Consider the following 113,066-nt stretch of genomic DNA (forward strand, 5'->3'; position numbering starts at 1 on the left):
CGCGCATCGGCTCGGCTACGTGAATGCCGGCAGCGCCCCGGTCGAGGTCGAAACGATCCTGCCGCACGAGATCGCGCTGAGCACGCCGGCGCAGCCGGCGCAGCCGGCGCAGGGATTGAGCGTGGGGCGCGGCGTGTTCCTTCAGCTCGGCACGTTTTCTTCGGCAGCGAAGGCCGAAGGGTTGCGCGCGCGGGTTCGCGACGAATTCGAAACGCTCGCCGACCGCCTCGAACTCCAGGAAGACGGCAGCCGCTATCGCGTGCAGCTCGGGCCGTTCGCGTCCGCCGACGAAGCCCGCGACGAAGCCGGACGCCTTGCGGCAGCGCTGGATATCCGCCCCTTCGTTGTTACACGCTGAAACATGATCACCCGGGCGGCATCGGATCCGCGCCGGCTTTGCCCGTTCGACCCACTATAATCGCAGGCTCCGCTGTTCCTTCCCTTCCTCACCTTCCGGTTCTCCCTCAGGTCCTCATGCGTTTATTCATTGTCCTGCTTCTTGCGTTGCTCGCCTTTCCCGCTTCAGCCCAGAATGTCCCCGCGCCGACGCTGGCTGCCAAATCCTGGCTGCTGATGGATCACGCCACCGGGCAGGTGCTCGCGGCGCAGGAACCGGACGCGCGTATCGAACCGGCTTCGCTGACGAAGCTGATGACGGCTTACCTGACGTTCGCGGCGCTGAAGAACGGCACGATCACGCTCGATCAGACGGTGCCGGTGTCGAACAAAGCCTGGCGCAGCGAAGGCTCGCGGATGTTCATCGAACCGAACCGGCCCGTTACCGTCGGCGAACTCACTTCGGGGATGATCATCCAGTCCGGCAACGACGCGTGCGTCGCGCTGGCCGAGCTCCTCGCCGGTTCCGAGGAAGCGTTCGCGCACATGATGAACGCCGAAGCCCAGCGCCTCGGCATGAAAAACACCCACTTCACGAACTCGACCGGCTTGCCCGACCCGCAGCTCTACACCACCGCGCGCGACCTGGGGCTGCTCGCCGCGGCGATCGTGCGCGACTTCCCCGAGTATTACCGCTATTACTCCCAGAAAGAGTACACGTACAACAAGATCACCCAGCCGAACCGCAATCGCCTGCTGTGGCTGGACACGACCGTCGACGGCCTGAAGACCGGCCACACCAGCAGCGCCGGCTACTGCCTGATTTCGTCGGCACAGCGCGGTCCGCGCCGCCTGATCTCGGTCATGCTCGGCACCGATTCGGACACGATCCGCGCGCAAGAGTCGCTGAAACTGCTGAACTACGGCTTCCAGTTCCACGACACCGTCAAACTCTATTCGGCCGACCAGGAACTGTCGCGCTTCCAGGTGTGGAAAGGCCAGGCCGACGACGTTGCGGTCGGCTTCCTCGGCGACTTCGTGATGTCGCTGCCGAAAGGGCAGTCGGAGAAAATCGAGGCTTCGCTGGTCAGCCAGCAGCCGGTCATTGCGCCGATCCAGAAAGGCCAGCCGATCGGCACGCTGCACCTGACTCTCGACGGCAAGCCGCTCGGCGAACACGCGGTCGTCGCGCTGCAGGACGTGCCGGTGGCCGGCTTCTTCGGCCGCCTGTGGGATACGCTGCTGTTGTGGATCAAGAGCCTGTAACAGAGCCTGTAACGCCGATGCGGAGACGCCCATGAGCATCTGCTTTCTGAACGGCACGTTCCAGCCGCTCGCCGACGCGCGGATTTCGCCGCTCGACCGTGGTTTCCTGTTCGGCGACGGCGGCTACGAAGTGATCCCGGTGTATTCGCGCCGGCCGTTCCGCCTCGCGCAGCATCTCGAGCGGCTCGCCCATACGCTCGACGCGATCCGCCTGCCGAATCCGCACGCGCCGTCCGAATGGTCCGGAATCATCAACGAGATCATTGCGCGCAACCCGTGGGCGGACCAGTCAGTCTACCTGCAGGTGTCGCGCGGCTGCGGCGACGGGCGCAACCATGCGTTTCCGGTGCCGATTCGGCCGACCGTGTTCCTGATGAGCGACGAGCTCGTCACGCCGCCGGCCGAGCAGCTTGCGCGTGGCGTCGCCGCAGTCAGCGCGGCCGATTTCCGCTGGCTGCGCTGCGACCTCAAGAGCACCGCGCTGCTCGCGAACTGCCTGCTGCGCCAGGGCGCGATCGACAGCGGCTGTGTCGAGACGGTGCTCTTCCGCGACGGTTTCCTCACCGAAGGGGCGGCGTCGAACATCGTCATCGTCAGGGACGGCACGATGCTCGCACCGCCGAAAAGCCATCTGATGCTGCCCGGCATCACGTACGACGTCGTGCTCGAGCTCGCGGCGCAACACGGCCTGCCGTATCAGGTGCGCGAGATCCTCGAAGACGAGGTGCGGACTGCCGACGAAGTGTGGATGACGTCGTCGACGAAGGAAGTGCTCGCGATCACGACGCTCGACGGCCTGGCTGTGGGGAACGGAACTCCCGGCCCCGTCGCGCGCCGAATGTACAACTGGTACCAGGACTTCAAGAACACGGTGATGCGCAGTGGCTGACGAAACGCGACCGACTCTCCTCGAATTCCCGTGCGACTTCCCGATCAAGATCATGGGCGCGCGGGTCGATGAATTCGCCCAGGCCGTGGTCGAAGTGGTGCTGCGCCACGCCCCGGATTTCGATGCCCGGCTGGTCGAGATGCGTCCGTCGCGCAAAGGCAACTACCTCGCGCTGACCTGCACGATCCGCGCGGTGTCGCAGTCGCAGCTCGACGCGCTGTATCGCGAACTGACCGCGCATCCCCTCGTGAAGGTGGTGCTGTAGATGATCGCCGGCGGCGAGCTGGCTGCCCTTCCGCCGCAGGCACCGCAGCCTGCCGGCACGCCGGCGCTGGTCGTCCGCCGCCTCGGCTGCGTCGATTACGAACCCACCTGGCACGCGATGCGCGCCTTTACCGACGCCCGCAGCGCCGACACGCCGGACGAGATCTGGCTGCTCGAACATCCGCCGGTCTACACGCTCGGCCAGGCGGGCCAGCCGGAACACCTGCTGCGCGACGTCGGCATCCCGCTCGTGAAAATCGACCGCGGCGGGCAGATCACTTATCACGGCCCGGGCCAGCTCGTCGCGTATCTGCTGATCGACCTGCACCGTCGCGGCCTCAAGGTGCGCGAGCTGGTGACGCTGATGGAACAGGCGGTCATCGACTGCCTCGCCGGCTACGGCGTTGGCGCCGAACGCAAAGCCGGCGCGCCGGGCGTCTATGTCGACGGCGCGAAGATCGGCGCGCTCGGGCTGCGCGTGCGCAACGGGCGCAGCTATCACGGCCTGGCGCTGAACGTCGACGTCGACCTGGCGCCGTTTTCCTCGATCAACCCCTGCGGTTACGAAGGCCTCCGCACAGTGCGGATGAAGGACTTCGGCATCGCCGACGATGTAGCGAGTGTTGGCGAGCACCTGCTCACCGCCCTGCAGCGCCTGCTGCCACCGGTGTACCCCGCCGGCCGGCCGCCGGCCTGAACCCTGAACGGCTTACCCGCCCCGACCCATCACGACACGAGAGACCCGCATGGACAGCACGGCACGCAAGCAACGCGGCGCAGACAAGACCGCGCGCATCCCGATCAAGATCGTCCCCGCCGAACGCCTGAAGAAGCCCGAGTGGATCCGCATCCGGCTCGGCGCCGGCCACGAAGCCGAGCGCTTCAACGAAATCAAGGCGAGCCTGCGCGAGCACAAGCTGCACACCGTATGCGAGGAAGCGTCGTGCCCGAACATCCACGAATGCTTCGGCAAAGGTACCGCGACGTTCATGATCATGGGCGACATCTGCACGCGTCGCTGCCCGTTCTGCGATGTCGGCCACGGCCGGCCCGAGCCGCTGAACGCGAACGAACCGCAGGAGCTCGCGGCGACGATCGGCGCGATGCGGCTCAACTACGTCGTCATCACCAGCGTCGACCGCGACGACCTGCGTGACGGCGGCGCGCAGCACTTCGTCGACTGCATTCGCGAGACGCGCGCGGCGTCACCGAAGACGCGCATCGAAGTGCTCGTGCCGGACTTCCGCGGCCGGCTCGACGTCGCGCTCGAAATCTTCGACCAGGCGCCGCCGGACGTCATGAACCACAACCTCGAGACAGTGCCGCGGCTCTACAAACAGGCGCGCCCGGGCGCGGACTACGCGTATTCGCTTCGGCTGCTGAAGGAATTCAAGGCGCGCCATCCCGACGTGCCGACGAAGTCCGGCCTGATGGTCGGCCTCGGCGAGACCGACGACGAGATCCTCGACGTGCTGCGCGACCTGCGCGCGCACGACGTCGAGATGCTGACGATCGGCCAGTATCTGCAACCGTCGACCGGACACCTGCCGGTGCTGCGCTATGTGCATCCGGACACGTTCAAGATGTTCGAGACCGAGGCGCTCGCGATGGGCTTCAAGAACGCGGCCTGCGGCCCGATGGTGCGCTCGAGCTACTGGGCCGACCAGCAGGCGTACGGCGCGGGCGTCGTCTGAGCTGCCGGGCGGGGCGCTAGCGCCACGCGGTCGCCCTCATGCGGCCCGCCGTTCGCGCCGTGTCGTTCCAGCATGAGACCGGACGGTGGGCGCGCTCAGCGGAACAACCGCTCGGTCCGTTCGTGCCGCTCCTGCTCCTCGAGGCTCAGCGTCGCGGTCGGCCGCGCGAGCAGGCGGCCGACGCCGATCGGTTCGCCGGTCGCTTCGCAATAACCGTAAGTGCCGTCCTCAATACGTCGCAGCGCAGCTTCGACCTTGTGCAGCAGCTTCAATTCGCGGTCACGGATGCGTTGCTCCAGCACCTGCTCTTCTTCCTGCGTCGCGCGGTCAGCCTCGTCGGGAGTGGCGATCGTTTCGCGCAGATGGGTGCGGGTTTCCTCGCTGTTCTCGCGCAGTTCCGCCTGCAGCGCGAGCAGCCGCTCGCGGAAGAACTCGAGCTGCGCATCGTTCATGTAGTCGTCGGCCGACATACGGAGCAGTTCGGCCTCCGACAGGGGGCGTTTTCGGGGTGATGAATTATTCATAATGAGCTCTCCGTGTTACTTCCATACCGGCCGGCAGGATTCGCAGGACGGCACTGCAAGGTTGCAAAATCGCTTCGATTCCCGGCATCGCGATTGCCAGAGCGGCGAATATTCCGATCAAACGGGAATCCCGTCGTTGGAGATCATCACGCGGTCCATTCTGAAAGCTTTCGCCTCCCTTGTCATCTCCGGGGCCAGGGCCAGAGTCGGGGGCGCCGGGCTGATCGGCTAGAATGCCGGCATGCCGCCTGCCGGCGGCATCCTTTTCCCGCAGTCCTTCCGGCTCGACGCCCATGTCCGCTCATCTGAACGCTCCGCAGCGCGACGCGATCCATTACCTCGACGGGCCGAGCCTCGTGCTCGCCGGCGCCGGCAGCGGCAAGACGCGCGTCATCACGCACAAGATCGCGCACCTGATCAACGCGTGCGGGCTGAATCCCGTGAACATCGCTGCGATCACGTTCACCAACAAGGCGGCGAAGGAGATGCAGGAGCGCGTCGCCGGGCTGATGGGCGGGCGCGTGCCGGGCGGCCTGACGGTGTGCACTTTCCACGCGCTCGGCGTGAAGATCGTGCGCCAGGAAGCGAAGCACTGCGGACTCAAGCCGCAGTTCTCGATCCTCGACGCCTCCGACACGGTGCAGATCGTCGCCGACATCACGCGCGACGCCGACAAGGCGCGCTCGAAAGCGATGCAGTGGCAGATCTCGGGCTGGAAGAACGCGATGGTGACGCCGGAGCAGGCGGCGCAGCTCGCCGACAACGAGCTCGCGTCGGCCGCGGCGCTGCTGTACGCCGAATACGAGCGCACGCTGCGCGCGTACCAGGCGGTCGATTTCGACGACCTGATCAGCCTGCCGGTGCGCCTCTTCGACGAACACCCGGAGGTGCGCGAGCGCTGGCAGAACAAGTTGCGCTATCTCCTCGTCGACGAATACCAGGACACGAACCGGGCGCAATACACGCTGTTGCGCCACCTCGCCGGCGCGCGCGGCGCCTTCACCGCGGTCGGCGACGACGACCAGGCGATCTACGCGTGGCGCGGCGCCGACGTCGAAAACCTGAAGCTCTTGCAGCAGGACTACCCGAAGCTCAAGGTCATCAAGCTCGAACAGAACTACCGCTCGTCGAAACGCATCCTCACCGCCGCGAACACGCTGATCGCGAACAACGAGAAGCTGTTCGAAAAGCGGCTGTGGTCCGAGCACGGCGCCGGCGAACAGGTCACGGTGACCGCGTGCCGCGACGCCGAGCACGAGGCCGAATGGGTCGCGTCGAAAATCAGCGCGCACAAGTTCGAGCACCGCACGAAGTTTTCCGACTACGCGGTGCTGTACCGCGGCAACCACCAGGCGCGGCTGATCGAGCAGCAGCTCCGGAACCAGAAGATCCCGTACGTGATCTCCGGCGGCCAGTCGTTCTTCGACAAGGCCGAGATCCGCGACCTGATCGCGTACCTGCGCCTGCTGATGAACGAGGACGACGACCTCGCGTTCATTCGCGCGATCACGACGCCGCGCCGCGGCATCGGCGCCGGCACGCTCGAAGCGCTCGGCAGCTATGCCGGACGGCGCCACGTCAGCCTCTTCGCCGCGACGTTCGAGGAAGGCGCGGCGCAGGCGCTGTCCGCGCGCCAGCTCGAACAGGTGCAGGAGTTCGGCAATTTCATCAACCGCCTGCAGTACCGCGCGACGCGCGAGCCGGCGTCGCGTCTGCTCGAGGACCTGCTCGCGGCGATCCGCTACGAGGCCTGGCTGTTCGAGCATCTCGACCCGCGCGAGGCGGAGTCGAAATGGAGCAACGTGCGCGACTTCGTCGGCTGGCTCGGCAGGAAAGGCGACGAGGACGGCAAGAACCTCATCGAGCTGACGCAGACGATCGCGCTGATCTCGATGCTCGACAAGAACGACAGCGAGTTCGACGGCGTGCAGCTCGCGACGCTGCACGCGTCGAAAGGGCTGGAGTTCAAGCACGTGCTCCTCGTCGGCGTCGAGGAAGGGCTCTTGCCGCACCAGTCATCCATCGACGAGGACAAGATCGAGGAAGAGCGCCGTCTGATGTACGTCGGCATCACGCGCGCGCAGCGGAGCCTCAACATCACCTGGTGCGAGCGGCGCAAGGCCGGCAAGGAAGCGCGCACCTGCGAGCCGTCGCGCTTCATCGAGGAGATGGGCGGCGACGTGAAAGTCAATGACCGCAAGTCGAACGCGCCGGTGTCGAAGGAAGAAGGCCGCGCGCGCATCGCGAACCTGATGGCGATGCTCGAAGGGCGCTGAGGCCGCAAGCTTCGCCGCACCGCGGCAGCACCTCGCGTTCGCCCGTGCAATAGGTAAATTCATCTAGGCGCCTCGCCGATACATCCGATTTTCGCGGCATCGCCTGCGGCCTAAAGTGGCAGCGACTCCCCATTTACCAGGAGCGTTGTCATGAGACACCCCGAGCCACCCGCAATGTCGGAATCCCGGCGGGCTTTCCTCCGCGGCATCCCGGTCCTGACTGCCGCAGCAGCCGTCGCCCCGGCCCCAGCGCTCGCCGCCGACGGCAGGCACCACTGGGCGATGCTCGTCGATACGCGAAAATGCATCGGCTGCCAAGCCTGCACCGTATCGTGCATCCAGGAAAACGCAGTGCCCGAAGGCAGCTTCCGCACCGTCGTGTCGACGTACAGCGTCAAGCTGACCGACGCCGACCAGCCGGCCGGCACGTACATGCTGCCGCGCTTGTGCAACCACTGCGACGCGCCGCCGTGCGTGCCGGTGTGCCCGGTCGGCGCGACGTTCAAGCGCGAGGACGGCATCGTTGTCGTCGACGGGGATCGCTGCGTTGGCTGCGCGTACTGCGTGCAGGCCTGCCCCTACGATGCGCGCTTCATCAACCACGAGACGAACAAGGCCGACAAATGCACATTCTGCGCGCATCGCGTCGACGCCGGTCTGCTGCCCGCATGCGTCGAGACGTGCGTCGGCGGCGCGCGCATCTTCGGCGACCTCAACGACCCGGACGGGGAGCTGCGGCGGAGGCTCGACGCGGCGAAAGCCGAAGTGAAAGTGCTCAAGCCCGAGCAGGGGACCGAGCCGCGCGTGTTCTACATCGGGCTCGACGAGCGCTTCCAGGGCAAGGTCGAAGGACAGGGCACGCTGTGGCAGCCGCGCAAGCGCCACGGCTGACGGCAACAGGAGACCGATCATGAATGCCGATATCGTCGAAACCGTCAACGTCGCGCGCGAAATCGCGTGGCTGCCATGGGCGGTGCAGTACTTCTTTCTCATTGGCCTGTCGTACGGCGCGTTCCTCGTGTCGCTGCCGGGCCTGGTGTTCCGGCGCAACGGCTGGGAAGGCATCTCGCGCCTGGCGCTGCTCGCGGCACTCGTGTGCGGCCTGACGGCGCCGGTCGCGCTGCTGGCCGACCTGCACCAGCCGGCACGCTTCTGGCATTTTTATGCCTACTTCACGCCGACGTCGTGGATGTCGTGGGGCGCATTCTTCATCCCCGTCTATCTGACCGGGCTGATCCTGTACGCGTGGCTCGCGTACCGTCCGCTGCTCGCGCGCCACGCCGACGAAGGCGGCAGGCTCGCCGGCCTCGCGCGCCGCATCGCCTACGGCGGTCACGAAAGCCGCAACGCGCTCGTCGCCGCGGCGCTGCTCGCGTTCGTCGGCGCCGCGCTCGTTGCGCTCTACACCGGCGTCGAGGTGATGCTCGTGCGGGCGCGCCCGCTGTGGCACACGCCGCTGTTGCCGGTGCAGTTCTTCGTCACGGCACTCGCGGGCGGGCTCGGGCTGACGCTGCTGTTCAACCGCGCGCTGCCGGGCGGTGGCGAGCCGGGAGCGACGTGCCGCATGGCGACGGCGCTCGCCGCGACGCAGTTCGTCGCGCTCCTCGTCGGCGGCGTCTGGCTCGCGCTCGGGCTGAGCGGCCTGTCGCCGACCCATGCGCAGGCGCTCGCCGAAGTCGCGCCGTCGGCGAACTGGCAGGTCAGCGCCGTCTGGGCGATCTCCGCCACCGTCGTCACGCTGCTGCTGGCGTGGAAGCGCCCGGCGTCGGGTCTGCTGATCGGCCTGCTCGCGCTGCACTCGGCGTGGATGATGCGCTGGACGATCTTCATCGGCGGGCAGGAAGTGCCGAAGACCGGCGCCGGCTACTACAGCTACCAGCTTCCGCTCGGTCCCGAAGGCCTGATGGGCATCGTCGGTACCGTCGGGTTGTGGATCTTTCTCTTCGTCGTGCTGACCACGCTGCTGCCGCTCGACCGGCTCGGCAAGGCCGGCGTCTGATTCGAATCACGGGACACTCATCATGAAAATCGAACGTCGCGAACTGATCGCCGCCGGCGGCCTCGCCGTCTTCGCCGCGGGATTCTCCCAGACGCTGGGCCGCATGATGTCCGGCCTCGTCGGGGACGAACCGCAGGCGCACAACTTCCACGGCCGTTCGGCCGAGCCGGAATTCACGGTCGATGCCGAAACCGGCGAACTGCATCCGAACCCGAACCAGCAGGTCAGCTACACCGGCTGCCTCGGGTGCACGACGCAGTGCGGGATTCGGGTTCGAATCGACAAGACGACCGGCAACGTCATCCGTGTCGCCGGCAACCCGTACAGCCCGCTGTCGACGGAGCCGCACCTGCCGATGAAGGCGTCGGTGAAGGAAAGCTTCGTCGCGCTGTCGCGCTTCCAGGACCAGGGCCTCGCGGGCCGCTCGACTGCGTGTGGTCGCGGCAACGCGGCGATGGACCAGATGAACTCGCCGTTCCGCGTGCTCACGCCGTTGAAGCGCGTCGGCCCGCGCAACTCCGGGCAGTGGCAGCCGATCCCGTTCGAGCAGCTCGTGCGCGAGCTCGTCGAAGGGGGCGATCTGTTCGGCGAAGGGCATGTCGACGGGCTACGGGCGCTGCGCGACCTGAACGGGCCGATCGATGCGGAAGCGCCGCAGCTCGGCGCGAAAGTCAATCAGGTCGCGGTGTGGACGAGCGTCAATGACGGCCGCGAAGCATTCGCGCGCCGCTTCTGGAACCAGTCGTACGGCACGCTGAACTTCATCGGTCACGGCTCGTACTGCGGCGGTGCGTATCGCTCGGGCTCGGGCGCGCTGTTCGGCGACCTGAAGAAGATGCCGCACGCGAAACCGGACCTCGCGAACGCCGAGTTCGTGCTCTTCATCGGCACTGCCCCCGGCAACGCCGGCAACCCGTTCAAGCGCACCGGGACGCTGCTTGCGAAAGGCCGCACGGAAGGTCGGCTCGAATACGTCGTCGTCGATCCGGTGCTGACGAACGCGGACAACCGCGCCGCAGGCGAACGCGGGCGCTGGGTGCCGATCCGCCCGGGTACGGACGGAGCATTGGTCATGGGCATGATGCGCTGGATGTTCGAGAACGACCGGGTGAACACCGCGTATCTCGCGCTGCCGAACCTCGCGGCTGCGGAAGCGGCGGGCGAGCCGTCCTTCACGAACGCGTCCTGGCTCGTGATCACCGAACCGGGTCATCCGCGCGAAGGCCGCTTCCTGCGCGGCTCGGACATCGGCATGGCGGTCGCCGAAGCGGACAGATACCAGGACGTCGATCCGTACCTCGTCCTCGGTGCCGCCGGCAAGCCTGCACCGGTCGCAGCGGCCACCGCTGCGGCGCCGCTCGAAGCCGCCGGCCCCCTGCCGAACGGGGACAGGGCGCTCGCAGTGAAGACGTCGTACGAGCTGCTGCGCGAGTCGGCGCTGAAAGTGACGCTCGCCGAGTACGCGGAGATCTGCGGCGTGCCCGAAGCGGTCATCATCGGCCTCGCCGAGGAGTTCACCAGCCACGGCCGCAAGGCGAGCGCGATTGCGCACGGCGGCATGATGGCCGGCAACGGTTTCTACAACGCGTACTCGGTCGTCACGCTGAATGCGCTGATCGGCAATCTGAACTGGAAAGGCGGCTTCGTCGTCAATGGCGGTGGCTTCAAGGACGCCGGCGCCGGTCCGCGCTACGACCTCGAATCCTTCCCCGGGGCGATCAAGCCGAAGGGCACTCCGCTCGGCCGCAACGTGCCGTACGAGAAATCCGCCGAGTTTGCCCGCCGCAAGGCCGCCGGCAAGCCTTACCCGGCGCGCGACGCGTGGTTCCCGAACGCGCCCGGCCTCGGCACCGAATGGTTCCCGGCGATGCTGCGCGGCTACCCGTACGGAGTGAAAGCACTCGTGCTGTGGAGCGCAAACCCCCTCTACGGCATCCCGGGGGCGCGAGCGCTCGTCGAGAAGGAACTTGCCGATCCGAAGAAGCTGCCGCTGATCGTCTCCGTCGACCCGTTGATCAACGAGAGCAACGCGTTCGCCGACTACATCGTTCCGGACTCGCTGATGTACGAGAGCTGGGGCTGGACCGCGCCGTGGAACGGCGTGCCGACGAAAGCCACGACGGCGCGCTGGCCGGTGGTCGAGCCGAAGGCCGCAAAAACAGCCGACGGCCAGGCGATCGGCATGGAGACGTTGTTCATCGCGCTGGCGAAGGCGATGGGCCTGCCGGGCTTCGGCCCGGAAGGGCTCGCCGACGCCGACGGCAAGCGCGTTGCGCTCGAGCGGCCCGAGGACTGGTATCTGCGCGGCGGCGCGAACATAGCGTTCGCCGGCAAGGCGCCGGTCGGCGACGCGACCGACGAGGACCTCGCACTGTCCGGCGTCGAGCGCCTGCGACCGCTGCTCGAAGCGACGCTGAAAGCTGACGAATGGCGCAAGGTCGCATTTCTCTACACGCGGGGCGGCCGTTACCAGCCGGCGAAAGAGGCGCAGGACGAAACGAACGGGGAATGGCAGACGAGCCGCTTCAAAGGCGCGCTCTGGCTATGGAACGACAGCGTCGGCGGTGCGAAGAACAGCCTCACGGGCCGCCGTTTCACCGGCTGCGCGACTTGGCAGCCGCCCGCGTTCGCCGACGGCACGCCGGTGCGAGACGTGCACAGCGATGCCGACTGGCCGCTGCTCGCCGTCAGCTACAAGTCCGCGCTGCAGAACTCCTACAGCATCGCGACGCGGATCACCGGCCTGCACCCGGACAATCCGGTCATCGTGCATCCCGCGGACGCCGCGCGGCTCGGGCTCGTGACCGGCGACCTCGCCCGCATCGCGACCCCCGCCGGCCACGCCACCTGCCGCGTCATCGTCCATGAAGGCGTGATGCGCGGCGTGGTGGCAGTCGAGCACGGCTACGGCCACCGGGAGCTCGGCGCCCGCGCGCACAAATTCGGCAGCGAGCGCCAGCCCGATCGGCCGGAGTTGCGCGCGGGCATCAACCTTAACGACCTCGGCCTCGTCGATCCGACGCGCGGCAACCAGGCGATCTGGGTCGACGCGGTTGCCGGCACCGCGGTGCGCAACGGCCTGCCGGCGAAGCTCGAGCGGATTTGACCCGGGGATAGAAAAACCGAATGTAAAAATAATGACGATCGGGACGGCTGGCGGCCTATATTGAATTGGAGCGGATCGCCGCAAGCGCATCGGCGCGACATCGCCGGACCTGCGCGGCACGGCACCGCACAAGTGGTTCCAAGCAACTTGACGACGGAGGCTTCAATGAAACTCAAGACGTTATTGACCGCGCTGGCCGCAGTGTGGATTTCCGGCAGCGCGCTCGCTCAACCGGCTGGCGGCATGCCGCCGGTCGACGACACCACTCCGGTCTACGGCTCCCAGATCATGACGCCGCAAGAGCGGGCCGAGCATCGTGACCGCATGCGCGCGGCACGCACCCTCGAGGAGCGCGAGCAGATCCGCGCCGAGCATCACGAGCGGATGGTGGAGCGTGCGAAGGAGCGCGGTGTGACGCTCCCCGACGAACCGCCGATGCGTGGCCGCGGGATGATGGGGCCGGGAAACCAGATGGATCCGGGTGAACGCCAGCGCCTCGGCCCCGCGGACCGTATGGGGCCGCGCGGCGCGAGCCCTGGCGGCGGGATGGGCCCGGGCGGGGGGATGGGGCAGGGCGGGGGGATGGGGCAGGGCGGCGGCTCCGCCCGCTAGGCTGCGAGGGCCTGCCGGGGCGTTCCCTCGTTCAGTCGAGCGCAGTCGGGTTCGCGCGCAGCATCAGGCGCGCGAGTTCGGCGGCGCTGCCCACTTCGGTCTTTTCCATGACGTGCTGGCGGTGCACATGCACCGTCTTTTCACTGATGTCGAGTTCGCGCGCGACCAGCTTGTTCGGCAGGCCCTGCGCGACGAGCCGTGCGACTTCGCGTTCGCGCGGTGACAGGCGCGCGAGCGACGCCAAAGCGGCATCCCGAAGCGCGGTCCGCGAGCGGTCCTCGGCGCAGCGGCGCACTGCGGTTGCGACGGCGTCCAGCAGGGCTTGGTCGCGGAAGGGTTTCTGCAGGAAGTCGCTCGCGCCGTGCTTCATCGCCTCGACGGCGAGTTCGACGTCGCCATGTCCGGTGATGAACACGATCGGCGCTTGCCAGCCGCGCCTGCGCAACGCCGCCTGCAGTTCGAGCCCGCTCATCGTCGGCATGCGGATGTCGAGCACGAGGCAGCCGAGGTCCGCGGGCGGACGCTCGTGTGCGGCGAGAAACTCCTCGGCCGACGCATAGGCGCACACGCTCCAGCCGACTGATTCGAGAAGGAAGACGAGAGAGCGGCGGAACGCAGCGTCATCGTCCACGACGTGGATCATGCAGTCATCGGTCTGGGACATTGGCGAAACGGGACTCCGAAGGATGGACCGCGGAAGACGAAGCGGCCGTCGAAAGCGGCAGGCTCAGGATGAACTCGGCGCCACCGCGGCCGTCGGCGGTCGGCTCGGCGGTAAGGCGGCCGCGGTGCGCTTCGGCGATCGTGCGGCAGATCGAAAGACCGAGCCCGAGACCATCCGGTTTCGTGCTGAAGAACGGCTCGAACAGCCGTTCGCGAGTTGCCGCGTCAAGGCCGGTGCCGAAATCCCGCACGACGATGCGCACGTTGTCGTCGCTCCGGCTGATAGTCACGATGAGACGCTGTTGCTCGGGACCGAATCCGCGGGTGGCGTCGTAGCCGTTCTTCAGCAGATTCAGAAGGACTTGCTGGATCTGCAGCGAGTCGACCTCGACGCTCGTCGACGGCGGCAGCTCGTCCGTCACCTCGACCGCCGGCGCGTTCCCGAGCATGCCGCGGAACAGCGCCACCGCTTCGCCTACCATTTCGCGCGGCGCGACGACCTCGCGCACGGCGGCCCGCTTCTTTGCGAAATCACGGATACGCCCGAGGATCGCCGCCGCGCGCTCCGCCTGCCCGGAAATCTCGGAAGAGGCTTCGCGCACCGCTTCGCCGGTCAGGCGGCCGTTGTCGATGCGGCGGCGCAGGCTTTCGGCATAGTTCCCGATCGCCGCGAGCGGCTGGTTGAGTTCATGCGCGAGCGTGCCGGACAGTTCGCCGAGCACCGACAGCCGCGCCAGGTGGTCGGCCTGCTCCTGGCCGGCGCGCATCCGCGCCTCCAGCGCCTCGCGCACGGCGAGCGCCGCGTGAAGTTCGGCGGTGCGGAGGTGGACGAGATGCTCGACACGCACCGTGTACAGAATCCACGCCGAAAGCAGCACGGCAAGGAACGCGACCCACGGCCAATAGCGCTCGGCCAGCATCATCAGGGTCGGCTCGCGCAGATTCGCGTACGGGCCGATCTGCAGTTCGCGAAACATTTCGTGCACCGACTGGTAATCGGCCGGCACCGACCACGCCATGCCGTTCCCGTCCGGCGCCATCGCGAGCAGCGCGATCGCGACCGCCTTGGCCAGTGTCGGCGAGGTATGGCGAAGCGTCGCCAGAGGCCAGTCGGGGTAAAGCCGGGTCGAGGTCGCGCAAGGGAAGCCGGGTTCGTCGCGCTTGCCGACGACCCTGAACGCGGTTGCCCACTCCGGCCGGCTTTCCAGGAGGCAGGCGCGCACGATCCCTGCATCGGCGTCACCGTTCGCGACCGCCTCGAGGACCCGGCTCATCGGGAAACCGACGGTCTTCAGTTCGGCGAAATCGCGCTCCGGGTCGATACCGAGCGACGCCAACTCGCGACGCACTGTCTGGTAGCCGCCAAAGCCTTCGCGCGCGACGATTGCGACCCGTCGTCCGCGCAGATCGTCGAACGCGCGGACCTCCTGGCGATCTGCCCGCGTGATGACGGCCGATCCGATGGAACGTTCCGGAGCGCGCCCGGGGCTCGCGTCGAGCGTCAGTATCCGGCTGGCGCCGGACCTGGCTTCGAGTTCGATATAGTGGCCCGGATTCGTGATGACGAAATCGACCGTGCCGGCTGCAACGGCATCGTCGAGCCCCTGATGATCGAGCAGGGCGAGCCTGACCTTGCGTCCCGGCAGCGCAGTCTGGAGATGCTGCACAACCGGTGACCATTCGACGACCGTGGTGTCCGCGCCGAGGAACGCGAGGACGCCGATGCGGATTTCGCCGGCCGGAACCCCTGCCGACGGTGCCGCGCGACCGGGAGCCCCGAGCAGGAGCAGATGCAGGACGGCGACGACGGCCAGCACGCGGCACAGGAACCGCGCGACCGGAAAGGTGCGGATCGGAAATGAACGTCCGGCCGGGGCAGGAAGCTCGGCAAGGGCGACCATCGACCACCCTTCCTGTTGGAATGACCGGCTTATTGACCGACCGGCGGTTCGGTAAAATTCCCGCCCGCGGTGTTTGCGAGATGGGCAACTGCGCGCTGCACTTCGATATCCGTCAGATCCGCCCCCCCGCCGCGCGGCGGCATCCCGCGAATGCCGTTGATCGCATTTTGCGTCAGCGTGTCGAACCCTTGCGCGATCCGCGGAGCCCATGCGGCGGCATCACCCGTTTTCGGCGCGCCGAGCACGCCCGTGCCATGGCAGCTCACACAGACGCTCTGGTAAATTTCCTCGCCGCTGCGGCTGCCCGGAGCCGCTTTCGCGACCTTCAGATCGAGGCGCGCGACCGGCTGGATCAGCGTCGCGGTCGTTTCCGCATCGGGCGCAGCCTGTTTGCCGCAGCCGGCAAGCTGGACGACGGCGAATGCCGCGACAGCGGAAAGCATCAGGCGCCCGGGGCGCCTCATGAACTGAACTCGGGGTCTCGACATGCTTGCTCCTGTCTGGGGTTGGGGACGAGCCAGGTGCGAAGTATATCCGGGCTCCATCGGCCGGGCGGCGGATGCCGGATGATTTCGACCGCCCGAAACACCACGTCGCATGGGTGCGCTCCGGTTGTAACAGTCATGCAAACGTAACAACCTTCAACCCCGTCTGGTCTATGCTGAATGCGTTCGACGTGACTTTTCCATAGGGAGGCAAGAATGGGACTTTTTTCGTTCATCAAGGATGCCGGCGAGAAACTCTTCGGCGGCGGCGAGGCCAAGGCGGCCACTCCGGCAAATGCGGCCGCTCCTGCGGCAACGGCAGATACGAGCGCCGCAAATGCCAAGGCGGCCGACGCGATCAAGCAGTACATCGTGTCAATGAACCTCGGTTCCTCCGACCTCGACGTGAAATTCGATGCCGCGACCTCAGTCGTCACCGTGTCCGGCACGGCGCCCGATCAGGCAATTAAGGAAAAGATCCTGCTTGCCGCCGGCAACGTCCAGGGAGTCGGCGAAGTCGACGACCAACTGTCGGTCGTTCAGGCCGCGCCCGAAGCCCGTTTTCACACCGTCGCGCGCGGCGATACCCTGTCGGCGATCTCAAAGACCTATTACGGCAACCCGAACAACTACAACGCGATCTTCGAGGCCAACAAGCCGATGCTGACCCACCCGGACAAGATCTACCCCGGCCAAGTGCTGCGCATCCCGCCGGCCCCTTGATTCCTGCAGGACGGCACTCCGCAAAGACCCGCTGGTTGCAGCGGTTCTCGGCGGACGCCTAGTCTCCGGTCGAAGCTTCGAACCGTCGCGCGGCGGTTCCGGAGTTATTCCAGGCCAACATGGACTTCGCTGGGAAACCGGTATAAGCTAGCGCGCTTGATGCGAGTCCAGCGCTCGCCATTGCGCCCGTAGCTCAGCTGGATAGAGTACTGCCCTCCGAAGGCAGGGGTCGGACGTTCGAATCGTCTCGGGCGCGCCATAGAATAATGGGTTAGGTCATTCAGACCTAGCCCATTTTTGTTCTTGGCCCATTTTTGGCTCACGCCGGATTCAGCCCGCAAAATTTATAGGGCCGGGCCCACCTTGGAAACCGACCCGTGCTTCCCGGGCCCGCGCTCCAACTCCTGACAATCTTCTTGATTTTGCGGTAAGCGGGTCGCGCACGCCCGGGGGGCTTCATTCGCCATCGCTGTGGTGCCCAGCCTCGACCCCGGCTTCCCGTCGCTCACCGGTTTTGCCGGACGACGAATCACGCACCGTCGAGCCATTTCACGCATTCCGCCATCAGCGAGCGGGCCAGATCAGATTCGTACTTGGGGTCGAGTGCCTCCATCATCTCGTGCACCGTCTGAAGCCCCGCTTCGCGCGACAGCGAGCTCGCAATCTGGCGGGCGAACTCGTCACTGAGCTCCGACAGGAGGCGACGATCGGCTAGCGGCAGACTGCGCCCGCTGCGATTGAGCCACTCCGCGACGAGACTCGCGCCCTGCGCCGCGGTAGGCCATTGTCCATGCTCATAGAAAACCGACAGGCGTTCGGCCGTCAAGGCGAAGAGCAACGCGGCGCGAGTACCGCGGCTGTCGGCAGGTGGAGGGGTAGGGGGCTGCGGGGGCATTGATTTACTTTTTGCGGAAAGTCGTCGCGTAGCATGGACAGTTGCTCACGCTCCGGTCAATAGTCTTGGGGATGTTCGCCGTCGCGCCGCCCGCGTTCGTGCAGCGCATCATACGTGCCAAGGCCAGCATCCGCGACGTGCGCGTCCCCTGCGAAGTGCCGCTGCAGGCGGAGCTGCCGGCCCGCCTTGACAGGGTGCTGCGCGTGATCTATTCGGTTTCCAATGAGAGCTGCTTGGCTTCGGCGGGCGATTCGTTGACGCGCACCGAGCTGTCGGGCGAGGCGATCCGGCTTGGCCGGCTGCTCGCCCAGCTGCTCCCGGAGCCGGAGTCGATCGGGCTGCTGGCGCTGATGCTGCTGCAGGTGTCGCGATGACTGGGCGGAGATTGTCGGTCTTTACGATGTGTTGCTGCGGCTCGACCCGTCGCCGGTAGTCGAGCTCAATCGCGCGCGGCGGTGGCGATGCATGACGGGGCAGCAGCCGGGCTGGCAGCGGTGGATGCGATCCTCGCGCGCGGCGAGCTTGCCGACTCTCGGCGGCTACTACGTCGTCGAGGCCCGGGACCTGAACGAGGCGATCCAGATGGGCATCCCGCATTCCGGGGGCGAAGTTCGGCTCCGTCGAAGTGCGACCGGTCGCTGAGGATTTGCAGACGCTGCAGACGCTGCAGGCGCTAGGTTTCGTCGCGGCGGAATCCGCCGATTGAACCCGCGAACCGCGTGTTGCAACCCGCAGCGCAGCTGTGGCGGGCTGTCCAGCACACACGGTTCCGGTACGAAAGGAGAGACCATGCCCAAGAACACGATCTGCCTCTGGTTCGACAAGGACGCCGAGGATGCCGCCCGCTTCTACGCCGCGACCTTCCCCGACAGCCGAGTGACTGCCGTCCATCGAGCGCCCGCTGATTACCCATCGGGCAAAGCCGGCGACGTACTGACGGTGGTGTTCACGGTTGCGGGCATCCCTTGCCTCGGCCTCAACGGTGGCCCGGCGTTTCCGCAGACCGAGGCTTTTTCGTTCCAGATCGCTACCGACGACCAGGAAGAGACCGACCGCTACTGGAACGCCATCGTCGGCAACGGCGGGGCAGAGAGCGCCTGCGGCTGGTGCAAGGACCGGTGGGGCGTTTCGTGGCAGATCACCCCGCGTGTACTGACCGAGGCGCTGGCTACGGGGGGTGAGGAGGCCAGGCGTGCCTTCGAAGCCATGATGACGATGCGCAAGATCGACGTCGCTGCAATCGAGGCGGCCCGACGCGGCTGAGCATCGCGCTGGCGCCCGGCTTTGCATGTGTTGCTGCAGTTCATTGAAAATCCCGGCTGCGCGCCTCGAGAGCACCGAGCAGGGCCGAGTGATCGACCAGGCGTTGGGCGAGCAGGTGGACGACTTGGCCCTTGCTGCGGATCTGTCCGAACACGCCGAGCAGGCGCGCGCCGAGTACTTCGCGCCGCTGCCGTTCGACGAGCTCCGCCTGCACGATGACGTTCGCGAGACCCGTTTCGTCCTCGACGGTGAGAAACAGCGTGCCCTTGGCCGTGCCGGGGCGCTGGCGGCACGTCACGAGGCCGGCGATGCGCGCGAGCTTGCGGTCCGGGTAGTCGCGGATTTCGGCCGCGGTCACGAAGCGCAGGGTCGTGAGCTTTGCCCGCAGCAGCGCCAGCGGATGGCGACCGAGCGTGAAACCGAGCCGCGCGTAATCAGCAACCAGTTCCTGGGCCTCGGACGGCGCGGCGAGCTCAGCGCGCGGCTCGGCGATGCGGGCGCCGCGCAGCACGCCTTCGGGTGCGTGGCCGGCCGCGGCCTGCCACAGCGCCTGGCGCCGATGGCCGGCGAGGGGCTCGAGTGCGCCGGCCTCGGCGAGCCGCTTGAGCGCGGCCGCGTCGAGGCGCGCGCGCAGCGCAAGCTCGTCGACATTCGGAAAGGGGCGTTCGGTGCGCGCAGCGACAATCCGCATCGCGGCCTCGCGGCCGAACCCCTTGACCAGCTGCAGCCCCAGCCGCACCGCGGGAGCGGCGCCGGGCGACGCGTCCGGCAGCGCCTCGAGCGTGCAGTCCCAGTCGCTCGCGGTCACTTCCGCGCCGAGCACGACGACTCCGTGGCGCCGCGCGTCCTGGATCAGCTGCGACGGCGCGTAAAAACCCATCGGCTGGCTGTTCAGCAGCCCGCACAGGAACGCGGCCGGCTCGCAGCACTTCAGCCACGCGGAGCAATACACGAGCAGCGCGAAGCTCGCCGCATGCGACTCGGGAAAGCCGTAGCTGCCGAAGCCTTCGATCTGGTCGCACAGCCGCTCGGCAAACTCGGCACGGTAGCCGCGCGCGGCCATGCCCGCGAGGAGTTTCGCACGGTAGCGCTCGAGCTCGCCGTGGCGCCGGAACGCGCCCATCGCGCGGCGCAGCTGGTCGGCCTCGCCCGGCGTGAAGCCCGCCGCGACGACCGCGAGCTGCATGACCTGCTCCTGGAAGATCGGCACCCCGAGCGTGCGTTCGAGCACCCGGCGCACGTCGTCGGGCCGGGGTACGCAAGTACCGTCCGCGTCGGCGTCCGGACAGTGCGGTTGCGGATACGAAACCGGCTCGTCGCGTTCGATGCGGGCGCGTGCCTGAAGGTACGGGTGGACCATGCCGCCCTGGATCGGGCCGGGGCGCACGATCGCGACCTGCACGACGAGATCGTAGAAGCGCGCCGGCTTCAGGCGCGGCAGCATCGTCATCTGCGCGCGCGATTCGATCTGGAACACGCCGATCGAATCGGCCTCCGACAGCATCCGATAGACTTCGGGCGCCTCGCGCGGAATGTCGGCAAGCGTGAACGGACGGCCGCGCCACGTCGAGACCAGCGCAAGGCTGCGCCGCAGTGCCGACAGCATCCCGAGCGCGAGCACATCGATCTTCAGCAGCCCCAACGCGTCGAGGTCGTCCTTGTCCCACTGGATCACGGTGCGCTCAGGCATCGCGGCGTTTTCGACCGGCACGAGCTCGTCGAGCCGGCCGCGGGCGATGACGAAACCTCCGACATGCTGCGACAGATGGCGCGGAAAGCCGACGAGTGCTTCGGTCAGCGTCGCCAGACGCTGCACGCCGGGGCTCGCCGGATCGAAGCCGGCTTCCCGCAGCCGCTCGGGCCGGATGCGGCCGGCATCGAACCAGAAGCGGTCGCGCGCAAGCCGTTCGAGCTGGCCGGGCGGGAGCCCGAGCGCGCGCCCGACGTCGCGCAGCGCGCTGCGTGCGCGGTAGCGGATCACGGTCGCGGCGAGCGCGGCGCGTTCGCGCCCGTACTTCCGATAGACGTACTGGATGACTTCCTCGCGTCGCTCGTGCTCGAAATCGACGTCGATGTCGGGCGGCTCGTCGCGCTCCTTCGAGATGAAGCGCTCGACGAGCATGATGCCGAGTTCGGGATCGACTTCGGTGATGCCGAGCGCCCAACAGATGACCGAGTTTGCCGCCGAGCCGCGCCCTTGGCACAGGATGCCGCGGCCGCGCGCGAAGCGCACGAGATCCTCGACGGTCAGAAAGTACGCCTCGAAGCCGAGCTCGGCGATCAGCGCAAGCTCGTGCTCCACCTGCGCGCGCACTTTCGGTGGCGCGAGGTCGTCCTGCGGGCGGCCGTGGCGCCAGCGCAGCCCGTCCTCGACGAGGCGTCGCAGCCAGCTTGCAGGCGTCTCGCCGTCGGGCACGAGCTCGGCCGGATATTCGTAGCGCAGTTCGTCGAGCCGAAAATGGCAGCGCGCAACGATCCGCAGCGTCTCGGCGAGAAGTTCGGCCGGGTAGCGGCGCGCGAGCACGGCGCGCTCGTGCAGCGCGCGCTCGGCGTTCGGCGCAAGCGCCCGGCCCGCTTCGGCGATCGTGACCCGCAGCCGCAGCGCCGCCAGCACGTCGGCGAGCGCCCGACGAGACGGGTCGTGCATCAGCGCTCCGGTCGCCGCGACCGGGGGCAGGCCGGCGGCCGACGCGATTGCCAGCAACGCCTCGAGCCGGCGCCCATCGTCCGGCCCACAGGCGAGCTCGACCGCGAGCCACGCGGCGTCCGGAAATCGTTCGCCGACCCAGCGCGCGTCGGCAACGAGTGCCGCGGCATCGAGGATCCTGTCGTCGGGTGGCACGACCAGCGCGAGACAGCCGGGGATGCCGCGATCGAGATCGGCGCAGGTAAGCTGGTAACGGCCTTTTGTCGCCGCGCGCCGGCCGATCGTAATCAATCGCGCGAGCCTCCCGTATGCGGCGCGGTCGGTCGCGAGCAGCACGACACGTAGCCCGTCGACAAGCCGCAGCTCGCTGCCGATCAGGAGCTTCAGCGGCCGCGCCAGGCGCCGCAACTGTTGATGCGCGCGCACGACTCCCGCGAGCGAGCATTCGTCGGTGATCGCGAGCGCCGTGTAGCCGGCCTCGGCCGCGCGCGCGACGAGCTCTTCGGGGTGCGAGGCGCCGCGCTGGAAGCTGAAGTTCGTCAGGCAGTGCAGCTCGGCATAGGCGGGTGCCGGGGAGGGCGAGGGCGAGGGCGGGGCACTATCCATGAGGCGCCTCCATTTAGCGCTCCCGGCGCGTGCGGGCGTCAGCCGAAAAAACCGTGCACATACCAGCCGCCCGGCGAATCGAGGCGTTCGAACACCCACCACAGGGCGCCCTCGGGCGTGCGCGCGACGTAATAGTCGCGGCGCACGTCGTCGCCGTCCCACCAGCCGGACTCGATGCGTTCCGGGCCGCTCAGCAGCGTCAAGGCGCGCGCGGCGCCGAGCGCACGCGGCTGCATCAGCCACAGCGGGCGCGGAGCGAGGATTGCAGGGTGCGGGGCGGGGCGGGCGCCGGGGGCGGCCGGGCGCCAGGCGCGCTCGGGACGATGATCGGCGACCGGCAGCACCGTGCGCACCGCATCCCTGCCGAGGCGTGCGTGCAGCCGATCGAGCAGGCGCAGCGCGGCCTCGCGTGCATCGTCTTTGCCGCCGAACAGATCCGGCGTGCCTGCCGGCAGCGCGACCGGCGTGTCGGCTGTCAGGCGCAGCGCCTCGACCGGCGCTGGCAGCACGAGCGCGGCCAGATGCTCGGAAGCAAGCTGCACGAAGCGCGCCGCATCGCGTTGCGGACGGCCGGTGACGATTTCGACGACGGTTGCGGGGGCGCAGTCGTGTTCGAGATGCAGCCGGCAGCAATCGAGCCCGGCCTGGCGCGCGGCCAGCCATGCGGCGAGGTTCGAGAAAAGCCGCCCGGCGGCAAAGCGCAACGGTTCGGTGTGCGCGACGCTCGCCGGCAGCACGAGGCGCGAGGCGAAGCGCTCGGCAGGGACGAAGCGCGGGCGCGGATCTGGCTCGCGGCCGCGGGCGCGCGCAACGGTGTCGGTGACGACGCTTGCGTCGCGGCGTGCGAGCCCGTCGCGCGGCAGCCGAGCAAGTTCGCCGATGCGGCGCACACCCACACCGCGCAGCAGCTCGAGCGTGGCAGGCGGCACGGGCGCCCCATCGGCGAGCAGTTCAATCGGCAGCGCGTCGAGCGCGCCCGCCCAGCCGTTCGACGGGCGCACGAGCGTCCCCGGGCGCACTCGTGCGAGCCAGCGTGCAGCCAGCGGTGTCGGCGCGGCAGCAAGGGTCGTGGTCAGGCCGAGCGGCAGCGCGGCGTCCGCAATGCGCTGCGCGAGCCCGTCGATGCCGCCGAACAGGCGCAGGCTCGCGCTCGCTTCGAGCAGCACCGCATCGGGCGGATCGAGGCTCACGCACGACGTGAACCGTCCGGCCCATGTCGCAAGCTCGGCAAGCGTCGCCGCTTCGAGCGCCGGATCGCGCTCACGCAAGACCAGTTCGGGCACCACCGCCAGCGCGCCGGCAACCCCTTGGCGTAGTTCGACGCCGCGCACCCGGGCGGCCGTCGTCGCGGCAACGATCGTGGCGCGCGGCTGCGGCTCGATGACCGCCAGGAGGCCCGCGTCATCGACGCCGCGCGTGAAGACCTGCAGCGGCAGATCGGGCAGGATCAGCGCAAACCAGAGCATCGTCGGTCGGCTCGGCCAGGGAAAGCGGCGGGACGCTCGGGAAGGGTGAGCCGAAGCGGCCACGCGAGCGGCGGGCCGCGCCGTTTGACGATCTCGAGCGCCAAGGCGTCGGGCGCGGGCTGCAATCGCAGCCGCAGGATCGCCGGCGACGCCTGCCGCGCGGCGCTGCCCGGGCGAAACACGAACAGCGACGTCGCCGCCGCTTCGGCGGCAAGCTGCAGGCGCCGCAGCGCGGCGCTCTGGGCGTTCGGCAGCCACGCGACCACGACCGAGCAGCCGCCCGACGCGACCGCCTGGCGGATCGTCCATAAGGTCGTGGCCGGATCGGACGGCGTGAGCAGCAACAATCGGTCGAGCCGCACGCCGGCCGCGGCGAGCGCCGGGGCGTACGGCAGATGCGGCGGCGCAATCCACGCGATCCAGCGCTCGGGAGCGGCTGCGCGCAGCGCCGGCAGCAGCAGCGCGAGCTCTCCGATGCCGAACGCGTCAATGAGGAGCTCGATCAGCGCGCCCCGCGGCCAGCCGCCGCCCGGCAGCTGCGCGTCGAGCGCGGGAAAGCCCGTCGGCACCCCCGCTTCGGCCGGCCGGGCAAGCCGGTCGGCCGGCCAGACGAGACCGGGGGGCAACCCGGCGAGCGTCGCGAGAGGGGAGGTCGACATCGCTTCGCGTGTTGGGCCGGGATGCAGGGAGTGGTCACCGCGAGCCGTTGCGCACGAGGCCGACGGCGATGCCTTCGATGTCGAGCGCTTGATGGCGAGTGTCGACGACGATCGGTTCGAAGTCCGGATTGGCCGGCAACAGGCGCACGATCGGCCCTTCGCGGGTGAAGGTCTTCACGGTGACCTCGTCCTCGAGGCGGGCGACGACGACCTGGCCGGCGCGCACTTGCGGTGTGCGATGCACCGCGAGCAGGTCGCTGTCGATGATTCCGGCGTCGCGCATGCTCATGCCGCGCACGCGCAGCAGGTAGTCGGCGCGCGGCGAGAACAGCGCCGAGTCGATCTGGTAGCGGGCTTCGATGTGCTCGACCGCGAGCATCGGACGGCCGGCCGCGACGTGCCCGACCAGCGGCAGCCCCAGCGCCTCGACGAGCCGGATGCCCCGCGCGCGACCTTCCTCGAGGACGATCGCGCCTTTCGCGGCAAGCGTGCGCAGATGGGTTTCGGCCGCGTTCGGCGAGCGAAAGCCGAACGCAGTGCAGATTTCGGCGCGGGTCGGCGGTCGTCCTTCGGACTCCACGGTGTGGCGAATGAAGTCGAGAATCTCGGCCTGGCGAGCGGTGAGGGGGTCAGCGCGAGAAATCATGGCGTCTGCGGGATGACGGGAGGTTGGAGTGAGGGATCCGGCGGGCGTTAGCCGATCAAGGTTGCTGTATATTTATACACATAATAGCTTGTGTTTCTGGCGAGAGCTACCTCCAGACACAAATGCGTTATTCACCCAGCAAACGCAGGAGTTGGCGCGGCCTTCCATTCAACTGGCGTAAGACGTGTCCGTCGCCTGGGTGTGGGATATCGACGCGTGGCACCGGAGGATGCGGGTCTTTCCCGGCTAAAATGACCCAATCAACCGGGACTCGACCATGGCCCACGTATCCATCTTCATCGGCGGCATCCGGCCGCTGCCCGAGTCGGGGCGTCCGACCGGCATGTACAAATCGCAGGTGAGCAGCGCCGAAGTGGCGCGTGAGGGATTTATCGGCGACCAGCAAGCCGACCGCAGGGTTCACGGCGGCCCCGACAAGGCGGTGCATTTCTATCCCGCTCGCCATTATGAACAGCTGGCTGCCCGTTTCCCGGAAGCCAGGGAGAGCCTGCGTCCGGGGGGGCTGGGCGAAAATCTCTCCTCTCTCGAACTGGACGAGCGCGACATTCGCATCGGAGACATCTGGAGCCTGGGAACGGCTCGGCTTCAGGTGAGCCAGCCGCGTACTCCATGCTGGAAAATCGACGAACGGTTCAGCTGCGAAGGGATGGCGGCTTTCATTGCCGAACGCCTCCTGACGGGATGGTACTGGCGGGTGCTCGAACCGGGCCGAGTGTCACCCGGCGACACGCTCGACTTGTCGACGCCGGCCCTCGACGCCCCGACGCTGAGTGAGGCGATGCTGCTGTGGCAGGAACACCGCCCCTTCCTTCCGGATCTTGAACGGCTCGCGCAGACGCCCGGCCTCGCCGTAGGCTGGCGCGACAAGATCAACCAGCGGCTGGCGTGGCTGAGGCGCGCGGGAGCGGGGTAGTTGCATGGGCGGGACGCCGCCCGGCTTGTTTCACTTTGATCACGTTTCGCAGTCTCCATCCGGGCTTGAGCGGGTGGACCGATCCGCGAGGCGCATGGCCAGGACTGGCTGCTCGTGTGGGCGTGCTTCGGAACTTAGAAAGGTGCCAGTCGATCATAAGCTTACCTCGATCCTCGGCTGCAGCCGAGTCGGCCGGACTTGGCGCGCTCGGTGCGGAGCAGGGATCGGTACGACCCTCGTCCGGATGGACATGCGGGCGAGACACCAGTCAGACGGACGCCACCCCAGGCAGGAGGATGATATGAGCTCGATCTATCGCAAGTCTTTGCTGGCCGGCGCACTTGCGGCGCTCGTTGCGGTTCCTATGGGGGCTGCTGCGGGCTCGTACACTGAAGGCCAGACCAAGCACCAGATGCGCTCACCGATGGGAGCTTCAGGACAGGTGCAGTCGATGACCCCGAGCCAATTGCGGGGAACCGAGGTCGTGGATGCGAGCGGTGAACAAATCGGTTCGGTGAAAACGGTCGTCCGTAGTCGCCACGACGAAAACATCCATGCGGTGATTTCCGCAGGCGGTTTTCTCGGTGTCGGCGACAAGGAAATCACCGTGCCGCTCAACCGCATGCGCTACGAGGACGGCAAGCTGCGTCTGAGCGCAAGCCTGGATGAATTGAGGGCAGGGCCCGAGTACCGTCCGGAGCAGTACGTCGAACTGCGGCCGATGGATCAGCCGATCAGCGAATTCTCGGCGCTCGAGCCGATGCCGGACAAGTCTGCGCCTTATCGTGACCAAGGCACTTCGTGGGACAGCGAGCACAAGGCGAACCCGAACGCGCCATATCCGGAGGGCTGGAGGGTCACCCCGTAGTCATTCGGGAATGAGGGCCGGGTGAGGTTCGCCCGAAATACGGCAAAAGCCGGCACACTACTGGTGCCGGCTTTTTTTCGATCGTTGTCCAATACTGCCGGCTCGAGGGAGCAACCGGCGAAGCCCTTACCGTCAGTCTTGCGTGCCGTCGCGGCGCTCTTCCCGAACTTCGCGCACGACCTCGCCCTCGATCACGATTCCTTGGCCTGGTTTCGGACCCCCCCTCCCTTGAGCGGATGCTCTGGCACGCGCCTGGGTGGCGCGCATGGCCTTGCGCAAGTCCCGTGTTTTCCACCAGACATAGCCCCAGATCAGTATTCCCGCTGCCACCACCACTGCGAAGAAGATCACCGAGAAGGTCAGTGCAAGGCCGAAGAGGACCGCGGCAGCTGCGATTGCGCCGAGCTTTTGCAGCAGGCCGACAGGTTTCGACGGGTTGTGGTTGAGGTTTTTCAGAAGGGTTTCGAATCTCGGATCGCGTTGCATGCATCTTCCTGGTTGTGGCTCGATGTGTGAAGTGGACCGCCTGTGGCGAAAAGATTCCCGGCAGCAAGGTTTGCATCGAGGGTGATCGTCAACTTGCGCTACCACCCGGTGGAGACAAACAAGGTCAGCCCATGCAGCAGCAAACCGATTCCGCCTCCCACGATAGTGCCATTGAGCCGGATGAACTGAAGATCGCGACCGACGCTCAGTTCGAGTTCACGGACCAGGTCCTCGTCCTTCCAGCTTCTTATTGTCGAGGCGATGTGGCGGGACAGCGCGTCCCGGAGATCGTCCGCGAGTGCGACCACGGCAGATTCGAGATGGCCGTCGAGAGAGTCGCGCAGGGCGCGGTTTTCGGCGAGAGTCGTGCCGAAGGCGCTTGCGGCGGCGCTGATTCGTTGCCGGAGCCGTGAGTCCGGTTCATGAAGGTCCTCGCGCAGCCAGGCTTTCAGCTCGTCCCACAGGCCGTCCAGGTAGCGCGCCAGAACCGGATGCGTCAATACTTCCAGCTTCGCGGCGTTGACCCGCGCCTTGAAGTCGGCGTCGTTCTTCATGCGGGTGATGAACTCGGCTACCGTTTCGTCGAAGGCCTGTCGACGCGGGTGCTGCGGATCGTCCCCGATATCGTGCAGCCAGCCGTTGATGCCCCTCACGATACCGGCGGCGATCCTGCGGGAGAATTCTTCAGTGTTGGTGACGAGGCCGACCGTCTTCAGGGCCTTCGGGTACTCCTTGCCGGCGATCTCGATGATCATCGCCGCGAAGGCGATCTGCACCTGCGGATCGTCCAGCCAGCGTGCCAATCGTTTGAGCGTAGCGTCGAGCAATTCCTGATGCCGCGCGTCGACCGTCAGGGTGTCGAGGATCTGTCCCGCCACCTCTGATACGTCGATCGCCCGGAGTCGTTCCCCGATCCTTGCAGCCAGCAGACTGCGCACGCGCTCGTCGTCGATGAAGTCCAGCCACCCGGCCAGCACGCCGGCCAGCTTCCCGGCGACGATTTCAGTGTTGTCCCGCTGCCGCAGCCAGCCGGCCAGCCGCTCGGCCGGACCGAACGCGCGGAGCTTGTGGACGAGGGTGTCGGTCGCGAGGAACTTGTCGCGAACGAAGGCCGCAAGGTTTTCGCCGAGCCGCTCCTTGTTTGCCGGAATGATCGCCGTGTGGGGAATCGGCAGCCCGAGGGGATGTCGGAAGAGTGCAACGACAGCGAACCAGTCGGCCAGGGCGCCGATCATCGCAGCTTCGGCAAACGCTGCGACCCAGGCCCAGATTCCGGCCCCTTGTTGCAGGCGGGCGACGACGAACAGCGCCGTGACCGCGACCAGCAGCGCGGCGGCCAGCCGTTTCATCTTCGCCAATTGACGCGCCTTCGTATCCCCCAGTGCGGATGACATATGATGGACTCCGTAGGAGGTGCTCATGAAAACGCCGGGCTTGCGGCGTTGCACGAAGGGTAGCCTGCAATGCGTATTGCGGTAAAACGGTGACGTATACGGGGCGCGACGGCGCCTCCTGACGGGCGCAGCGCTTGCTGGCACGGCATCGAAGTCCGCGGCGAAAGCCGGACTTCGTGACGAAAAAGAACGAGGGAAAGGAAATTGCAATGGGTCCAGGATGCAATAGTCGCGCGAAGCGCCGGATCTTCGCGTTCCTGGGGGCCGCCGCTGTTGCGATACTGCTGTCGTTGCCCGCCCAGGGTGAGCAACCGGCGCGTGGCGAGAAGGTTTCTGCACTCGAAACGAGGACCGGCCTCGCTTCGTACTATGCCCGCAGCCTGCATGGACGCGAAACCGCAAGCGGTGAGACTTTCGATCGGACCGAGATGGTCGCAGCTCATCCCAGCTATCCCCTCGGGACGCACGTGCGGGTGACGAACCGGAAAAACGGGCGTGCGGTTGTGGTTCGCATCAATGACCGAGGGCCGACGAAACCGAGCCGGAAGGAGGGCGTGATCATCGATCTCTCCCCGGCGGCAGCGGCCAGGCTCGGCATGATCAAGGACGGCAGGTCGCGCGTGAAGGTGGAGGTGCTGGAATGGGGTGACGACGACCGGCAGTGATCCAGGTGACGGGGCGTGGGAGACGGGGCCCTTCCACAGCGGAACAAATAAATATCGGAAGATGTCTCAAAGAGGGTTGACGGGTGCGATTACGCCCGTATAATTCGCTCCCTCGCTGCAGCGATGTGGCGGTTCTTTAAAAAGTTGAACAACCGATAAGTGTGGGTACTGGGTTGCTGCGGTGGCCGGATTGTCTTCGGGCAGATCCGGCATTGCAAAGATCGAGTGCTCGCAGAAGTCAGTAAAGATTCTTTGAGTGCTTTGTTGGATTGAACTTAAGAGTTTGATCCTGGCTCAGATTGAACGCTGGCGGCATGCTTTACACATGCAAGTCGAACGGCAGCGGGGGCTTCGGCCTGCCGGCGAGTGGCGAACGGGTGAGTAATGCATCGGAACGTACCCAGTCGTGGGGGATAACTACGCGAAAGCGTGGCTAATACCGCATACGCCCTGAGGGGGAAAGCGGGGGACCTTCGGGCCTCGCGCGATTGGAGCGGCTGATGTCGGATTAGCTGGTTGGTGGGGTAAAGGCCTACCAAGGCGACGATCCGTAGCTGGTCTGAGAGGATGATCAGCCACACTGGGACTGAGACACGGCCCAGACTCCTACGGGAGGCAGCAGTGGGGAATTTTGGACAATGGGCGCAAGCCTGATCCAGCCATGCCGCGTGAGTGAAGAAGGCCTTCGGGTTGTAAAGCTCTTTCAGACGGAAAGAAATCGGGCGGGTGAATAGCCTGCCTGGATGACGGTACTGTCAGAAGAAGCACCGGCTAACTACGTGCCAGCAGCCGCGGTAATACGTAGGGTGCGAGCGTTAATCGGAATTACTGGGCGTAAAGCGTGCGCAGGCGGTTGTGTAAGACAGGTGTGAAATCCCCGGGCTTAACCTGGGAACTGCGCTTGTGACTGCACGGCTGGAGTACGGCAGAGGGGGGTGGAATTCCACGTGTAGCAGTGAAATGCGTAGAGATGTGGAGGAACACCGATGGCGAAGGCAGCCCCCTGGGCCGATACTGACGCTCATGCACGAAAGCGTGGGGAGCAAACAGGATTAGATACCCTGGTAGTCCACGCCCTAAACGATGTCGACTAGTTGTTCGGTGCGGTAACGCGCTGAGTAACGCAGCTAACGCGTGAAGTCGACCGCCTGGGGAGTACGGCCGCAAGGTTAAAACTCAAAGGAATTGACGGGGACCCGCACAAGCGGTGGATGATGTGGATTAATTCGATGCAACGCGAAAAACCTTACCTACCCTTGACATGCCTGGAATCCTGCAGAGATGCGGGAGTGCCTTCGGGAGCCAGGACACAGGTGCTGCATGGCTGTCGTCAGCTCGTGTCGTGAGATGTTGGGTTAAGTCCCGCAACGAGCGCAACCCTTGTCGCTAATTGCCATCATTAGGTTGGGCACTTTAGCGAGACTGCCGGTGACAAACCGGAGGAAGGTGGGGATGACGTCAAGTCCTCATGGCCCTTATGGGTAGGGCTTCACACGTCATACAATGGTCGGTACAGAGGGTTGCCAAGCCGCGAGGTGGAGCCAATCCCACAAAGCCGATCGTAGTCCGGATCGTAGTCTGCAACTCGACTACGTGAAGTCGGAATCGCTAGTAATCGCAGATCAGCATGCTGCGGTGAATACGTTCCCGGGTCTTGTACACACCGCCCGTCACACCATGGGAGTGGGTTTCACCAGAAGTAGGTAGCTTAACCTTTCGGGGAGGGCGCTTACCACGGTGAGATTCATGACTGGGGTGAAGTCGTAACAAGGTAGCCGTATCGGAAGGTGCGGCTGGATCACCTCCTTTCAAGAGAAGAGGCCGCGGCGACGCAGTATCCACAACTTATCGGTTGTTCAGGCAACGAGAGCCTCGAAGGCATGAGGGTCTGTAGCTCAGCTGGTTAGAGCACCGTCTTGATAAGGCGGGGGTCGTTGGTTCGAACCCAACCAGACCCACCAAGCGATCAAGCGGGGGATTAGCTCAGCTGGGAGAGCACCTGCTTTGCAAGCAGGGGGTCGACGGTTCGATCCCGTCATCCTCCACCAGTGTTCGGGGTGGGTAGAGGCGTCGGAAAAGGGCTAAGCCGTGCGGATCGTCGGGTCCGCAGGGCTTAGGCCTTGGCAGGTTTTTGAGGCTGCGTTCTTTAACAAAGTGGAAGAAGTAAAGTGTGCGACAGTGGGCCGCGAGGCGCGCTGTTGCATGGGTTGGTGTGATTGCATTTTTGCGGTCATTGGCGCTTTGAACCAGCGGCCGGTGACTGCGCACAAGCGTGAGTTCGTCTATGGCGGTGGTGCCCTGGCAACAGGGTCCATGGTTATAGGATCAAGCGACTAAGTGCATGTGGTGGATGCCTTGGCGATCACAGGCGATGAAGGACGTGCAAGCCTGCGAAAAGCGGGGGGGAGCTGGCAATGGAGCTTTGATCCCCCGATGTCCGAATGGGGAAACCCACTCCTTTTGGAGTATCCCGCGCTGAATACATAGGCGTGTGGAGGCGAACGCGGCGAACTGAAACATCTAAGTAGCCGCAGGAACAGAAATCAACCGAGATTCCCCAAGTAGTGGCGAGCGAACGGGGAGCAGCCTGCACGACTAAACCAATTACTTAGCAAAACGGTCTGGAAAGTCCGACGATACAGGGTGATAGTCCCGTATGCGAAAAGTAGCTGGCGGGTCTGAGCGTGCGACAAGTAGGGCGGGACACGAGAAATCCTGTCTGAAGATGGGGGGACCATCCTCCAAGGCTAAATACTCGTGATCGACCGATAGTGAACCAGTACCGTGAGGGAAAGGCGAAAAGAACCCCGGGAGGGGAGTGAAATAGATCCTGAAACCGCATGCATACAAACAGTGGGAGCCTCCTTCGTGGGGTGACTGCGTACCTTTTGTATAATGGGTCAGCGACTTACGTTCAGTAGCGAGCTTAACCGAATAGGGGAGGCGTAGGGAAACCGAGTCTGACAAGGGCGGCTGAGTTGCTGGGCGTAGACCCGAAACCGGATGATCTATCCATGGCCAGGATGAAGGTGCGGTAACACGCACTGGAGGTCCGAACCCACTAATGTTGAAAAATTAGGGGATGAGCTGTGGATAGGGGTGAAAGGCTAAACAAATCCGGAAATAGCTGGTTCTCCCCGAAAACTATTTAGGTAGTGCGTCGTACGGACACTTGCGGGGGTAGAGCACTGTAATCGTTGGGGGGGTCACTGCGATCTACCCCGCGATAGCAAACTCCGAATACCGCAAAGTGATATACGGCAGACAGTCCTGGGGTGCTAACGTCCTGGGACAAGAGGGAAACAACCCAGACCGCCAGCTAAGGTCCCAAATACATGGCTAAGTGGGAAACGAAGTGGGAAGGCCCAGACAGCTAGGAGGTTGGCTTAGAAGCAGCCATCCTTTAAAGAAAGCGTAATAGCTCACTAGTCGAGTCGTCCTGCGCGGAAGATGTAACGGGGCTCAAGCCATGAACCGAAGCTGCGGATCTCGCAAGAGATGGTAGGGGAGCGTTCCGTAAGCCTGCGAAGGTGTCTCGAGAGGGATGCTGGAGGTATCGGAAGTGCGAATGCTGACATGAGTAGCGATAAAGGGTGTGAAAAGCACCCTCGCCGAAAGCCCAAGGTTTCCTGCGCAACGTTCATCGACGCAGGGTGAGTCGGCCCCTAAGGCGAGGCAGAAATGCGTAGTCGATGGGAAACGGGTCAATATTCCCGTACCGGTCCTAGATGCGATGGGGGGACGGAGAAGGTTAGGCCAGCCGGGTGTTGGATGTCCCGGTTTAAGCGTGTAGGCGTGCCCCGTAGGCAAATCCGCGGGGCTGAGCTGAGGCGTGATGACGAGGGCTCTTTGAGCCCGAAGTGGTTGATACCATGCTTCCAGGAAAAGCCTCTAAGCTTCAGTCTAGGATCGACCGTACCGCAAACCGACACAGGTGGGCAGGTAGAAAATACCCAGGCGCTTGAGAGAACTCAGGAGAAGGAACTCGGCAAATTGATACCGTAACTTCGGGAGAAGGTATGCCCCGTTAGCTTGTAGGAGTACATCCGAAGGGCGAAGGGGCCGCAGAGAATCGGTGGCTGCGACTGTTTATTAAAAACACAGCACTGTGCAAACACGAAAGTGGACGTATACGGTGTGACGCCTGCCCGGTGCCGGAAGGTTAAGTGATGGGGTGCAAGCTCTTGATCGAAGCCCCGGTAAACGGCGGCCGTAACTATAACGGTCCTAAGGTAGCGAAATTCCTTGTCGGGTAAGTTCCGACCTGCACGAATGGCGTAACGATGGCCACACTGTCTCCTCCTGAGACTCAGCGAAGTTGAAATGTTTGTGAAGATGCAATCTCCCCGCGGCAAGACGGAAAGACCCCATGAACCTTTACTGTAGCTTTGCATTGGACTTTGACGGGACTTGTGTAGGATAGGTGGGAGGCTGTGAAACGGGAACGCCAGTTTCCGTGGAGCCAACCTTGAAATACCACCCTGGTGTCGTTGAGGTTCTAACCTTGGCCCGTGAATCCGGGTCGGGGACCGTGCATGGCAGGCAGTTTGACTGGGGCGGTCTCCTCCCAAAAGGTAACGGAGGAGTACGAAGGTCGCCTAGACACGGTCGGACATCGTGTTGATAGTGCAATGGCAAAAGGCGGCTTGACTGCGAGACCGACAAGTCGAGCAGGTGCGAAAGCAGGTCATAGTGATCCGGTGGTTCTGCATGGAAGGGCCATCGCTCAACGGATAAAAGGTACTCTGGGGATAACAGGCTGATTCCGCCCAAGAGTTCACATCGACGGCGGAGTTTGGCACCTCGATGTCGGCTCATCACATCCTGGGGCTGTAGCCGGTCCCAAGGGTATGGCTGTTCGCCATTTAAAGTGGTACGTGAGCTGGGTTTAAAACGTCGTGAGACAGTTTGGTCCCTATCTGCCGTGGGCGCTGGAAGTTTGAGAGGACCTGCTCCTAGTACGAGAGGACCGGAGTGGACGCACCCCTGGTGTACCGGTTGTGACGCCAGTCGCATCGCCGGGTAGCTAAGTGCGGAAGAGATAACCGCTGAAAGCATCTAAGCGGGAAACTCGCCTCAAGATGAGACTTCCCCGGGGCCTCGAGCCCCCTGAAGGGTCGTCGAAGACCACGACGTTGATAGGTCGGGTGTGGAAGCGCAGCAATGCGTTGAGCTAACCGATACTAATTGCCCGTGAGGCTTGATCCTATAACCCTGGATCGAACACCGCGACAACTCACCGAAAAACGCATCACACCAACAACACCCCACACACTTTGCTTCTCCGCTTTGTTACCCTTTACAGTCTGACGACCATAGCGTCCTGGCACCACCCCTTCCCATCCCGAACAGGACCGTGAAACAGGACCGCGCCGATGATAGTGCCTAAACGGGTGCGAAAGTAGGTCATCGTCAGACTACCCTTTGCTCTGCACAAAAGCCGCTTCCCCTCCCCGGGAAAGCGGCTTTTTGCTGTCCAAACGCCGCAACCGGACACGCCCGCGACTTCCGCGCAAGCGCTACGTCGCCGGGGCGGAAAGAAGACGCAGGCCCTCGGGCCGTGCTCCGACCGTGCTCCACCCCCTGTCTCGACAGCCTCCGGTTTCAGAACCCCTTCGTCACGACCACCCGGCTCTGCCCGCCGGGGATGCGTTTGACGTGGATGCGCGTGCCGATGCGTTCAGTCATTTCCTGCACGTGCGATATCACGCCGACCATGCGTCCCATGGACTGCAAGCTGTCGAGTGCATCGATTGCGACCCGCAGCGTGTCCGAATCCAGGCTGCCGAAACCTTCGTCGATGAACAGCGACTCGACCTGCACGCGGTGCGATGAGAGGGACGCGAGGCCTAGCGCGAGTGCGAGGGAAACCAGGAATGATTCGCCGCCCGAAAGCGAATGGACGGAGCGTTGCTCGTTGCCCATGTCCTGATCGACCACCATTAGCCCCAAGCTGTTCGGTACGCGTTCAAGCCGGTAGCGTCGCGCGAGATCCTTGAGGTGTGCGTTGGCGTAGGCGAGCAGGATGTCCAGCGTGAGCTGCTGCGCATAATTGCGGAACTTCTTGCCATCGGCGGCGCCGATGAGTTCGTTCATCTGCCACCAAATGCGGGCCGCCCGAGACTGGGCCTCGATCGCCTCGACGAGCTTCGCGGAATGCTCACGAACTTCGGCGTCGCGCCGCAGTGCGAGTTCGAGCTCGACGAGTTTGTCGCGCAGGGCTCCGATGCCAATGACGGTCGCAGCGTGTGCGGCTTGTAGTGCGTCCGGCGTGTCGGCGACCGGTGACGGCGCAGGCGCCCGGCCACGCTCATGCGCTTCGCGCAAGTGGCGCATCCTGTCGAGGCCGCCGTTCGCGCTCGCGACCGTTGCCTCGAGTTGCTGCAAGGCTTCGCGCTCGGTGGTGATCCATGTTGCGTCCAATAGCAGGAGGAAGCGCAGGGCGGGCAGGTCGAGATCGGCGATCTCCACCTGCCGGTTCTGCTCCCGGTTGAACGCCACGAGCCAGTCGTCGAGTGTTTCGACGGCGCAGCGGGCGGATTCGGCGATCGCTGCCGCTTGCCGGCCCAGCTCGGCGTGGGTCGACTGGCGGCTGGCGAGTTGCTGTCCGGCCTCCTTTGCCGCCTGTTCGCATGCGTCCCGGCGCTGGCGTGCAGCAGCCAGGGCGTCATCCAGCGCAGCTTCGATTTCGGCAACGGTCAGGGTGTCGGCAGGTAGCGGAGTCGGCGGGTCGGATTGAGCCGCGAGGGACCTGCCGGCGAAAATCGCGCGCCGGGCAGCCTCTTTCGTGTCGAGCGTGCGGCGAAGCTCCTTGGCTGCCGCGTCTGCCTGCCGTTGCCGCAGATTTGCCTGTTCGACAAAGCGTGCAATCCCGGCCGCTTCGGTGTCGAGCTTGGCGATCTCCCCTCGCAGCGTCGTCGCGGCATCCGTTTGTGTGCACCATTCGGTGACGAACGCACGACAGCCGGCGTGGTACGCAGCGGGATCCGCTTCCCAAGCCGCACGCCACGTGTGCTCGTCGCCTGCCGGAAGATTTGCGGCGTCCAGCTGGGCTAGCAGATCTGTGAGGCGGGTTTCGGACTGTGCCTGTATTTCGGCGGCGGACTGGAGGGCGGCGGCTGTCCGGTCGGCAGCCGACTGCAGCCGCATGACGGCCGTGCGGACGTCATGCTCGGCACTGCGGCTGCCGTCGAGAGCCTGCTGCGCCACCTGCCGTTTTTCCTGCGCGCGGCGGTATGCCGCTTCGTCAGTGGCGAGGCTCTGCGCAGTGCGGCAAAGTTCCGTGTTGCACGCTGCCAGCCACGCCGATATCGCCGCACCGTCGTCAGCCGGCCTTGGCGAGAAAAACTCGCCGAGGTCACGCAGGGCATCACGCCACGCGTCATGCAGCACCGCCAGCTGCTGATCGAGCGCCGCGACTCGGGGCGCGATTTCCGCCTGCTGCCTGTCGCGCCCCGCGGTGTCCTTGGCGAGTGCCTGCTCCTCGATTGTCAGCGCGTGCAGCATGCTTTGACAGCGTTCACGTTCCCCAGCTAGCCGGGTGAGCGCGTCATCGAAAGCCGGATGCTGGGCGACATAGGGGTGATCTGCGCTGCCGCACACGGGGCAAGGCGCGTCCGGCCGAAGTTGCGTGCGCAACGCTTCGACGCTCGCCTGCGTTGCCTCGAACACGACTTTCCAGCCCAGGTCGGCCTGCGCAAAAGAAGCTTCTGCGGCCGGCCGTAGCGCGCGGAGTTCCGCGCCGTGCATCTGGTTGGCTGCCACGGCTTGGCGCTGCGCCTCGCATTGACTGGCCAGATCGTTTCGCTGCGCTTGGAGAGCGCACAAATCCCGCCAGGTGCGCTCGGCGGACTGGATGGTCTGCTGCTTTGTCTCCAGCCCGGATCGGCGCGCCGCGAGCGTCGTGACGTCGAAGCATTTGAGCGCGTTCGTCGCTGTTGCCACTTCGGTTTCCTGCCGCGCCAGTTCCTTCGCGGTGGCGGACTGCGTGATCACGGCAGCCTTCAGCGCGTCGGCCTCGCTGTGGGCCTGCTGTGTCAGCTGCTGCAGCTTTGCGCGTGCGGCGAGTCGAGCGCGGCGTTCGATTGCCGCGTGCTCGAGCAGCGAATCCCACTTGATCCAGCCCTCTGCCAGCGGTGCGAGCTGCCCGGAGGCAGCGAGCCATGCCTGCGCGGCTTCGAGCCGGGCGAGCCGGGCGCTGTGCGCTGCGGCGTTGCTATCGGCATCGTTGCGCGCTTTGGCGAGCGCCGCCGCGGCTTCTTCGTGTGCGCGTGCAGCTTTCGTATGTTCCGGACGCAGCGCGGCGATTTCGGTGTCCAGTTGCCGCGCACGAGCGATCAGCGGGTGGAAGTGCTGCTGCACCGATTCGGCTGCGGCGAGGGCAGTATCCGCGGCAATCCGGCCGGCGTTCGCTGCCGCGAAGAGGCTGGCAGCGGCTTCGACTGCCGCTGCGGCCTGTGCCATGCGGGCGGTGGCGCTGTCTTGTTCGCGCGCCAGCCGCTCGGTTTCGGCGACCATTGCGCGGGCCGGCTGAACCGCTTCGACGCGCGCGAGATGTCCGCGCCGCGGGTTGGCGGTTTCGCGCTGCGTGAGTGCCCTGTCGAGCATCGCGCGAGCTTCGGCTTCACGCTCCCGCGCCAGATCGAGGTCGCGGTGCCACTGGAGCTGCGTCTGCAGCTGCTTTTCCAGCACTTCCTGCTCGGCGAGCGCAGCTTTCGTACTGGCCCGCGCCTCGTCGAGGTGCGTACGTTCTTCCGCGGCAAGCGGCTGCTGGTGCTCGAGTTGCGCCTTCAAGGCTTCGAGCTTCTGTTGCTCCCGCTTGTTGCGCTCGTAGGCGCGCCGCGACAGCACTTCGAAGCGGTCGGTGGCGGTGAGCGTCTGCAGCAGCGTCGCCCGCTCGTCTTCGCCGGCCTTGAGAAAAGTGAAGAACTCGTTCTGCGCGAGAAGCACGGCGCGAGTGAATTGCTCGAACGAAAGCCCGATGCGCGCAGCGATGGCCGGCAGCACCTCGGACTTCAAGCGCCCGCCAACCGGCTGCAGATCCTCGATGCGACACAGCGACATCTCGGACTGCTGCAGCTTGCCGCTCGCCTTGCTGCGTGCCCGGCGCACGCTCCAGCGGGCACGGTAGCCGACGCCGTCATTGCCGCGGAAATCGACTTCCGCCTGCGCTTCGGCGCAGCCACGGCGCAGGATATTGCGCCGGTCGTTCGGCAAGGTCGTTTCCGTTCCGACGTCGGGCAGCTCGATGCCCCGTCCGCCGGCGTTGCGCAGACGCGGCGTGTCGTCGAAAAGCGCGAGGCACAACGCGTCGAGCAGCGTGCTTTTGCCTGCGCCGGTGGGACCGCTGATCGCGAAAAGCCCGGTTGAGGCGAGCGGCTCGGCCTGGAAGTCGATTTCGAACGCGCCGGCCAGCGAGGCGAGGTTGTTGCCGCGGATCGCGAGGATTTTCATGCGGACGCCCCCTCGGCGGGCTCGATCGCGAGTTCGGCGAAAGCCGCTGCGAGCGCGCCGAGCAGAGCTTCGTGTTCCCCGGGATCGCCGCTGAGGCGCTGTTCGCACAAGCGCGCGAACACCGTTTCCGGCGCGAGCCGTTCGAGGTCGCCGAGCGACATTGCGGAACTGGCGGGCGCATCGCCCCGCGGCGAACTGGCCGGGTCGATGCGCGCGAGCCGCACCGGCTTGCCGGCAAGCGCCGCCTCGATTCGAACGCGCAGCCCCGGCTCGGGAGCGTCGAGCCGCACGCGCACTTCGAGGTAGGGATGGGCGTGGGCGGGACCGTCGGCTGCGACGCCCGGATCGAGCGCTTCGAGCAAGGGCAGGACTTCGTCGATCGACGCATGGGTCTTCGGCACGCGGATCAGCTCGACGCTGCGCGGCACGCGTACCGGGCGAATTTCGGCGACTGCTTCGCCGTCGAGCTCTACGCACATGACCTGGTGCGGATAGTCGAGTTCGGCGAACGACATCGGCAACGGGCTGCCGCTGTAACGAATGTGGTCGCGGCCGCCGACCGCTTGCGCCAAGTGCAGGTGCCCGAGTGCGACATAGGCGATCGCCGCGTCGAAAATGCCGGCGGGGAGCGCCTCGGCGCCGCCGACGACGATGCGTCGTTCCGAGAGTTCCGAGAGCTTGCCGTGGGCCATATGGCAATGTCCCATTGCGACGATCGCCTGCCCCGGCTGGCGGCGTGATTGCGCCACCGCAAGCGCCCGGCGATAAAGCTCGGCGACGCCCGCGAGATACGCGTCGTGCTCGCCTTCGCCTTCGTGGTCGACGCGGGGCACGTCGCCCGGGCGCAGGAACGGGATCGCGAGGCACCACGCGGCGACAGTCCCTTCGCGATTCTTCAGCGGCACCACCAGGCGCTCGACGTCGATCGACTGATCGGGACGGCGATGGACGTGGCCGACGACGGCCGCGTCGAACAGCTCCAGGAACGGTGAAGTCGCTTCGAGCCGCCCCGGCGAGTCGTGATTGCCGGCGATGATGACGATCGACAGATGGGGCATGCGCTCGCGAGCGGCGGTGAGGAAACGGTACAGCTGGTGCTGTGCGCCGGCCGACGGATTCGCGTTGTCGAAGACGTCGCCGGCGATCAGCAGGACATCCGGCCGCTCGGTGGCGATCAGGGCCAGCAGCCAGTCGAGGAATTGCTGATGCTCGTACGTGCGGTCGAAGTCGTGCAGGGATTGGCCGAGATGCCAGTCGGAAGTGTGCAGGAGCCGCATCGGGAGCTTGATTCCTTTGTCCGGGGTGCGCCGTATTGTGCCCCAGTCCGGGTTGCGGTATCGATACGATGTCACCGGAAGTGCCTCCCGCAGCGGCCGCGACGACGAGTCGACACACGGCATCCAGGCGTGACGGGCGGGAAGTTCGGCCGACTGCGACAACGAGCGGTCCACCGCGCCGTACGGTACGATGCGAGTCGTTCCTCCGCACGGGCTCCTGCCAGATCCGCAGGGTTCGATAGCGGCACAACAAGGTCCGGCGGAGGCGGGATGAACAATCCGCTTTCGTCCGCCGACAAACAGGGAAAACGATGAGGAAAGCCCAGGGAATCGGGAGCATCCGAGGCTTGGCATTGGCCGTATGCGCGCTGCTCGCAGGCTGCGCTGCGGTCCCCGAGCCGGTCGTCGAGGTCCAGGCGCCGGCCCCGGTCGAGGTGCGGTTGCCGAAAACCGTTCGCGCACCGGCCGCGCCACCTGCCCCGCCGCGTGTGCCCGTCAAGCGCCCCACGGTACCTGCGGCATCGGAGCCGCCCGAGGTGATTTTCCCGCCGGCGCCGGTGGGCCCGATCGCCGCGCCGCGCTACCCGGGCCGCCAGCAGGGCGTCGCACGGGTGCTGGAGCTGCTGCCTCCGAGCGTGACGCGGGACAGGGACGGCTGGGCTGCGGACATCTTCGCGGCTTTTGTCGCGTTGCGCCTCGCGCCGACCGCCGAAAATTTCTGTGCCGCGATTGCCGTCATCGAACAGGAGTCGGGCTTTGTCGCCGATCCGGTGGTGCCGGGGCTGTCGCGCATTGCGTGGCGCGAAATCGAGGCGCGTCGCCAGCGTTTCCGTATCCCGAAGCTCGCGCTCGATGCCGCACTGGCGAAACCGTCCCCGAACGGCCAGACGTACAAGCGCCGGCTCGATACGCTCCGCACCGAGCGGGAGATGAGCCTGCTCTACGACGACATGATTGCCGAGCTGCCCGGCGGCCGGTTGCTGTTGAGCGGCTACAATCCCGTGCACACCGGCGGGCCGATGCAGGTCAGCATCGCGTTCGCCGAAGCGCATGCACGGACCGCAGGGGAATACGGCGGCGGAGTCGGCAAGGGGCTGCGCAACACGGTATTCACGCGTCCGGGCGGGCTCTATTTCGGCATCGCGCACCTGCTCGACTACCCGGCGCCGTATCACGACCCGCTGTTTCGCTTCGCCGATTTCAACGCGGGGCATTACAGCAGCCGCAATGCGGCATTCCAGCAGGCGGTGGCGCGACTGGCCGGCGTCAAGCTGGTCCTCGACGGGGATCTGCTGCGTTACAAAAACGGGGAACCGAGCGGCCAGGCCAGCGCGACGCAGAAGGCGGTGACCGCGTTGTCCGGGCGGCTGAAGCTCGATCCCGCGGAGATCCTTGCGGCGTTGCGGCAGGAAAAGCGCGAGTCATTCGCGCGGACCCAGCTTTACCTGCGCGTCTTCGCGATGGCCGACCAGGCGGCCGGAGCCCGCGTGCCGCGCGAAGCGATGCCGCGCATCGAACTCAAGAGCCCGAAGATCCAGCGCAAGCTGACGACTGCGTGGTTTGCCGAGCGGGTGCACATGCGCTATCGCGCCTGCATGAAGCGCGCGCCGGTCGCCTGACGCCGACGGGGGTTCCGAAAGGTGCTCGTCGTGCCGGGCAGAAGGAGATCCAGCAATGCGAACACATTCCTGGCAGCGGGCCGGTCGCCCGAAGCGGCTCGTCGTGGCCGGCACGATCGCCGGAATCGTTGCCGGAATCGTCGCGACGGTTGCGCAACTCGCGTTGTGGTGGATCTTCTCCGACGCGCTGCCCGCAATCCTCTTTCGCGATGCCCGGCTCGCGGCGGCCATCGTCATGGGGCCCGGCGTGCTGCCGCCGCCGGCGACATTCGATGTCGTCGTGATGCTCGTTGCGACAGTCGTACATTTCGCCCTGTCGATCATGTACGGCGTGGTGCTCGCGCCGCTGGTCGCCACGCTCGATGCCCGGCGGGTGTTGCCGGCGGGCAGCGTGTTCGGCCTCGCGCTGTTCGTGCTGAACATGTACGGCTTCACGCTCGTGTTCCCCTGGTTCGATGCCGCGAGAGACTGGATCACCGCCGCCGCCCACGTCGTGTTCGGCGCCACGGCGGCCGCTGTCTGCCGGCACCTGTCGACGCGATAGTGCGGCAGATGTCCTGCCATCCGCGTGCCGCGTTTGCGCCGCCCCGAATCGGGGAATAGACTGCTGTCATTGTTCCACCCCCTCTCCGGAGCATTGCCATGACCACCATGAAAGCAGCCGTCTTCAAAGCACCCGGTCGCATCGAGCTCGTCGATAAGCCGCTTCCGCAGGTCGGTCCGAACGACGCCCTGGTCCGCATCACGACGACGACGATCTGCGGCACCGACGTTCATATCCTGAAAGGCGAATATCCGGTCGCGACCGGCCTGACGATCGGCCACGAGCCGGTCGGCGTCATCGAGCAGCTCGGCAGCAACGTGCAGGGCTACGTCGAAGGGCAGCGCGTGATCGCGGGCGCGATCTGCCCGAGCTTCACGTCTTACGGCTGCCAGGACGGCGTGCCGTCGCAGGATGGCGGACATGTCGGTCACGGCTACAAACCGATGGGCGGCTGGCGTTTCGGCAACACGATCGACGGCACCCAGGCCGACTACGTGCTGGTGCCGGACGCCATCGCGAACCTCGCCCCGGTTCCGGACGGCCTCACCGACGAGCAGGTGCTGATGTGTCCGGACATCATGTCGACGGGCTTTGCCGGTGCCGAAGCCGCGAACATTCGCATCGGCGACATCGTCGCGGTGTTCGCACAGGGACCGATCGGCCTGTGCGCGACCGCCGGCGCGAAGCTGCGCGGTGCGAGCCTGATCATCGCCGTCGACGGCGTCGACGAACGTCTGCGAATCTCGCGCAACATGGGCGCCGACGTGACGCTGAACTTCCGCGAAGTCGATGTCGTCAGCGAAATCCTCAGGATCACCGGCGGGCGTGGCGTGGATGCGGCGGTCGAGGCGCTCGGCCTGCAATCGACGTTCGAATCGGCGCTGCGCGTGCTCAAGCCGGGCGGCACGCTGTCGAGCCTGGGCGTGTATTCGAGCGACCTGACGATCCCGCTCGGCGCTTTCCATGCCGGCCTTGGCGACAACAAGATCGTCACGTCGCTGTGCCCGGGTGGCAAGGAGCGCATGCGCCGGCTGATGAACGTCGTCGCGTCCGGACGCGACGATTTCGGCGCTCTTGTGACGCACACCTACAAGCTCGACGACATCGTCGCCGCCTACGACCTGTTCGCGAACCAGCGCGACGGGGTGCTGAAGATCGCGATCAAGCCGTGATGCGAGCGGCAGCGGCCGATGCGCCGCTGCCGCCTCAGTGTCCGGCGAGCAGGTGGCCGAGCCGCTGGGCTTTGGTGCGCAGGTAGTTCGCGTTGTGCGGGTTCGGCTCGATGATGTGCGGCACGCGCTCGGCGACCGTGATGCCGTACTGCTCGAGTGCGGCGACCTTGCGTGGATTGTTCGTCATCAGCCGCAACGAGGCGATGCCGAGCTCGCCCAGCATCGAGGCGGCGACGGCGTAATCGCGCGTGTCGGCGTCGAAGCCGAGGAGGTGATTGGCTTCGACGGTGTCCGCCCCTTCGTCCTGCAGCGCATAGGCGCGGACCTTGTTCAGCAGGCCGATGCCGCGGCCTTCCTGTCGCAGGTACAGCAGGACGCCGCGCCCTTCGGCAGCGATCGCCGCGAGCGCCGCTTCGAGTTGCGGGCCGCAGTCGCAGCGCCGGCTGAACAGGGCGTCGCCGGTGAGGCACTCGGAGTGAACGCGGGTCAGCACGGGTTTGCCATCGGCGACTGCTCCAAGCGTCAGCGCGACATGCTCGCGCCCGGTCGCCGGCTCTTCGAAGCCGTGCATCCGGAAAATTGCCCAGGGGGTCGGCAACCGGCATGAAGCGACCAGGCGGGTGTTCCGCTGGTCGGTTTCATCGGTGCTCGCAACCGGCCCGGCGTTTCGGGTATCCGCGGTGTGCATCGTGATCTCTCTTCCATTACGGGTGGCGGCCGGAGTCATCGGAGGACCTGGGTGGAGGTTTTCCCAACGTCCGTGCGAGGCCCGTCGTACCGCTTTCAACGAGAAGGTGACGTGTGCGCGCAGATCGGTCAACTGCAAAATGCGTGCTTTCGTCGCGCGCCGCGCTCGATCGGTCGCAGAAAAGCGGCTGTGTCCGACGCTGTGTCCTAATATTGGGAGACGCGACGGCAAACGATCGCCGAGTTGCTGACGGAGGGATGATGCATACGCCTACACCGCCGGTGCCGGGTCCCCAACCGGATCCGGCACCGGAGCCCGACCCCGTGCCCGACCCGAGCAAAGACCCGGATCCGGAGACGGACGACGATACCGCGCAAGTGACCCGCGGACACCTGAAGAAAGGGGTGATCCTGAGCGCTTCACTCGCATAGGGGGGAATATGCCGGCGAAAGGGTGGGTCTGGTTGAGCTTGCTGCTGACGGCCACACTGTCCGCCGGGTCCTCCGCCCCGCCGAAGGCGCAACGTCCGATCGTGGTCGGCCTGCCGGCCGGCTTCGATGCGAAGGCGCCCGCCGCACCCTACGACGGACCACATCCGTCGCGGTTGCAGCGTCCTGCCGAGACGTTCCGGTTTCCGATAAGGCTCGGCCAGGTAGGGCCGAGCGAAGCCCTGTTTGCCGGTCCCACACAGTATCCGTTCGTTTGCGATACCGAAGCTTCCGGCCTGGGTCAACCGCTGGTGGACAATCATGCCGGAGTCGGCACGCCGGTCGTCTCGAAGGCCGCGACGGTCTTTGCGAACCCCGCACCGATCGGCTACAGCCAGGACTGTCTGGCGCGCACGCGGGCCTGGTATTACTACAAGCCGCGGGGCAAGGAAAAATTCGAGCGGTGGTCGGAAGCGGTGCGGGACGTCGACAGCGTCAGCATCAACGGTACCCCGGTGCCGTTCATCGTGCGCGTCGAAATGGGCACGATCAACCGTTTCGTCTACGTCATTGCGGCGCTGAAAGGGCCTCATGAAACTCTCGCTGCCCCGAGTGCCGCGCACTGGAACGGCCGCCTGATCTACCAGTTTTCCGGCGGCGTCGGGATCGGGCACCGGCAAGGCAGGGTGAAGCCTTCGAGAGTCCTCGAGGGGCGGCGCGAGCAACTGGCGCAGGGCTATGCGGTCGTCGCGTCGACCGGCACGACGACTTCCACTCATTACAACATCTGGCTGGCCGAAGATACCGCGTTGCGCGTAAAGCGCCAGTTCGTCGCGCTATATGGCGAACCGGAGTATACGATCGGCGTGGGCGGGTCCGGTGGCGCGATCCAGCAGTATCTGCTGGCGCAGAACCGTCCCGGCCTGATCGATGCTGCGATTGCGCAGTATTCGTATCCCGACATGGTCACCCAGACCATCTGGGCGTTCGATTGCGAACTGCTGGAGTATTACTTCGACAGGACCGACCGCCGCAATCCGCTGTGGCACCACGCCGAACACCGGCAATGGGTCGAAGGTCTCAACGCCCGCAACGATTACCAGGGCGAGGGCAAGGCGAGAGCCATCGCGACGACGACCCGGCTCGCCCTGCTGGCCGGTGAGCGCCGGGTGGCGGACGCCGAGGGTCAGACTGAATGCGTGGTCGGCTGGCGCGGGCTGACGCCACTGGTGCTGAACCCGCGCTTTGCGTTCATCGAGGACCGACTTGCCAGACGGGTGTTCAGGCGTGTGCAGTGGAGCTATTTCGAGGATCTGAAGGATTTCTACGGCACCGATGCGCAGGGCTATGCGCGCATCCCGTGGGACAACGTGGGAGTCCAATACGGCCTGCGGGCGCTCCAGCGTGGGCAGATCGACGTCGAGCAGTTCCTGCGCCTCAATGCCCGTGTCGGCACCTGGAAGCCCGTCGCCGAGATGAAGCGCGAGCGTTTCTGGATCCTGCGCGGAGCCAGCAGCGATCTGGATGATTTCTCGCCGTGGAGCGCGCACAACATGAATCGCGGCAAGACCCGCGACGCGCCGGCGCCGCGCTTCGAGGGCGATCGCCTGGCGATGGCGGCAGCGTATCGATCGGGCCAGGTCTTTCTCGGGCGCCTCGACATTCCGGTCATCGACGTGCGCCACTATCTGGAACCGGTGCTGGACATGCACCATGCTTCGGCGTCCTTTTCGGTGCGCGTGCGGCTCCTTGCGGCACAGGGGGAGGCGGGAAACCAGGCGATCTGGGTCAGCGACAGGAAGCACGATCCGACTCCCGAGGCCTTCGCGGCGATCGAGCGATGGCTCGCGGCCAGACGCGCGCGTCCCGAACAATCCTGGTCCGCGCTGCGTCCGGCGGCCGCGAGCGATCGTTGTATCGATGCGCAGGGCAGGACGATGTTCAGCGGCGATCGGGTATGGGACGGTGAATGGAACCAGCGTCCGCCCGGCCCGTGCATGCAGGCCTATCCGATCTACGACAATCCGCGCACCGTCGCGGGCGACAAGATACGTGGCGATCATTTCAAGTGCGCGCTGCAGACGGTTGGCGAAGCGCTCGATGCCGGGCTCTACGAACCGATCGACATGCGTCCCTACCGGGCGCGACTGGAGCGGATCTTTCCGCAGGGCGTCTGTGACTACCGACAGGCCGATCAAGGCCGCCCGGCCGATCTGCCGGAGGCGGACGGCACCGGCTGAAAGCCTGCCGCCTGTCCGTGCAAGAGACTGCGGCACACCGTGCCACCCCGCGCGGGCCGCAGCCTTGCTCTCAAGAAAGCGCCGGGCAGCCCCAGGTTTTCTTGCCCTCCTCGGGGGGCGGAAACGGCTAAGCCGTTTCCTGGGGACGCTCAGAACGGCGTGACGAGCTTGAACCACGCCTTGTCGCCGCGGAAGCGGTTCTCGGCTTCGGTTTCGTGTTGCCACTGCGCGACCAGCAGCGTGCCGCCTTTCGTCGTGTAGCTGACGCTCGGGCCGATCGCGAACACTTCGCCGCGGCGCCCGGCGGACCATGGGCCGATCGCGGCCGGGATCTTGCGGCCGTCGAGCTCGTCGTCGGTCGTCTGCTTCACGTAGTAGCCCGACAGGCCCGCCCCCCAGGGCCCGAAGCGCTTGCCGACGAGGTAGTCGATGTGGAGTTCGTCGCCGGACTCGTAGTCCATCTCCGGCGCTCCCGGTGCGGGGCGGAAGTCGTTGTTCTTCGCCTTGATGTTGTACATGAACTTGCCCGATACCTCCCAGCCGCTTTCCGACAGCCATGTCACGGCGAACACCGGCTCGACACTCCAGTAGTGCGCGCCGATGCTCTTTCGCGGTTTGCCCGACTTGTACTTGCCGGTCGGCGCGTAGAAGTCGAGCACGGCGACCCAGCGCCAGTTGCCGGAATGCCATGAGATGGCGAGCGGCGAAAATACCAGGTCACCCAGTCCGGTGACCGTCTTGCTGCCGGCGCCGAGCTCCAGTTCCTGGTGCACGACCGGCAGGATCGCGTGCACCGCCCAGTTGCCGCCGAGGATCTGCTGGTTCGTGACCTTGACCCAGCGCAGCGCGTCGAACCATGCGGTGACGGAGGCGCCGGGCACTTTGTCGCCGTCGCCGTCGCGCAGGTCGCCGTCGTAATAGCCGAAGTAGTTCAGAAAATAATCGCCCGGCGGCGGCAGCGCGCCAGCGAGCCAGTTCTCGCTGCCGTGGGGGTATTGATCGCCGCCTTCCTTTGCGCCCGCACTTGTCGCAACGAGTGCCGACAGGGCGATCGCAAGGCCGATTTTGTTCATCCTCATGTGTCTCCTCCTTGATGTCTTATTGCTCTGCTCACTGCAATGCCCCGGCCGGAACGAGACGGCGCAATGGCCCGTCTCGTCCCGGCCGGAACGGTCGAACATCTTCGACCGTCGGCAGCCCTGCGCGGACCCACGGCTGCGAATGTGGTGCTCACGCTATCTATCTTGCGGTCATCGTCCGGAGGCCCGGCTGGCGGCCCCATTTCCACGGTGCCGTGACGTCCTCGATGACGTCGAAAAACCAGCGGTCGAGCGGCGGCGCGTCGACGGGCGGGCGCTGCACCGGCAGCTGGCCGGGAGCGATCAGGCAGATCTCGCCGGCGTCGTCGCCGGCAACCGGTTCGCCGGCGATCGAGTGCGCGCGGTAGGCGAGGATCACGGCGCGAACGCCGGTCTGCGAATATGCGCCGACGAAGCCGTCGACGACGACCTCGAGCCCGCTTTCCTCGCGCGCCTCGCGCACTACCGCCTCCTCGAGCGACTCGCCGAGCTCGACGTAGCCGCCCGGAGGCGCCCAGTAGCCGGCCAGCGGTTCGAGCTTGCGGCGGATCAGCACCAGCCGGCCCGCATGTTCGATGATCCCCAGCACGACCGGCGCCGGCTTGTGGAACGCGGTATGGCCGCACGCCGGACAGGTCTCGCGGTCCCGGCCGTGGATCGGCGCGACGGTCAGCGGGGTGCGGCAGTGCGGGCAGAATTGCAGTGACATGTCGGTCTCCTGTGGGGGGTCACGCCGGAACGTCGGGGAGGAGCGGATGGGGCGCGGCGCCGACGCAGGGAGACATCGGCAGTCCGCCCCGCCAGCCGGTCACGACATGCAGCTGCACCGCGTCGCCGTCGGCCAGGCCGAGCGTGTGGCGCACCGGCAGCGGCGCGATGACCTCTAGTTTGTCCGGCGGGTAATCGTCCATGTCCGGCAGCACCAGCGCGCCCGAAAGGCGCCCGGCAAGGCGCACCGGGAAGCACTTTGCCGCGCACAACCCGTGCCGCGGCGTGATCGCGATGCCGCGCGTGGCGAGCAGCCGCAGGCGCAGCGCCTCCCAGCGCGCGCCGTCCATGCGCAGGTTGAACGTGCCGGGGCAGGGGGCGAAGCCGAGCCTGGTGCGGAATTCCTCGACGACCCAGTCGATCGTGGTAAATCGCGTGCCTTCGCCGAGGCCCGAGCAGACGACGCCTTGGAGTTTGACGGTTGTGCCGGTTTCACGCATCGCTCGCCCTTGTGCTCGATAAAAAACGTTGCCGATTCGTGGTCTTGCAGGCGGAAAACGAAGTTTCGGCGTAGCCGAAAGCGAAGCGCCTTCCACCGGATTGCAGTTGCCGCGAGCCCAAACGCCGCGAATGCCGCCTTCGGCTCATCCGCCCTGCGGCGGTTGCGGTCGGTCGAGCCCATCGCCTCAGTCCGAACGTGCTTTCGCGTGCTCGCGTTCCTCGTTGCCGGTCCAGCGCCCGAACAGGTCGACGTCGAGGTCGAACTGGTCGAGCACTTTCGTCACCGATTGGTTGATGATGTCGTCGAGCGTCTTCGGCCGGTGGTAGAACGCCGGCAGCGGCGGCACCAGCACCGCGCCGGTCTCGGTGACCTGCGTCATCAGCCGCAGGTGTCCGAGATGCAGCGGAGTTTCGCGGATCATCAGCACGAGCTTGCGGCGCTCCTTGAGCGTCACGTCGGCGGCGCGGATCAGCAGGTTCGTGTTGAACGAGTTCGCCACTGCCGACAGCGTCTTGATCGAGCACGGCGCGATGATCATGCCGGCGTGGCGGAACGAGCCGCTCGCGATCGACGCGCCGACGTCGTTGATGTCATGCACGCAGGAGGCGAGGCGCTTGACGTCGTTGATCGAATAATCGGTCTCGTAGACGATCGTGCGCTTGGCCGAATCCGACATCACGAGGTCGGTGTCGACGCCGATTTTCTTCAGCACCTCGAGGATGCGGATGCCGTAGATCGCGCCGCTGGCACCGGAAATTCCGACGACTATTCTCATTTTCAGATCTCCCTCAGGAAAGCAGTGCGGCGATGAGTGCGCGCGCTTTTGCCGCGGCGGCGGCGGGCAGGGTGATGCGGTCGGACTCGGCGCCGCTCGTGCGCGTCGCGATGAAGCCGACTTTCGAAGCGGCGTTGCCGGATGCCGACGGGTCGATGACATAGGCTTCGCAGCCGTGGATCACGACAGTGTCGCGCGCGGGCTGGTAACGTGTCGCCAGCGCCCACGCGACTTCGCGCGGGTCGCGGATATCGACGTCGTCGTCGACGATGGTGACCATCTTCAGGCGGCGGTCGAGATTCAGCGCCAGCATCACGAGCCTTCTCACGTCGGCTGGCGTGCAGTCGTGAACGGCGATGACGGCGGAAAAGCCGCTCGTGCCAGCGGCCAGTTCCAGATCGGCGACGCCGCCGATCAGCACCTGCAACTGGCCGAGCAGCTCGGCACCGGCCGCGAGCGACAGCAGCGCGTCGACTTCGGCCGACCATGGACAAAGGCCCGGGTAGATGAAGTTGTCGCGGTGCGTGACCGCGCTCACTTCGATGACAGGGCTTACGTTCGAGAAGTAATGCCCGGTGTTCTCGCCGAACGGCCCTTCGAGTTCGCGCACGCCCGGCAGCATCCGCCCTTCGATGACGATCTCGGCGTGCGCCGGCACTTCGACGTCGACCGTCTCGGCGCGCACCAGTTCGACCGGTTCGCCGCGCAACGCGCCGGCGATCGCCATCTTGTCCGGCACCAGCGGACCGACCTTGACGACCGACGCGAGCAGCGTCGCCGGTTCGAGGCCGAGCGCGACCGCGACGTCGAGCGGCCGGCCGGCGGCTTCGGCGCGCGCGAGGAACTGCGGCAGCGGCGGATTCGCGAGCAGGATGCCGAGCCGCCTGCCGCCCTTGACCATCATGCGGTGGATGCCCATGCCGCGCCGGCCGGTCTCGGGGTCGGTGCACAGCACGACGCCGGTGGTGATGAACGGCGCCGCGTCCTTCTCATGGTGGGTCAGGATCGGCAACAGCGACAGCAGGTCGTCGGGTGCGCGGTGCACGACCTCCTTGACCGGCACCGCGCCCGTGGCCACGACCGGCGGCACGCCGTGTTCCTTGCGCTGCAGCCAGGTTTGCGCGAGCCGCTCTTCAGTCGTGCCGAGTGCGCGGGCGAGGCGCGGGCGGCTGGCGATCAGGTTGCCGGCGACGCGCGTGCCGGGATAGCCGCGGAGGTTGTCGAACAGCACCGCCGGCGCGCCCGCGGGCAGGCCACGCAACACTGCCGCGATCTCGAAGCGCGGATCGAACTCGTCGCGGACGTGGCGCAGATCGTCGCCGAGGTCGGCGAGAAATGCGCGCAAATCGGAATAAGCCATCGTTCCCCCAATTCTTGAAACCGTGTCGAGCCGCGGCGCCGGCCGCGGGCGCACGTCCTGAACGTGCTGCCGCCGCCCGGGACCCACGGGCCGCAACCCGTGCGGGCCCGGGCACGCGTTGCTACAGATACTTCGCCGGCATGCGCTGGACCTGCTCGATGATGCGGATCGAGAACTGCTGGCTGCACAGCTGGCCGCGGCCGAAACGCACTTGCAGGCGGTCGGGGAACTTGTCGAGCGCATTCGACAGTTCAGCCTTGACGCGCTGATAAGTGTATTTCTTCAGCCCCGGATTAAGGGTGCGCACGCTCAGTTCGAGCTCCGTGCCTTCCGGCAGCTCAGCCAGATCCATGACGAAAACTTCCCACTGGTTCATCGCGTCGTCTCCTTATTTGACCGGCTTGAAGCCGTAGTCGGTCCAGCTGTTCGTGACTTTGTCCTGGATGTCCTGCGGATAGACTTTCTTGAAGCTGACGACCGACGGCACGTCGTTCGTCTTGTCCCAGTCGACCGGCCACAGGCAGTCGAACAGCACTTGCGAGCCGATCGAGTACTTGCGGTCGTGCGGCGTTGCGTGCGGATACAGCGCTGTGCCGGTGGTGTTCTTGAACACGTGGATGCCGCGCTCCGGGTTGCAGCGCGTGCAGAACGCGTGATAGACCTCGTCCCAGTTGAAGATGTCGGTCTGGTCGTCGACGACCATCACCATGTGGAACCACGGGCCGAGCTTCGAGCCGAACGCGAGCTGCGCGATCTGCATCGCGATGCCGGCGTACGTCGGCTTCACGCCGACGATCATCATGTGGTGCGTCGAGCGCGGATGCATATACACGCCGGTCACCGGGATGCCCTGGCTCTTGAGCAGCTTCTCCAGTTCCAGCCCGAGCGAGAACGAACGCAGCAGCTGCCCTTCGTCCTGCGGCACGCCCATGTTCGAGATCGTCATCGTCGCGTTGTTGCGATAGGTGATCGCATCGACGCGGAACGTCACGCGAAAGTCGCGCGGGCTGGTGCGGTAGCCGGTGTATTCGCCGAACGGGCCTTCCTCGACCTTGTAGTCGGGCAGGATCATCCCTTCGATGATGATTTCGGCATCCGCCGGCACTTCGAGGTCGTTCGTCTCGCACTTCACCAGCCGCACCGCTTCGCCGGACAGCATGCCGCACAATTCCGGCTCGGGGATCGGCGAGGGCGCGCACGCGGCCATCGCGGCCAGCGGCGACAGGCCGATCGCGGTCGCGAACGGGCAGCCTTCGCCGCGCGGCAGGTAGTAATCGGTCAGCGCCTTGCCCAGATCCGAGAACGGGAACACCGCTCCGCTCATCGTGCGGCCGTCCCACATCATCTGCCGGTACATGCCCCAGTTCACGTCGCCGCGCACCGGGTGCCTCGTGATCACCGCGTGCCACGTGCCGACGTAGCGCCCGCCGTCGCCGTCATGCACCAGCGGCACCGGCAGCTTCGTCAGGTCGACGTCGTCGCCGAGCAGGATGTTTTCCTTGCACGGCGCGTCGCGGCGGTCGATCACGACCGGTTCGATCGGCTCGCTGTTGGTGCGCTTCAAGTACTCGGCGCCGATCTGCGGCAAGGTCGAAGCCGGGTCCATGCCGAGCGAGATCGCCATGCGGCGGTACGTCGACAGCGGCGCGCCGAAGTAGCTGAAGCCGGGATAGTCCTTGATGTTCTCCATGAACGGTGCGGCTTCGCCGAGCTCGCAGACGCGCCGCACGATCGCGCCGGCCTCGTTGTCCCAGTCCACTTCCTGCCTGATGCGCACCGCGTCACCGGATCTTACGCAGGCCTCGATGAATTCGCGGTTGTTCTTCGGTGCCGAAATCTTTGCCACGTCGATCTCCTTGCTGTGGATGGAAGCGATTCGAAAAGGTGGTGGATCGTTCAGTGGATTTTCGCGAGGACAGCGTCCCACTTGCCCTGCGCTTTCAGGATCAGCTCGGCGACTTCACGCACTGCGCCGTGGCCGCCGCGCGCGGTCGTGACGTAGGTCGCGGCTTCCTTGACGTCCGCGACCGCGTCGCCGACCGCGACCGCGAGCCCGACGCGCTTCATCATCGACAGATCGACGAGGTCGTCCCCGACGTAGCAGACTTCGGCGTCGGAGATGTTCATCTCCTCGAGCATCTGCGCGTACGGCTCGGTCTTCTTCTTGATCCCCTCGTGGAAGCGCTTGATCTTCAGCTCCTCGGCGCGGTGGCGCACCGCCCCGGATTTCTTCGACGTGATGATCGCCACGTCGATGCCGCACAGCTGCAGCACGATCACGCCCATCCCGTCCTTGATGTCGAAGTTGCGCGATTCGATGCCTTCGTCATTAATGACGATGCGCCCGTCGGTCATCACGCCGTCGACGTCGAGGATCACCAGCTTGATGTTCTTGGCCTGTTCCATGTTTCCATATCCTCGGTGAGGCCGCCTCGCCGGACGGCCGTTGCGTGTCGGTGGTAGGTGTCGCTCAGTCGATGCCGTACTCGTGCCAGCGGGCGCGGATCTTCGCGAGCATTTCCTCGTCCATGCGCGCCTCGACCGGCTTCTGCTTCCACTCGTACGGGATGCACGCGTCCATCAGGATGCGCGACGTCGTGAGCTTGTCGCCGTCCGGGTCGAGCGCCGGGTCGAGCGGCGTCGAGCGGCCGCGCTTGATGAGTTCGGTGCCGCGCATCGGGTCGTAACGGCACGACAGCGCCCAGAACACGCGCTGCAGGTCGTCGGCGGCGATGTCCTCGTCGACGGTGATGATGCCCTTCATGCCGTAGCTGCCGGTGTTGCTGCCCATGACCGCGTCGGCGACCTGGCGCGAGTGGCCGGGGTACGCCTGCTTGAGCGACACGACGGACCAGAAGCGCCCGGTCGATTCCGGCAGCACGCACACCGACTGGACGCCGGGGATGCGCATCTGCTCGAGCTCGGTCCACAGGGTCGCGGTCCGCGTGAAGGCGAGCAGCATATGCACGTCGGTCACCGGACGGCCCTGGCCGGTTGCCCACAGGATCGGGTTGTTGCGGTGCAGGATCTGCTGCACTTCGAGCACCGGCTTCGGAATCGGCTTGTGCAGCTCGTCGGTGTAGTAGCCGGTGTATTCGGCAAACGGGCCTTCGGGCAGGAAGGCGTTCGGGTCGATCTCGCCTTCGAGGACGATCTCGGCGCCCGCCGGCACGGGCAGGCCGGTCAGCGGTGCCATCAGGAACTCGGCCTGCTGGCCGCGCACCGTGCCGGTGATGTCGAAGTCGCTCGCGCCCTTGTGCATCAGAGTGCCGGCCATGAAGATCAGCGGATCGCAGCCGATGATCGCCGCCGCGGGCATCTTCTTGCCCAGCTTCGCGTATTTCTTCATGATCCGCTCGCCGCGCTTGCCCGGCAGGATCTGCACGCCGCAGCGCTTGTCGTCGAGCATCTGCATGCGGTAGGTGCCGAGGTTCACCTCGCCGGTCTCCGGATCGCGCAGCACCACCGACACCATCGTGCCGATGTAGCGCCCGCCGTCGAGCGGGAAGAACTTCGGCACCGGGAACATGTTGAGATCGACCTTGCCGCCGCTGAGCACGTTTTCCAGCACCGGGCCGTCCTTCACTTCCTTCGCCTTGATCAAGCCTTCGGATGTGATCGTCTTCTTCATCCACTGCTGCGCCGACTCGCACAGGGTCAGGTGGTGCGGCAGGCCGAGCATGATCGCGAGCCGCTTCGTCGTCGCGAATGCGCCGGTGAACACCGGGGTGTCGTAGCCCTTGATGCTCTCGAACAGCAGCGCCGGGCCTTTCTTCTCCTCGGTCAGCTTGGAGACGTGCGAGATCTCCAGATTCCAGTCGACTTCGGTCGTGACGCGCTTGAGTTCGTGGGCTTCGGCGCACTGGTTGATGAAATATCTCAGGTCCATTCGATAACTCCTTGATAGGTGACGGTGCAGGTCAGCGGGAGGGGTTCAATGAGGGTTCAATGCATTGCCTGGACGGATTCGATGACTTCGAATCCTGCGTTTCCTAGGGCGCGGATCACGGTGTCGGTGTCGGCGGCGTGAAAGCGGACGATCACTTTCTTGGCGTGCGACGCGGAGGACGCGTTCAGGTGGCCAATGCTGATCGGATAGATCGCGAGCAGTTCGGCGTTCGCCGCTTCGATGATGTCGGCGATGTGCCCCATCGTTCCCGGCTTGAGTTCCATCGGCGCGAGCGTCACGCCGCTGCGCTTTTCCCAGGCGCCGAGGAAATGCGCTGCCAGCGAATACATCTCGATCGCCGAAATCATCCCCACGACATGGTCGCCGTCCATCACCGGCAACTGGCCGACGCCGTGCTCCTGCCCGATCTGCAGGCAGTGCTCCATCGTGTCGTCGGCGTCGATCGTCGCCGGATTGCGGACCATGATGTCCTTGACCTTGACGTGATTCGAGAAATAGCTGAGCTCGTCGGTGTCCTGGGTGCGCAGCGCGGCGTGCGCAGCCCGCAGGCAGCCGGCGCGCGTGATGAGGCCGCGCAGGCGACCGTCATCGACGACCGGCAGCGCGTGGACATTGGCTTCCGACAGGATCCGCTTCGCTTCGGAAAGCAGCGTGTCGCCGGTCAGCACGGTCGGATTCGGCTGCATCCAGTTGCGTACGATCATTTTGGTCGTCCTCCTAGCTGAGTCGTTTTCCGGCCAGCAGGCTCGACACGATGTAATCCATCGCCGACGTGCTGCTTGCCGCACCGGTGGTTTTCTGCCGATTGCTCCAGATCGTTTCGGGGCGCGCCTGCAGGATGAAAATGTTCCCGCCCGCCGGCAGGTGCTTGTCGATCGCCCATTCGATGTCCATCGGGCGGCCATAGTGCTTTTCGATTTTCTTGGCCATCCACGCGAGTTCGCCGATCTCGTCGTCGGTGATCGACTGGATGGTCTGGCGCTCGGCAGGGACCGGGAGCGCAATCGACTTCTGGGTTTTCAGATCGACGGTGTGGCAGATCTCCTTCGTCGAGATCGTCCGCTCGATGATGTCGAGCGTGATCTTGTTGACGACGAAGTTGTCCGGTGTGACTTCGCCCGACACGACGGATTCGCCGAAGCCGAAGTTCGAGTCGATGACGATCACCGAACGGTCGCCGGTCGCCGGATGCACGGTGAACATCACGCCCGCGGTGTAGGCGTTCGCCATCTTCTGGATGCCGACGCTGATCGCGACCTGTTCGTGCGGGAATCCCATCTTCATGCGATAGGCGATCGCCCGGCCGGTGTAGAGGCTGGAGATGCACCGGCGCACGTGGTGGATCACGTCATCGACGCCGCGGATCCACAGGTAGGTGTCCTGCTGGCCGGCGAAGCTCGCGCCCGGCAGATCCTCGGCGGTCGCGGAGGAGCGCACCGCGACCGGCACTGCCGGCAGGTAGCAGCGTACCGACAGCTTGCGGTAGGCCTCGGCGATCAGGTCCTCGAGCTCGATCGGCAGCGGGCGCGATTCGATCATCTCGCGGATCGCGTGCGACGCCTCCTCGAGCTTGTCCATGTCCTCGTGGTCGAGCCCGTCGAGGAGTCCCGCGACTTCGGCCTGGATGCCGGCCTCGCGCATGAATTGGGCATAGCCCCGGGTGGTCAGCGCGAAGCCTGGCGGCACCCGCACGCTCGCATTGATCAGTTCGCCGAGCGACGCGCACTTGCCGCCGACCAGCGGCACCGAGTCCTTGCCGCATTCCTCGAAAGAGCACACTTTCGGCGCGACGCTGTCGAGGGCGGTCCAGGGCAGGGCCGCTTCAGAAATAACGCTTCCCATCGGAGTCACCTCTTCAGTCCGTGATGATCGAGATCACGCCGGACGAGCCATCCACGCGCAATGTCATGCCGGTGCGGATCACGCGCGTCGACACTCCCGTGCCGACAACCGCCGGCATGCCGTATTCGCGACACACGATCGCGGCATGGCTCATGACGCCGCCGACATCGGTGACGCAGGCCTTGATCTTGGCGAAGGCCGGAGCCCACGACGGCGACGTCGTCGGCGCGACGAGAATCTCGCCTTCCTGCAGGTCGCGGATGTCCTCGGCGCTGCGGCACACGCGGGCCCGGCCTTCGACCGTGCCGGGGCTCGCGGCGAAGCCTTTCAGCTCGGTGATGCTGTCGGGGTCGCCGATGTCCTGCACGGCGGCCCAGTCGGACAGGGAGTTGTTCGTGACTCCCCACAGCACGATCGTGAAGGGTTCCTGGATGACTTCCGGCGCAACGCCGATCGCCGGCGGCGGGTTCCATTCGCGGAACTTCTGCATCACGCCCTTGCGCCATTCGATTTCGGCCGGCCAGGTCGCGGTGCCGCGCGGCGTGACACCGGTCGCCCACGCGGTGACGACATCCCACAGCGCCTGCTTGATCTCGTCGCGGCGCAGAAGCCAGATGTCCTCAATGTCGGCGATCATGCGGTGTTCCTTCATGATCGCGGCGACTTCGCGCATCTTGTTCCAGAACACCGAGTGGAACCAGTGCTCGACATAGAAGAGATGGTTCTCGACGTACGGGAACACCGTCTTCGCGCAGCTGAGCAGTTCGTCGAACTGCTTGCGATCTTCGTCGCTGTCGATCAGCTCGCGGTATTCCGCAGTGATCCGTTCGCGCTCGGCACGCACCGCTTCCATCGGCCGGTCGATCGAGACCCCTGCGCGCAGCTTGCCGATGTAGGTCTGGATGCCGTCGAGCGGGATGTCGAGGTTGTCGTTCCAGCTGCGGTCGGTGTGGAACCAGCCGGTGCCCGACGAGATGTTGAACCACGGGTAGCGCGCCTTCTCGAACGCCGCGAGCCACTCGATGCCGTGACGGTGCCCGGCGAGCGCAGCCTTGACGTCGGCCCACTCGCGGTGGCCGGCGACGATGTCGTCGACTTCGAGCTTCACCGCTTTCTTCGCCAGTTCCTTCAGCTCGTCGTCAGGCCGGTACATGATCACGTCGATGCCGGAGATCATCTGCGTGACGCGCTGCATCGGGATGCTCGGGAACAGCTTCTGCGTGAAGTCCATGAAGAACACATAGGCCGCGTAGCCGAGGTTCAGGAACTCGAAGTGGTACTGCCAGCACTTGATGCCGAGGTTGATCAGGTCGTCGTAGTTTTTCAGCAGGTGATAGCCCTTCGACTCGCCGACGCCGTCGGTGACGACGCTGAGCGCCTCGACGTCGGGCAGGGGCGGGATCTCGAGCGCTTCGAGTTCGGCGATCGCCGCCTCCATCTTCACTTTCCATTTCGCTTCGAGCGCGTCCCAGTTCTTGTAGTAGAAGCCCGCACGCTCCATGAAATTCGGCACTCGCGCGCCGATCTCGGCAGGGTCCTTGACGGGTACCGGCGAGATATAGACATAGCCGTTGATGATGCGGTGATCGACGCCGCGCACCGGCGGCACCTGGAAGATGCGGTTGTTGAACTGCGACAGCGCGAGGTACCAGGCTTCGTCCCAGATCGTGTCGAACGGGTACAGCGGCTCCGGGTAATGCAGTCCGTCGTAGAACCAGAAAGTGTCCTTCTCGTACTGGTTGCGCTGCGGGTCGTCGGTGACGAACTGGTACTGGTACGGATACATCCGCTCCCAGCCTTCGGTCCCCGGAATCGTCTTGGCCTTGATGTCGTGCGGAACAGGAAACTTCATCTGATGCCCCCTCCTTTGTAATTCCGGTGTCGATCGAAGCAACCGGATTTGTTGGACGACGCCTGCCGGACTCCCTTCGCAAGGGGTGTGCCATTGCGGCTGCGCCGGGCCGGCAGATGGGCTTTCCGCGGGCGCTTCGGCGAGGCTGCGACGCGCGGACAGCGTGCGATCCAGGCGTTTTCGGGGGGGCGACGCAAAACGGCGGGAAGGATGCGGAAGGTGGGCCACGACGGGGCAGCGCGGCGAGCGCGGCTTTACCAATTGATCAGATTTCGTCTCCTCGGCCGCACGGCTTGACCATTTGGTGAACCGGCGTTCAGCGGAGTCTCCAGTTCGTTCGGATAGTTGTCGCTCGAACTGTTTGATGCAGGTCAATACGGGAGGCCGCGGCGACGCGTAGAACAAGCGATCCAGGAGGAGGGCGAGGCATGACCAAGCTCCAAGACGTGAGCCGCGCAGACGGCGCCGACCTCAGGTCACGCGTGCATTTCTGTTCCGACACCGGACAGATATGGCTTCACGAACACCGCATGCTGCTCGTGCATGCGGAAGCGCAGGCGTCCTTGCGCAAGGAATTGATCGATACGCTGGGCATCACTCGCGCGCGCGGGCTGCTGCTGCGCATGGGCTACGCTTCGGGCATGCGCGACGCCGAACTCGTGCGCACCCGCGCGCAGGACATGACCGACATGGAAATCTTCATGACCGGACCGCGGCTGCACGCGCTCGAAGGCAACGTCGGCGTCGCGCCGATCCGCGTCGAGTTCGACCGTGCGTCCGGTCGCTTCTACGGCGAGTTCCGCTGGATCAACTCGTGGGAAGGCCAGTCGCACCGGCGGCACTTCGGCATCCACGACGAGCCGGTGTGCTGGACGCAGATCGGTTACGCCTGCGGCTACACTTCCGCGTTCATGGGGCGCTCGATCCTGTACAAGGAAGTCGAATGCGTCGGCATGGGCGACGAGGGCTGCCGCATCGTCGGCAAGCCGGTCGAGGAATGGGAGGATGCCGACGAGCACATGCGCTTCTTCACGCCGGAATCGATCGCCGACCAGTTGATCGACCTGCAGACCCAAGTCGTGCAGCTGCGCTCGACGATCGGCGAGAAGAACCAGATTCCCGGCGACATGATCGGCACATCGCCGGGTTTTCGCGCCGCGCTCGAGTTGCTCAGCCAGGCGGCGGCGAGCCCCATCTCGGTGCTGCTGCTCGGCGAGACGGGAGTCGGCAAGGAGCTGTTCGCCCGTGCGCTGCACGAGATGAGCACGCGCCGCGACCGTCCGCTGGTGGCGATCAACTGTGCGGCGATCCCGCACGACCTGGTCGAATCCGAGCTTTTCGGCGTCGAGAAAGGCGCCTACACCGGCGCGCTGGTGTCGCGCCCGGGGCGTTTCGAGCGCGCCGACGGCGGCACGCTGTTCCTCGACGAGATCGGCGAGCTGCCGCTGACTGCACAGAGCAAGCTGCTGCGCGTGTTGCAGGAAGGCGAGGTCGAGCGCCTCGGCGACGACCGGATCCGCAAGATCAACGTGCGCCTCGTCGCGGCGACCAACGCCGGCCTGCCGCAGCTCGTCAAGGAAGGGCGTTTCCGCGCCGACCTTTACTATCGCCTCAACGCCTACCCGATCAATATTCCGCCGCTGCGCGAGCGCCGCGAGGACATCTCCGTCCTTGCCAAGCATTTCCTCGAAAAGCACGCCGCGATCAACGGCAAGAAGCTGCTCGGTTTCACCGACAAGGCCAAGCGCGCGCTGACCACTTACGCGTGGCCCGGCAACATCCGCGAGCTGCAGAACACCGTCGAACGCGGCGTCATCCTCGCGCCGCACGGCACGCGCATCGAAGTCGAGCACCTGTTCCTGTCCTGGGGCGACGAGGCACGCGAGTTCGGGCTCGACCCCGACGGCAAGCTCGACGCCGGGGAAGGCGACGCCGGCAAGTCGATCTGTGACGCGGTGTGCGACGGCACGATGACGCTCGACCACGTCGAGGCGATGCTGATCGAAGCTGCGACGGACAAGGCGCGCGGCAACCTGTCGTCCGCGGCGCGCATGCTCGGCCTGAGCCGCCCGCAGCTCGCGTACCGGCTCAAGCGGCTGCACGAAAGCGGCCACGCGCGGGCGACGCCGCAGCCTCTGCGCGAGCCGGGGAGCGTCGAATCTTGAGCGCGGCAGCGGCGCGCGAGGCGGCGCTCGCGTACCTGCAGACGCACCACGTGATGACGCTCGCGACGCACGGCAGCGACGGTCCGTGGGCCGCGGCGGTGTTCTACGTCAGCGACGGCTTCACGCTGTATTTCCTGTCGGCGCCGGCAAGCCGCCACGCCGCCGCACTCGCCGCGCACGCGCGGGTCGCGATCACGGTGCAGGAAGACTACGCGGACTGGCCGCAGATCAAGGGCGTCCAGGCCGAAGGGTTCGCCTGCGAAGTGTCGGGCGACGAGGAAAAGCGCGCGCGCCGGCTGTATGGCGACAAGTACCCGGTCGTCGGCAAGCTCGCGCTGGCCCCGGCCGCGATCGTCAAGGCGCTGACAAAAGTGCGCTGGTACCGCTTCGTGCCCGAGCGGTTGTACTTCATCGACAACTCCGCCGGCTTCGGCCACCGCGACGAGATCGACTGCGCCGGCTGAGCCCGGTCCGCGCGCTCCGCCTGCCACCGGCGAAGCGACCGCTTGCCCACCTTTCCTCCGCGAGTCCGCTCGAGCAGCACAGCCGCCCCGATAGCGGTGGCGCGGGCGCGCTTCGGCAATTCTGCCATTCCCGGGAAAACGTTTGATTCGGCGATATTTCGCTTCTCTTGACCTGCGTCAATACTGATGGACGTCAAACTGTTTGTAATCAACAAAACCCCGCCCGCGGTCGACGGCGTCGCCCCGCAATCAGGGCAGGCAACCCGGGCCCATCGAGGAGGAAAATCATGTCAGAAGCCGGATACACGTCCGAGGCCGAAGTCGATAGCAGGGCAGCCTGCGGCAGCACCCAAGCCGCCGGCGCGTCGAGCGTCCGCGCACGGGCCGTCGAGGCGCTCGACAGCGTTGTGATCCGTTTCGTCGGCGACTCCGGCGACGGCATGCAGCTCACCGGTTCGGAATTCTCGAAAGCCGTCGCGAAGGCGGGTCACGGCTTTGCGACCCACCCCGACTACCCGTCCGAAATCCGTGCGCCGACCGGCACGCTGTTCGGCGTGTCCGGCTACCAGATCCAGTACGGGTCGCGGCAGGTGTTCACCTCCGGCGACGCGCCCGATGCGCTCGTCGCGATGAACCCCGCGGCGCTGAAGACCAACCTTGCGGATGTCAAGCACGGCGGCATCATCATTGCGAACACCGGCGCGTTCGCCGACACGAACCTCGCGAAAGCCGGCTACACGAGCAATCCGCTCGAGGACGGCAGCCTCGACGGCTACCGGCTCTTCAGGATCGACATCTCGGCGCTGACTGCGGCGGCGCTGCGCGATTCCGGCCTGTCGAAGAAGGAAGTCGGCCGCTGCAAGAACTACTTCGCGCTCGGCCTGATGCTGTGCCTGTACGGCCGGCCGATCGAGGATGAAATCGCCGACATTTACGAGAAGTTTGCGAAGAAGCCCGAATTCGCCGACGCCAACGTCAATGCGCTGCGCGCCGGCTTCGCGTATGCCGACGCCGCCGAGATCTTCGCCGCGACCTACCAGGTGCGCGAAGCGGCGGCGAAACCCGGCATCTATCGCAGCATCACCGGCAACCATGCCGCGGCGCTCGGCTTCGTCGCCGCGTCCGAGTCGTCGGGTGTCGGGCTTTTCCTCGGCTCGTACCCGATCACGCCGGCGACCGACATCCTGCACGAACTGTCCGCGCTGAAGCATTTCAACGTCACGACTTATCAGGCCGAGGACGAGATCGCCGGCATCTGCTCGACGATCGGCGCGGCCTACGGCGGCGCGCTCGGCCTGACGACGACTTCCGGCCCCGGCATGGCGCTCAAGACCGAGGCGATGGGCCTCGCAGTGATGCTGGAGCTGCCGCTGGTGATCGTGAACGTGCAGCGCGGCGGCCCGTCGACCGGCCTGCCGACGAAGATCGAGCAGTCCGACCTGCTGCAGGCGATCTACGGGCGCAACGGCGAATGCCCGATCCCGGTGATCGCCGCGCGCTCGCCCGCCGACTGCTTCGACTGCGCGATCGAGGCGTTCCGCATCGCCGTCAAGTACATGACGCCGGTGATCCTGCTTACGGACGGCGGCATCGCGAACGCCGCCGAGCCGTGGCGGATTCCGGACGTCGCCAGCCTACCGAAAGTCGAGGTGAGCTATCGCACCGATCCGGAAGGCTTCCAGCCGTACGCGCGCGACGAGAACCTCGCGCGCGCCTGGGTGCGCCCCGGCACGCCGGGCATGGAGCACCGCGTCGGCGGCCTGGAAAAGGACTTCCTCACCGGCAACATCTCGCACGATCCGCTGAACCACCAGCGCATGGTCGACGTGCGCGCCGCGAAAGTCGCCGGCACCGCGCAGGACATCCCGCCGACGACGGTCGAGGGGCCGGCCTCCGGGGACCTGCTCGTCATCGGCTGGGGCAGCACCTACGGCACGATCGCGCAGGCGCGCGAGAAGGCGGAGGCCGACGGCCGCTCGGTCGCGCATGTCCATCTGCGCCACCTGAACCCGCTGCCGCCGGACCTCGGCGACCTGCTCGCGCGCTACAAGACCGTGCTGGTGCCGGAACTCAACATGGGGCAACTCTCGAAGCTGCTGCGCGAACGCTACTTGTGCGACGTCGTGCCGCTGAACAAGGTGCAGGGCAAGCCCTTCAAGGTCAGCGAAATCCATGACCGCATCCTCGAACTGAGCTGACGCACGCGCCGCATCGCGTCCACGAGCCCCATCGTTACAGGAAGATCATCATGAACGACATGTCCGCACCCGTCGCACTGACGAAAAAAGACTTCGAATCGAACCAGGATGTGCGCTGGTGTCCCGGTTGCGGCGACTACGCCGTCCTCGCGCAGATCCAGAAGCTCTTGCCGACGCTCGGCATCCCGCGCGAGAACTTCGCTTTCATCTCGGGCATCGGCTGCTCGAGCCGCTTCCCGTACTACATGGACACGTACGGGATGCACAGCATCCACGGGCGCGCGCCGGCAATCGCGAGCGGGCTGAAGCTCGCCCGGCCCGAGCTGTCGGTGTGGGTCGTCACCGGCGACGGCGATGCGCTCGCGATCGGCGGCAACCACTTCATCCATGCGATGCGCCGCAACGTCGACCTGAAGATCATCCTGCTCAACAACCGCATCTACGGCCTGACGAAAGGCCAGTATTCGCCGACTTCCGAAATGGGCAAGAAGACCAAGAGCACGCCGCTCGGCAGCATCGACCGCCCGTTCTCCCCGGTCGCGCTCGCGCTCGGCGCCGGAGCGACTTTCGTCGCCCGCTCGGTCGACACCGACCTGCCGCATCTCGCGTCGGTGCTCGCGCGCGCGGCAGCGCACAGGGGCACCGCGTTCGTCGAAATCCTGCAGAACTGCATCGTGTTCAACGACGGCGCGTATTCGACACTGACCGACAAGGCGACCCGCGACGACGCGCGCGTGATCCTCGAGGACGGCAAGCCGCTGGTGTTCGGCAAGGCGCGCGACCGCGGCATCCGCTTGCGCGGCATGGAGCCGGAAGTCGTGACGCTCGGCGAAGGCGGTGTCGCCGAGAGCGAGCTCGTCGTGCATGACGAGAAAGCGGCGCACAGCGGCCTCGCGTTCTTCCTGTCGCAGTTCGACACGCCCGACCTGCCGGTCCCGCTGGGGGTATTCCGTTCAGTGCGCACGCCCAGCTACGACGAGCTCAACGCGCAGCTGCACGCTGACGCGCGGGCGAAAAAAGGCGACGGCCGCCTCGCCGATCTGCTGCAAGGCGGCGAGACCTGGACGATCGCGTAAGCGCGCTGCGGCGCAGCCGAAAACGCGGAAGGAGGCGCAAGCCTCCTTTCTTTTTTTGCCGACCACAGACGAAAAACGGGCGCCCCGCGACGGGGCGCCCGTCCAGTGGCCGGGGAAGAGGAGGGAACCCCGGCCGTGAAGCTCAGTGGTGGTACGCCGTCTCGCCGTGGGCGCTGACGTCGAGCCCCTGGCGTTCCTCCTCTTCGGGCACCCGCAGCCCGACGAGGATGTCGGCGACCTTGTAGGCGATCACCGCGACGACCGCCGACCACGCGATCGTGATCAATACACTATAGGTCTGGATCCAGACTTGGCCAGCGATCGAGAAGTCCTCGGCGCCGGTGCCGCCGAGCGACGGGGCGGTGAACACCCCGGTCAGGATCGCGCCGAGGATGCCGCCGACGCCATGCACGCCGAACACGTCGAGCGCGTCGTCCGCGCCGAGCATGCGCTTCAAGCCATTGACGCCCCACAGGCAGACGAAGCCGGCGAGCAGGCCGATGACGATCGCGCCCATCGGCCCGACCGAGCCGCACGCCGGCGTGATCGCGACGAGACCGGCAACGGCACCCGACGCTGCGCCGAGCATCGACGGCCGGCCCTTGAACAGCGCCTCGCCGAGCGACCATGCGAGCACTGCGGCGGCGGTCGCGACGAGCGTGTTGATGAATGCCAGCGCGGCACCTGACGTCGCTTCGAGGTTCGAGCCGGCGTTGAAGCCGAACCAGCCCACCCACAGCATCGACGCGCCGACCATCGTCAGCGTCAGTGAATGCGGCGTCAGCGCTTCGCGGCCGAAGCCGATCCGTTTGCCGACCATGTACGCGCCGACGAGACCCGCCACCCCGGCGTTGATGTGCACCACCGTACCGCCGGCGAAGTCGAGCGCGCCGTCATCGAGCAGCATGCCGCCGGGGCCCCACACCATGTGGCAGATCGGCAGGTAGCACAGCGTGAACCAGATCACCGAGAAGATCAGCACCGCGGAGAACTTCATCCGCTCGGCGAACGCACCGACGACCAGCGCTCCGGTGATGCCCGCGAACGTGGCCTGGAACGCGACGAACGCGAATTCGGGCAGCTTGACGTTGTCGGTGAAAGTGTCGGCGAGCGTGTCGATCGTCACGCCGGACAGGAACAGCTTGTCGAGCGAGCCGATGAACGGCGCTCCTTCAGTGAACGCGAGCGAATAGCCATAGAACACCCACAGCACCGCGATCAGCGAGAACACGACCATCACCTGCATCAGCACCGACAGCATGTTCTTCGAGCGCACCAGGCCGCCGTAGAACAGCGCGAGGCCCGGCAGCGCCATGAACAGCACGAGCAGGGTCGACGTCATGATCCACGCGACGTCGCCTTTCTCGACGATCGGCGCTGCGGCGGCGGCCTCGACGGCAGGTGCGACGGCTGTTGCAGCTTCCTGGGCGAGCGCGCTGCCGCCAGCGAGCCCGAGCGCAAGTGCGGCGGGCAGCAATGCGTAGAGTTTCTTCATGTTTTTTTCTCCGTTACAGCGCGTCGGGACCGGTTTCGCCGGTGCGGATGCGGATGGCCTGTTCGAGATCGAAAACGAAGATCTTGCCGTCCCCGATCTTGCCGGTCGCGGCCGATTTTTCGATCGCCTCGATCGCCTGATCGAGCAGATCGGGGCGGATCGCGGCCTCGATCTTCACTTTAGGCAGAAAATCGACGACGTACTCCGCGCCGCGATACAGCTCGGTGTGGCCTTTCTGGCGGCCGAAACCCTTGACTTCGGTGACGGTGATACCCTGCACGCCGATCGCCGAGAGCGCTTCACGCACTTCGTCGAGCTTGAACGGCTTGATGATGGCAGTGACGAATTTCATGGTCTTTCCTTTCAGTCGGGCGGGACGTGCCCGCGGCAGCGGTGGGGGTTCAGAAGGTCCGGCTCAATGAGAGGATCAGGCGCTCCTCGGCGAGGTCGACGTCGTCGAGGTCGGTATCGACGTAGTGCAGGCCGAGCGTGAAGTCGCCGACGGCCTTCGTCGCGCCGATCTTCCAGTCGGTGTACGAATCGGCCGGGCCTGTGACGACCTGGCGGCCGACGTGCGCGCTCAGCGCGAGGCCGGGCATCACTTCGTGGCTCGCCGTCAGGTCGAGGTACTTGCTGTGGTCCGAGCCGGGCGTGCCGAAGAGATCGGTGAAGGCATGGGAATACTTGAACGTCAGGAATTCCCAGCTCAGCCCGACGTAGCCTTCGAGAGTGTCCGGCTTCGACAGCCCGGTGTCGCGCCGCCACGAGCGGTCGAAGTCGCCCGGGTAGTAGTACTGCAGCAGGCCGACATCGAGGCCGAGCGCGCCGAACACGGTCCGGTAGCCGCCGTACACATCCAGTTCGAGGCTGTTGCCGGACGACGAAGTCGTTTCGGCGTCGCGCAGCCACGAGACGTTCGTGCCCCAGACGCCGGCATAGAAGCCGCTGTCGTGGGCGTAGTCGACCCCGCCTTGCAGCGCCGGGCGTTCATCGGTCTGGCTGATGCCGCGGTACGCATAGTCGGTGACCAGGCTGACGTTCGCAGTGAAGGGACCGTCGGCGGCGAGGACGGAACCCGCGCCAAGGACCGGCATGATGGTGAAGAGGGCGGCGGCGATTGTGCTCTTGCGCATTGCATGCTCCTTCAGGAGGGGAATTATCTGGCAGTGCACCACAAGCACGATCAATGCCATGTCGTGGATGTGTCCTGCAACAATATGATTATCAAATGAATTCTCCAGATCCATGGTCTGCGTGAAGGGGGTTTTGGTGCAAGCTGCAACGCCTCTGCTTTTCGTGATGCACCGGAACGGTGCGGCTGACGCACGATGGTGCATCGCGGCTCCTTTGCTGCCTACGGGCTGAAATCGACCGTGATAAACTGGCTGTCCCCATCACAACCGCCGCACAGGTGCCGCCATGCCCGGTCCCCGCATCCTCGATGAACTCGGCGCCAAGCTTTCCGAAATTGCCGCGAGCAATCCGGCGCGCGATTTCGAGAAAAACGCCAAAGCCCTGCTCGGCAGCGCCTTCAGCAAGCTCGATCTGGTCACTCGCGAGGAATTCGACGTGCAGCGTGAAATGCTCGCCCATACGCGGCAGAAACTCGCCGAACTCGAAGACCGTGTTGCCGCGCTGGAATCCGAGCTGACGCGCGTACGCACTGAAAACGACGCCGACTGAAGCCGCAACGCGCTCCCGTCGCAGCCACATCATCCGGCGCAACGCGGTTGCGCCGAATCCATCTAGGCGTTTGTCATCGACGCCGTCTCCGGTAGACTGCTCCCAGTCCATCCCGGAGACTTCGATGTCGCTGGCTCTCATACGTACCCGCGCGCTGGTCGGCCTCGCCGCACCGGAAGTGACGGTCGAAGTCCACCTCGCCAACGGCCTGCCTGCTTTCAACCTCGTCGGGCTCGCCGACACCGAGGTGCGCGAGGCGCGCGATCGCGTGCGGGCCGCGATCGTCACGTCGCAGTTCGAGTTCCCGCAGCGTCGCATCACCGTCAACCTCGCCCCCGCCGACCTGCCGAAAGAGGGCGGGCGCTTCGACCTGCCGATCGCGCTGGGCATCCTCGCGGCATCCGGCCAGATCGATGCGGGCGCGCTTTCGCGACACGAGTTCGTCGGCGAACTGTCGCTGAATGGCGCACTGCGCCCGGTGCGTGGCGCGCTCGCGGTGGCGCTCGAAACCGCTCGTGAAGGCCGCACGCTGGTGCTGCCGGTCGCCAACGCGGACGAGGCGGCGCTTGCGGAGGATGCGAGCGTGCTGGCCGCGGCGAGCCTGCTCGCGGTGTGCGGGCACCTGAACGGGCGTGCCGTGCTTCCGCCTCACCTGCCTCCGCTGCGTAGCCGGAGCGGGCCGCCCGAGGCCGATCTCGCCGAAGTCAAGGGACAGCTTCAGGCGCGCCGCGCGCTCGAAGTCGCCGCGGCCGGACAGCATTCGCTGTTGCTGTTCGGGCCCCCGGGAACCGGCAAGTCGATGCTCGCACGGCGCCTGCCCGGGCTGCTGCCGCCGATGGAGCAGGCCGAAGCGATCGAGAGCGCGGCGATCCAGTCGATCGAAGGCTCGTTCGACGTGCGGCACTGGGGACGCCGCCCGTATCGCGCGCCGCACCACTCGGCCTCCGCGCCGGCGCTCGTCGGCGGCGGCGCCGATCCGCGGCCGGGCGAGATCAGCCTCGCGCACCACGGCGTGCTGTTTCTCGACGAACTGCCCGAATTCGACCGGCGCGTGCTCGAGGCACTGCGCGAGCCGCTCGAAACGGGTCTCGTCACCGTGTCGCGCGCCCGGCGCCGCGCGGAATTCCCCGCCCGCTTCCAGCTCGTCGCGGCGATGAACCCCTGTCCGTGCGGCCATGCCGGCAGCGCCCGCTGCCGCTGCTCGCCGGACCAGATCGCGCGCTACCGCGGCAAGCTGTCGGGCCCGCTGCTCGATCGCATCGATGTCATCATCGAAGTGCCGCTGCTCGACCAGGCCGAGATGCTCGCGCAACCCGCTGGCGAATCGAGCGAAGCGGTGCGCTCACGCGTCGAGCGTGCGTGGGCGTGCCAACGCGAGCGCCAGAATGAGCCGAACAGCCGCTTAGCGGCGGGCCGCGTGGACGCGTTGTGCGCGCCCGACGCCGAAGGCCGCAAGCTCCTGGCCCACGCGATCGAGCGGTTGAACCTGTCGGCGCGGGGTTATCATCGCATCCTGAAAGTCGCCCGCACGATCGCCGATCTGGCCGATGCCGACGCCATCGGTCCGGCGCATCTGGCCGAGGCGATCCAGTATCGACGCGGGCTGGACACGCGATAGCGCGTGTCCGGTCGCGTTGCACTGCCGGGCCGGTGCCGGGCGGCGTGTGCATCGCGGGCGAAGGCTGCGCTCGGGTCGAAGCCGCGGCCCGCTCCGGCGACGCGAAGAAAAACAGAAAAAAACAGAAGATTCCCGGAGAGATTCCGATGCCTGCTTCCTCGCCCTGGCTCGCGGCGATTCTCGCCGCGCTCGCCGCGATCGGGCCATTTTCGATCGACACTTACCTGCCGGCCTTTCCCGCGATCGCCGCGTCGCTCGGCGCGACGCCGATCGAAGTGCAGCAGACGCTGACGGCCTACATGGCGACTTTCGCGTTCATGGTGCTGTGGCACGGCGCGCTGGCCGACCATTTCGGCCGGCGGCGCGTGATCCTCGGGTCGATGGCGCTGTTCGTGCTGGCGTCGCTCGTGTGCGCGCTGGCGCCGTCGATCGAATGGCTGTGGACCGGGCGCGTGCTGCAAGGGCTGTGCGGCGGTGCGGGGATGGTGGTCGGGCGCGCCGTGATCCGCGACCTCTACGACGGCGCGCAGGCGCAGCGGCTGATGGCGCGCGTCACGATGATCTTCGCCATCGCGCCGGCGATCGCGCCGATCATCGGCGGGCTGCTGCTGGCGATCGCCGGCTGGCGCGCGGTGTTCGTGTTCCTCGCCCTCTTCGCCGGCGGGCTGACTTACCTGACCTGGCGCTACCTGCCCGAGACGCTGCCCGCCGCGGCGCGCCATCCGCTGCACCCGGTCAGCCTCGGCCGTGCCTACACGAAAGTGCTCGGCAGCGGGGCGTTCCTGCTCGTCGCCGGGGCGGTCGCGTTCAACTTCAACGGGTTCTTCCTCTACGTGCTGTCCGCACCGGCCTTCCTGATCGGCCATCTCGGTCTCGGGCCGCAACAGTTCGGCTGGATGTTCGTGCCGACCGTGCTCGGCATGGTGTGCGGTTCGGCGCTGTCCGGGCGCATGGCCGGACGTTGGCAGCACGGGCGCACGATCACGACCGGTTTCGCGATCATGGGCGGGGCGGCAGTGCTCAACGTGCTGATCGGCGCGCTGGTGACGCCCGGCCTGCCGTGGTCGGTGCTGCCGGTCGCGATCTACACGATCGGCATGGCGCTGGTGATGCCCAGCCTGACGCTGATCGCGCTCGACCGCTTTCCCGCGCGGCGTGGCCTCGCGTCGAGCTGCCAGAGCTTCCTGCAGGTCAGCGTCAATGCGGTCACTGCGGGAGTGTTGGCGCCGCTGCTGTGGAGCTCGCCGCTGACGCTCGCTGCCGGCATGGCGGGCTTCATGTCGCTCGGCCTGTTGTGCTTCCTGTCCTGGCAGCGCCGCGTGGAAGCCTGACCCGACCCTCTCGTCCGTCGCGTTCAACGGTGTTCGTTTCCATCAGGTCGATCTTGAGGCCGAGCTCGCGGCAGCGGGCGAGTTCGGCGGGGATGTCGGGCTCGTCCTTGAAGCCGTACTTCACCCGCAGGCGCCAGAAGCCGAAATCGAGCTGCTCGAGCTGCAGGCGCTCGGCCGGTGTTACGTAGGGCACGCCCAGGTTTCTGCGTTGTTCGAATTTGGAGACCCTGTACGTTGCCGGCAGCCACTTTCGCTGCCTATTCTCAACGCGGAACAGAGCTTGACGCTTGAGACAGAAACTGGAATGGTGTGCTCGACCCCTTCCAAAGCCGGCCGGGTCGCTTTGATCAGTGTCTGGCGCGGAGGGCTCCGGATACAAGGAGAGAGATGTCATGAAGAGCAAGCCGGCCTATCAAAACCTTGAATTGCAGCCGATTGCCGGGCAGTGGCGAGCGGGAAGCGCCGAACGCAATCTCGATGTCACCGACCCTTTCACCGGCAAAACCCTGCTGAGCCTGCCGATGGCCAGTTGTGAGGATCTGGACCAGGCTTATCATGCGGCGCAAAAGGCGCAATCCGAATGGGCAACAATGGGGCCCACGGTGCGTGGTGACGTAATGCGTCGGGCCGTCGAAATTTTCGATGAGCGCAAGGAAGAAATCCTCCACTGGCTGATTCGTGAGTCCGGCAGTACCCACATCAAGGCCGAAATCGAGTGGGCTTCCGCCCGCGCCATCACGCTGGAGTCCGCGAGCCTGCCGAGCCGGGTTCATGGCCGCATTTTGCCTTCGGATGTGCCGGGCAAGGAAAGCCGTGTCTACCGCGCGCCGCTGGGTGTGGTAGGAGTGATCAGTCCCTGGAACTTTCCGCTGCACTTGAGTGCCCGTTCAGTCTCCCCGGCGCTGGCGCTGGGCAACGCCGTGGTCATCAAACCGGCGAGTGATACGCCGATCACCGGCGGCCTGCTGCTGGCGCGCATCTTCGAGGAAGCCGGGCTGCCGGCAGGCGTGTTGAGTGTGCTGGTTGGGGCCGGCTCGGACATCGGCGATGCCTTCGTCGAGCACCCGGTGCCGTCCTTCATCTCCTTTACCGGCTCCACGCCCGTCGGCCGAAACATCGGCCGTCTTGCGAGCGGCGGCACGCACCTCAAGCACGTGGCGCTGGAACTGGGCGGCAACAGTCCGTTTGTGGTGCTGGCCGATGCGGATGTGGATGCGGCGGTGAACGCTGCGGTGGTCGGCAAGTTCCTGCACCAGGGGCAAATCTGCATGGCCATCAACCGCATCATCGTTGAAGCCCCTCTGCTGGAAGGGTTCACACGGCGCTTTGTCGAGCGGGTCAAGGCATTGCCGTATGGCGATCCGAGCAAGCCGGAAACCATTGTGGGCCCGGTGATCAACGCCAAACAGCTGGCAGGCCTCACGGCCAAAATCAGCAAGGCGCAACAGGAAGGTGCAGTGGTCCTCGTGGGCGGCGACCCGCAAGGCAACGTCATGCCGCCGCATGTATTCGGCAACGTGACCGCCGATATGGAAATCGCCCGCGAGGAGATCTTCGGCCCGCTGGTCGGCATCCAGAGCGCCCGCGACGCGGAGCATGCACTGACCTTGGCCAATAGCAGCGAGTACGGGCTGTCCAGCGCCGTGTTCACTGGGGATACCTCCCGTGGCGTGCAGTTCGCGCAGCGGATCCGTGCCGGCATGACTCATATCAACGATATGCCGGTCAACGACGAGCCAAACGCACCCTTCGGCGGCGAGAAGAATTCTGGCTTGGGGCGGTTCAACGGTGACTGGGCAATCGAGGAGTTCACGACGGATCACTGGGTCACGGTGCAGCACGCGCCGCGTCGCTATCCGTTCTGATGCATCGGTCTGATGCTCGGCCGTCCACTTGCTATTGGAGAATCAAAAATGTCTGATTCCTTGAGCGGCAAGGCTGCGAAACGAGCGCTAGTGGCGAGTGTCCTGCCCTTTGCGCTGCTGGCCGCATCGACCCAAGCGCAGGATGACAGCCAATGGGGCAGTGGCAAGAACCTGTATGACAAAGTCTGCGGCCACTGCCACGACCCTAAAGTCGGAGTGGGTCCGGTGATCGCCGGCCGCGACCTGCCCGAAAGCTATATTCGGTACATCGTACGCAATGGCTTCAACGCCATGCCAGCGTTCCCTGCCTCCTACATCGATGACCAATCCCTTGCTCAGGTGACTGAATACCTGTCGACCCTGCCGGCTCCGGCAGCTCGGCCTTGAGGAGCCTGTCATGAGTGTGAACCGTCGTTTCGTGCTCAAGAGCATGGCCCTGAGCAGTATCGCCGGTGTGACGATGGGCAGCGCAGTACGCGCGTTTGCCGCCGCCACTGCCGGCTCGAGCGCTACCGCAGCCGCCCGGCCGGTCGTGGCGCTGGCAAACGAGGGGGCGGCCGAGTCGATTTTCCTGTATGGCGCCCTGGCGGCCAGTGACACACGGCTGCAGGTGCAGCGGGTCGGTCGCGATCCGGGCTTCATGCTGGATTTTGAGCGCCAGCTGCGGAGTCGTCAGCCGATGCGGCTCATCGGCCTGCTGGATGATGCCTCGGCAGCTCTGGTAGTGGATATGGCTCGTAGTGGCGGCGCACGCGTGCAGTGGCTTGGGCAGCACATCGCTGAAGCCGGGTTCAGCCGCCATCATTTGCTCAATACCGATAGCGCTGAAGGTTGTTCGCAGCAGTTCAGCCGTCAGCTGCAGGCCTGTGGAGCGGGTTTCAGCCTGAATGAGGAGCGTCAGAATGGACCGATCGTGCCGCGCCGAATGAGCGGACCGTCACGCGGCACCGGTCAGTCGGCCCAGTGGGCGAGCAGTATCGGTTATTTGCTGGCTTCGCTGGGCACGCGCACGACGCTGGCCGCCCCACTGGCACCCACTGCGAGCGCGCCAATCACCGGCAGCTTCGTTTCTTTTTCGATCGAGGCCTGAAGGAGTCTGATCAATGCCTGAACAGAATAACGCTGTATTGCCCAGAGGGGTGGTCCAGGAAGAATTCAACAAGGCAATCGAGAAGTTCCGCGTTTTGCTGGGTGAAGAGAGCGTGCTGGTCCAAGCCGATCAGCTGCTGCCCTACAATAAAATCATGATGTCCGTCGAGAATGCCGCTCATGCGCCTTCGGCAGCGCTGACGGCGACCACGGTCGAGCAGGTGCAGGGTGTGGTGCGCATCTGCAACGAGCACAGAATTCCGATCTGGACCATCTCCACCGGCCGAAACTTCGGTTACGGCTCAGCCGCGCCGAGCCAGCGTGGGCAGGTCATCCTTGACCTGAAGAAGATGAACAAGATCATCAAGATCGACACGGACATGTGCTATGCCCTGGTCGAGCCAGGCGTGACCTATGGGCAGCTCTACGATTACATCGAGGAGAACAATCTGCCGGTGATGCTGTCCTTCTCGGCGCCCTCGGCCATTGCCGGACCGGTCGGCAACACCATGGACCGCGGCGTGGGTTACACCCCGTACGGCGAGCACTTCATGATGCAGTGCGGCATGGAAGTGGTGCTGGCCAACGGTGACGTCTACCGCACTGGTATGGGCGGGGTGAAGGGCAGCAACACCTGGCAGATCTTCAAATGGGGCTATGGCCCGACGCTGGATGGCATGTTCACCCAGGCCAACTACGGCATCACCACCAAGATGGGCTTCTGGCTGATGCCCAAGCCACCGGTGTTCAAACCGTTCGAGGTCATTTTCGAGAACGAGGAGGATATCGTCGAGATCGTTGATCTGCTTCGTCCGCTGCGCATGTCCGGCACCATCCCCAACTCGGTAGTGATCGCTAGCACCCTGTGGGAAGCCGGCAGCGCGCACCTGCGCCGCTCCGACTACATCACCGAACCAGGCCACACGCCGGACAGCGTGATCAAGCAGATGCAGCAGGATACCGGCATGGGCGCGTGGAACCTCTACGCCGCGCTGTACGGCACCCGGGAGCAGGTCGATGTGAACTGGAAGATCGTCACCGACGCGTTCACGAAGCTCGGCAAGGGCCGCATCGTCACCCAGGAAGAGGCCGGTGCCAAGCAGCCGTTCAAATACCGCGCCGAGCTGATGTCCGGCGTGCCCAACCTGCAGGAATTCGGCCTGTACAACTGGCGCGGGGGCGGCGGCTCGATGTGGTTCGCGCCGGTAAGCGAAGCGCGCGGCAGCGAGTGCGAGAAGCAGGCACGGATGGCCAAGCGCATCCTGCACAAGCATGGTCTGGATTACGTGGCCGAGTTCATCGTCGCGCCACGCGACATGCACCACGTCATCGACGTCCTCTTCGATCGCACCAGTGCGGAGGAAACCAGGCGGGCCGATGTCTGCTTCAACGAACTGCTGGATGAGTTCGAGAAGGAAGGTTATGCGGTTTACCGGGTTAACACCCGTTTTCAGGAGCGTGTCGCGCAGAGCTACGGCCCGGTCAAGCGGGACGTGGATCACGCCATCAAACGCGCACTGGACCCGAACAACATTCTGGCTCCGGGCCGCTCGGGCATCGATTTGGACACCTATAAAAAGGCCTGACCTCCGCAGGACGATGCCAGGGTCACGGGCCCTGGACGAGCCCGACGGCCGTATCAGGCGAGCCTGAGGACCGGCTTGACCGCGATGCCGTTGGCCGAATCCTCGAAGGCCTGGTTGATCTGATCGAAGCGGTAGAACTTGACCAGCTTGTCGAAAGGGAATTTCCCGGCCTTGAAGAACTCAACCAGCTTCGGAATGAATACCCGCGGCACCGAATCCCCTTCGATCACCCCGATCATGCTCTTGCCTTCAGCCATCAGATCGTTGTGCACGTCGATGTTCATCTCCGGCGTCACCCCGACGATGGCCGCCTGCCCCAGCGGTCGCAGCGCGTGCAGGCATTGGCGCACCACCGGTGGCACGCCCGTACTTTCCACCGCATAGTGCGTGCCGCCCATGGAGGCTTCCTTGATCTCCTTGACCACATCCACTTCCTTGCCATTCAGGACATGGGTCGCACCCAGTTCGCCGGCCAGTTGCAAACGGCTTTCATGCACATCGATGGCGAAGATCTGCTGGCAGCCGGCGATCTTCGCCGCCATGATTGCGCTCAGGCCGACCGCGCCGCAGCCGTAGACCGCAATGGAGGTGCCGAACGCCGGCTTCAGGCGGTTGAGAACGGTCCCGGCGCCGGTCTGGATACCGCAGCCGAGCGGCCCGAGCAGCGCCAGATCCACGTCCTTGTCGACCTTCACGACGTTGCGCTCATGGGCCACCACATGGGTGCCGAAGGAGGACTGGCCAAAGAAGGTGGAGAGCTCCGTATCGCCTTGATGCAGGCGGCAGGTGCCGTCTTCCATCCGGCCACCGAAGTTGAGCTCGTTGAACCGCGAGCACACGGTCGGGTGGCCGGTCAAGCAGTTTTCGCACTGGCCACAATGGGCGAAGGACATCACCACATGGTCGCCCACCTCCAGGCTGGTGACGTTCTCACCGATCTGCTCGACGATACCCGAACCCTCGTGCCCCAGCACGATGGGGTAGGGCGAAATACCCAGGTCGCGCGCCACTGCATCGGTATGGCACACGCCGGTTGCAACGACCCTGACTAGCACTTCATTCAACTTGGGCGGCGCAAGGGTGACTTTCTCGATAGTGAAGTCTTCGCCCTGAGCAGGGGTTACTGCGGCTTGAATCTTCATATCGGCTAACTCCGGTTGGATGGTTCAGGCATTCCATGCTGACCAGATTATAGGCGGCGAAATTGGGTAACGTATGAGCGCGAATCGTTTCCAGGCCGCGCGCCATCAATCTGCGAAGGGGGCCGATGTCCTTCAGGATCGGTGTAAAGAAAGGAGATGATCTGCTCCGCGAAGCATCCCGAGCGCCGTGAAGGTCCGTACTCCAGCCCTACGCGATTTCGTCCGACTCGCCGAGATAGGCTGTCCGCACTTTCGGGTCCGTCAGCAGCTCCGCGCCGCTGCCCGACAGCGTGATGCGACCTGATTCCATGACATACGCACGCTGCGAGAATTCCAGCGCGAGGTTCGCGTTCTGCTCGACGAGCAGGATCGTCACGCCTTCCTTGCCGACCGAGCGGAGGACTTCGAAGATCTTCTCGACGACCAGCGGCGCGAGCCCCATCGACGGCTCGTCGAGCAGCAGCAATTTGGGGCGCGACAGCAGCGCGCGGCCGATCGCGAGCATCTGCTGTTCGCCGCCGGACAGCGTGCCGGCAACCTGGGCAAGGCGCTCCTTGATGCGCGGCAGCATCGCATAGACGCGCTCGAGGTCGGCTTCGATGCCGGCGGCGTCGCGGCGCGAATACGCGCCCATGCGCAGGTTTTCCTCGACCGTGAGCCGCGTAAAGATGCCGCGCCCTTCGGGCACCAGCGCGATGCCGCGGCGCAGCCGCTTGTGCGCCGGCACCTGCCCGATCCGGTCGCCGTCGTAGAGGATTTCACCCCGGGCGAGCGGCAGGATGCCGGCGATCGCGTTCAGCGTCGTCGTCTTTCCCGCGCCGTTCGCGCCGATCAGGCTGACGCGCTCGCCACGGTGGAGCTCGAGGTCGATACCCTTCACGGCCTGGATGCCGCCGTACGCGATCTGCACGCCGTCGAGTCGCAGCAGCGGCGAGGGCGGGTTAGGCGGGTCAGTGTTCATGCCGGCAGCCCCCGCCGAGGTAGGCGTTGATGACAGCCTCGTTGGTCTGCACGACGGCGGGGATGCCTTCGGCGATCTTGCAGCCGAAATCGAGCACCGCGACGCGGTCGCACAGCCCCATCACGAGCTTCACGTCGTGCTCGATCAGCAGCACCGTGATGCCGTCGCGGCGGATCTGCTCGATCAGGAGCTTCAGCTGCGCGGTCTCGGTCGCGTTCATGCCGGCCGCAGGCTCGTCGAGCGCCAGGAGCTGCGGCTCGGTCGCGAGCGCGCGGGCGATCTCGAGGCGGCGCTGGTCGCCGTACGACAGGTTCTTCGCTGTCGCGGTGGCGAAGCGCTCGATGCCGACGTACTTGAGCAGCTCGTACGCGCGTTCGGTCGTCAGGCGCTCCTCTTCGCGCGTGCGCTTGTTCTGAGTGAGGATTCCCCAGATCGTCGCTTTCGTGCGGATGTGGTGCCCGGCCATGACGTTCTCGAGCGCGGTGAGATCGCGGAACAGGCGGATGTTCTGGAAGGTGCGCGCGATGCCCTGCGCGACGACGAGATGGGGCTTGGCCGAAGGCAATGCGGTGCCGTTGAACACGAATTCGCCACCGTCGGGAGCGTAGGCGCCCGTCAGCACGTTGAAGAGCGTCGTCTTGCCTGCACCGTTCGGGCCGATCAGGCCGTAGATCTCTCCCTTGCCGATCGTCAGCGACACGTCCGACAGTGCTTTCAGGCCGCCGAAGCGCTTGTCGATACCGCGGGCTTCGAGCAGCGTGATCATCGCGACACCCCGTGGCGTTTCAGGTGTTCGACGTGGGAGTAGCGCGCGTTCGCCGGGATCAGGCCGGCGGGCTTGAGCAGCATCATCAGGATCATCGCCAGCGACAAGAGCAGCATGCGCAGCACTTCGGGGTCGAGCAGCACGGTGCCGAACAGCGTCTGCTGCACCGGCACCGCGAGGTGGCGCAGGATCTCGGGCAGCGCCGACAGGATCAAGGCGCCTGCGATCGCGCCGGCGACGTTGCCCATGCCGCCGAACACCACCATCGTCAGCACCGCGATCGATTCCATCAGCGAGAAGGATTCCGGCGACACGAAGCCCTGGAATGCGCCGAACAGCTCGCCGGCGACGCCGCCGAAGGTCGCGCCGAGCGAGAACGCAAGCAGCTTCAGGTTGCGCGTGTTGATGCCGATCGCCTTGGCGGCGAGCTCATCGTCGCGCATCGCCGCCCACGCGCGCCCGACGCGTGACACCTGCAAGCGCTGGATGAACACGATCGAGCCCGCGACGCAGGCGAGGAAGAAGTAGTAGTACAGGAACAGCGAGTTGATCGACAGGTTCTCGGTGATCTCGAGGTTGCGCGACAGGTCCCAACCGAACAGCACGAGCGGGTCGAGCGCGTTGATGCCCTGCGGCCCGTTCGTGATGTTGACCGGATAATTCAGGTTGTTCAGGAAAATGCGCACGATCTCGCCGAAGCCGAGCGTGACGATCGCGAGGTAGTCGCCGCGCAATCGCAGCACCGGGAAGCCGAGCATGATCCCGGCCAGCGCGGCAAAGCCGGCTGCGACCGGCAGCACGATCCAGAACGGCAGGTGCACGCCGAAATGCGGCGACGCGAGGAAAGCGGCAGTGTAGGCGCCGACCGCGTAGAACGCGATGTAGCCGAGGTCGAGGAGGCCGGCGAAGCCGACGACGAGGTTCAGGCCGAGCGCGAGCATCACGTACAGCAGCGCGAAGTCGAGCACGCGCACCCAGGTGCGGCCGAACAGCACCGCGACGAGCGGCGCGGCGATCGCGACGATGACGATCAGCCAGCGCGCCGCCTGCGGGTTGCGGCTGCCGAGCCAGGGGACGGCCGAAGCAAGCTCGTTCATCGGGTTCCCCGTTCAGGCGCGGTCGGACACGCGTTCACCGAGCAGGCCGGTGGGCCGGAAGATGAGCACGAGGCCGAGGATGATGAACGCGAAGATGTCCTGGTAGGACGAATTCAGCAGGCCGAACGTCATGTGCTCGATGTAGCCGGCGCCGAAGGATTCGACGAGGCCGAGCACGATGCCGCCGAGCATCGCGCCGCCGAGGTTGCCGATGCCGCCGAGCACCGCGGCGGTGAAGGCCTTCAGCCCCGGCATGAAACCCATGCCGTAGTGCGCGATGCCGTAGTTGCTCGCGTACATCACGCCCGCGACTGCGGCGAGTGCCGCGCCGATGACGAAAGTCAGCGCGATGATGAGGTTCGTGTCCACGCCCATCAGCGCCGCGACGCGGTGGTTCTCGGCCGTCGCGCGCATCGCCCGGCCAAGCCGGGTCTTCGTCACGAGCACGATCAGCGCGGCCATGATGAGCGCCGAGCCGACGACGATCGTCACCTGGATCGGTGTGACGAACACGCCCGCGACCGGCTGCAGCGGCACGGTCGAGACGAGCTGCGGGAAAGTGTGGTAATTGCGTCCCCACAGCATCATCGCGATCGTCTGCAGCAGGAACGACATGCCGATCGCGGTGATCAACGGCGCCAGCCGCGGGGCGTTCCTCAGCCGCCGGTACGCGAGGCGCTCCATCGTGTAGCCGAGGAGCATGCATACGGGAATCGCGACGGCGAGCGACAGCGTCAGCATCGCGAGCGGCGACATCCCGGGCGCTGCGCCCATCAGGAACAGCATCGTCTGCAGCGCGGTCATCGCGCCGACCATGACGAGGTCGCCGTGGGCGAAGTTGATCAGGCCGAGGATGCCGTAGACCATCGTGTAGCCGAGCGCGACGAGCGCATAGACGCTGCCGACGACCAGGCCGTTGACGAGCTGCTGCAGGAAGATTTCCATCGTTACCCTTGTGATGCCGGGGCGACTGCGGAGCGCGATCACCTCTGTCGCGCCCCGGTTCCGGCCGTGCGCCGTCACCTCTCGGCGAGTCTCACATCGGCGACCACGCGCCGTTCCTGTACTGGTACATCGTCACCGCGCCTTCCTTGATGTCGCCCTTGTCGTCGAACGCGACCGTGCCGATGACGCCCTGGAAGTTCGATTTCTTCAGCGCCGGCAGGTACTTCGACGGCTCGGCCGAATCGGCCGCCTGCATCGCCCGGATGATCGCCGTCGCGGCGTCGTAGGCGTACGGTGAATAGATCTGCACGTCGGTGTTGAAGCGTGCCTTGTAGCGGGTGCGGAACTCCGGCCCGCCCGGCATCTTGTCGATCGCCAGGCCGGGCATCGAGCAGTAGGTGGTGGCGTTGATCGCGTCGCCGGCGAGCTTGATCATCTCCGGGCTGCAGCCGCCGTCGCCGGTGACGAACTTCGCTTCGATGCCGAGTTGCTTCAACTGGCGCAGCATCGGGCCGGCCTGCGCGTCCATGCCGCCGAAGAAGATCGCGTCCGGCTTGACGCCGCGGATCTTGGTCAGGATCGCGTTGAAGTCGGTCGCCTTGTCGGTGGTGAATTCGCGCGCGACGACTTTGCCGCCGGCGGCCTTGACCGCTTTTTCGGTCTCGTCGGCGAGGCCCTGGCCGTACGCGGTGCGGTCGTCGATGATCGCGATGGTCTTCGCGCCGAGCGAGCCGACGATGAACTTGCCGAGCATGCCTCCTTGCTGCACGTCGTTGGCGATCGTGCGGAACACGCCCGGGTAGCCTTGGCGGGTCAGCGTCGGGTTCGTCGCGGACGGCGATACCATCGGCACGCCGGCCTGGTTGTAGATGCGCGACGCCGGAATCGTCGTGCCCGAATTCAGGTGGCCGACGACGCCCTTGACGTCGGCATCGACGAGGCGCTGCGCGACGGTCGTGCCGGTGCGCGGGTCGGCCTGGTCGTCCTCGCCGAGCAGTTCGAACCTGACTTTCTTGCCGTCGATCGTCACGCCTTTCGCGTTCGCGTCCTCGATCGCGAGCCTCGCGCCGTTCTCGTTGTCCTTGCCGAGGTGGGAGATCGTGCCGGTCAGCGGGGCGACGCTGCCGAGCCTGACGACGGTTTCCTGCGCATGGGCCAGCGACAGGCCGAGCCCCAGGACTGCGAGTGCAACAACGCTTCTCTTCATGCTTGCCCCTCCAGTGAAAATCGGGAAACCGGGCCGATGCGCCGCGTGTCACGTCGCCCTCGCCCGCGCCCTCGGCAGCTGCGCGTCGGACACTCCGGAAAGCGCCACTATACTGCCCGGTAATGACGCCATGGTGAGCCGGTTGCGTCCCGCGCGGCGGAATTTCGCCCCGCTGAACGGCAGCCGCGGGGCGTCAAGGTCGCGCGCTCAGTTCAGCGCTTCCCACTTGCCGTCGCTGAAGCGGTACATCGTGACCCCGCCGTCGCGGATGTCGCCGTTCCGGTCGAACGCAATGGTGCCGGTGATGCCCTGCATGTCGAGCTTCTGCAGCGCCGGCAGGTATTTCTGCGGCTCGGCCGAGCCAGCCGTCTTCATCGCCTCGATCAGCGCCATCGTCGCGTCGTAGCTGTAAGGGGCATACAGCTGCACGTCGGTCTTGAAGCGCTCCTTGAAACGCTCGTTGAACTGCGCGCCGCCGGGCATTTTCGCCATCGGGATGCCGGCCTGCGTGCAGTACGTGTCGGCGCTCATCGCCTCGCCGGCGAGCTTGATCATTTCGCTGGTGCACACGCCGTCGCCGCCGAGGAAGCGCGCGCCGATGCCGAGCTGCCTCATCTGGCGCAGCATCGGCGCGGCCTGCGCGTCCATGCCGCCGAAGAACAGCGCGTCCGGCTGCCTGCCCTTGATTTTCGTCAGGATCGCGGTGAAGTCGGTCGCCTTGTCGGTCGTGAATTCGCGCCCGACGACCTGCACGCCATGCTGCTTCAGGCTGTCGGCGAACGCGTCGGCGAGCCCCTGCCCGTACGCGGTACGGTCGTCGATGATCGCGACCTTGCCGACCTGCAGGCTCTGCGCCGCATGCCTGGCCATTGCCGCGCCCTGCTGCAGGTCGTTCGCGATGACGCGGAACGTGACTTCGTATCCCTGCAGCGTGAGCTTCGGGTTCGTCGATGACGGCGTGATCATCGGTATGCCGGCCTGTTCGTAGATGCGCGACGCGGGAATCGATGCTCCCGACGTGACGTGGCCGACGACGCCCTTGACGCCGGTGTCGGCGAGGCGCTGCGCGACCGTCGTCGCGACGCGCGGATCGGCCTGGTCGTCCTCGCCGACGAGCTCGAACTGCACTTTCCGGCCGCCGATCGTGATGCCTTTCGCATTGGCGTCGTCGATCGCGAGGCGCGCGCCGTTTTCGCCGTCCTTGCCGATGTGGGAAATGGGACCGGTCAGCGGCCCGGCGTGACCGATCTTCACTGACGTCTGGGCAAGGGCCGAACAACCGAAGCCGACCAGTGCGAGTGCGAGCAATGTCCTTTTCATGAGGCTCCTCCCGGATGGGTGCAGGTCACCAGCGGCCGCGACTTGATTTGCACGCCGGCATGATGCGATTCTAGCCCACGGCACGATAGCCATCGGAGCCGTCCGGCATCGGGGAGAAACCAGTCCATGAAGCGCTTTTTACTGCTCCTGTGCAGCGTGCTCGCGGCGATCGGCCTGCCCGCGTGCGATTATTTCAACTTGCAGGAACTCAAGCCCGGCGTGTCCACGGCGATGGATGTGCGCGACCGCTTCGGCCCTCCCGGCATGGAGTGGCAGAACGACGACGGCTCGGTGACGTGGGAATACTCGCGCCAGCCCGAGGGCACGAAGTGCTACATGATCACGATCGGCCCCGACAACGTGCTGCGCAGCGTCGACCAGGTGTTGAACGAAACGGGCTTCGCGCGCATCCAACGTGGCATGACCGGCAACGAAGTGCGCCGCGTGCTGGGCAAGCCGGCGTCGCGCCAGTACTTCGAGCTGAGCAAGGAGACCGTGTGGAACTGGCGCATCGAGCCGCCACCGCCTTCGAGCGATACGACATTCTTCACGGTGCATTTCAACAGCGACGGGCGCGTCGCGAAGACGAGCCGGAACACCGAATATCGAGGAGGCTGAATGGCATCCCGCATCCTCGCGCTGCTCGCGCTGCTGATCCTCTCCGGCTGCGCGGCCTTCGCCCCACCGCGCCCACTGACGACCGAAGCCGAGGCGTTCGCCGTGCACGGCGAACCGACGCGGCGCTGGGACAACGGCGACGGCACGACGACGCTGGAATACTCGACGCAGCCGTATGGCCATCGCGCGCTGATGGTGACCGTCGACGCGAGCGGCGTCGTGATCGACCAGTACGACGCGCTCTCCGACGAGAATCTCGCCCGGGTCAAGCCGGGCATGACGCAGGACGAAGTGTCGCGCCTGCTCGGCACGCACCGCTCGGTGCAGGTGTTCAAGCTCAGCGGCGAAGAGGTGTGGGACTGGAATGTCTACAACGACGGTCCCGGCGTCGCGACGCTGTTCAACGTGCATTTCATCGACGGCAAGGTCGTGCGCACGAGCCGCACTTACGTTTATCCCCGCGACGGCATAGTGTCCGGCCCTTGGTACCCGTATTCCTATCGCTACCCGTACGGCTATCCGTTTTCGTACCGGTCGCCCTACTGGGGCTTCGGCTGGCACGGCTACCCGTGGCATCCGTGGTGAGGCAGCGGACCGTGGCCGCGGGCGGACCGGGCAGCCGGACCACCGGCTGATGCTTTTTGCACCGCGCCGGCGGTCCGTCGCCACCCCGCCTCCTACGGTTCGAGCACTGGTGGCGTGTCGGCCAGGGGACTATTCACGTGGACGCTGATCGTATCGCTGAGTCCGGGTCCGTACGACTGGTGGAGGCCGTCGGCGAACTGGAGCGTCAGCGTGTGCTTTCCGGGTGGGAGCTTGAGCGTGGTTTCCGTCTGGCCCTTGCCGAAATGCAGGTGCGTGGCATCGGTCGGCACTGGTTTGCCGGCTTCGACCGGCTTGCCATCGACGATGAGGTGATGATGCCCGGTGCCTTCGGCGGGCTGGCCCGCAGGCTGCACGCGCATGCCCTCGACGCCCATCTTCACCGTGAATTCCTCGGGCACCGCTGCACCGTCGGCGGGCGCGATGAAATAAGCGCGATCGGCCGCCGCCGCAAGCGGCGACAGCGTTGTGGCAGCGGCAAGAATGGCAAGGGAAAGAATTCTTTTCATGGCGGTTCTCCGGCGGTTCGTCTGCAGGGGATTTCATCCTAGTTGCTCCACGGAGCGTTTGCTGGGCACCAGCGCATCGCGTCCGCGGCAGACGATCACGCCTTGGCATTGGCCGGCAAATTCCCTAAGATTCATCCCTTGCTGAGGAGCGCTGCGACCCGCGACGGGCTGTGACTGCCGGGGCCAGGCTCAGCAACCGAACAACGGCGCTCGCAAACCATCCACCGGGGTTTGCCGCGCCGTTTGCTTTTGCGCGCTTGTTGCGGCCTCTGCCCGGTGCCTGAACCGCACGAGCGAGGTACTCCCCATGCAAGCCGACCGCACCGAAGAACTCCGCACTCTCCTCGCCCAGCGCATCCTGATCCTCGACGGCGCGATGGGCACGATGATCCAGCAGCACAAGCTCGGCGAGCCGGATTACCGCGGCGAAAGGTTCCGAGATCACCCGAAGGACCTGAAAGGCAACAACGACCTGCTGGTGCTGACCCGGCCCGACGTTGTCGCGGGCATCCACCGCGCCTATCTCGACGCCGGCGCGGACATCATCGAGACGAACACTTTCAACGGCACGCGCGTGTCACAGGCCGAATACGGCCTGGCCGACTGCGCGTACGAGATCAACGTCGCAGGCAGCCGCCTCGTGCGCGAACTGTGCGACGAATACACGGCGAAGAATCCGGACAAGCCGCGCTTTTGCGCCGGCGTGCTCGGACCGACATCGCGAACGCTGTCGATTTCGCCCGACGTCAATGATCCGGGCTTTCGCAACGTCACGTTCGACGCGCTCGTCGACGACTATTTCGACTCGGCGCGCGGACTGCTCGAAGGCGGTGCGGACCTGCTGCTGATCGAGACGATCTTCGATACGCTGAACGCGAAGGCGGCGGTATTCGCGGTCGAGAAGCTGTTCGCCGAACTGGGGCGCCGCGTGCCGGTGATGATCTCCGGCACGATCACCGACGCGTCCGGTCGCACGCTGTCGGGCCAGACTGCGGAAGCGTTCTGGAATTCGCTCGCGCACGCGCAGCCGATCTCGTTCGGCCTGAACTGCGCGCTCGGCGCAAAGGAGCTGCGCCAGTACGTCGAGGAGTTGTCGACCGTTTGCGACACCCACGTCTCGGCGCACCCGAATGCCGGTCTGCCGAATCCGCTGTCGCCGACCGGCTACGACGAGACGCCCGAAGCGCTCGCGACGGCGATCCGCGAGTGGGCCGAAGCCGGCCTCGTCAACATCGTCGGCGGGTGCTGTGGCACGACGCCCGAGCATATCGCGGCGATCGCGCAGGTCGTCGCCAACCTCGCGCCACGCCAAGGGCCGGACATCGAGAAGAAGCTGCGCCTGTCGGGCCTCGAACCGTTCAACGTCGGCGCCGACAGCCTGTTCGTGAACGTCGGCGAGCGCACCAACGTCACCGGCTCGAAAGCGTTCGCGCGGATGATCCTCGAAGGCCGCTTCGACGACGCGCTCGCAGTGGCGCGCCAGCAGGTCGAAAACGGCGCCCAGGTCATCGACATCAACATGGACGAGGCGATGCTCGATTCGCAGGCGGCGATGGAGCGGTTCTGCAAGCTCATCGCGTCCGAGCCGGACATCTCGCGCGTGCCGATCATGCTCGACTCGTCGAAGTGGAGCGTCATCGAGGCGGGTCTGAAGTGCATCCAGGGCAAGGGCGTCGTCAACTCGATCTCGATGAAGGAAGGCGAAGCCGAGTTCCTGCGCCAGGCGCGGCTGTGCCGGCAGTACGGCGCAGCGGTGATCGTGATGGCCTTCGACGAGAAGGGCCAGGCCGACACTTACGAACGCAAGACGGGCATCTGCACCCGGGCCTACGAACTTCTGACGGGCATGGGCTTCCCGCCGGAGGACATCATCTTCGACCCGAACATCTTCGCGATCGCGACCGGCATCGAGGAGCACGACAACTACGCGGTCGATTTCATCAATGCGGTTGCGTGGATCAAGGCGAACCTGCCTTTTGCCAAGACGTCGGGCGGCGTGTCGAACGTATCTTTCAGCTTCCGCGGCAACGACGCGGTGAGGGAGGCCATCCACACGGTGTTCCTGTTCCACGCGATCCGGGCCGGCCTGTCGATGGGCATCGTCAATGCCGGGCAGTTGGGCGTCTATGACGACCTCGACCCGGTGCTGCGCGACAAGGTCGAGGACGTGGTGCTCAATCGCAAGCCGGGTGCCGGCGAAGCGCTCGTCGAGCTTGCGCAGAGCGTCAAGGAAGGCCGCGCGAAGAACGCCGGGCCGGATCTCTCGTGGCGCGCGCTGTCGGTCGAGGAGCGGCTGTCGCACGCGTTGGTGAAAGGCATCACCGACTTCGTCGTCGCCGACACCGAGGAAGTGCGCGCGAAGCTCGAGGCTGCGGGAAAGCCGCCGTTGTCGGTCATCGAAGGGCCACTGATGGCCGGCATGAACGTCGTCGGCGACCTTTTCGGCGCCGGCAAGATGTTCCTGCCGCAGGTCGTCAAGTCCGCGCGCGTGATGAAGCAGGCGGTCGCGCACTTGATCCCGTACATCGAGGCCGAGAAGCTGCGCACCGGCGCGACGTCGAAAGGCCGCATCGTCGTCGCGACGGTGAAAGGTGACGTGCACGACATCGGCAAGAACATCGTCGGCGTCGTGCTTGGCTGCAACGGCTACGAGGTCATCGACCTCGGCGTGATGGTGCCGGCCGAGAAGATCCTCAACGCCGCGCGCGAACACGGCGCGCAGGCGGTCGGCGTCTCCGGCCTGATCACTCCGTCGCTCGAGGAAATGGGCCATGTCGCCGCCGAAATGCAACGTCAGGGCTTCGCCGACGGCAAGCCGATGCCGTTATTGATTGGCGGCGCGACGACGAGCCGCGCGCACACCGCGATCAAGATCGCGCCGCACTACACCGGCCCGGTCGTCTACGTACCCGACGCGTCGCGCGCGGTCGGCGTCGTCACCGCGCTGCTCTCCGAAGGCGGCGCCGACGAATTCAAGGCCCAGGTCGTCGCCGATTACGACAAGATCCGTGCGCAGCACGCGAACAAGAAAGGCGTGCAGCTCGTGAGCCTGGAAGCGGCGCGCGCGAACGCGTTCCGCACTGATTGGGCGCCGGTCGCGCCGGTCGCAGGCGAGGAGATCGGGGAAAACGGGGGGCGGACCGCAGCCGCGGCGAAAGGCTACGTGCCGCCGAAGCCCACTGTCTTTGGTGTTCACGCCGTCGACGTGCCGCTCGCGTCGCTCGTCGATTACATCGACTGGGGGCCGTTCTTCCAGACCTGGGACCTGTCGGGGAGCTTCCCGAAAATCCTCGACGACGAGATCGTCGGCGAGGCCGCGCGCAATGTCTTCGCGGACGGGCGCGCGATGCTCGAAGACATCGTTGCAGAGAGCTGGCTGCGCGCTCGGGCGGTGTTCGGCCTGTTCCCGGCCAACAGCGACGGCGACGACATCGCGTTCTACGGCGACGAGACGCGCTCGGCCGCGCTGATGGTGTGGCACGGCCTGCGCCAGCAGCACGAGCGGCCGGCCGACAAGCCGCATTACTGCCTTGCCGACTTCGTCGCGCCGAAGGACTCGGGCGTCGCGGACTACGCCGGCGCGTTCGCCGTCACTGCCGGCCTCGGCATCGAGCAGAAACTCGCCGAATTCCACGAAGCGCACGACGACTACCGCGCGATCATGCTCAAAAGCCTCGCCGACCGCCTCGCCGAAGCCTGCGCCGAATGGCTGCACGAGCGCGTGCGCAAGGAACACTGGGGCTTCGCCGCCGACGAAGCCCTCGGCGGCGAAGCGCTGATCCGCGAGCAGTACCGCGGCATCCGACCTGCGCCCGGCTACCCCGCCTGCCCCGACCACACCGCGAAGCGCGGCCTGTTCGAACTCCTCGACGTCCCCCGCAACACCGGCATGACGCTCACCGAGTCGTGCGCGATGAGCCCGGCTGCGTCGGTCAGTGGCTTCTACTTCTCCCACCCGCAGGCGCGCTACTTCGCGATCTCGAAGATCGGCCGCGACCAGCTCGAGGACTGGGCGGAGCGCACCGGGATGGCTGTGGACGAGGCCGCGCGGTGGCTCGCGCCGTTGCTGTGAGGATCGCCGGCAGGCCGGGCGACAGCGGGCTCGCGCGCTGAACGAGCGCGTGGGTCGCCCACGCTGCTCGCTTCGACCGAAGCGCGAAGCGGTCCGTGGTCGGCGAGCCACTTCGCGCGCTTCAGCGCATGTCGAATGCTTCCTGATGGAAGCGCAAGTGGCCGAGCCAGGCCCGCGCGAGGCCGTTGCGAAGCTGCTCGGCAAACGCCCGCGGGCCGCAGAACCACACTTCGGCGCGCTGCCGGCAGTCGTGCAAGGTCGCCAGCCTCTCCGCCGTCAGGACGCCATGCCGAGCGGTATCGTGAACATGCAGCGTGACTGACGGCAGGTCTCGGCACAGCGTTTCCAGTCGCCCGACGAAAGGATCGTCCGAGCCGGCGCGAGTGCAGTAGTGCAGGTCGGCGACCGGCGCTGCGGCGGGATTTGCCCGAAGCGCGTCCAGCCAGGCGAGGAAGGGCGTGATGCCGATTCCCCCGGCGACCCAGATCTGCCTCGCCTTGCGGTCCTGACGCGCCAGCTCGAAGCGCCCATACGGACCTTCGACGGTGACGGCCTGCCCGACCGCGATGCGGCGCGAGAGCTCACGCGTGTAGTCGCCCAGCGCCTTGATCTGGAACCCCACGCTATGGTCGCCCTGGTCGGCGCTGGCGATCGTGAAGGGATGCGCGCCCTCGATGCGATTGAAAGTCACGAATGCGAACTGCCCCGCGTGGTGGCCGCGCCAATTCCCGTCGAGGCGACAAACGACTTCGGTCACATCCGGGGCGGGCGATGCCACCGCGGTCACGACGCCATGCGCTTGCCGACCGCGACCGATGCGGCCAGCCAGGGACCAGACGGCGGCAAGCGTGCCGGCCGACAACGCCCCTGCAAGCAGCAATCCGGCGGGCTCGCTCCAGTAAGCCGTCGGCGCCAGCACGGCGGCATGGAAGGCGAGCATCAGGTACAGCACCGGCATCGCGCGGTGAATGTGTCGCCAGAATTTGTATGGAAAGCGCTTCCACAGCGCCAGGACGATCATCGCGAGGACGAGGTAGATCGCGAACTCGCCGAGCTCCTCCCCGGTATCCCGGAGCGTATCGAGCACGCCCGAGACGTTCTCGTCGGATGTGCGGCCGGCTTCACCGTACCGCTCCTCGATCAGGTCGTCGGACATCTCCAGCAGCCAATGCAACGAGGCGAAGCCGGCGGCCAGAATGCCCGCCCACTTGTGCAGTCGGTAAGCGCGGTCCATGCCCCCGAGCAGGCGCTCGACTCCGGGCGGTCGCGTCGCCATCACCATCGCCAGCGACATCATTGCAATCGCGAGCAGACCGCTCAGGTAGAGCCCCTGTTCGTAGACGACCCAGGGCATTGATCCCGAGCCCGCCCCGTTCACGGCAAGGTCCCAGCCCCAGACGCCGGCAACAATGGCGATTAATGCAGTCAGTGTAGGAATCATGCGCGTTCTCCGGCGGGTGGGGGATGGCTGGCGACCCGAGCGCTCAGCTCAGGTGATGGATGGAGCTCAGACCGTACATGGCCTTGGCTCAAGACTTCTTCGTCTTCGTCTTCGTCTTCGACTCGACGACACTGCCGTCGACCGGGTTGTGGTAGATCTCGACCTTGTTGCCGTCCTTGTCCGTGCCGTATAGCTCGTAGCAATTCCCCTTGGTGACTTGGAAGCGCTCGAGCGTGTAGCCGGCGTCGACGAGCTTCCGGAGCATGGTCGTTTGCGGCATCCAGCTGCTTTCTGGGGTTTCGGTGCAGGTCGGGCCGGCGAAAGCGGCGGTGCCCATCAGCACGCTGGAAGCGGCGACGATGAGATGATGAAGTTTCATGGCTGTTCTCCTTTCATGCCGGGATGGCATGGAACGCATTCTGTGGAAACAGACATGAATCAATGCTGAACGGCGCGCGACGTGAAAATCGGCGGGGAACGAAATCTGTACTGGAGAAGAAATCCCGGCGCACGTAAGGCCGGACTGCCGTGCCATCCTATTTGCGCGCTGAATTTCCAACGATGCAGACCGCTCCTCCTCGTACACGCGTCATGCACGCGCGACTGACGACTGATGATGGAGCCGCCGCGGGCGCAATTCATCCCCTGTTCAGCAAAGGCGGCGTAGCGTGGGGAACCGATTCCACCCAGCCAGGAGACGCCATGACCTCGAGTGTTGTTGCCATCGCTGCCGCGGCCGCGATCGCACTGATCGTGGCACCTGTAGCGCCCGCCGCCTTGCGGGAGGGCTCGAGCTACGACGGGGCGGTGCAGCCTGAAGGCACGAGCCAACGTTGGCGTACGGACGCCGCGGTGCGCCAGGCAATGGACGGTCTCCATGCGGCCATCGATGCAAACGTCACCCAAGGAGCGGATGGCGGGATCGCGGAAGAGCGTCTTGCGGACCTTGGCGGGACCTTGGCCGCGCGAACCACTCAATTGATCGCCTGTTGCACGACCCCGGACGTGTCCGGTCGTCACCTCCACATGATCCTTGTCGAGATCGCCGACGGCGCGGAGTTGATGAGGAAAGGGCGACCCGTCGCAGCGCAACGGCTTGGACTGCTGCGGGTCGTCCAGGCGCTGAATCTCTACGGAGATCTATTCGACCATCCCGGCTGGCAAAGACTCGATGAACCACGCGAAGTCTCCCCGAGGTAGGGACAGAGAGGCGGCGCCATCATGGGTGTGAGATCGACGAGACGGTCGCGGACTGGCCGAACTCATGGACGGCAAGCTCCTGCTCGTGACCAATGCGCAGGATCTCGCCCCCGACGAGGGCGTCGCGCGAAAGGGCGACGGCGAGCCCGGCGTGAAGACGATCTGGCTCAGTTTGCAGCGTGTCATGGATGTGGCGACCACCATACAGGTGCTACGAAACCCGGAGGCGATGGGTTGTGTATGATCTAAACCTGCAATTCGCGCTGCCCGTCGACAATGGAGATCTCCTGAAATCCTTCGCCATCACGCAGCACGAACAAAACATTCATATTTCTTTCCTGTGCGAGTTGAGCCCCCGCATCTTCGCCGAGCACCAGCAGTGCGGTGGCCCACGCATCGGCGAGCATGCAGGTTGTCGCCACTACAGTGACTGCCGCGACCCGGGTACGCGAAGGGCTCCCAAGCGAAGGGTTCATGGTGTGGGCATAGTACGTGTCTGCAATCTGGACCCAGTGACGGTAATCCCCTGAGGTTGCGATGGCGGCATCGGTGAATTCCATCACCCCCATCGCTTCACGTACACCTCGAACAGGCTTTTCCACAGCGATTGCCCACGCTCGCCCATCGGGCTTCAGGCCGCGCGCCCGCATTTCGCCATCAATACCGACGAGATAACTCGTGATCCCGAAGCTGTCGAGACAGCGGGCCATCTCGTCCACGCCGAAGCCTTTGGCAATTCCCGAAAGATCCAGCGTGATGGCCGCTCGCTTGCGCACCCGGTTATTCGCGTCATCGATGTCCACCACGTTGCATGCGGGTTGATACGCTTGTTTCTTCAGCATGCTGATCTGGTGTGCATCCGGTTGGGGCGTGCCGGGACCGAAACCCCAGGCGTTGACCAGTGCCCCGACACCGATATCAAACGCGCCATGAGACTGCCGGCTCACGCCCAGGGAAGTCGCGAGCACGGCAACGAGTTCTTCAGGTACCTCAACCCATTGCTGCAGCGGGCTCGCGTTAAGGCGGCTCAGGTCGGAGTCGGGTTTCCAGGTGGACATCTGTTGGTCCACCTTGTTGACTGCCGCAAACAAACGTGCGGCAAGGGCTGATTCGTCGCGTCCCGCTTCGGCAAAAAAAACAGCGCTATATCGCGTGCCCATGGTCGCTCCGCTAAAATTATAGCGTTGCAAGCCAATGGAACAGGGATCCTGTCTTTCAGAAGACATCTTCACGGAAGCGTCCCTGCATTTTCAGCGTGCTCACATCCAGATTAAGGGGTGCCAGAATTTCGTCCAGCACCTTGATGATGCTGTTCGCCATCGCACGACTTCCACAGACGAGCACCTGTGCTCCGCTTTCGATCAGTTGGCGCATTTGCGTGGCGTCATCAACAATCCGTTCCTGGACATAAGCCCCGTCCTGAACTCGCGAAAAAGCGGCATGCAGCTGGGTCAGCCGGCCATCCGCCAAATACTGATTAAGTTCGGGCTCATAGAGAAAATCGGAGGCCGGGTCGCGCCCGCCCCAATAGAGATACATCGGGTGTTTGCCTTCGTTGTGGCGGATGAACCCGGCCAATGGCCCGATTCCGGTACCCGCACCGATAAGAATCACCGGAGCTTTACCGGACGCGGGACGAAAGTCCGGATGAAGCTGAATAAAACCATCGATGCGGTCGCCCACTTTTAAACCGTGAAGAAATCGGGAACATAAGCCTTCGGGATGTCTGCGCACGCAGATTTCCAGAACGCCGTCACTCGACCCAGTGGCAAGCGAATAGAACCGTGGTATGGGACTGCCAGGAGGCAAAATGCCGACCAGATCGCCCGCTTCGAAATACGGCAAGCGGTTACCTCCGAACAAGCCGATCAGTCGGCCCATGGTGTCGCTTCGGGCGACTGCAGTGAAGCGCAGTATGCTGGTTGGCGCATCGACCTGTTCGCCGTAGTCGATTCGCTCAACCAGCTGAAAGGAATCCGTCCGCGGGCGCTTCGGCGTATGCAGTAAGGTCAGTTCCCGACCGATCAACCGGCCGAGCTTATTACCCCAGCGAGCGAATGCCTGAGTCGATTGCCGATCGATCGTCTCGAGCGCAAGTAACGGTCGCCAGCCGCGGGCGACCAGCGCAGCTTCGGTATCCTTGGCAAACTTGCAGAACTGGGGAAACTGTCGGTCACCGAAACCCAGCACGACGAAGCCCAGTTTCGGATTGACCTTCGCCTTCGCCAGCCGCGTGAGAAACTGATTCGCTGAACTCGGGGCGTCACCGTCACCATAAGTCGACGTAAGGATGAAAAGCCGTTCGGCAGAGCGATACTCCGACGCCAGTTGATTCATCGGCGCCGTATGTACACGGAGACCGGCCTGCCTCAAGGCCTCGTGCAGCACATTTGCAAAGCCCCAGGTGCTGTTGTTTTCGCTGCCGACCAGAACGATTGTGTCGGCCGACTGCGCTCCACTATTGTGGGCAATTCGCGGCTTCGACTGCCGCCGCTGCCACCAAGTCAACGCACCGGTCGCGCTCATCAGCGGCACACTCAGCGCGCATAGTCCCAGGAGCAAACCGAGCCACCAAAGACCTTCACCCGTATGCAGTTGGTAGATCAGCTCATAGGTGCGGCGAACGTTGTCATGGGCGCGGTAGGATAAGAGCGCCCCGCTCGCCTGGTCGACATAAGCTTCGCCCTGCGCGGTCTGCAAGGAATAAACATCCGAAGGATCGTTCGGATTGGGGTATACGAGCTCGCGCAAATCATTCAGATCGGTCGCCAACAGGGCCGGTAGCGCGGTGATCGGTGCCGCAGGCCCGCCCACCTTCTCCTGCGGAAAATCCGCTTCGCTCTGCATGCCGTCCGATATGAAGCCGAACGTCACGGCCGACATATAGATACCGGTCAGAGCAGACAAGAGTAGCCCGAGCACCGCGATGCGTCCGACTTGCGCGTGCCATCGCTGAGTCAAGCCGCCGTGCAACGGACGTCCGATATGCCGCCATCCCCCCACCCGCCTCGCGAGTAGCACCGCGCCTGAAATGCATAACACGAGCATCGTCAAGGCAGTAATGCCGACGACCGCCCGGCCTGGCGTGTCCGCAAGCAAAGAGCGGTGAAGGTCTTTGACCCAGCGCGAGAATGTCGAGGGTGCATACGGCGCGATTCCCCGCCCGCTTAGCGGATCGACTCGATCGACTCCCGGCTGACCATTCTGTGTGTAATACACGATGATCGAGCCGGAGGATTTGCGTTCGATTTGTTCGACCGTGGCATAATGCTGCGCTACCCGACCTGCAAGCGTTGCCACGCTGATACGGCCGTCGGCAGGCACGGTTGCACCGAGTCGTTCCAGCGCCGGATCAAGTGACAGGACTGTGCCGCTGAGGGCCAGCACCACCAGCAACAAAGTCGCGATCAGGCCAGAGAGTGAATGAAGCTGACGTAACACGGGCGAGTGTTTCCTCTCTGGGTGAAACGGTCACATGTCGTATTGAAATGATTCGATATAACCCCGCCCCGCCGAAGGCTTCCCCGCACCCGCCGTAGTCAGCGGCACGCGCACCTCAGCCGGGTTATCGCGCTGGTCTTCGACCGCGCTGTCTACGCGTATCTCGTAGCCTGCGTCGATCAGCGCATCAGCAAGTTCAACGGTCACTTTCAGCGTTTTGCCGCTTCCGACGCTGGCACCGGTCACGCCGTCCAACTCTGCTGTTTTCAAGCCGCTTCCACGCGCCCAGTCACGCAGATTCTTGTAGTACTTCGCCTTCTTGCCCGCGACCCAAAGCGTCTTCTTATACTGGCCCTTCGCGTCGGTGACATAAACCGCCAGAAAAGCTGCCTCGCCGCCATAACTTTTCAGCTGGGTCGTCAGGGTCACTGGGCGCGCCTCGGCGAGGCCAGGTAATGCGATGCAACTCGTCGCGAGACAGAGTGATGCAGCGATCTTTTTCATGTGAATCTCCGGTTTTGTGCCAACCACTGCCCATTGGCTCTACGACTCAGTACGGCAGCGCCGAGATGAAGTACAAGGCGTACGGACGTTTCAACCGGCCTGCGCGCGAACGAAAGACCGCCTTCGCCAACGCAGGATGGTCATTTCGTTTTCGGGTCTTGATCAAGATAGTCGGACGCCTCACCACCGTCGGCGAACTGGATTTCAAGTTGGCGGATACGTAGCGAGGCAGGCGAGTACTTGCCTCTGAACTTGTTTCCGCGGCGGTCGAGACCTCTGACCTCGTAACATCCGTCGTCGACTTTGATGCGCTGCACCGTCCAGCCCCGCTGCTCGAGTTGTTGCCGCAATGCTTCACGCGGCTTCCACTCGCTCACCGGGTCAGTGCAATCGTTATCAGCTAATACAGTGCCGCTTACAAGTATGCTGACTAGCACGACGCCCGTGAGCATTGAAGGTTTCACGACGTTTCTCCTCTCCCCGGATGCGAGGCACACTACACGCGATCGATCAGCAAAGCTGAAACCGAGATCACGAGACGGGAGCATTCATGGCGGTCTCCTCGGTTCGGACTCATGCGGTATAGCATAAAACGGATTGTGAGGAAGTCGATCTGAACAGAAGCTGAACGAAAAAGAAGCCCCGTCGAAGGCACGAAGGTAGTACCACCCTAGCAGCCTGCCGGACTTGAACCCCACGAGTGAGACCGTGGGGTTGATTTCACAATGTGAGAGACGATGGGCGTTTCAGGCTCCAATCAGCTGTTTTCTGCGCCAAATCGCAATGCGCGTGTCCTTTTTTCTCGCTGGGGACGCAATACGGCCATGCGCTTGAAGTTCTACGTGAGGCCCACCAGGGTCCATTCGTTGCGCACGTTGTTCAAGCCCCGCAGCCGGCCTGAGGTTGAGCGCCGTTGCCCTTGCCCGTCCGCAGTGCACCGACAAGCCGAAATCGGACTGGATGCCCGAGGAGGCGATGAAACAGAAGATCGCCGAACAGGGCTATACCGTCGACAAGTTCAAGACGACGGACGGCAACTGCTACGAAATCTACGGCAAGGACAAGGACGGGCAATCGGGCGGAAGGCAGCCATCACACGCGCATCGAACTGGCTCCCGGTATCCGCCGCCAGGATCGACATCGTGGTCTCGAAGCCCATCGGCTCTTTGTAGGGGCGTCTCGAGCTGAGCGCATCGAAGACGTCCGCCACGGCAAATATGCGGGCGGCAAGCGGGATTTCGCCGCCCGCCGGTTTGCGCGGGTAACCCGAGCCGTCCCACTTTTCGTGATTGCGGTGCCGCACAACAGCGAGGCGAACCCGACCATCAGGGCGGCGCTGGACGCATTCGCGCGCATCTGCTCGCGCTGCCACGTGGGGACGATGCGAACACCTTCGAAGTATCCCGTGATCCGATCCGCGTCGGCGGCTCCTCGCAGCGGTTCGCTTGTTGAACGAGTTCATGTGCTGCTCCCAACGAGTGACTACAGGGCGCCTCGAAAAACCTCGCCTCTCCCGCTCTTGGTAAAATTACATCCTCCTGAATCTCGCCACAGCCGACATCGATGAAACCGCGCAGCGCCATCAAGACCGACCTGTTTGCCTTTGATGCCCACCGACAGAAGATCGACGCGCTGGGCGACCCGCTGGCCGAGATCGAGTCGCACATCGACTTTGCGGCGTTGGCGGCCGAGGTTGATCGGGTGGCGCCCCGTCCGGTGAGTGCGCAAGGCGGGCGCCCGCCGTACCCGACCGAGACGATGGTGCGCATCCTGGTGGTGAAGCGCCTGTACAACCTCTCGGACGAGCAGATGGAATACCAGTTGCTCGACCGCATGAGCTACAAGCGCTTCTGCGGCCTGGCGAACGCGACGAACGTCCCGGACCGCACCACGGTGTGGACCTTCGAGAACCGGATCGGTGAGGCGGGGGCGAAGGCCTTGTTCGACGGGGTCTCGGCGCAGCTGCTCCAGAAGGGCTTCATCGCGCGCGGCGGTCAGATCATCGACGCCACCTTGGTGCCGGCGCCCAAGCAGCACAACAGGCGCGGCGAGAAGGAACTGATCGAGCAAGGCGCAATGCCCGCCTCGTGGCGCCCGGCGAAGCGGCGCCAGAAGGATCTCGATGCGACCTGGACGAAGAAGCACGGCAAGAGCCACTTCGGCTACAAGCTCTCGATCAACGCAGACAAGAAATACAAGATCATCCGCAGACTCGAGACCGACACGGCCAGCACGCACGACAGCCAGCACTTCGACAACGTCTTCGACACGCGCAACACGAGCCGCGATGTTTATGCCGACCGGGGCTACCCGTCCGAGCAGCGTGAAGCCTGGCTGAAGGAGAACGGGTTTCGGAATCGGATCCAGCGCAAGGGCAAGCGCAACAAGCCGCTGTCCGAGTGCCAGCAACGGCGCAACAAACGCATCGCCAAGACGCGCGCGCGGGTCGAGCACGTATTCGGGGCCATCGAGCAGATGGGTGGCAAGCTGCTGCGTACCATCGGTCAGGAGCGGGCGAACTTTGCGATGACGATGATGGCGGCCTGCTACAACTTGAAGCGGCTGGTCTATTTCAGGAAGGCCGGAATCGAGGCCTTCTGACGCCCGAAATGGGTCGAATCGCCGCTGCCTCAGGCGATTCGAAGCGAAAACGGGGCGACACCGCCGGGAAAAAGCGGTGATTCATCAGAGAAATTGGACCGGATTCGCTCGCGGTCATAGATGCGCGGCAGGATTCATTGAAGACCTCGGGTTATTCGAGGTGCCCTACACGTAGCCCGACCGGAGACGGTACTGGCCAAAAGATCCCGGTTTTTCGAGCGCTGCGTGTCGTCTTGAATTCTTGCCGACTTCCCCACGTGCGGCTTATTGGATCGCGGCTCGCCGCAGCGCGCGACGACGCATGAAGGCTGCGCACGCAGCGGTGCTCACCGTTCATTTGGCGTTCAGCGTGAGCAGCGTAACGTTCAAACCTGATTCCACGGTAACTGGAGAACGTCATGAACTCGAAGGTCCCGTAAAGGCAAGAACGGGGAGTCGGTTTGCGGTCGCCGGCTCCCCCGTTTCATCCCAGGCCGCTTCGAGGCTGACCCGAATTGCGGGACGGCCTTCAGTGACAACAGAAAGGAGACAGGAAATGAACGCGAAATCTGCAAGAAAACTGGCCATCGCCTGCGCGCTCGCGCTGACCGGGATTGCCGGTGTAACCACCGGAGCAGTCGCTGCAAACGATCAAGTACCGCCGACGCAAGCCGAGGTCAAATGGCAAACTGACACCGCGCTCGAGCAAGGCATGCTGAATATCCGGGCAGTCGTGGAACAGAGTCTCCCGCAGATTCGGGCAAACCAATTCGGCGACGAACACTACAATGCCCTGGGCCAGACGATCGAAACGCAGGTCGCATACATTGTGAAAAACTGCAAACTCGAGCCTTCGGCAGATGCCGTATTGCACGACCTTCTGGAGGAATTATCGAGCGGCATCGACCGGGTCACCGCGAGGACGGCCGAGAACCAGCGCACCCATGGCGTCAGTTACATCATCGCTGCCCTCGATAAATACGGTCGCCAATTCGGTCACGCCGGCTGGACGCCGATCAAGGTCGTGCCTTGAGGGCTGCCGTCGGTGCCGGGCAGGGCGGGCCTCACCGTCAAGGCAACGATCATGGGGAATTGCCCTGCGCATCTATCAACCGCCGGATTTTGCAAACGATTACATCTGAGCTATCCCCTAAGAAATTTAAGGCTTTTCTCGGCCATGACTTCTGTATGGAGACGCATTCGTAGCAAACCCACCCGAGATATGCTTAATTCAGGTATGCAGAGCAAATTTTCGCCCCCCGCTAAAATCGTTGCCCGTGTGAATCGCTCGTCACTAATGCAACTGCTGGACATTCTCTGCGTCTTCGGGAGATCAACTATGAAGCAGGCCATTCAATCGCTCTTATTCGTCGGGATGATCGGTGTAACGGCATCCGCGGAGGCTCAGCAATGGGAGCCTCTGCCCGCACAACCACCAATTCCAGCCGACAACCCGCAAACCGAACAAAAGGTTGAACTCGGCAAGGTTCTGTTTTTCGATCCGCGCCTGTCCGAGCACGGCACGCTTTCGTGCAACTCCTGCCACAACGTGATGGGGAGCGGGGATGACAATCGGCCGAACTCGATCGGCATGCACGATGCCCGCGGCGGACGCAGCGCGCCCACTGTCTGGAATGCAGCGTTCCAATCGGCGCAGTTTTGGGATGGTCGCGCGGACTCGCTGGAAGCGCAGGCCAAGGGACCCATCACCAATCCCATCGAAATGGGTATGGGCAGCGCCGAGGTCGTGATGGAGCGCTTGAAAAGCATTCCGGGGTATCTTCCATTGTTCAAAGCAGCCTTTCCTGGCTCGCCGGACCCCATCAATATGGATAACCTGGCGAAGGCGATCGCGTCATACGAGCGCACTTTGATCACTCCGGACACGCCTTATGATCGTTACGTCAAGGGCGATAAATCGGCATTTACCGAACAACAGGCCCGCGGCATGCAAACGTTCGCAGAGCTGGGCTGCACCGCCTGTCATTCCGGCCCGAACTTCAGCGGCCCGTCGTTGCAAGCCGGTCAGGGTTTTTTCATGAAATTTCCGACCTTTGCCGGCAGCAAGTATGACGATCAGTATGACTTGTTATTGGATACCGGACGCCACGCAGTCACCAAGCAGGAGTCGGACAGACATCTGTGGCGCGTGCCTACATTGCGCAATATTGCGCTGACGGCACCCTATCTCCACAACGGCAAGGTGGAGACGCTCGAGGAAGCAGTGGTGGTGATGGCGAAGACACAGCTGAACAAGGACGTAACCCCCGCGCAAGTCAAGGATGTAGTCGCCTTCCTGACAAGTCTTGGCGGGAGTTTTCCCGCGCAGACCATGCCGCGTCTTCCGCTAACGGTGGGAGTCAGCATCGTGCCCGCTGTGGACCCGCACCTCAAGACCACGCCCCTGAGCCACTGATACGTGACGGGCGTGACGGTCGGGTCTTGGTGTGAACCGACGTCTGGCTGAAACACGAACGGACTCGGCACACTCAAGGCGTGGATGGGCGCAACCCACTTCCTGACCAAGGGCCTCGGTCGGGAGCAGTCGGGGAGGCATAGCGGTTCGAGTGTCACGTTCGGCCGAGTTTTACGCGTAGGTCGGCCGCCAGGTTTCCGGCCGAAGCGGCCTCTCAAATGCTCCCTCTGCAGAAGCGACGACCGGCAGCAGTGGGCCGGTAGAACGTACCGGCCTTGGCTCAAGACTTCTTCGTCTTCGTCTTCGTCTTCGTCTTCGACTCGACGACACTGCCGTCGACCGGGTTGTGGTAGATCTCGACCTTGTTGCCGTCCTTGTCCATGCCATATAGCTCGTAGCAATTCCCCTTGGTGACTTGGAAGCGCTCGAGCGTGTAGCCGGCGTCGACGAGCTTCCGGAGCATGGTCGTTTGCGGCATCCAGCTGCTTTCCGGGGTTTCGGTGCAGGCCGGGCCGGCGAAAGCGGCGGTGCCCATCAGCACGCTGGAAGCGGCGACGATGAGATGATGAAGTTTCATGGCTGTTCTCCTTTCATGCCGGGATGGCATGGAACGCATTCTGTGGAAACGGAGATGAATAAAAGCTGAACGAGCAACGCAATCGCGGCGTGATGACAGGGGGCTCACAATTCACGGGCAAGTGCGACCCTGCTGTCCAGGATGGACACTGACATATCCGGATACCACGACACGGCTCGTTTCACCGCGCTCGTTAAGCAGCGGTTCAGGTTCGGTGCGACAGAATGCGTCCTGTGCCGATTGGGCATGCAAACCAACTTGGAGAATCCAAATGAGAAGCCTTAATGCCTTGCTTGCCGTCGCCGGCCTGACGCTGAGCGCCGTTGCCTTCGCCGGGCCGCAGTGCACCGACATGCCGAAATCGGACTGGATGTCCGAGGAAGCGATGAAACAGAAGATCGCCGAACAAGGCTATACCGTCGATAAGTTCAAGACGACGGACGGCAACTGCTACGAAATCTACGGCAAGGACCAGGACGGCAAGAAGGTCGAGATCTACTTCAGTCCGATCGACGGCAGCGTGGTCAAAGAGAAGCGCGGCTGAGCGCGATACCAGAGGAGGCCGCGATGTCCATGGGAAAGGTCAGAGTCTGGGATCGCCCGGTGCGCATTTTTCACTGGGGATTGGTCGCTTCGTTGACTGCCGCCTATCTCACGTCCGAGGACGCCGAGTCTCCTCACCAGTGGGCGGGATACCTCGCGCTCGCATTGGTCGCATTCCGCGTCGTGTGGGGGTTCGTCGGCAGTCCGCACGCGCGCTTCGCCGACTTCGTGCCACGGCCGGCGACCCTGGTCGACTATGTCGGTCAGCTTGCGCGCGGGCGCGAGCCGCGTCATCTGGGCCACAATCCGGCAGCTGCGGTGATGATCGTGTTTCTGATGGCGATGGTGGCAACGATCGGCACCACCGGCTGGCTGATGACGACCGACTGGGGGTGGGGAAGTGAAATTCTCGAGGAGGTGCACGTCACCGCAGTCGATCTGACGCTCGGCGCGATTGCGCTCCACGTCGCCGCGGCGATCTTCGAAAGTGTTCGCCACCGGGAAAACCTCATCCTGTCGATGCTGACGGGCTACAAGCGCCGATAGCGCGGACCCTGCGGGCGGGCCGGGAGTGCCAAGCGAAAGAACGCGGTCGCAGTTCTGGCGGACTGTGGGTTTTTCTTGCTTCCGGCATTAAATGCCGAAATGAAACCGAACCCGCTCTTCCAGCAATCGCCGGACATCCTCCTCGTTACACTGGCCTAGGCGGTTGAACACTTCGCGGGCAATCGGGCGGAAGGCAGCCATCACACGCGGGTCGAAATGGCTCCCGGTGTCCGCCTCCAGGATCGACATCGTTGTCTCGAGGCCCATCGGCTCTTTGTAGGGTCGTTTCGAGCTGAGTGCATCGAAGACGTCCGCCACGGCAAATATGCGCGCGGCAAGCGGGATTCCGTCGCCCGACAGTTTGCGCGGGTAACCCGAGCCGTCCCACTTTTCGTGATGGGCCGCGACCACCGCATTCGCGTCCTCGAGCCACCCGATGCCGGACACAATTTCCTCGCCATGCGCGACGTGCGTATGCATGATTTTGCTCTCTTCGGCGTCGAGCTTGCCCGGTTTGAGCAGAATCGCATCGGGAATGCTGATCTTGCCGACGTCGTGCAGAAAACTGCCAACGATCAACGACTGCATCGTCCTGCCGCGCAGGCCGAGGCGTTCGCCGATGCGCGCAGCAAGCCACGCAACGCGAAAATTGTGGGCGCCGGTATCGGAATCCCGCATCGCGACGGCACGCCCGAGCGCTTCCATCATCGACAGGTGCGAATCAAGGATTTCGCGGGCCTTGCGCTCATTGTCGGCCGACAGACGTACGACAACGGGATAGATTGCGGTGCCGCACAACAGCGAGGCGAATCCGACCATCAGGGCAGCGCTGAGCGCATTCGCACGCATCTGCTCGCGCTGCCACGTCGGGATGACGCGAACACCTTCGAAGTATCCCGTGATCCGATCCGCGTCGACGGTTCCTTGCAGCGGGACAAAAACTCGCAACACCCAACGCCTGTCTTCAAGTCTGAAGCTCTCATGAAAACCGGCACGGTAAGCGGGACGTACGTGCGAGGGCAGCTGTTCTTCAACCGCTTCGCCCTCCTCGGTCATTGCCTGGGCGAGCTTTACTCCTTGCCGGTCATAGATTTCGGCGATGTCGAACAGTCCCCCGGCAAGAGCACTCGCGGCCTTGCGGGCGTTGTCGCCAGCCTCCGGGCCGGTCAGCGTAATAGCGCCGAAATGATGCAGAAGGCGGCGTGACTCGTCGATTGCCAGCCATACCGTTCCGTCCTCGGCACCTTTATACGCGACGAACCACGCGACCGGACTGACCAGCGCAGCAAGCAGCGCGCTGACGACCGCAATCCGTACCGCGGTTCGCTTGTTGAACGAGTTCATGTGCTGCTCCCAACGAGTGACTACACGTAGCCCGACCGGAGACGGTACTGGCCAAAAGATCCCGGTTTTTCGAGCGCTGCGTGTCGTCCTGAATTCTTGCCGACTTCCCCACGTGCGGCTTATTGGATCGCGGCTCGCCGCAGCGCGCGACGACGCATGAAGGCTGCGCACGCAGCGGTGCTCACCGTTCATTTTGCATTCAGCTCGACCCGCGTAACGTTCAAACCTGATTCCACGGTAACTGGAGAACGTCATGAACTCGAAGGTCCGTAAAGGCAAGAACGAGGAGTCGGTTTGCGGTCGCCGGCTCCCCCGTTTCATCCCAGGCCGCTTCGAGGCTGGCCCGAATTGCGGGACGGCCTTGGCAGTGAAAACCGAAAGGAGACAGGAAATGAACGCGAAATCTGCAAGAAAACTGGCCATCGCCTGCGCGCTCGCGCTGACCGGGATTGCCGGTGTAACCACCGGAGCAGTCGCTGCAAACGACCAAGTACCGCCGACGCAAGCCGAGGTCAAATGGCAAACTGACACGGCGCTCGAGCAAGGCATGCTGAATATCCGTAAGCGGTAACTGACGAGCGTTCTTGACTACTTCGAGATCCCGAAGAGATCGGATCGCAGCGGGTTGGCAGCGAAGTGCTGCTTCCACAGACGGGGGGTGAGTTGCGCGACGTCGGCAGCGGGGTGTTGGCCGACACGCTGCAGCACATCGACCAAATATTCGTACGGATCGATGTCGTGCAGCCGGCAGGTGGCGATCAGGCTCTGCGCGATGCCGACGTATTTGGCGCCGACCTCGGTCCAGCAAAAGAGCCAGTTGCGACGTCCCATGGGCACCACGCGCAACGCCCGCTCGAGATGGTTTGTGTCGATCGACACTTCGGGGTCGCGCAGGTACACCTCGAGGGCGGCACGGCGCTCCCGCACATAAGCCATGGCGGTGGTGAGCGGCGAACTGGGCAGCAAGCCGTGGGTGTCGAACTGGGCATCGACCCAGGCGAAGAACTCGTGGACCACGGGCTGTGCATGCTCGATCCGGTACGCCCGGCTCGCCTCGCCGACGAGCGTGGCCTCGCGGATGCGTTTCTCGACTGCATAGAGCTTGCCGATCATCTCCAGCGCCCGGCCCGCACGCTCGGGCTCGACCGACTGGGCGTCGAAGAACTTCCTCCTCGAATGCGCCCAGCATTGAGCGTGCGTGAGTCCGCACTTCTCGGCATAGCGTTCGTAGACTCCATAGCCATCGGTGAGGAGCACCGCCCCCTCGGGGGGCGGGTCAGTGCCCAGGATCTGCTCGATGTGCTGCGCCTTGCGGCTCTCGTGATAGACGAAACAGATCTCGTCACGTTCGCCATAGACCGGCCAGAAATAGCCGCCTTTCATCTTGCCGGGGCCAGCACGGCCGGCCTTGATCGGGGTCTCGTCCATCGCCTTGACCCGCGACAGCCGAATCGAGCCGAGCTGTGCGGTGAAGACGGGTTCGAGCAGCGCGAGCGCGCTATGGGTGAGCTGCGTGAGCCACGGGCGCGACACCCTGATGCCATTGTCCCCCAGTCGCTGGTGCTGGCGGTAGAGCGGCTGGTGATAGCAGAACTTGTCCGTGATGAGCCCGACGACAAAGCTCACATCAGCGCGGCTACCCTCGATGACACCCCTGGGCGCCGCGGGGCAGGAGATGAGCTGCGTGTTGCGAAGCTTGATCACCGGGCGCACGTATTTGAGGATGACGTAGCTGCCCGGGCGCTGCGCGAGCCGGAAACTCGTCTTCTCACCGATCACCTCGAACTGACCGGGAGCGAGCCCCTCGGCCTCGGGGTTGGGCACCTCGATCGTCTCGACCGGCACCCGGGCCTCGTCGAAGAACAGCGCCGACTCGTCGCCCTTGGCGCAGTCGCTGGTCCGGGCCCGTCGGGTATGGGCGGCAATGTCCTGGGCGGGGGGCGGCGGCGAGGATCCGGGCACCGGCAACTCGCCCAGACTCATCTGATGTGGGTTGGCGTCCACGATGCGCTTCTCGCTCTTCTGGCCGAAGAGCTGCCGACGGAACCAGTCGAGCTGGTGGCGCATCGCCTCGAATTCGCCTTTGATGACCTCGAACTGGCGCTGCTGCGCCAAGTGCGCGCCCGCCAGTTCGACGACCTGATCGGCCGTCCACTGGGCGGCTTCTTCACGGGTCGGCAGCTGCGTCAAAGGCGTCTGAGGCATGGCGTCATTTTACCAAAAACGCCAGCATTCATACGGGTTTGCGGTTACTTTCTGGAAGCGCAAAGCGCTTTTTGAAGCGTGCCGGCTCGATGCCCTCGAGCAGCAGTTTCAGCCCCGTCCAGTCCATCTCGCGGGTGGCCACCCGCGACCAATCCGACACGAAACGGCCCGACTCGAGCCGCTTGGCCCAGATGCAAAAGCCGCTGCGATCCCAGTACAGGACCTTCATCTGGGTCGCGCGGCGGCTGATGAACACGAACAGATGCCCCGACAACGGATCCTGTCCCACGCCGTGGCGGGCGAGCGCATACAAACCGTCGAAGGATTTGCGCATATCGACCGGGCGCCCGTACAGATGCACCCGCACCGCGCCTTCGGGAAAGAACATCAGCCGCGCACCAGATGCAGCACGACGCCGTCACCCAGATCAAGCTTCAACTCCCAGCGCGAAGTACCGCCCGACCCCAGCACTCCCAGATCAACGAAGGCCTCTTTCCGAGTCGCCCCGCCAGCGACTGCCTTACCGCACACCGGACCGACCGTCGCTCGCCAGCGCTGAAAGCTCGAGACGCTGATCGACTCGCGCGCGCAGAATGCCGTGACGCTCAGCCCACTCGAACCGTGTCGGGCGAAAACCTCCTGCCACTCCTCTCGGCTGCGCCGGCGCCAATTGCGCTTGAGCACTCCTGCCATGAACGATCCCTCCATTGCTGAGCCTGGAGGCAATTGTCCACGTCGATCACGGGCCCAGGAATAACGCCGGTCAGTTACCGCTTACGAATATCCGGGCAGTCGTGGAACAGAGTCTCCCGCAGATTCGGGCAAACCAATTCGGCGACGAACACTACAATGCCCTGGGCCAGACGATCGAAACGCAGGTCGCATACATTGTGAAAAACTGCAAACTCGAGCCTTCGGCAGATGCCGTATTGCACGACCTTCTGGAGGAATTATCGAGCGGCATCGACCGGGTCACCGCGAGGACGGCCGAGAACCAGCGCACCCATGGCGTCAGTTACATCATCGCTGCCCTCGATAAATACGGTCGCCAATTCGGTCACGCCGGCTGGACGCCGATCAAGGTCGTGCCTTGAGGGCTGCCGTCGGTGCCGGGCGGGAGGGGCGTCACCGGTAAGGCAACAATCGTGGGTAACTGCCTTATTAACCCGGTGATCAAATACAACCGTTCGCCCTGAGTGGGATATTCGCCCGATGGTCGAAAGGCGTTGGCAAGAAACAGGGCGGTGGTAGTGTTCGGGGAGTTGCTTGTGGACAAAGACCGACTGAGCACTGGTGCCCTGGAGCCCGTCCTCTGAGTATGGTTGAGGCATCGTCGGCGAGTATGGTGAGTCCCCTGGCGCGTTGGTGCTGGCCACCGGCGGGTCTGTCCGACATCCCGATTGAGAGATTGAGCGTATCGACATGCCCACGTCCGCGAGCGACCTTGACTCAAGGAGAGAACATGGCGCAACGAGTTGGTCCGACCCGACGCGGAGTTGACGGCACACCGGTCGAGCCGTTGAGCATCAAGCATCCCAACGCTGCCGGCATCGACATCGGCGGGGCAAGCCACTATGTGGCGGTGCCGCCTGATCGGGTAGGCAAAGGCGAGCCCGCGGTGCGCGAATTCGGACCGCACACCGAAGACCTGGTCGCGGTTGCCAATTGGCTTTGCGCGTGCCGCATCGATACCGTCGCGCTCGAATCGACGGGGGTGTATTGGATAGCGCTGTACGAGCTTCTGCAAGCGCGTGGCTTTGAGGTGTGGCTGGTCGATGCCAAAAGCGTACGCCACGTCAAGGCGCGCAAATCCGACGTGCTTGATTGCCAGTGGTTGCAACAACTGCACAGCTTCGGACTGCTGAGTCAGGCGCATCGGCCGGATGAGCAGGTTTGCGCGCTGCGCGAGATGTCGCGGCTGCGCGACATCACCATCGATGAGCGCGCCCGGCATACCCAGCGCATGCAAAAGGCGCTCACCCAGATGAATGTGCAACTCACCAACGTGATTACCGACATCACCGGCGAGACGGGCATGAACATCATCCGCGCCATCGTTGCCGGCGAGCGCGACCGCATGGCCCTCGCGCAGTTGAGGAACTACCGGGTACATGCCAGCACCGAGCAGATTGCCAAGGCGCTCGAAGGGCGTTGGAGCCGCGAGCATCTGTTCAGTCTTGCCCACGAGCTCAAGGCCTATGACTTTGCCAGCGAGCAGATTGCGCGGCTGGACGCCGAGATCGAGGGGCGGCTTGAGGCGATGCGCGTCTTCGACAAGAGGCCGGAGGCGAACGCGAACAAGGGACGTCGCAAGAACACGCTGGCCTTCGACGGACGGCGGGCACTGATGAACTGGTGCGGCGTGGATTTGACCGAAGTGCCCGGCATCGACGTGGGCACCGCCCTGAAGATCCTCTCGGAGTTGGGGAGCTCGCTCACCCGCTTCGCCACGGCAAAGCATTTCTGCTCGTGGCTGGGACTGTGCCCCGGCACGCGGATTTCTGGCAACAAGAAGCTCTCCGGCGCCAGCAAACGAATCCCCAACCGTGTCGCGCGGGCGTTGAAACTCGCCGCGCTGGGCTTGTCGCGCTCGCGCTGCGCCATGGGGGCCTATTACCGAAAGCTTGCCCTGCGCATGGGCTCGCCCAAGGCCATTACCGCCGTGGCGCATAAGCTCGCGCGTATTGTCCATGCGATGCTCAGCGGGCAGGCCAGCTACGTCAAGGAGGATCAGGCCAGGCACGAAGCGCGCTACCGCGAACGCGCCATCAAAGCACTGCAGAAGCGCGCCCAGGAGCTCGGCCTGACCCTCTCGCCGCAGGCTGTTCCCGCTCAACCATAATGCCGATCGTTCCTCGCTGCACATTTTTAACCCATTGAATCAAGATGCGAAAATTACTGTTTCTTGAGAGCTTGTCGAAGGGCACTGCCAGGGCTTCGACAAGCTCAGCCCGAACGGTATCTGGTTGCCGGGTCACCAAGTTGTGTGGCCGGGGAGCTCGATACACGCCATCAGACCGAGCGCCGCGCATGCGCTCGTCGTTGATCGTGGCGATGTCGTTTCCCCTACTCGAACAGCGCGCCGACGCTCTCGCCGCTGTGGATGCGCTCGATCGCCGCGGCGAACAGCGGCGCGACGGTGAGCTGCGTGATCTTGTCGAGCCGCTTGTGCGGCGGCATGTGGACGGTGTCGGTGACGACGATCGATTCGATCGAGGCGTCGCGCAGCCGGTGGATCGCCGGCCCGCACAGCACCCCATGGGCTGCGCCGGCATGGATCGAGCGCGCTCCGGCCGCGCGCAGCGTGTCGATCGTCGCGAGGAGCGTGCCGCCCGTCGAGATCTCGTCCTCGAAGATCACCGCGTCGCGCCCGGCGACTTCGCCGACGACTCGCCCCTGCTTGACGTCGGTGTCACTGACGCGGCGCTTGTCGATGATCGCCATCGGGATGCCGAGCCGCTCCGAGAACCGCCCGACGCGCTTCGCCCCGCCCGCGTCGGTCGCGACTGCGACCATCCGCGACAGGTCGTGGTTCTGCCGGAAGTGCTCGGCGATCGTCGGGACCGCAGTAAGGTGGTCGACGGGCACGCTGAAGAAACCGTGCACCTGGTCGGCGTGGAGATCCATGGTCAGCACGCGGTTCGCGCCAGCGGTCGCGAGCATGTCGGCGATCAGGCGCCCGGTGATCGAGATGCGCGGCGCATCCTTCTTGTCCGAGCGCGCGTATGAGTAGTACGGGATCACCGCGGTGACGCGACCGGCGGAGGCACTGCGCAGCGCGTCGATCGTGATCAGCAATTCCATGATGTGCTCGCTGACCGGTTCGGTGAATGGCTGCACGACGAAGACGTCGCGCTCGCGCACGTTGTCCTGCACCTGCACGCGCAGGTTGTCGTTCGAAAAGCGGGAAATCTCGAGCGGACTTTGCTGGAGCCCGAGCCGCTTGCAGATCTCGTCGGCCAGCGTGCGGTTCGCGTTGCAGGAAAAGATGCGGAGGGCGTCGTTCATCGCGTTTCTCGCTGGAGGCTGACGCGCGGATTGTAGGCTTTTCGGCTGCCGTCGCAAAAATTGTGCAACAAACCTGCGAGCGGCCGTCAGCGGTACAGCACAAACGCTTCGCGCTCCTGTCGCCACGCGGCTTCGTCCGGCTGCGCTAGCGCTTCGAGGTCCGCCGGGGTCGCGCCCGGATCGTCGACCCAGTCGCGCAGCAGTTCGCTGCCGTTGATCAGGTCGATCGCGAGGCGGTCGTGCTCGTACTCGTACGCGAAGTCGCGCCACAGCGGGTAGTCGGGCTGTAGCCTTCGCAACGCCTTACCGAATTGCAAGACCTGACCCCAGCTTCCCACAGCTTCCCATGCATCAGTTACGACGATCGAGTGCGGTGGCACTGGGGTGGCGACGACTTAGAACCAAAGCCATAGTAAATCTAAAGAACGCCATCAATTTTCTTCATAAACTCCACGGCGCGATTTGTCATTGAAAATTCCAAGTCGCTATATTCGCTATTTGGTCTTTTGAACATCTTACTACCAATCGGCTTGCATTTTTCTGTAGGGCACCTCGAATAACCCGAGGTCTTCAATGAATCCTGCCGCGCATCTATGACCGCGAGCGAATCCGGTCCAATTTCTCTGATGAATCACCGCTTTTTCCCGGCGGTGTCGCCCCGTTTTCGCTTCGAATCGCCTGAGGCAGCGGCGATTCGACCCATTTCGGGCGTCAGAAGGCCTCGATTCCGGCCTTCCTGAAATAGACCAGCCGCTTCAAGTTGTAGCAGGCCGCCATCATCGTCATCGCAAAGTTCGCCCGCTCCTGACCGATGGTACGCAGCAGCTTGCCACCCATCTGCTCGATGGCCCCGAATACGTGCTCGACCCGCGCGCGCGTCTTGGCGATGCGTTTGTTGCGCCGTTGCTGGCACTCGGACAGCGGCTTGTTGCGCTTGCCCTTGCGCTGGATCCGATTCCGAAACCCGTTCTCCTTCAGCCAGGCTTCACGCTGCTCGGACGGGTAGCCCCGGTCGGCATAAACATCGCGGCTCGTGTTGCGCGTGTCGAAGACGTTGTCGAAGTGCTGGCTGTCGTGCGTGCTGGCCGTGTCGGTCTCGAGTCTGCGGATGATCTTGTATTTCTTGTCTGCGTTGATCGAGAGCTTGTAGCCGAAGTGGCTCTTGCCGTGCTTCTTCGTCCAGGTCGCATCGAGATCCTTCTGGCGCCGCTTCGCCGGGCGCCACGAGGCGGGCATTGCGCCTTGCTCGATCAGTTCCTTCTCGCCGCGCCTGTTGTGCTGCTTGGGCGCCGGCACCAAGGTGGCGTCGATGATCTGACCGCCGCGCGCGATGAAGCCCTTCTGGAGCAGCTGCGCCGAGACCCCGTCGAACAAGGCCTTCGCCCCCGCCTCACCGATCCGGTTCTCGAAGGTCCACACCGTGGTGCGGTCCGGGACGTTCGTCGCGTTCGCCAGGCCGCAGAAGCGCTTGTAGCTCATGCGGTCGAGCAACTGGTATTCCATCTGCTCGTCCGAGAGGTTGTACAGGCGCTTCACCACCAGGATGCGCACCATCGTCTCGGTCGGGTACGGCGGGCGCCCGCCTTGCGCACTCACCGGACGGGGCGCCACCCGATCAACCTCGGCCGCCAACGCCGCAAAGTCGATGTGCGACTCGATCTCGGCCAGCGGGTCGCCCAGCGCGTCGATCTTCTGTCGGTGGGCATCAAAGGCAAACAGGTCGGTCTTGATGGCGCTGCGCGGTTTCATCGATGTCGGCTGTGGCGAGATTCAGGAGGATGTAATTTTACCAAGAGCGGGAGAGGCGAGGTTTTTCGAGGCGCCCTGTAATGTATCTAGCCATATCTTCTTCCCCATCATCAAAGGCTGAATTTGCAACAACCATCATAGTAAACAGGGAGGCTACATCAACATTGCATTTCACTACTTCTCTTTTTGAGAGATTTTGCAAAGCCTCCTTAGCCCATGTCGTTATACACAACTCAGGCCGCCTCATCGCGTAGCGCCTGTATGGTGGCGGCGGCATCCATGACGCGCTGCAAGCCCAGCCAGATGGTCTTCACACCCGGCTCGCCGTCGCCCTTGCGCGCCAGGAAGCCGCCGAGGGTGGCGATCAGGCGCAGCACTTCGTTGATGGTGGGCGGGGTGGCGGGCGGTTTCTTCTTCGTGAGCAGATACGCGCCGCGGATCTCGTCGGGGTCGAAGAAGAGCGTGGCATCCAGCTCGGGGCAGGTTCGGCCGGTGCGCATCAGATGCGCGATGCGCCAGGCGACGACCATGAACAACGCCAGCGCGCGCTCCAGGCGCTCGATGGCGGACAGTTGCAGCGCTTCGATCCGACAGCCGTTCTTGAGCACGTGAAAGAAAGTCTCGATCTCCCAGCGCGCCCGATACCAGTCGATCAGCTCGACCACGTCGGCAGCCGTCGCAGCTTCCCGGTTGGTGAGCAGGCGCCACTCCACGGGCTTGGTGCCGGCCGGCGCGCCGATCTCGCGCGCCACGATGCAGGTGGCCGATACCGTGCCCGCCTTGCCCGCAGGCAGGCTGACCCGTCGGGCCCACAGTTGCTGGCGCACCTCGCGCGCCTTCTGGCCGTGGCGCGAGCCCATCGTGAACACGATCTCGCCCAGCGGCTCGCCTGCGCAGGTGTGCGACCACAGCTTCGCGCCCTCTGGCAAGCAACGGTTGTGCTTGGCCCGCACCAGCCAGTCGGCCGGCGTGCCCAGCGTCTGGGCGCGCAGCATCATTTCCATCAGATCCGCTTCGCGGTCGGCTACATACACCAGGCGGGTGGTCGCCATCCCCGTGGCCAACTCCGCGACCCGCTCGTAGCCTTCGGGCCAGCGCGCGCTCTCCTTGATGCTGGTGCGCTCGCCTGGTTCATCGACATCCTCGCGCGCCCACATCCACGCATCGAGCACGCCCAGCGGTTCGCGCTCGGGCGTCACCGCATAGGTCGGGTGCAGGTACATGCCGCGGCGCGCCTCGTAGTTCAGCCGCCCCAGACCCGCGATGCCCTGCCCGTTGAAGTCCAGCTCGGTCGTGTCCTGCAGGCACAACACCACCGGATGGGCACGCATGCGGCTGCGGGTGCGCTCCCAATGCGGCGCCAGGATCGCCTGCCAGTCGACCTCGTCGTTGCCCAGGAAGCGGTACGCGGCAACCGTCTCGCCCCAGCCCCGGCACGCCATCGGAATGCCCGCCGTCGGCTTCGCCGACAACCGCTCCATCAGCACCTTCGCCCGCTTGTTCAGTCTCTCGTCGCCCAGCGCCATCCCCGCAAACTCCTCCACCACCCAGCTCTTCGTCGCCAACAGGTCACCCAAATTGCAAAAGTAGACGCGTTTTTATATGGGTTTACAAGCACTTCGTGTAAGTCATTGAAGGTCAACGATTATTCAGATCGGCGTGCCGGCGGTACGGAGTTGTGTATAACGAGATGTCCTTAGCCATTGCGCTTGCACCATAAACATTAGTGGCATCGGTTCCTAGGGTTGTTAAAATCTCCAATGAAATCAACATAAATTTATTCTCAAGCTCCTTGGGGTCTATATCATCTGAAGCAAATGAATCTTCCAGTTCTTCCTCAAATAAACCAGACCAAGCCTCCTTCATCTCTAAAGCATCCTGGGAGGCACGTTTTCTTTCCTTGACACCAATTCTTTCATTCTTTGAGTTTAAGTTGTGCCACTTGTAAGCGAGATGAACAATCGATTCAGCCTCTTTGTCAATCTT

General features: G+C 64.8%; 100 protein-coding genes, 3 tRNA genes, 3 rRNA genes, 2 pseudogenes and 1 riboswitch (2 of these 109 running past the window's edge). Of the genes and pseudogenes, 53 read left to right on the forward strand and 55 right to left on the reverse strand.

Translation table 11 applies throughout. The features are described from left to right. From EBN1_RS08565 to lipA, 6 genes are all read left to right on the forward strand, one after another. Positions 1–358: the final stretch of a septal ring lytic transglycosylase RlpA family protein gene (locus tag EBN1_RS08565; protein WP_011237554.1), read on the forward strand. It extends 554 nt beyond the left edge of the window; the window shows 358 of its 912 coding nt (coding positions 555–912); its start codon lies beyond the left edge, outside the window; its stop codon occupies positions 356–358. Positions 359–474: 116 nt separating this feature from the next. Then, entirely contained in the window at positions 475–1,602 is a 1,128-nt protein-coding gene (locus EBN1_RS08570; RefSeq protein ID WP_041646062.1) for a D-alanyl-D-alanine carboxypeptidase family protein, read from the forward strand. Between the two features lie 31 nt (positions 1,603–1,633). Continuing rightward, positions 1,634–2,491 carry a D-amino acid aminotransferase gene (locus tag EBN1_RS08575; RefSeq protein ID WP_011237556.1) on the forward strand — a complete coding sequence of 286 codons (858 nt, stop codon included), beginning with the start codon at positions 1,634–1,636 and terminating at the stop codon, positions 2,489–2,491. Then, positions 2,484–2,756, forward strand: a complete 273-nt coding sequence (locus tag EBN1_RS08580) for a YbeD family protein (protein ID WP_011237557.1) — start codon at positions 2,484–2,486, stop codon at positions 2,754–2,756. Before EBN1_RS08575 ends, EBN1_RS08580 begins: the two co-directional genes overlap by 8 nt. After that, complete coding sequence (lipB, locus tag EBN1_RS08585; RefSeq protein WP_011237558.1) at positions 2,757–3,452, forward strand: lipoyl(octanoyl) transferase LipB; 696 nt, start codon at positions 2,757–2,759, stop codon at positions 3,450–3,452. A gap of 49 nt (positions 3,453–3,501) precedes the next feature. Then, positions 3,502–4,449 (forward strand): lipoyl synthase, encoded by a 948-nt coding sequence (lipA, locus tag EBN1_RS08590; protein WP_011237559.1) that lies wholly within the window; start codon positions 3,502–3,504, stop codon positions 4,447–4,449. Between the two features lie 95 nt (positions 4,450–4,544). Here the strand turns inward: lipA and dksA are convergent, their stop codons facing one another. Next, positions 4,545–4,973: an RNA polymerase-binding protein DksA gene (dksA, locus tag EBN1_RS08595; protein WP_041646064.1), complete on the reverse strand. Its 429-nt coding sequence runs from the start codon at positions 4,971–4,973 to the stop codon at positions 4,545–4,547. A 293-nt stretch (positions 4,974–5,266) separates the two neighbouring features. On the opposite strand from dksA, the gene EBN1_RS08600 reads away from it, so the two are divergent. The 5 genes from EBN1_RS08600 to EBN1_RS08620 all read left to right on the forward strand — a co-directional run bounded on the left by EBN1_RS08600 (position 5,267) and on the right by EBN1_RS08620 (position 12,966). Further along, complete coding sequence (locus EBN1_RS08600) at positions 5,267–7,249, forward strand: UvrD-helicase domain-containing protein (RefSeq protein WP_011237561.1); 1,983 nt, start codon at positions 5,267–5,269, stop codon at positions 7,247–7,249. A gap of 150 nt (positions 7,250–7,399) precedes the next feature. Continuing rightward, entirely contained in the window at positions 7,400–8,140 is a 741-nt protein-coding gene (dsrO, locus tag EBN1_RS08605) for a sulfate reduction electron transfer complex DsrMKJOP subunit DsrO (RefSeq protein WP_011237562.1), read from the forward strand. Between the two features lie 19 nt (positions 8,141–8,159). Then, positions 8,160–9,248: an NrfD/PsrC family molybdoenzyme membrane anchor subunit gene (nrfD, locus tag EBN1_RS08610; RefSeq protein WP_011237563.1), complete on the forward strand. Its 1,089-nt coding sequence runs from the start codon at positions 8,160–8,162 to the stop codon at positions 9,246–9,248. 22 nt (positions 9,249–9,270) lie between these two features. Next, positions 9,271–12,354, forward strand: coding sequence for a tetrathionate reductase subunit A (locus EBN1_RS08615; RefSeq protein ID WP_011237564.1), 3,084 nt, complete (start codon positions 9,271–9,273; stop codon positions 12,352–12,354). Positions 12,355–12,519: 165 nt separating this feature from the next. Then, positions 12,520–12,966, forward strand: a complete 447-nt coding sequence (locus EBN1_RS08620; protein WP_011237565.1) for a hypothetical protein — start codon at positions 12,520–12,522, stop codon at positions 12,964–12,966. Positions 12,967–12,997: 31 nt separating this feature from the next. Here the strand turns inward: EBN1_RS08620 and EBN1_RS08625 are convergent, their stop codons facing one another. Genes EBN1_RS08625 through EBN1_RS08635 form a run of 3 tightly spaced genes read right to left on the reverse strand, consistent with a single transcriptional unit; the run spans position 12,998 to position 16,018 of the window. Continuing rightward, positions 12,998–13,630 (reverse strand): response regulator transcription factor, encoded by a 633-nt coding sequence (locus EBN1_RS08625; protein ID WP_011237566.1) that lies wholly within the window; start codon positions 13,628–13,630, stop codon positions 12,998–13,000. Then, complete coding sequence (locus tag EBN1_RS08630; protein ID WP_011237567.1) at positions 13,614–15,530, reverse strand: sensor histidine kinase; 1,917 nt, start codon at positions 15,528–15,530, stop codon at positions 13,614–13,616. The genes EBN1_RS08625 and EBN1_RS08630 overlap by 17 nt, the downstream gene beginning before the upstream one ends. Positions 15,531–15,559: 29 nt before the next feature. Next, the gene (locus EBN1_RS08635) at positions 15,560–16,018 is read right to left on the reverse strand and encodes a c-type cytochrome (RefSeq protein WP_011237568.1); all 459 of its coding nucleotides are present in this window, start codon (positions 16,016–16,018) and stop codon (positions 15,560–15,562) included. Positions 16,019–16,231: 213 nt separating this feature from the next. Between EBN1_RS08635 and lysM the strand changes: the two genes are divergently transcribed. Both lysM and EBN1_RS08645 read left to right on the forward strand, forming a co-directional pair. Next, positions 16,232–16,738, forward strand: coding sequence for a peptidoglycan-binding protein LysM (gene lysM / locus EBN1_RS08640; RefSeq protein WP_011237569.1), 507 nt, complete (start codon positions 16,232–16,234; stop codon positions 16,736–16,738). A gap of 182 nt (positions 16,739–16,920) precedes the next feature. Then, positions 16,921–16,997: transfer RNA gene (locus tag EBN1_RS08645), tRNA-Arg, on the forward strand. 270 nt (positions 16,998–17,267) lie between these two features. On the opposite strand, the gene EBN1_RS08650 is transcribed toward EBN1_RS08645, so the two are convergent. Next, positions 17,268–17,633, reverse strand: coding sequence for a hypothetical protein (locus EBN1_RS08650; protein ID WP_011237570.1), 366 nt, complete (start codon positions 17,631–17,633; stop codon positions 17,268–17,270). Between the two features lie 71 nt (positions 17,634–17,704). Here EBN1_RS08650 and EBN1_RS08655 point away from each other — a divergent pair, with 71 nt between their 5' ends. The 3 genes from EBN1_RS08655 to EBN1_RS08665 all read left to right on the forward strand — a co-directional run bounded on the left by EBN1_RS08655 (position 17,705) and on the right by EBN1_RS08665 (position 18,896). Then, entirely contained in the window at positions 17,705–18,007 is a 303-nt protein-coding gene (locus tag EBN1_RS08655; protein ID WP_049780230.1) for a DUF6596 domain-containing protein, read from the forward strand. Between the two features lie 91 nt (positions 18,008–18,098). Next, positions 18,099–18,275 carry a YciI family protein gene (locus tag EBN1_RS08660; RefSeq protein WP_162014361.1) on the forward strand — a complete coding sequence of 59 codons (177 nt, stop codon included), beginning with the start codon at positions 18,099–18,101 and terminating at the stop codon, positions 18,273–18,275. 147 nt (positions 18,276–18,422) lie between these two features. Next, a complete protein-coding gene (locus EBN1_RS08665; protein ID WP_011237572.1) occupies positions 18,423–18,896 on the forward strand; it encodes a VOC family protein in 474 nt (157 codons plus the stop codon). A 40-nt stretch (positions 18,897–18,936) separates the two neighbouring features. Here the strand turns inward: EBN1_RS08665 and EBN1_RS08670 are convergent, their stop codons facing one another. Genes EBN1_RS08670 through lexA form a run of 4 tightly spaced genes read right to left on the reverse strand, consistent with a single transcriptional unit; the run spans position 18,937 to position 24,920 of the window. Beyond that, on the reverse strand, positions 18,937–22,149 hold the full coding sequence (locus EBN1_RS08670) for an error-prone DNA polymerase (protein WP_011237573.1): 3,213 nt from the start codon (positions 22,147–22,149) through the stop codon (positions 18,937–18,939). Between the two features lie 38 nt (positions 22,150–22,187). Continuing rightward, positions 22,188–23,615: a Y-family DNA polymerase gene (locus EBN1_RS08675; protein ID WP_011237574.1), complete on the reverse strand. Its 1,428-nt coding sequence runs from the start codon at positions 23,613–23,615 to the stop codon at positions 22,188–22,190. Continuing rightward, positions 23,597–24,274: a translesion DNA synthesis-associated protein ImuA gene (gene imuA, locus EBN1_RS08680; RefSeq protein WP_011237575.1), complete on the reverse strand. Its 678-nt coding sequence runs from the start codon at positions 24,272–24,274 to the stop codon at positions 23,597–23,599. The genes EBN1_RS08675 and imuA overlap by 19 nt, the downstream gene beginning before the upstream one ends. Before the next feature lie 34 nt (positions 24,275–24,308). Then, complete coding sequence (gene lexA / locus EBN1_RS08685; protein WP_011237576.1) at positions 24,309–24,920, reverse strand: transcriptional repressor LexA; 612 nt, start codon at positions 24,918–24,920, stop codon at positions 24,309–24,311. Positions 24,921–25,197: 277 nt separating this feature from the next. On the opposite strand from lexA, the gene EBN1_RS08690 reads away from it, so the two are divergent. Together EBN1_RS08690 and EBN1_RS08695 are read left to right on the forward strand one after the other, a co-directional pair. Continuing rightward, entirely contained in the window at positions 25,198–25,854 is a 657-nt protein-coding gene (locus EBN1_RS08690; RefSeq protein ID WP_011237577.1) for an MOSC domain-containing protein, read from the forward strand. A 301-nt stretch (positions 25,855–26,155) separates the two neighbouring features. Further along, positions 26,156–26,722 carry a PRC-barrel domain-containing protein gene (locus EBN1_RS08695; protein WP_041646069.1) on the forward strand — a complete coding sequence of 189 codons (567 nt, stop codon included), beginning with the start codon at positions 26,156–26,158 and terminating at the stop codon, positions 26,720–26,722. Between the two features lie 132 nt (positions 26,723–26,854). Here EBN1_RS08695 and EBN1_RS08700 read toward each other — a convergent pair whose 3' ends face one another. Both EBN1_RS08700 and EBN1_RS08705 read right to left on the reverse strand, forming a co-directional pair. Continuing rightward, entirely contained in the window at positions 26,855–27,208 is a 354-nt protein-coding gene (locus EBN1_RS08700) for a CPBP family intramembrane glutamic endopeptidase (protein WP_041646071.1), read from the reverse strand. A gap of 98 nt (positions 27,209–27,306) precedes the next feature. Continuing rightward, positions 27,307–28,629: a DUF445 domain-containing protein gene (locus tag EBN1_RS08705; RefSeq protein ID WP_241762831.1), complete on the reverse strand. Its 1,323-nt coding sequence runs from the start codon at positions 28,627–28,629 to the stop codon at positions 27,307–27,309. 149 nt (positions 28,630–28,778) lie between these two features. On the opposite strand from EBN1_RS08705, the gene EBN1_RS08710 reads away from it, so the two are divergent. From EBN1_RS08710 to rrf, 6 genes are all read left to right on the forward strand, one after another. Beyond that, a complete protein-coding gene (locus tag EBN1_RS08710; RefSeq protein ID WP_197531858.1) occupies positions 28,779–29,267 on the forward strand; it encodes a septal ring lytic transglycosylase RlpA family protein in 489 nt (162 codons plus the stop codon). 271 nt (positions 29,268–29,538) lie between these two features. Continuing rightward, positions 29,539–31,076: ribosomal RNA gene (locus EBN1_RS08715) — 16S ribosomal RNA — on the forward strand. Between the two features lie 75 nt (positions 31,077–31,151). After that, positions 31,152–31,228 (forward strand) — tRNA-Ile (locus EBN1_RS08720). Between the two features lie 11 nt (positions 31,229–31,239). Beyond that, positions 31,240–31,315, forward strand: a tRNA-Ala gene (locus tag EBN1_RS08725). 275 nt (positions 31,316–31,590) lie between these two features. Further along, positions 31,591–34,475, forward strand: a 23S ribosomal RNA gene (locus EBN1_RS08730). 97 nt (positions 34,476–34,572) lie between these two features. Next, positions 34,573–34,685 (forward strand): 5S ribosomal RNA (gene rrf / locus EBN1_RS08735). The 16S, 23S and 5S rRNA genes sit together here with 2 tRNA genes alongside, the layout of an rRNA operon. A 186-nt stretch (positions 34,686–34,871) precedes the next feature. Here the strand turns inward: rrf and EBN1_RS08740 are convergent. Both EBN1_RS08740 and EBN1_RS08745 read right to left on the reverse strand, forming a co-directional pair. Beyond that, on the reverse strand, positions 34,872–38,720 hold the full coding sequence (locus EBN1_RS08740) for an AAA family ATPase (protein ID WP_011237582.1): 3,849 nt from the start codon (positions 38,718–38,720) through the stop codon (positions 34,872–34,874). After that, positions 38,717–40,072, reverse strand: a complete 1,356-nt coding sequence (locus EBN1_RS08745; RefSeq protein ID WP_197531859.1) for an exonuclease SbcCD subunit D C-terminal domain-containing protein — start codon at positions 40,070–40,072, stop codon at positions 38,717–38,719. Before EBN1_RS08745 ends, EBN1_RS08740 begins: the two co-directional genes overlap by 4 nt. A gap of 272 nt (positions 40,073–40,344) precedes the next feature. Between EBN1_RS08745 and EBN1_RS08750 the strand changes: the two genes are divergently transcribed. The 3 genes from EBN1_RS08750 to EBN1_RS08760 all read left to right on the forward strand — a co-directional run bounded on the left by EBN1_RS08750 (position 40,345) and on the right by EBN1_RS08760 (position 43,332). Beyond that, positions 40,345–41,616, forward strand: a complete 1,272-nt coding sequence (locus tag EBN1_RS08750; RefSeq protein WP_241762832.1) for a DUF1615 domain-containing protein — start codon at positions 40,345–40,347, stop codon at positions 41,614–41,616. 55 nt (positions 41,617–41,671) lie between these two features. Next, a complete protein-coding gene (locus EBN1_RS08755) occupies positions 41,672–42,160 on the forward strand; it encodes a hypothetical protein (protein ID WP_011237586.1) in 489 nt (162 codons plus the stop codon). A gap of 98 nt (positions 42,161–42,258) precedes the next feature. Continuing rightward, the gene (locus tag EBN1_RS08760) at positions 42,259–43,332 is read left to right on the forward strand and encodes an NAD(P)-dependent alcohol dehydrogenase (RefSeq protein ID WP_011237587.1); all 1,074 of its coding nucleotides are present in this window, start codon (positions 42,259–42,261) and stop codon (positions 43,330–43,332) included. Between the two features lie 34 nt (positions 43,333–43,366). Here EBN1_RS08760 and ribA read toward each other — a convergent pair whose 3' ends face one another. Further along, positions 43,367–44,059 (reverse strand): GTP cyclohydrolase II, encoded by a 693-nt coding sequence (gene ribA, locus EBN1_RS08765; protein WP_479682067.1) that lies wholly within the window; start codon positions 44,057–44,059, stop codon positions 43,367–43,369. A 400-nt stretch (positions 44,060–44,459) separates the two neighbouring features. On the opposite strand from ribA, the gene EBN1_RS08770 reads away from it, so the two are divergent. Further along, on the forward strand, positions 44,460–46,688 hold the full coding sequence (locus EBN1_RS08770; protein WP_041646076.1) for a DUF6351 family protein: 2,229 nt from the start codon (positions 44,460–44,462) through the stop codon (positions 46,686–46,688). 149 nt (positions 46,689–46,837) lie between these two features. Here EBN1_RS08770 and EBN1_RS08775 read toward each other — a convergent pair whose 3' ends face one another. The 12 genes from EBN1_RS08775 to EBN1_RS08830 form a co-directional block, all read right to left on the reverse strand. Beyond that, positions 46,838–47,767: a SphA family protein gene (locus EBN1_RS08775; RefSeq protein ID WP_011237591.1), complete on the reverse strand. Its 930-nt coding sequence runs from the start codon at positions 47,765–47,767 to the stop codon at positions 46,838–46,840. 160 nt (positions 47,768–47,927) lie between these two features. Then, positions 47,928–48,476 (reverse strand): NUDIX hydrolase, encoded by a 549-nt coding sequence (locus tag EBN1_RS08780; RefSeq protein ID WP_011237592.1) that lies wholly within the window; start codon positions 48,474–48,476, stop codon positions 47,928–47,930. A 19-nt stretch (positions 48,477–48,495) separates the two neighbouring features. Continuing rightward, complete coding sequence (locus tag EBN1_RS08785; RefSeq protein WP_011237593.1) at positions 48,496–48,975, reverse strand: DUF120 domain-containing protein; 480 nt, start codon at positions 48,973–48,975, stop codon at positions 48,496–48,498. Positions 48,976–49,161: 186 nt separating this feature from the next. Then, positions 49,162–49,752 (reverse strand): UbiX family flavin prenyltransferase, encoded by a 591-nt coding sequence (locus EBN1_RS08790; protein ID WP_011237594.1) that lies wholly within the window; start codon positions 49,750–49,752, stop codon positions 49,162–49,164. 13 nt (positions 49,753–49,765) lie between these two features. Beyond that, positions 49,766–51,112 carry a UbiD family decarboxylase gene (locus EBN1_RS08795; protein ID WP_011237595.1) on the reverse strand — a complete coding sequence of 449 codons (1,347 nt, stop codon included), beginning with the start codon at positions 51,110–51,112 and terminating at the stop codon, positions 49,766–49,768. 121 nt (positions 51,113–51,233) lie between these two features. After that, on the reverse strand, positions 51,234–51,488 hold the full coding sequence (gene ppcG, locus EBN1_RS08800; protein ID WP_011237596.1) for a phenylphosphate carboxylase subunit gamma: 255 nt from the start codon (positions 51,486–51,488) through the stop codon (positions 51,234–51,236). A gap of 12 nt (positions 51,489–51,500) precedes the next feature. Then, positions 51,501–52,958: a phenylphosphate carboxylase subunit alpha gene (gene ppcA, locus EBN1_RS08805; RefSeq protein WP_011237597.1), complete on the reverse strand. Its 1,458-nt coding sequence runs from the start codon at positions 52,956–52,958 to the stop codon at positions 51,501–51,503. Between the two features lie 50 nt (positions 52,959–53,008). Continuing rightward, positions 53,009–53,518 carry a phenylphosphate carboxylase subunit delta gene (gene ppcD, locus EBN1_RS08810; RefSeq protein ID WP_011237598.1) on the reverse strand — a complete coding sequence of 170 codons (510 nt, stop codon included), beginning with the start codon at positions 53,516–53,518 and terminating at the stop codon, positions 53,009–53,011. Between the two features lie 64 nt (positions 53,519–53,582). Continuing rightward, positions 53,583–55,001 (reverse strand): phenylphosphate carboxylase subunit beta, encoded by a 1,419-nt coding sequence (ppcB, locus tag EBN1_RS08815; protein ID WP_011237599.1) that lies wholly within the window; start codon positions 54,999–55,001, stop codon positions 53,583–53,585. 56 nt (positions 55,002–55,057) lie between these two features. Continuing rightward, complete coding sequence (locus tag EBN1_RS08820) at positions 55,058–55,726, reverse strand: CBS domain-containing protein (protein ID WP_011237600.1); 669 nt, start codon at positions 55,724–55,726, stop codon at positions 55,058–55,060. 13 nt (positions 55,727–55,739) lie between these two features. Continuing rightward, complete coding sequence (locus EBN1_RS08825) at positions 55,740–56,864, reverse strand: PEP/pyruvate-binding domain-containing protein (RefSeq protein WP_011237601.1); 1,125 nt, start codon at positions 56,862–56,864, stop codon at positions 55,740–55,742. A gap of 13 nt (positions 56,865–56,877) precedes the next feature. Further along, a complete protein-coding gene (locus tag EBN1_RS08830) occupies positions 56,878–58,716 on the reverse strand; it encodes a PEP-utilizing enzyme (RefSeq protein ID WP_011237602.1) in 1,839 nt (612 codons plus the stop codon). A gap of 428 nt (positions 58,717–59,144) precedes the next feature. Here EBN1_RS08830 and EBN1_RS08835 point away from each other — a divergent pair, with 428 nt between their 5' ends. The 4 genes from EBN1_RS08835 to EBN1_RS08850 all read left to right on the forward strand — a co-directional run bounded on the left by EBN1_RS08835 (position 59,145) and on the right by EBN1_RS08850 (position 64,619). Continuing rightward, on the forward strand, positions 59,145–60,881 hold the full coding sequence (locus tag EBN1_RS08835; RefSeq protein ID WP_011237603.1) for a sigma-54-dependent Fis family transcriptional regulator: 1,737 nt from the start codon (positions 59,145–59,147) through the stop codon (positions 60,879–60,881). Then, a complete protein-coding gene (locus tag EBN1_RS08840) occupies positions 60,878–61,345 on the forward strand; it encodes a pyridoxamine 5'-phosphate oxidase family protein (RefSeq protein ID WP_011237604.1) in 468 nt (155 codons plus the stop codon). Before EBN1_RS08835 ends, EBN1_RS08840 begins: the two co-directional genes overlap by 4 nt. Positions 61,346–61,632: 287 nt before the next feature. Then, on the forward strand, positions 61,633–63,543 hold the full coding sequence (locus EBN1_RS08845) for a 2-oxoacid:acceptor oxidoreductase subunit alpha (protein ID WP_011237605.1): 1,911 nt from the start codon (positions 61,633–61,635) through the stop codon (positions 63,541–63,543). A 50-nt stretch (positions 63,544–63,593) separates the two neighbouring features. Then, positions 63,594–64,619, forward strand: coding sequence for a 2-oxoacid:ferredoxin oxidoreductase subunit beta (locus EBN1_RS08850; protein ID WP_011237606.1), 1,026 nt, complete (start codon positions 63,594–63,596; stop codon positions 64,617–64,619). Positions 64,620–64,761: 142 nt separating this feature from the next. Here EBN1_RS08850 and EBN1_RS08855 read toward each other — a convergent pair whose 3' ends face one another. Genes EBN1_RS08855 through EBN1_RS08865 form a run of 3 tightly spaced genes read right to left on the reverse strand, consistent with a single transcriptional unit; the run spans position 64,762 to position 67,247 of the window. Continuing rightward, positions 64,762–66,114, reverse strand: a complete 1,353-nt coding sequence (locus EBN1_RS08855) for an ammonium transporter (RefSeq protein ID WP_011237607.1) — start codon at positions 66,112–66,114, stop codon at positions 64,762–64,764. 13 nt (positions 66,115–66,127) lie between these two features. After that, complete coding sequence (glnK, locus tag EBN1_RS08860) at positions 66,128–66,466, reverse strand: P-II family nitrogen regulator (RefSeq protein WP_011237608.1); 339 nt, start codon at positions 66,464–66,466, stop codon at positions 66,128–66,130. Positions 66,467–66,515: 49 nt separating this feature from the next. Beyond that, positions 66,516–67,247 (reverse strand): TorF family putative porin, encoded by a 732-nt coding sequence (locus tag EBN1_RS08865; protein ID WP_041646079.1) that lies wholly within the window; start codon positions 67,245–67,247, stop codon positions 66,516–66,518. A 286-nt stretch (positions 67,248–67,533) separates the two neighbouring features. Here EBN1_RS08865 and EBN1_RS08870 point away from each other — a divergent pair, with 286 nt between their 5' ends. The 3 genes from EBN1_RS08870 to EBN1_RS08880 all read left to right on the forward strand — a co-directional run bounded on the left by EBN1_RS08870 (position 67,534) and on the right by EBN1_RS08880 (position 70,746). Beyond that, positions 67,534–67,797, forward strand: a complete 264-nt coding sequence (locus EBN1_RS08870; RefSeq protein WP_011237610.1) for an accessory factor UbiK family protein — start codon at positions 67,534–67,536, stop codon at positions 67,795–67,797. Positions 67,798–67,921: 124 nt separating this feature from the next. After that, the gene (locus EBN1_RS08875) at positions 67,922–69,415 is read left to right on the forward strand and encodes a YifB family Mg chelatase-like AAA ATPase (RefSeq protein WP_011237611.1); all 1,494 of its coding nucleotides are present in this window, start codon (positions 67,922–67,924) and stop codon (positions 69,413–69,415) included. A gap of 146 nt (positions 69,416–69,561) precedes the next feature. Next, on the forward strand, positions 69,562–70,746 hold the full coding sequence (locus tag EBN1_RS08880) for a multidrug effflux MFS transporter (RefSeq protein ID WP_011237612.1): 1,185 nt from the start codon (positions 69,562–69,564) through the stop codon (positions 70,744–70,746). Here the strand turns inward: EBN1_RS08880 and EBN1_RS08885 are convergent. Continuing rightward, positions 70,691–70,939, reverse strand: coding sequence for a KUP/HAK/KT family potassium transporter (locus EBN1_RS08885; protein ID WP_011237613.1), 249 nt, complete (start codon positions 70,937–70,939; stop codon positions 70,691–70,693). The two genes, EBN1_RS08880 and EBN1_RS08885, sit on opposite strands and share 56 nt — an antisense overlap. Positions 70,940–71,138: 199 nt before the next feature. Here EBN1_RS08885 and EBN1_RS08890 point away from each other — a divergent pair, with 199 nt between their 5' ends. From EBN1_RS08890 to EBN1_RS08905, 4 genes are read left to right on the forward strand one after another with little or no spacing between them, the layout of a single operon-like run. Then, entirely contained in the window at positions 71,139–72,611 is a 1,473-nt protein-coding gene (locus EBN1_RS08890) for an aldehyde dehydrogenase family protein (RefSeq protein WP_011237614.1), read from the forward strand. Positions 72,612–72,659: 48 nt separating this feature from the next. Beyond that, positions 72,660–72,998, forward strand: coding sequence for a c-type cytochrome (locus tag EBN1_RS08895; protein ID WP_011237615.1), 339 nt, complete (start codon positions 72,660–72,662; stop codon positions 72,996–72,998). A gap of 10 nt (positions 72,999–73,008) precedes the next feature. Beyond that, positions 73,009–73,701 carry a hypothetical protein gene (locus EBN1_RS08900; RefSeq protein WP_011237616.1) on the forward strand — a complete coding sequence of 231 codons (693 nt, stop codon included), beginning with the start codon at positions 73,009–73,011 and terminating at the stop codon, positions 73,699–73,701. A 13-nt stretch (positions 73,702–73,714) separates the two neighbouring features. Then, complete coding sequence (locus EBN1_RS08905) at positions 73,715–75,286, forward strand: FAD-binding oxidoreductase (protein WP_011237617.1); 1,572 nt, start codon at positions 73,715–73,717, stop codon at positions 75,284–75,286. Between the two features lie 53 nt (positions 75,287–75,339). Here EBN1_RS08905 and EBN1_RS08910 read toward each other — a convergent pair whose 3' ends face one another. From EBN1_RS08910 to EBN1_RS08940, 7 genes are all read right to left on the reverse strand, one after another. Next, positions 75,340–76,428, reverse strand: a complete 1,089-nt coding sequence (locus EBN1_RS08910; protein ID WP_011237618.1) for an NAD(P)-dependent alcohol dehydrogenase — start codon at positions 76,426–76,428, stop codon at positions 75,340–75,342. 208 nt (positions 76,429–76,636) lie between these two features. Next, a complete protein-coding gene (locus EBN1_RS08915) occupies positions 76,637–77,389 on the reverse strand; it encodes an ABC transporter ATP-binding protein (protein WP_011237619.1) in 753 nt (250 codons plus the stop codon). Next, on the reverse strand, positions 77,379–78,155 hold the full coding sequence (locus tag EBN1_RS08920; protein WP_011237620.1) for an ABC transporter ATP-binding protein: 777 nt from the start codon (positions 78,153–78,155) through the stop codon (positions 77,379–77,381). Before EBN1_RS08920 ends, EBN1_RS08915 begins: the two co-directional genes overlap by 11 nt. Next, on the reverse strand, positions 78,152–79,252 hold the full coding sequence (locus EBN1_RS08925) for an ABC transporter permease subunit (protein ID WP_011237621.1): 1,101 nt from the start codon (positions 79,250–79,252) through the stop codon (positions 78,152–78,154). Before EBN1_RS08925 ends, EBN1_RS08920 begins: the two co-directional genes overlap by 4 nt. Positions 79,253–79,264: 12 nt before the next feature. After that, entirely contained in the window at positions 79,265–80,197 is a 933-nt protein-coding gene (locus EBN1_RS08930) for a branched-chain amino acid ABC transporter permease (RefSeq protein WP_011237622.1), read from the reverse strand. A 91-nt stretch (positions 80,198–80,288) separates the two neighbouring features. Continuing rightward, positions 80,289–81,404, reverse strand: a complete 1,116-nt coding sequence (locus EBN1_RS08935) for a branched-chain amino acid ABC transporter substrate-binding protein (protein ID WP_011237623.1) — start codon at positions 81,402–81,404, stop codon at positions 80,289–80,291. Between the two features lie 207 nt (positions 81,405–81,611). Further along, positions 81,612–82,724 (reverse strand): branched-chain amino acid ABC transporter substrate-binding protein, encoded by a 1,113-nt coding sequence (locus EBN1_RS08940; RefSeq protein WP_011237624.1) that lies wholly within the window; start codon positions 82,722–82,724, stop codon positions 81,612–81,614. Positions 82,725–82,850: 126 nt separating this feature from the next. Here EBN1_RS08940 and bamE (EBN1_RS08945) point away from each other — a divergent pair, with 126 nt between their 5' ends. After that, complete coding sequence (bamE, locus tag EBN1_RS08945) at positions 82,851–83,342, forward strand: outer membrane protein assembly factor BamE domain-containing protein (protein WP_011237625.1); 492 nt, start codon at positions 82,851–82,853, stop codon at positions 83,340–83,342. Next, on the forward strand, positions 83,343–83,927 hold the full coding sequence (gene bamE / locus EBN1_RS08950; protein WP_011237626.1) for an outer membrane protein assembly factor BamE domain-containing protein: 585 nt from the start codon (positions 83,343–83,345) through the stop codon (positions 83,925–83,927). Positions 83,928–84,019: 92 nt separating this feature from the next. Here bamE (EBN1_RS08950) and EBN1_RS08955 read toward each other — a convergent pair whose 3' ends face one another. Then, positions 84,020–84,454 (reverse strand): DUF4399 domain-containing protein, encoded by a 435-nt coding sequence (locus tag EBN1_RS08955; RefSeq protein ID WP_049780233.1) that lies wholly within the window; start codon positions 84,452–84,454, stop codon positions 84,020–84,022. Positions 84,455–84,591: 137 nt separating this feature from the next. Then, positions 84,592–84,673, forward strand: a riboswitch (S-adenosyl-L-homocysteine riboswitch). An 88-nt stretch (positions 84,674–84,761) separates the two neighbouring features. On the opposite strand from EBN1_RS08955, the gene metH reads away from it, so the two are divergent. Continuing rightward, positions 84,762–88,526 (forward strand): methionine synthase, encoded by a 3,765-nt coding sequence (metH, locus tag EBN1_RS08960; RefSeq protein WP_011237629.1) that lies wholly within the window; start codon positions 84,762–84,764, stop codon positions 88,524–88,526. Positions 88,527–88,647: 121 nt separating this feature from the next. Here the strand turns inward: metH and EBN1_RS08965 are convergent, their stop codons facing one another. After that, the gene (locus tag EBN1_RS08965) at positions 88,648–89,967 is read right to left on the reverse strand and encodes a ferredoxin reductase family protein (RefSeq protein ID WP_011237630.1); all 1,320 of its coding nucleotides are present in this window, start codon (positions 89,965–89,967) and stop codon (positions 88,648–88,650) included. 88 nt (positions 89,968–90,055) lie between these two features. Next, positions 90,056–90,346, reverse strand: coding sequence for a PepSY domain-containing protein (locus EBN1_RS08970; RefSeq protein ID WP_011237631.1), 291 nt, complete (start codon positions 90,344–90,346; stop codon positions 90,056–90,058). A gap of 323 nt (positions 90,347–90,669) precedes the next feature. Between EBN1_RS08970 and EBN1_RS08975 the strand changes: the two genes are divergently transcribed. Together EBN1_RS08975 and EBN1_RS08980 are read left to right on the forward strand one after the other, a co-directional pair. Beyond that, the gene (locus tag EBN1_RS08975; RefSeq protein ID WP_049780235.1) at positions 90,670–91,167 is read left to right on the forward strand and encodes a hypothetical protein; all 498 of its coding nucleotides are present in this window, start codon (positions 90,670–90,672) and stop codon (positions 91,165–91,167) included. A gap of 29 nt (positions 91,168–91,196) precedes the next feature. Continuing rightward, positions 91,197–91,411 (forward strand): annotated as a pseudogene (locus EBN1_RS08980) (hypothetical protein); the annotation flags it as partial. A gap of 1 nt (position 91,412) precedes the next feature. Here the strand turns inward: EBN1_RS08980 and EBN1_RS08985 are convergent. From EBN1_RS08985 to EBN1_RS09000, 4 genes are all read right to left on the reverse strand, one after another. Beyond that, positions 91,413–92,327: an FAD:protein FMN transferase gene (locus tag EBN1_RS08985; RefSeq protein WP_083782953.1), complete on the reverse strand. Its 915-nt coding sequence runs from the start codon at positions 92,325–92,327 to the stop codon at positions 91,413–91,415. 55 nt (positions 92,328–92,382) lie between these two features. Next, the gene (locus tag EBN1_RS08990; RefSeq protein WP_011237635.1) at positions 92,383–94,608 is read right to left on the reverse strand and encodes a PepSY domain-containing protein; all 2,226 of its coding nucleotides are present in this window, start codon (positions 94,606–94,608) and stop codon (positions 92,383–92,385) included. A 30-nt stretch (positions 94,609–94,638) separates the two neighbouring features. Next, positions 94,639–95,112, reverse strand: coding sequence for a DUF2271 domain-containing protein (locus EBN1_RS08995; protein WP_011237636.1), 474 nt, complete (start codon positions 95,110–95,112; stop codon positions 94,639–94,641). 140 nt (positions 95,113–95,252) lie between these two features. After that, the gene (locus EBN1_RS09000) at positions 95,253–95,576 is read right to left on the reverse strand and encodes a PepSY domain-containing protein (protein ID WP_197531860.1); all 324 of its coding nucleotides are present in this window, start codon (positions 95,574–95,576) and stop codon (positions 95,253–95,255) included. Between the two features lie 439 nt (positions 95,577–96,015). Here EBN1_RS09000 and EBN1_RS09005 point away from each other — a divergent pair, with 439 nt between their 5' ends. Then, positions 96,016–96,300: a PepSY domain-containing protein gene (locus EBN1_RS09005; RefSeq protein WP_241762833.1), complete on the forward strand. Its 285-nt coding sequence runs from the start codon at positions 96,016–96,018 to the stop codon at positions 96,298–96,300. Here EBN1_RS09005 and EBN1_RS22905 read toward each other — a convergent pair. Beyond that, positions 96,266–96,574, reverse strand: a pseudogene (locus tag EBN1_RS22905) (HD-GYP domain-containing protein); the annotation flags it as partial. The gene EBN1_RS09005 and the pseudogene EBN1_RS22905 overlap by 35 nt on opposite strands. A gap of 101 nt (positions 96,575–96,675) precedes the next feature. Here EBN1_RS22905 and EBN1_RS09010 point away from each other — a divergent pair. From EBN1_RS09010 to EBN1_RS09020, 3 genes are all read left to right on the forward strand, one after another. Further along, positions 96,676–97,713: an IS5-like element ISAzo11 family transposase gene (locus EBN1_RS09010; RefSeq protein WP_011236702.1), complete on the forward strand. Its 1,038-nt coding sequence runs from the start codon at positions 96,676–96,678 to the stop codon at positions 97,711–97,713. A 535-nt stretch (positions 97,714–98,248) separates the two neighbouring features. Further along, complete coding sequence (locus EBN1_RS09015; RefSeq protein WP_011237642.1) at positions 98,249–98,725, forward strand: hypothetical protein; 477 nt, start codon at positions 98,249–98,251, stop codon at positions 98,723–98,725. Between the two features lie 306 nt (positions 98,726–99,031). Beyond that, on the forward strand, positions 99,032–100,108 hold the full coding sequence (locus EBN1_RS09020; protein ID WP_011237643.1) for a cytochrome-c peroxidase: 1,077 nt from the start codon (positions 99,032–99,034) through the stop codon (positions 100,106–100,108). Between the two features lie 280 nt (positions 100,109–100,388). Here EBN1_RS09020 and EBN1_RS09025 read toward each other — a convergent pair whose 3' ends face one another. Next, positions 100,389–100,685 (reverse strand): PepSY domain-containing protein, encoded by a 297-nt coding sequence (locus EBN1_RS09025; RefSeq protein WP_041646083.1) that lies wholly within the window; start codon positions 100,683–100,685, stop codon positions 100,389–100,391. Positions 100,686–100,956: 271 nt separating this feature from the next. On the opposite strand from EBN1_RS09025, the gene EBN1_RS09030 reads away from it, so the two are divergent. After that, the gene (locus tag EBN1_RS09030) at positions 100,957–101,229 is read left to right on the forward strand and encodes a PepSY domain-containing protein (RefSeq protein WP_011237645.1); all 273 of its coding nucleotides are present in this window, start codon (positions 100,957–100,959) and stop codon (positions 101,227–101,229) included. Positions 101,230–101,258: 29 nt separating this feature from the next. Then, entirely contained in the window at positions 101,259–101,774 is a 516-nt protein-coding gene (locus EBN1_RS09035) for a cytochrome b/b6 domain-containing protein (protein WP_241762834.1), read from the forward strand. Positions 101,775–101,861: 87 nt separating this feature from the next. Here EBN1_RS09035 and EBN1_RS09040 read toward each other — a convergent pair whose 3' ends face one another. Continuing rightward, on the reverse strand, positions 101,862–103,373 hold the full coding sequence (locus EBN1_RS09040; RefSeq protein WP_241762835.1) for an HD-GYP domain-containing protein: 1,512 nt from the start codon (positions 103,371–103,373) through the stop codon (positions 101,862–101,864). Here EBN1_RS09040 and EBN1_RS09045 point away from each other — a divergent pair. Further along, positions 103,372–103,689 carry a hypothetical protein gene (locus EBN1_RS09045; RefSeq protein WP_157866600.1) on the forward strand — a complete coding sequence of 106 codons (318 nt, stop codon included), beginning with the start codon at positions 103,372–103,374 and terminating at the stop codon, positions 103,687–103,689. The genes EBN1_RS09040 and EBN1_RS09045 overlap by 2 nt on opposite strands. Positions 103,690–103,706: 17 nt before the next feature. On the opposite strand, the gene EBN1_RS09050 is transcribed toward EBN1_RS09045, so the two are convergent. Genes EBN1_RS09050 through tnpA form a run of 3 tightly spaced genes read right to left on the reverse strand, consistent with a single transcriptional unit; the run spans position 103,707 to position 106,016 of the window. Next, the gene (locus tag EBN1_RS09050) at positions 103,707–105,323 is read right to left on the reverse strand and encodes an IS66-like element ISAzo21 family transposase (protein WP_011238929.1); all 1,617 of its coding nucleotides are present in this window, start codon (positions 105,321–105,323) and stop codon (positions 103,707–103,709) included. 28 nt (positions 105,324–105,351) lie between these two features. After that, entirely contained in the window at positions 105,352–105,711 is a 360-nt protein-coding gene (gene tnpB / locus EBN1_RS09055; protein ID WP_011237649.1) for an IS66 family insertion sequence element accessory protein TnpB, read from the reverse strand. Then, positions 105,711–106,016: an IS66 family insertion sequence element accessory protein TnpA gene (gene tnpA, locus EBN1_RS09060; protein WP_041646090.1), complete on the reverse strand. Its 306-nt coding sequence runs from the start codon at positions 106,014–106,016 to the stop codon at positions 105,711–105,713. Before tnpA ends, tnpB begins: the two co-directional genes overlap by 1 nt. Before the next feature lie 14 nt (positions 106,017–106,030). Between tnpA and EBN1_RS09065 the strand changes: the two genes are divergently transcribed. Then, the gene (locus tag EBN1_RS09065) at positions 106,031–106,417 is read left to right on the forward strand and encodes a hypothetical protein (protein ID WP_157866601.1); all 387 of its coding nucleotides are present in this window, start codon (positions 106,031–106,033) and stop codon (positions 106,415–106,417) included. A gap of 368 nt (positions 106,418–106,785) precedes the next feature. Further along, a complete protein-coding gene (locus tag EBN1_RS09070) occupies positions 106,786–108,165 on the forward strand; it encodes an IS110-like element ISAzo22 family transposase (RefSeq protein ID WP_011236947.1) in 1,380 nt (459 codons plus the stop codon). Between the two features lie 224 nt (positions 108,166–108,389). Here the strand turns inward: EBN1_RS09070 and EBN1_RS09075 are convergent, their stop codons facing one another. From EBN1_RS09075 to EBN1_RS09095, 5 genes are all read right to left on the reverse strand, one after another. Then, positions 108,390–109,331, reverse strand: a complete 942-nt coding sequence (locus tag EBN1_RS09075; RefSeq protein WP_011237651.1) for a ribose-phosphate diphosphokinase — start codon at positions 109,329–109,331, stop codon at positions 108,390–108,392. Between the two features lie 86 nt (positions 109,332–109,417). Then, a complete protein-coding gene (locus EBN1_RS09080; RefSeq protein WP_479682068.1) occupies positions 109,418–109,711 on the reverse strand; it encodes a hypothetical protein in 294 nt (97 codons plus the stop codon). 331 nt (positions 109,712–110,042) lie between these two features. Then, the gene (locus EBN1_RS09085) at positions 110,043–111,080 is read right to left on the reverse strand and encodes an IS5-like element ISAzo11 family transposase (protein WP_011236702.1); all 1,038 of its coding nucleotides are present in this window, start codon (positions 111,078–111,080) and stop codon (positions 110,043–110,045) included. A 233-nt stretch (positions 111,081–111,313) separates the two neighbouring features. Beyond that, complete coding sequence (locus EBN1_RS09090) at positions 111,314–112,657, reverse strand: IS4-like element ISAzo5 family transposase (protein ID WP_083782920.1); 1,344 nt, start codon at positions 112,655–112,657, stop codon at positions 111,314–111,316. Positions 112,658–112,718: 61 nt separating this feature from the next. Beyond that, positions 112,719–113,066 carry the 3' portion of a hypothetical protein gene (locus EBN1_RS09095; protein WP_157866602.1) on the reverse strand. It continues 342 nt past the right edge of the window, so only the last 348 of its 690 coding nucleotides appear in the window; its start codon lies beyond the right edge, outside the window; the stop codon is at positions 112,719–112,721.

Source organism: Aromatoleum aromaticum EbN1 (assembly GCF_000025965.1).
Classification (GTDB): Bacteria; Pseudomonadota; Gammaproteobacteria; order Burkholderiales; family Rhodocyclaceae; genus Aromatoleum; species Aromatoleum aromaticum.

Coding starts and splice junctions, on each gene's coding strand:
- EBN1_RS08825 (WP_011237601.1), bottom strand. CDS start 56,864: ATGGGAAGCGTTATTTCTGAAGCGGCCCTGCCCTGGACCGCCCTCGAC.
- EBN1_RS08905 (WP_011237617.1), top strand. CDS start 73,715: ATGCCTGAACAGAATAACGCTGTATTGCCCAGAGGGGTGGTCCAGGAA.
- EBN1_RS09040 (WP_241762835.1), bottom strand. CDS start 103,373: ATGACGTTCTCCAGTTACCGTGGAATCAGGTTTGAACGTTACGCGGGT.
- EBN1_RS08690 (WP_011237577.1), top strand. CDS start 25,198: ATGGCCCACGTATCCATCTTCATCGGCGGCATCCGGCCGCTGCCCGAG.
- EBN1_RS08665 (WP_011237572.1), top strand. CDS start 18,423: ATGCCCAAGAACACGATCTGCCTCTGGTTCGACAAGGACGCCGAGGAT.
- EBN1_RS08770 (WP_041646076.1), top strand. CDS start 44,460: ATGCCGGCGAAAGGGTGGGTCTGGTTGAGCTTGCTGCTGACGGCCACA.
- EBN1_RS08935 (WP_011237623.1), bottom strand. CDS start 81,404: ATGAAGAGAAGCGTTGTTGCACTCGCAGTCCTGGGGCTCGGCCTGTCG.
- EBN1_RS08915 (WP_011237619.1), bottom strand. CDS start 77,389: ATGAACACTGACCCGCCTAACCCGCCCTCGCCGCTGCTGCGACTCGAC.
- EBN1_RS08600 (WP_011237561.1), top strand. CDS start 5,267: ATGTCCGCTCATCTGAACGCTCCGCAGCGCGACGCGATCCATTACCTC.
- lexA (WP_011237576.1), bottom strand. CDS start 24,920: ATGATTTCTCGCGCTGACCCCCTCACCGCTCGCCAGGCCGAGATTCTC.
- EBN1_RS09085 (WP_011236702.1), bottom strand. CDS start 111,080: ATGAAACCGCGCAGCGCCATCAAGACCGACCTGTTTGCCTTTGATGCC.
- glnK (WP_011237608.1), bottom strand. CDS start 66,466: ATGAAATTCGTCACTGCCATCATCAAGCCGTTCAAGCTCGACGAAGTG.
- EBN1_RS09025 (WP_041646083.1), bottom strand. CDS start 100,685: ATGAAACTTCATCATCTCATCGTCGCCGCTTCCAGCGTGCTGATGGGC.
- EBN1_RS09050 (WP_011238929.1), bottom strand. CDS start 105,323: ATGCCTCAGACGCCTTTGACGCAGCTGCCGACCCGTGAAGAAGCCGCC.
- EBN1_RS08625 (WP_011237566.1), bottom strand. CDS start 13,630: ATGTCCCAGACCGATGACTGCATGATCCACGTCGTGGACGATGACGCT.
- lipB (WP_011237558.1), top strand. CDS start 2,757: ATGATCGCCGGCGGCGAGCTGGCTGCCCTTCCGCCGCAGGCACCGCAG.
- EBN1_RS09075 (WP_011237651.1), bottom strand. CDS start 109,331: ATGAACGACGCCCTCCGCATCTTTTCCTGCAACGCGAACCGCACGCTG.
- EBN1_RS08785 (WP_011237593.1), bottom strand. CDS start 48,975: ATGCGTGAAACCGGCACAACCGTCAAACTCCAAGGCGTCGTCTGCTCG.
- EBN1_RS08880 (WP_011237612.1), top strand. CDS start 69,562: ATGCCTGCTTCCTCGCCCTGGCTCGCGGCGATTCTCGCCGCGCTCGCC.
- EBN1_RS09035 (WP_241762834.1), top strand. CDS start 101,259: ATGGGAAAGGTCAGAGTCTGGGATCGCCCGGTGCGCATTTTTCACTGG.
- tnpB (WP_011237649.1), bottom strand. CDS start 105,711: ATGTTCTTTCCCGAAGGCGCGGTGCGGGTGCATCTGTACGGGCGCCCG.
- EBN1_RS08985 (WP_083782953.1), bottom strand. CDS start 92,327: ATGGGCACGCGATATAGCGCTGTTTTTTTTGCCGAAGCGGGACGCGAC.
- EBN1_RS08965 (WP_011237630.1), bottom strand. CDS start 89,967: ATGATTCCTACACTGACTGCATTAATCGCCATTGTTGCCGGCGTCTGG.
- EBN1_RS08695 (WP_041646069.1), top strand. CDS start 26,156: ATGAGCTCGATCTATCGCAAGTCTTTGCTGGCCGGCGCACTTGCGGCG.
- EBN1_RS08870 (WP_011237610.1), top strand. CDS start 67,534: ATGCCCGGTCCCCGCATCCTCGATGAACTCGGCGCCAAGCTTTCCGAA.
- EBN1_RS08875 (WP_011237611.1), top strand. CDS start 67,922: ATGTCGCTGGCTCTCATACGTACCCGCGCGCTGGTCGGCCTCGCCGCA.
- EBN1_RS08820 (WP_011237600.1), bottom strand. CDS start 55,726: ATGATCGTACGCAACTGGATGCAGCCGAATCCGACCGTGCTGACCGGC.
- EBN1_RS09020 (WP_011237643.1), top strand. CDS start 99,032: ATGAAGCAGGCCATTCAATCGCTCTTATTCGTCGGGATGATCGGTGTA.
- EBN1_RS08920 (WP_011237620.1), bottom strand. CDS start 78,155: ATGATCACGCTGCTCGAAGCCCGCGGTATCGACAAGCGCTTCGGCGGC.
- EBN1_RS08850 (WP_011237606.1), top strand. CDS start 63,594: ATGAACGACATGTCCGCACCCGTCGCACTGACGAAAAAAGACTTCGAA.
- EBN1_RS08900 (WP_011237616.1), top strand. CDS start 73,009: ATGAGTGTGAACCGTCGTTTCGTGCTCAAGAGCATGGCCCTGAGCAGT.
- EBN1_RS08955 (WP_049780233.1), bottom strand. CDS start 84,454: ATGAAAAGAATTCTTTCCCTTGCCATTCTTGCCGCTGCCACAACGCTG.
- EBN1_RS08925 (WP_011237621.1), bottom strand. CDS start 79,252: ATGAACGAGCTTGCTTCGGCCGTCCCCTGGCTCGGCAGCCGCAACCCG.
- dsrO (WP_011237562.1), top strand. CDS start 7,400: ATGAGACACCCCGAGCCACCCGCAATGTCGGAATCCCGGCGGGCTTTC.
- EBN1_RS09045 (WP_157866600.1), top strand. CDS start 103,372: ATGAACTCGAAGGTCCGTAAAGGCAAGAACGAGGAGTCGGTTTGCGGT.
- metH (WP_011237629.1), top strand. CDS start 84,762: ATGCAAGCCGACCGCACCGAAGAACTCCGCACTCTCCTCGCCCAGCGC.
- EBN1_RS08655 (WP_049780230.1), top strand. CDS start 17,705: ATGTTCGCCGTCGCGCCGCCCGCGTTCGTGCAGCGCATCATACGTGCC.
- ppcD (WP_011237598.1), bottom strand. CDS start 53,518: ATGGAACAGGCCAAGAACATCAAGCTGGTGATCCTCGACGTCGACGGC.
- EBN1_RS08995 (WP_011237636.1), bottom strand. CDS start 95,112: ATGAAAAAGATCGCTGCATCACTCTGTCTCGCGACGAGTTGCATCGCA.
- EBN1_RS08670 (WP_011237573.1), bottom strand. CDS start 22,149: ATGGATAGTGCCCCGCCCTCGCCCTCGCCCTCCCCGGCACCCGCCTAT.
- EBN1_RS08570 (WP_041646062.1), top strand. CDS start 475: ATGCGTTTATTCATTGTCCTGCTTCTTGCGTTGCTCGCCTTTCCCGCT.
- EBN1_RS08615 (WP_011237564.1), top strand. CDS start 9,271: ATGAAAATCGAACGTCGCGAACTGATCGCCGCCGGCGGCCTCGCCGTC.
- EBN1_RS08970 (WP_011237631.1), bottom strand. CDS start 90,346: ATGAAACTTCATCATCTCATCGTCGCCGCTTCCAGCGTGCTGATGGGC.
- EBN1_RS08740 (WP_011237582.1), bottom strand. CDS start 38,720: ATGAAAATCCTCGCGATCCGCGGCAACAACCTCGCCTCGCTGGCCGGC.
- ribA (WP_479682067.1), bottom strand. CDS start 44,059: ATGACTCCGGCCGCCACCCGTAATGGAAGAGAGATCACGATGCACACC.
- EBN1_RS08940 (WP_011237624.1), bottom strand. CDS start 82,724: ATGAAAAGGACATTGCTCGCACTCGCACTGGTCGGCTTCGGTTGTTCG.
- EBN1_RS08630 (WP_011237567.1), bottom strand. CDS start 15,530: ATGGTCGCCCTTGCCGAGCTTCCTGCCCCGGCCGGACGTTCATTTCCG.
- EBN1_RS08760 (WP_011237587.1), top strand. CDS start 42,259: ATGACCACCATGAAAGCAGCCGTCTTCAAAGCACCCGGTCGCATCGAG.
- lipA (WP_011237559.1), top strand. CDS start 3,502: ATGGACAGCACGGCACGCAAGCAACGCGGCGCAGACAAGACCGCGCGC.
- ppcB (WP_011237599.1), bottom strand. CDS start 55,001: ATGGACCTGAGATATTTCATCAACCAGTGCGCCGAAGCCCACGAACTC.
- EBN1_RS08620 (WP_011237565.1), top strand. CDS start 12,520: ATGAAACTCAAGACGTTATTGACCGCGCTGGCCGCAGTGTGGATTTCC.
- bamE (WP_011237625.1), top strand. CDS start 82,851: ATGAAGCGCTTTTTACTGCTCCTGTGCAGCGTGCTCGCGGCGATCGGC.
- EBN1_RS08575 (WP_011237556.1), top strand. CDS start 1,634: ATGAGCATCTGCTTTCTGAACGGCACGTTCCAGCCGCTCGCCGACGCG.
- EBN1_RS08650 (WP_011237570.1), bottom strand. CDS start 17,633: ATGCCCCCGCAGCCCCCTACCCCTCCACCTGCCGACAGCCGCGGTACT.
- EBN1_RS08755 (WP_011237586.1), top strand. CDS start 41,672: ATGCGAACACATTCCTGGCAGCGGGCCGGTCGCCCGAAGCGGCTCGTC.
- EBN1_RS09015 (WP_011237642.1), top strand. CDS start 98,249: ATGAACGCGAAATCTGCAAGAAAACTGGCCATCGCCTGCGCGCTCGCG.
- bamE (WP_011237626.1), top strand. CDS start 83,343: ATGGCATCCCGCATCCTCGCGCTGCTCGCGCTGCTGATCCTCTCCGGC.
- EBN1_RS08930 (WP_011237622.1), bottom strand. CDS start 80,197: ATGGAAATCTTCCTGCAGCAGCTCGTCAACGGCCTGGTCGTCGGCAGC.
- EBN1_RS09010 (WP_011236702.1), top strand. CDS start 96,676: ATGAAACCGCGCAGCGCCATCAAGACCGACCTGTTTGCCTTTGATGCC.
- EBN1_RS08845 (WP_011237605.1), top strand. CDS start 61,633: ATGTCAGAAGCCGGATACACGTCCGAGGCCGAAGTCGATAGCAGGGCA.
- EBN1_RS08865 (WP_041646079.1), bottom strand. CDS start 67,247: ATGCGCAAGAGCACAATCGCCGCCGCCCTCTTCACCATCATGCCGGTC.
- EBN1_RS08635 (WP_011237568.1), bottom strand. CDS start 16,018: ATGTCGAGACCCCGAGTTCAGTTCATGAGGCGCCCCGGGCGCCTGATG.
- EBN1_RS08795 (WP_011237595.1), bottom strand. CDS start 51,112: ATGGCTTATTCCGATTTGCGCGCATTTCTCGCCGACCTCGGCGACGAT.
- EBN1_RS08835 (WP_011237603.1), top strand. CDS start 59,145: ATGACCAAGCTCCAAGACGTGAGCCGCGCAGACGGCGCCGACCTCAGG.
- EBN1_RS08910 (WP_011237618.1), bottom strand. CDS start 76,428: ATGAAGATTCAAGCCGCAGTAACCCCTGCTCAGGGCGAAGACTTCACT.
- EBN1_RS08890 (WP_011237614.1), top strand. CDS start 71,139: ATGAAGAGCAAGCCGGCCTATCAAAACCTTGAATTGCAGCCGATTGCC.
- EBN1_RS08895 (WP_011237615.1), top strand. CDS start 72,660: ATGTCTGATTCCTTGAGCGGCAAGGCTGCGAAACGAGCGCTAGTGGCG.
- EBN1_RS08855 (WP_011237607.1), bottom strand. CDS start 66,114: ATGAAGAAACTCTACGCATTGCTGCCCGCCGCACTTGCGCTCGGGCTC.
- EBN1_RS09070 (WP_011236947.1), top strand. CDS start 106,786: ATGGCGCAACGAGTTGGTCCGACCCGACGCGGAGTTGACGGCACACCG.
- EBN1_RS08705 (WP_241762831.1), bottom strand. CDS start 28,629: ATGAGCACCTCCTACGGAGTCCATCATATGTCATCCGCACTGGGGGAT.
- EBN1_RS08975 (WP_049780235.1), top strand. CDS start 90,670: ATGACCTCGAGTGTTGTTGCCATCGCTGCCGCGGCCGCGATCGCACTG.
- imuA (WP_011237575.1), bottom strand. CDS start 24,274: ATGTCGACCTCCCCTCTCGCGACGCTCGCCGGGTTGCCCCCCGGTCTC.
- EBN1_RS08660 (WP_162014361.1), top strand. CDS start 18,099: ATGACGGGGCAGCAGCCGGGCTGGCAGCGGTGGATGCGATCCTCGCGC.
- EBN1_RS08830 (WP_011237602.1), bottom strand. CDS start 58,716: ATGAAGTTTCCTGTTCCGCACGACATCAAGGCCAAGACGATTCCGGGG.
- EBN1_RS08700 (WP_041646071.1), bottom strand. CDS start 27,208: ATGCAACGCGATCCGAGATTCGAAACCCTTCTGAAAAACCTCAACCAC.
- tnpA (WP_041646090.1), bottom strand. CDS start 106,016: ATGGCAGGAGTGCTCAAGCGCAATTGGCGCCGGCGCAGCCGAGAGGAG.
- EBN1_RS08780 (WP_011237592.1), bottom strand. CDS start 48,476: ATGTCACTGCAATTCTGCCCGCACTGCCGCACCCCGCTGACCGTCGCG.
- nrfD (WP_011237563.1), top strand. CDS start 8,160: ATGAATGCCGATATCGTCGAAACCGTCAACGTCGCGCGCGAAATCGCG.
- EBN1_RS08675 (WP_011237574.1), bottom strand. CDS start 23,615: ATGCTCTGGTTTGCGCTGATCCTGCCCGATCTGCCGCTGCAGGTCTTC.
- ppcG (WP_011237596.1), bottom strand. CDS start 51,488: ATGAACCAGTGGGAAGTTTTCGTCATGGATCTGGCTGAGCTGCCGGAA.
- dksA (WP_041646064.1), bottom strand. CDS start 4,973: ATGAATAATTCATCACCCCGAAAACGCCCCCTGTCGGAGGCCGAACTG.
- EBN1_RS09030 (WP_011237645.1), top strand. CDS start 100,957: ATGAGAAGCCTTAATGCCTTGCTTGCCGTCGCCGGCCTGACGCTGAGC.
- lysM (WP_011237569.1), top strand. CDS start 16,232: ATGGGACTTTTTTCGTTCATCAAGGATGCCGGCGAGAAACTCTTCGGC.
- EBN1_RS08775 (WP_011237591.1), bottom strand. CDS start 47,767: ATGAGGATGAACAAAATCGGCCTTGCGATCGCCCTGTCGGCACTCGTT.
- EBN1_RS08790 (WP_011237594.1), bottom strand. CDS start 49,752: ATGAGAATAGTCGTCGGAATTTCCGGTGCCAGCGGCGCGATCTACGGC.